This is a genomic window from Gemmata palustris (genome assembly GCF_017939745.1).
GTDB classification, from domain to species: Bacteria; Planctomycetota; Planctomycetia; order Gemmatales; family Gemmataceae; genus Gemmata; species Gemmata palustris.
In genome coordinates this window covers 519,041-634,383 of record NZ_JAGKQQ010000002.1, presented here as the reverse complement: position 1 = coordinate 634,383, position 115,343 = coordinate 519,041, and the positions used below count along the sequence as shown (strand labels likewise).

Here is a 115,343-nt window from a genome sequence, read left to right as displayed (position 1 = left end):
TCGTTACGCCGCCTTTGAAAGCTCTCGCACTTCAGTCAATTCGTCTCGTCGCCACAAACCGCTGTCCGCAATGACTTCGCCAGAAGCCGCCGCGTTCGGCGGTGAGCCACTCTGTTTCAAATTCGTGTCGATGGCGGCAAATGATGTAGTGCGATTTTGTGCACAGTTTATCGTGTTAGTATTTACTGCGTAAGCAGTTGCGACTTTTTTGGCGCCAGTGGCGTGTTTCGAGACCGGAAGTGATTTGAATCTTGGAAAGCCAGCGTTTGTTAGCCATTGGTGCGGATTTACGCCGGTGAGCTCATGTGGAATTGAGACGGAAGTTCCGGTGAATATTGAATTTATGATCGATTGCTTCCGGCAATTAGGCTGCCAAGTGCTGGAAATGTGAGCGAATGTTAGTGCCGGATCAGTTTGACGAAGATTTGGAACTCTGGTTCCGTTGTTTTCAGCCCCAAGATCGCGTCAGAAATGGTCCGCGTCACGGTTCGTGATTGGTCAAGTCTATAATAGATTTGTGATTTGTGTAACTGTTGTAATTACACGTTCGATGTTTTCGCTTGGCGCGCTGTCCGGTTGTGGTTGTAATCCTATGAGTACGCCGGGCCGGTAGATGCGCCGATCGCTCCGTACCGGCTCCGTATCACGCGCTCGCGGATCGGCTCGATTGACCCCGAAGACCTGACCGCCCGCGCCCCGTTTCGGCGCTCGCAAGCCGCCTGCTCTCCGCACTCGACGGTGGTCCCGTGAATTTGACCGTGTTTCAAAAGGGTCTGGTCCTCATCGCCCTGCCCCTATTGCTCCAACTCGTTTTTGTTCTTGTGGCCGTTCGGTTGCAGCGCGATCACGAAGACGCGGAGCGGTGGGCCGCACACACCAAGGACGTGATGGCCCGGGCCCACGAGATCCACAGCACGGTGGCCGACGCCCACGCCTCGGTCCGCGGGTACGTCATTTCCGGCGACGCGACCTTCGCCCAGAGCTATTGGGACGCGGTTCGGGAGCTGCCCGGGCATTTCAATGACCTCGAAGGGCGCCTCGCGGACAACCCGGAGCAGGCCGAGCACTTCCGCGCGATTCGGACCCGTGCGGGGGAGTTGCTCGCGTGGCAGAGCGACATCGAGAGCCTGATTCGAGGGGGAGCGACGGACGAAGCGGTGGGGCGGGTCCGGTCCGGGCGCGGGCGCGTCCTGATGGCCGACTTTCGCCGGGAGGTCAAAACGTTCCTGGACGAAGAGGAGCGCCTCGACCGGGAGCGCCTCACGACCCTGGAGCGGTCCCGCGTGCGGCTCAACCGGCTGTTCGTTTTCGGGGGCCTCGCGGTCGTCATCAGCACCTTCGCACTCGGGTTCGCGTTCCACCGGGGCATCGCGCGCCGGTTCGCCGAGCTGGAGGCCAACGCCCATCGGTTGGCGACGGGGGATGAGCTCCCGCCGCCCCTCAAGGGGAACGACGAAATTGCGGTCCTCGACCGCGCGTTCCGGGACATGGCCGAGGCCCTTACCCGGGCGTCGGACCGGGTGAAGGACCTGTACGACAACGCCCCGTGCGGGTACCACTCGGTCGACCAGGACGGGGTGCTCGTCGCGGTCAACCGGACCGAACTGCAGTGGCTCGGGTACGAAGCCGACGAAGTGATCGGGCGGCGGCGGTTCGCGGACTTGGTGAGCGCGAACAGCCGCGGGGCCTACCAGCAGGGGTTCGATCAGGTGCGAGAGGAGGGGGCCGTCGTCGGTGTCGAACTCGATCTGGTGCGCAAGGACGGCACCACGTTTCCCGTCCTGGTCAACTCCTCATCGGTCCGCGATCCCGAAGGGCGGTACCTGCGCAGTCGCACGATGCTGACCGACCTGACCGAGCGCAAGCGGGCCGAGGCCGCACTGCGGCTGTTCGCGGACGTCGCGCAGAACATCCCCATCGGCCTGCTCATCTACCAACTCGACGGCCCGGGGGCCGGGGCGCTCTTGCGCGTCCGCTCGGGCAACCGCGGCGCGGCCCGGTTGCTGGGCATTGCGCTCGACGCGGCGCTCGGGCGCGCGGTCACGGACGTGTTCCCGGCGATCCCCGAGGACCAACTGCGCCGGTACACCGCGGTCGCGGAGTCGGGCGCGGCGGACGACCTGGGGGAGTTCCGGTACGGGGACGCGCGGGTCGAGGAGCGGTGGTGGTCCGTCCTCGCGTTCCCGCTCCCGGACCGGTCCGTGGGGATCGCGTTTCAGGACGTTTCCGCCCGCAAGCGCGCGGAGGCCGAGGTGCGCCGCCTGAACGAGGAACTGGAGGACCGGGTCCGCGCGCGAACGGCCGAACTGGACCGGGCGAACGCCGCCCTGCGCGAGGAGGAGGCCCTGTTCCGCGGCGCGTTCGACACCACGAACATGGCGATGGTGCTGACGGACCTCGACAACCGGTTCCTCCGCGCGAACGCGGCGTTCGCCCAGTTGTTCGGGTACGCGGCGCCGGACGAACTGCAGGGGCTGGGCCTGGCCGACGTCACGCACCCGGACCACCTGGGCGAGAGCCTGGACCGGCGGAAGGTGCTGCTGGCGGGCGCGGGCGATTACTTCCAGATGGAGAAGCAGTACCGGCACAAGGACGGGCACGTGCTCTGGGGGCTGACGAACGTCGCCGTGATCCGCGGCCCGGGCGGGCGGCCACAGATGTACGTCGGCCAGGTGCAGGACATTACCGAGCGGAAGGCCGCGGCGGAGGCCGTTCGGGAGCGGAGCGCGGCGCTGGCCGAGGCGAACCGGGATCTGGCCCAGAAGAACACCGAGAACGAAATGTTCGTGTACAGTGTGTCGCACGACTTGCGGAGCCCGCTCGTTAACCTCCAGGGGTTCAGCAAGGAGCTGGAGAAGGGGTGCCAACAACTCACGGCCCTGGTCAACGAAGAAAGCGTTCCACCGGACGTTCGGACCCGGGGGCGCGCGCTCCTCGAGGGAAAGATGGCCAAATCGGTCGGATTCATCCAGACCGCCGTTCTCCGACTGAGCGGGATCATTGACGCCCTGTTGCGGCTGTCCCGTGCCGGGCGCATTGAATATCGTTGGGAGGTCGTCGATTTGGACCGCGTCGTTGCGCAGGTCGTGGGGGCCGCCCAGGGCACCATCACCGAGCGCGGGGCCGTTGTCCGGGTGGGCGATTTGCCCGCCGCCCGGGGCGATCGGACCGCGCTCGAACAACTGTTCGGGAACCTGATCGGGAACGCCCTGACCTATTTGGACCCGGTCCGGCCCGGGGTGATCGAGGTCGGGTGCCTGCCGCCCGGTGCGCCTGGCGCGCCCGACGTGCCGAGCGGATTTCGGACCTACTTCGTTCGGGACAACGGGTTGGGGATCGCCGAGGGGCACCGCCAGAAGATCTTCCAGGCGTTCCAGCGCGCCCACCCGGGGATCGGGTCCGGGGAGGGGCTCGGGCTGGCGATCGTGTCCCGCGTCGCCGAGCGCCACCGGGGGCGGGTCTGGGTCGAGTCGCGGCCCGGCGCGGGCAGTACATTTTTCGTGGCCCTGCCGGCGCCCGGTGACGGGTCACTTTTCGCCCCGAGGAGCGCCTAATGGCCGATCGCGGACTGGTCATTCTTCTGGCCGAGGACGACGAGGGGCACGCCTATTTGGTGCAGCAGAACCTCCTGGACGCCGGGCTCGCCAACCGGATCGTCCACGTGAAGGACGGGCAGGAGGCCCTCGACTACGTCCGGTGCGAGGGGGCGTACCACGAGCGCACCCCGAACGGGCCGCTGCTGCTGCTCCTGGACATCAACATGCCCCGCGTGGACGGGGTCGAGGTGCTCCGCCAGATCAAGGCGGACCCGAAAACGACCGAGTTCCCGGTCATCATGCTGACCACCACCGACGACCCGCGCGAGGTCAAGCGGTGCTACGAACTGGGCTGCTCCAGTTACGTCACCAAGCCGGTGGAGTACGACCGGTTCGTCGAGGCGGTTCGGCGCCTCGGGCTGTTTCTGGCGATCGTAAAAGTGCCCCGAGAAGATGACCGGGTGTAGCTGGAGCCGATGAGATGCCTGCATCCCTCATAACCGCCGTTCCGTCCGTCACTTACGCCGCCACCGTCCTGGTCGTCGAGGACGACCCGGGGATCGCCGAACTCGAGCGGAGCCGGCTCGAAGAGGCGGGGTACAGTGTGGTCCTCGCCGCGACCGCGGACGAGGCGCTGGTGGAAGTCGGGAAGGGGGCGATCGACCTCGTCCTGCTCGACTACCGGCTCCCCGGCGGGACGGACGGGCTCGATTTTTACGCCCGCGTGAAGGCCGCCGGGTACGACCTGCCGGTGATCCTGGTGACCGGGTTCAGTAACGAGGCGACCGTGATCCAGGCCCTGCGGGTCGGGGTCCGGGACTTCGTCACCAAGTCGCTGGAGTATTTGGACTACCTCCCGGAAGCGGTCGCCCGGATCCTGCGGCAGGTCGGGACCGAGCGCCGGCTGGCCGAGTCCGAGGCCCGGTTGACGGGGATCATCGAGTCCGCGAAGGACGCGGTGATCGTGGTCGAGGAGAATCGGCGCATCAGCCTGTTCAACCCGGCCGCGGAGCGCATGTTCGGGTGCCCGGCCCCGCGCGCGATGGGGCGGCCCCTCACCGACTTCATCCCGAACGAACTAGTCGCCCCGGACGAGGGGGAGAACGGGGCCGAGGGCGGGACCGGTTCGCTGTCGAGCCGGATCCGGTCGGGGACCCGCGGGCGGAGGGCGAGCGGCGCGGAGTTCCCGCTGGAGGCGACCGTTTCGCGGGGCGAGGCGAGCGGGCGCCGGTTCCACACCGTGGTGGTGCGGGACGTCACCGAGCGGAACCGGTCCGAGGAGGCCCTGCGCCGGAGCGAGGCGCTGTTGCGCCAGGCCGAGAGCATGGCCCACGTCGCGGGCTGGACCTACGACGCGCGCGACGGCGCGTACGTCAGCTCGGAAGAGGGGAGCCGGATCTGCGAGTGCGCCCCCGGTCCGCACGCCGGCGAGGAACTGGCCCGCCGGGTCCACCCGGACGACCGCCCGCGCGTCGACGGCGCGCTGCACCGGGCCCTGGCCGGGGTGCCGTTCGAGATCGAGCACCGGCTCGTCGTCGGCGAGCGCACCAAGTGGGTCAACGTCCGCGGCGAACCGGCCCTGGACGCGGACGGGCGCATCGCGGGGATCATCGGCGTGACCCAGGACGTGACCGAGCGCAAGCGGCTCGAAGAACACTTCCGGCAGGCCCAGAAGATGGAAGCGTTCGGGCAGCTCGCCGGCGGCGTGGCCCACGACTTCAACAACCTCCTCACGGTCATCAACGGGTACTCGGACCTGCTCCTCGGTACCGTCTCGGCCGCGGACCGCCCCTCGCTCGACGCGATCCGCGACGCGGGCGAGCGCGCCGCCGGACTGACCGCGCAACTCCTGGCGTTCAGCCGCCGCGCGGTGCTGGAGCCGAAGGTGCTGGACCCGAACACCGTGGTCGACGAAACCGGGCGCCTGCTCCGGCGCCTGATCGGGGAGGACATTTCCCTGGTCACCTCGCTCGACCCCGCGGTCAGCCGGGTGCGCGCGGACCCGGGGCAGGTCGGGCAGGTGCTGATTAACCTGGCGGTGAACGCCCGGGACGCGATGCCGCGCGGCGGGCAACTGACCATCGAGACGCGGGACGTCGAGTTGGACGAGGAGTACGCCCGGGTTCACACGGGCGTGCTCCCGGGGCGGTACGTGCTGACCGCGGTCGCCGACACGGGGACCGGAATGAGCGGCGCGGTGAAAGAGCGGATCTTCGAGCCGTTCTTCACGACCAAAGAGGTCGGGAAGGGAACGGGGCTGGGGCTGGCGACGACCTACGGGATCATCAAGCAGAGCGGCGGGCACATCGAGGTGTACAGCGAAATCGGGGTCGGCACCACGTTCAAGGTGTACCTCCCGGTCGTCGACGGGGGGAGCGCGAGCACGAGTTCCGATTCGGTCGTGGTGCGCGGCGGAACGGAATCCGTCCTCCTGGTCGAGGACCAGGTGAACGTGCGGACGTTCGCCCTACTCGCGCTCCAGACCTACGGGTACGCGGTCACGCCCGCGACCGACGGGCGGGACGCGCTTTATCTGGTCGGGGCCGGAGCGCCGGTGGACCTCCTGGTCACCGACGTGGTGATGCCGGGGATGAGCGGTCGGGAGCTGGCCGAAGTGCTCCGGCACCGGTACCCGGGGCTCAAGGTTCTGTTCACGAGCGGCTACACGGACGACGCCGTGGTGCGGCACGGCGTTCTGGAAGCGGACGCCGCGTTCCTCCAGAAGCCGTACACCCCAATGGCCCTCGCGCGCAAGGTGCGCGAAGTGTTGGATCGGAATTCGTAGGGTCCGCGGAGCACGCGATCGTTTCGACGGCAAAATTCTGGAACCAATTGGGGACCGCTCGTGACTCGTTTCGTGCTCCTGGCCGGGTTCGCGATGGTCGTTTTTGGGGGACTCGCGGGTTCGTCGCAGCCGCCCAAGGGCGACGACAAGAAAGATCCGCAGGCCAAGTTCGAGCCGCGCTCCAAACCCGGTGAGGGCCAGAAGTTTCTGGAGAAGTTCGTGGGCGATTGGGACGTGGTGAAGACGTTCCACCCGCGCACGGGCGACCCGGTTCGGGGTACGGGGACGTGCCGGCAAACGATGATCCACGCCGGCCGGTTCCTCCAGTCCGAGTTCACCTTCGGAACCGGTGCCGAGAAGACGACCGGGACCGGACTGATCGGGTTCGAGCCGGAAACCGGTGCGTTCACGAGTTCGTGGGTCGATTCGCGGCAGACGCGGATGTCGTTCCGGCAGAGCGGGGAGAAGTTCGACGGCAAGAAGATCGTGCTGGTCGGCAAGGCACTCGGTGAGGCCGCGAGGGACGCGCGGCGCTCGCAGACGGTGACCACGCTGGAGGAGGACGGCAAGACGATCGTCCACCGCCAGCACGCGATCGACGCAGAAGGCAAGGAGCGGCTGGTGATGGAACTCGTGCTGACCAGGCGCCCCGATTCGCCCAAACCTAACAAGTGACTCGGCCCGGGCGCTAATTCAACCCGATGACTTCCCCGCCGTTCCGCGTTCCGGCCGCGCGCCAGGCGAGTAGCGAAACAGACGAAGCTACCGACCGCACCGACCCGTCCATCAGCACCACGTTGACCAGGTTCGTGTGGTAGCTGCGGGCGGTCATCGCCGCGTAAGACGGCGCGGTCGCGGACGACCCGTCCCGGCTCGACACGTAATCCACGGTGTAGTTCGTCCCGGCGCTCGAGAACGTCACCACCGTGTTGGGCGTTTGGACGAACGTCACCCCGTTGTGGAACGTCTGCCCCTCGGTCCAACCGGTGTGGGTCGCATCAGTTTTGAGTGCTCCGCCCAGCGCGAGTTGTCCGGCCGGGTCGCTCGGGGGCGCGACCGTCGGTGCCCCGCCGAGCAGGTACGCCCCGTATGCTTTCACCTCGCCGAACCCGACCGTGTTGCTCGTGCCGTCCGTGAAGTCGCTGATCCGCGTCCCGCCGTTGGGGTTACTGGTGAGCGTGACGGCCCCATCGCCGCCCTGTCCGGTGGTCGGGTTCCACACCAACCACGACCCGACGTTGGCCGCGTAGTTCAACGGGTAGCGCGTGATGGCCGTGGGGGTGGAGCCCGGTTTGGCTCTGTCGTTGACCTCACTCGGGCACAGGTAGATCGGAATCCGCTGCGACGTGACCGCGGTCTGTGCGTTGGCCGCGGCGCTCAGATCGACCAACTGATACAAGTTGGCCTGCTCGACGTAGGGCAAGATCCGGGCGAGGGCGGAGTACGAGTCCGGGGCCGTTGCGCCGACCGGGTAGACGCCGTTGGGCGGGAAGTGTCCGGTCGAGCTCTCGTAGTTGTGGAGTGCCAGACCGATTTGCTTCAGATTGTTCTGGCACTTGAGCCGCGCGGCGGCTTCTCGCACCTTTTGCACGGCGGGGAGCAGAAGGCCGATGAGGATCGCGATGATGGCGATCACCACCAGTAACTCGATCAGCGTGAACGCGGGTCGCTGGCGACGGATGAAACGGGTCACGACGGTGCCTCGGGGTGTCGGTGTCGTGGAGCGAGAGCCGGGCCGAGTGCGGCCCGGGCCGCAAGTGTGTGTTGCGTGCCGTAAATGGAGAGTTGGTGAAAATATACACGCTGGTAAAATGGGGGCACAGGGGGAATGGGCTGGTTTGGTGGCGAGTGCCCCGTGTTTTGCCGGTTGTCGGGTGGGGGCCGGGAACGTGGTCGAGTTGGGCTCGCGGAGTGATCGCCGCGGGCACGCGACATCACTCGGCCGGCTTCGGATTGTCGCGAACGAGTTTCACTAAACGCAGATACTCTCCCCGCACGAATTCGTTGAGCTGGAAAGCCAGTTCGTCGCCGAGGTTTAACTCGGTAATCAGTTCTTGCACGTCCACAATGTCTTTGCCGCGAAGCGGGTTCGTGAGCCCGGACGCGAGTTTGAGTTCCACCAGCGCGGGGAGCGACAGGAACCAGATGCCCGCGCCCTCGACGCGCACCTCGGCGGGGTTCGGGAACGTGACCGGCTTCGGTTTCCCGTCGCCGGGGTAATCTCCCGTCGTCAGAAACTCCACTTTCACCCCCGTGACCGTGTCGCGGAGGTGCTTGCTTTTTTCAAACGGCGGTAAGTACCCCCGTCCTTCGAGGTGTTCGTGGATGGCCTTGAGGTCGTCTTTCGTCACGAGGATGTCAACGTCTTCGGTGAACCGTCGGTAGCCGTGGAAGAACAGCGCCAGCCCGCCGACGACGGCGTAGGGGATCTCCAGTTCGTCCAGGCGCTGGGTGATGCGCCGGAGCGTTTGTTGGACCGCGCTCCCGTCCTCGAAGTGCATACTGCCCTCCCGAAGCGCCCAGGCGAAGTCGCGCTTCAACCGCTGTTCGTAGGGGACGACGGCTTCCATTGCTCGGCTCACGTTTCGTAGGTCATGCGGCCGTGGCGGGTGGCGCGGCTGATTCTGTCACTAGCATACAGCCCGGCCAACACGAACTCCACGCAACTGGCGCGCACCGCGTCGCTCGCGCCCGCGTTCACCTCGAACGCCTTTTCCCAGGCTTTCGGCACGCGCTTCAGGCGCTTCGCGTACTCCGCGCTCGGCAGCATGTCGCCGACCTCGATCTTCACGCCCTTCGAGAACACGTCGGCGATCTCCTCCAGACCGTGCGCCTCAACGTATTCCTCGAACACCGTGCGGATCGCGTCCGCGATGATCGCTTCCAGTACCTGCTTCTCGCCCATCTGGTGCGAACCCATCAGGTCGAGTTCGAGCTTGCCGAGCGACGACGTGGGGAGGTGGCCCAGGTCGCTGATGCGCGGAACGGCGGGCGCTTCGCCCAGGCGCACGCCCCGGTGTTGCGCGCTCGCGACCATCGTCCGGTAGTTCGCGATGCTGAACCGCGCGCTCACGCCGCTCGACTGGTCCACGTACTTGCTCTTCCGCGCGCTCACGCTGATCTGCTCGATGATTTCCTTCATGAAGTACGGCACGAACACCGGGGCCGCCCCGCCCGCGTCCGGTTTCGCTTCCTGCTCCATGATCTCGATGCCCAGCGCGCGCTCGCGCGGGTAGTGCGTCTGAATCAGCGACCCGATGCGGTCCTTGAGTTGCGGGATCACCTTACCCGACCGGTTGAACGTGGCCGGGTTCGCGCTGAAGAGGATCAGCACGTCGAGGTCGAACTGGATCGGGTACCCGCGGATTTGCACGTCGCGCTCTTCGAGGATGTTGAACAACCCGACCTGAATGAGTTCGTCCAACTCCGGGATCTCGTTCATCGCGAAGATCGCGCGGTGCATGCGCGGGATGAGCCCGAAGTGCAGCGCGTCTTCTGCGGACATGCTGGTGCCGGCCGCGAGCTTCGCGGGGTCGATCTCGCCGATTACGTCCGCGAACTTGGTGCCCGGGGCGAGGCGCTCCGCGTAGCGGTCCTTCCGGTGCCACCACGCGATGCGGACCTGGTCTTCGGGCGTGTTCGCGACGTACTCCTTTGCGGCCCGGGTGATGGGATTGAACGGGTCTTCGTGGATCGGGCAGCCCGGGAGATCGAGGTACGGAACGTACTCGTCGAGGAACCGCACGAGCGCGCGCATGAGGCGGCTCTTCGCTTGCCCCTTCTCGCCCAAGAACAGCATGTCGTGCCCCGCGAGCACCGCGATGCTGATTTCGGGGACCACCGTGTCATCGTAGCCGACGATCCCGGGGAACAGCGGTTCGCCGCTCGGGAGGGCCGCGAGGTAGTTGTCGCGGAGTTCGTGTTTGACGGACTTGGATTGCCAGCCGCTGGCGCGGAGTTCTTTGAGCGAAGTGGGTCGGGTACCGGTCATAGATGTCCTTGCTCGGTGAAGTGGCACGCGGCATTTTACGCACCGACCCGGGGCGGAACAAAGTGCGGGCGCCGTGGTATGATGGCAATCTGAGAGGGAGAGCCACAAATGCCGCTACTCGACCACTTCCGCCCGCCCGTGTCCCGCGTCCCGTGGCGCTCGATTCACAGCGGGTGGATCGGCCACCTCGCGGAGCGCATGAACGCACTCCTGCCGCCGGGGTACATCGCGCTCGACCAGAAGAGCTTCGGCGGTGGCCTGGAGATCGACATCGGGATCGAGGAGGAAGGGGACCCGGCGCCCGTGCCCGCGACGAACGGGGGCGGGACCGCGGTCGCCGCGGCGCGGGCGGTCTACGCGCCGCCGGTCGCAACCGGAGTCGCTCAGTACGAGTTCCCGCACACGGTCGAGATTCGGGTCGAGAACGAAGGCTCCGGACAACTGGTCGGCGCCGTCGAACTGATCAGCCCCGGCAATAAGGATCGCGGCGAGAAGCGCGAGCTGTTTCTCGCCAAGTGCCTCGACTACCTCGCCGGCGGTGCGTGCGTGGTGATCGTGGACATCGTCACCGCGCGGCACGCGAACCTGCACAACGAGATCGTCGCGCGGCTCGGTGCCGACGCGCTGGCCATGCCCGAAGAGGCATACCTGTACGCCGCGACTTACCGCCCGATCATCCGAAAAAAGAAGATGAATGTCGACGTGTGGGTGAACCCGTTGCGGGTCGGGGAACCGTTACCCACGATGCCGCTGCGCGTGGTCGCGGGCCTCTTCGTGCCGGTCGAACTCGAAGAGACCTACGCCGCCGCCTGCCGCGGCCGGAAGCTGGTCGTATGATCGAACCACTTCTCCTTAAACCCGACAATGTATCCGCGATCGCTCCAACTGTGTTCCAGCACGTGTGGCGCTCGACCCTCGATCAGCCCGGCTTCGCGCTTTTGCGTTTGACGCGGGAGGTGAACTCGCGCGAATTGCGGCGCGCGATGGTGGAACTCGTTGCGGCGTTCCCGGTCGCGTTCGTGCCCGAACGGTTCGGCCGGTTCGATCAACAGGTGAGCTCGAAGTTCCACCGCGACGGCGCGCCCCCGGCTTCGCTGCTCGTATTGGGCTACGAATCGACCCGCGTGCGGAGCCGATTTTGGCTCGCCGATGCGTCCGCGGCGGCCGTTCGCGCCAATTTGTCGTTGTCGGCCTATCTCGCCGCGCACAACCCGATGTTCCCCGCGGGCGAAGCCGAACTCGTGTCGGTTATTACCGAACTCGATCTGCCCCACGGCGAATCATTCATTGTGGTCGCGAATAACAGCCTGTTGCCCTTCGACCCCGGCGCGGGGAACCCGCTCGGCGTGCTGCACAAGGCGGTGATCGAATCGCCGGACCCGAACGGGCGCCGGGTCATCAACTCCATCGGGTTCACGCCGCGCTCGGAGAACGTGACCGGACTGCCGCCCGCGGAACGGGAACGCTTCCTCACGCGAGACGATTTGGATTGAGTTCACCACCCGTTTCACAAGGAGATTTCCGATGCGCGTCGCTGCCCTCGCTTCGGTTGTGTTGCTCGCGTTCGGTGGTCCGGTGGCTGCCGATGAGAAGGTGGAGAACCCCGAATTCACGAACTGGAGCCAGTTCAAAAAGGGTACATCGATCACGTTGCAATCGATCGCCACGGTGAACGGGAAACCGGCGGAACAGACGCTCACCGAGACGCTCGTGGAGGTCGCAGACGACAAGGTGGCGATCGTGACGGAAGTCATCGTCGTTGTTCGGGGGAACACTATCAAGCCGAACGCGCTGCGCCGGGAGGTGCCCAAGACGATCGCGTTGGCGAAGGGGGCGAAGAAAGAAGACGTGCTCGCCGGGCGTCCCGCGGGAACAACGGATGAGGGCACTGAGACGATCGACGTGTGCGGAACAAAAATGAAAACGCGCTGGTTCAAGTTCAAAACCGAATCGGCGAACCTGACGACCGAAGGTAAAGTGTGGATCGCGGACGGCGTGCCCGGGCGGGTCGTGAAGTCGGAACGGAACGCGGGCGGAAGTGCTCCAACGACTTGGTCGATGCAACTGATCGAAATCAAGAAGCCGTAGGTGTCCCGGAACGAAACGCGGCCGGGGCCTTTTTGCCCCGGCCGCGTTCTTGGTTATCGTTCGCGGGCTCAGAGCTTCAGCACGCCGGTGCTGTCGCCGAAGGACTTGGCCGGCGCGCCCATCCGCTCGAAGAGCGCGAGGTACAGGTTCGTGATCGGCGTGTCGGTGCGCTTCGGGAACACGACGTGCCGGCCCGACTCGATCGTGCCGCCGCCCTTACCGACGAGCAGGACCGGCAGGTCGTCGTGGTTGTGCCGGTTCCCGTCGCCGTTGCCGCTACCGTACACGATCATCACGTTGTCGAGCAGGCAGCTCCCGTTCGGTTCCTTCACGGCCCTCATCTTGCCGATCATGTACGCGAACTGCTCCATGTGGAACGTGTTGATCTTCTTGATCTTCGCGAGCTTGGCCGCGTCGTTGCCGTGGTGCGAGAGGTCGTGGTGGCCCTCGGGCACGTCGATCATCTTGTACGGCTTGTTGCTCCCCTCGTTGGCGAAGGGCAGGGTGGCGACCCGCGTCAGGTCCGTCTGGAACGCGAGCACCATCAGGTCCGCCATCAGCCGCATGTGGTCTTGCAGTTCCTTCGGGATGCCGGTCGGCGCGGCCATGTTCGGCTTCGGCACCGGCGCCTTGCTCGCTTCGCGCGCCTTCTGGATCTGCTGTTCGACCTCGCGCACGCTCGACAGGTACTCGTCGAGCTTCTTCTGGTCGCCGGCGCCGAGGGTCGCGTTCAGCCCCTTCGCGTCTTCCATCACGAAGTCGAGGACGCTCTTGTTGTAAAGCTCGCGCTTGGCGCGGGCCTCGGCGAGTTCCTTCGGGTCGGTGCCACTAAAGAGCCGATCGAACACGGCCTTCGGGTCGCACTCTTTGGCGTTGGGCGTCGATTCCCCGCGCCACGACAGGTTGGAGGAGTACGCGCACGAGTACCCGCTGTCGCAGTTCCCGGCCTGCTGCCCGCGCTCGATGCCGAGCTCCAGCGAGGGGAACCGTGTCTTGTCGCCGATCACGGTGGCGACGTGCTGGTCGGCGGACATGCCCGCCCGGATGTCGGCGCCGTGCGTCTTGCGCGCCTGCCGGCCCGTGAGGAACGCGGACATGGCGCGGGCGTGGTCGCCGGGGCCGTCGCCGTTGGCGCGGGCCTTGTCCACGGCCAAGCCGGACATCACGTTGACGTATTCCTTGTACGCATTGAGCGGTTCGAGGATGCCCGTCAGTTCCTGGAACTTCCCTTCCGCGGCGGGCGTCCACGCGGCCATGTTCACGCCGTTGGGCACGTAGATGAACGCGAGGCGCTTGGGCGCGCCGGCCGTGACTTTAGCTGCGGGCGCCGCGACCGCGAGCGATTCGAGGAAGGGCAGGGCAATGGCAGTGCCGAGTCCCTTCAGCGCGGTCCGGCGGGAAATGGACTTCTTCATTGGCAGCGTGCTCCGGATTGTTGGCCCCTCGCCCTTGTGGACGGGGGCACACGGGCAGGTAGCATGCAAACGGCAGGATCACTCGGGCGGGTGCTATTTGTGAAAATCTTGTTCGTGGCACGGGCCTCTGGCCTGTGTTTGTGACGCACAGGCCAGAGGCCCGTGCCACGAAACCAAAACCGCTAGGCCAACAGAGTGCGGGGCATGTCACTCGGTTCGTTTACCCTTGCGCTTTTGGAACGGGTCGGACTTCACGACCGCGAGTACCAGCGCCGAGAACTTATCGCCCTCGGTCTTCGAGGCCTTCACAATGTCGTCGATCGCGCACTTATCGTAATACTCTAACCCGCGCCCCAGGCCGAAGGTAAGCAATTTTTCCGCGAAACAGTTGCGGAACTGGTCGGCCTTCCCCAACAGCACCTTCCGCAGGTCCGCGGGGCCGTTGAATTTCAGCCCGCCGGGAAGTTCACCCGTCGAATCAATGTCCTTCTTGTTGTCCTGCGTGCGCCAGCCGCCGATGCCGTCGAAGTTCTCCAGCCCGAAGCCGAGCGGGTCGAGTTTGTTGTGGCATACGGCACACTTCGGGTCGGCCCGGTGCTGTTCCATTTGTTGCCGGAGCGTGCCCTTAAGTTGGCCGGTGGGCGGTAGTTCGGGCACATCAGGTGCGGGCGGTGGCGGCGGGGTATTAAGGATGTTCTCGAGAATCCACTTCCCGCGCTTCACCGGGCTGGTCCGGGTCGGGTTCGAGGTCACGGTGAGCGTGCTGGCCATCGTGATAATGCCGCCGCGCCGGGTATCGGGCAACTTCACTTTGCGGAACTCGCTCCCTTTCACATCGGTAATGCCGTAGTGCTTCGCCAGCTTGTCGTTGACGAAGGTGTAATCGGCGTCGAGGAAGTCGAGGATCGGGCGGTCGTTCTGGACGACGAACTCGAAGAACGTTTCCGCTTCCTTAATCATCGCGTTGCGGAGCGCGTCGTCCCAGCCCGGGTAGTACCCCTTGTCGGGGGTGAGCGTCTTGAGGTTGCGGAGCTGCAACCACTGCCCCGCGAAGTTCTCGGAGAGCGCCCGCGCCTTCGGGTCTTTGAGCATGCGCTTCACTTGCGCTTCGAGCGTGCCGGGCTTACGCAGTTCGCCCTGCGCCGCGAGTTCAAACAACGCTTCGTCCGGCATGCTCGACCACAGGAAGTACGAGAGCCGCGTCGCGAACTCGAAGTCGTTGATGGTGCGGACGTCGGTGGGGTTCTTCGGATCGTCCTCGATGCGGTAGAGGAAGTGCGGCGACACCAGCACCGCCTTCATCGGGAGCCGGAGCGCCTTATCGAACGCTTCGCCCTGCTTAGTCGCGATCTCGAAGAGTTGCACGAGCCGCGCGACTTCGTTCGGCGTGGCGGGTCGGCGGTACGCGCGGCGCGCGAAGTTCGTGAGCACCTTCTCGGCCGCGGCGCGGGCGTCCGCGCTGGAGGTGGGGCGCGCGACGAGCAACAACTTCACCGAGGCCGGTTCCGGCGGCGGGACCGCGTTGAACGGGCCTTCGATCTCGATGCGCTCCAGACCCATCTCGCGGAACTTCTTGTTCTCCTTGTCCTCGAACGCATTGGTGAACGCGACCGCGACGCGCTTCTCGCCGGCCGGGAACTTACCCCGCACCTCGTACACCTGCGACTTCCCTTGTTCCGCGTCCACGGTGAGCGCTTTCACGTCCTTGCCGTCCACGCGAACGGTCGCTTGGGGGAAGGCGTCACCGACCTTCGTGCCCCACGCTTTGAAGCGGATGACGTACTCGCCCTCGGCCGGGAAGTTGAACTTCTCCAGGAAGCCGGACCCTTCCGACTTGAACGTGATCTTGTTCGCGGGGTCGGCGGTTTTCGCGCTCCGCGGGATGACGAGGATGTTCTGTGCGCCGAAGCCCTGTTTGCCGCTCTTGGCGGCTTCGGGAATGTTGACCGCAGTGGTGACGATCTTTTCCGCGGCCGCGAGGTACTTCTCCAGCAGGATCGGCTGGAAGGAGAGCACGTCGCCGATGTTATCGAAGCCGTAACCCACGTCGTCCGAGGGGAACTCTTCGGCAGGTTTAAAGTCCACGCCGCAGAGGTCGCGGATGGTGTTGTTGTACTCGGCGCGGTTGAGCCGCCGAATGGTCACGCGGCCCGGGTCTTTGGGCGTGGACGGCGAGCAATCCACTTTGGTGAGCGAGTTCTCGATCCAGTTGAGGATGAACTCCTTTTCGTCCTTCGTCGGTTGCGGCTTCTTCGACGCGGCCGGGGGCATTTCGCCGGACGCGATCACGTGCTGCATCGCGGACCAGTTCTTGCGGTCCTTGCGTGCCTGGGCTTCGCTCGTGTAGCTCTCGAGGGCCAAACCGCCCTTGGCCTTCTCACCCTTGTGGCAATCCAGGCAGTATTTCTGGATGAACGGCAGCACCTTTGTCTTGAAGGTGGGGTCTTCCGCCGGCGCGGGAACCGGTTCGGCGCGCACCGAGCTTTCGGCGCCGTCCGCCACCGGCACGCGAGCCGCCGCGGACGTCGGTTTATCGTTGAACGCGAGCGCCCAAACAGCGGTACTCGCCGTGGCAGTCATACCGACGAGCGCGAAAAGGACGGATCGCAACGCCATCAAAGTCTCCGCAAAGTGCGTGCGGGAGGAGGGAGCGAGCAGTTGGAGGGTCACACCAGCGGGGCGGGTTCTCTGATTCAAAATGTAGCGAAGCACGTTGGAAAACTCAAACGGAATATGCGCTGTGCGGCGCACTAGAACGGGATCGGCTCGTCACCACTCGCGGGCGGCGCGGGGTAGTTCGCTGACCACCCGTCGTGGTCGTGGTTCGGTGGTTGTGGCGCGTGTCCGGTTTCGTCGTCCGGGCCGGTCGTGAGTCCGCGGTTCTCCAGAATGAGTTGGAGCGGAACGAGTTCCGTCAACAGGAAGCGGAACGTGCCGAGCGCGCCGAGGAGCGACGGCCCGTAAGTGTACACGACCCACCGCCAGTACGGGGTCAGCCCGGACTGCCCGCGCCCAGTCACTTCACCGCCGCGGGCGATGAAGTCTTGAACGAGGCGCTCCATCGCATCGAGTTGCGGCGGACCGGACGGCTTTCGCACATCGACCGCCGAGCGGTAATAGTTCGCCCACAGCGCCGCCATCGCGACGCCCACCTCTTCCGGGGCCGGAAGTGATTTGTCCTTTCGTTTGACGGCCTTCTGATAATCCTCGAATTGGGCGCGGGTGAGAGACCCGTTCGGCCGGTCCGGGTCCAAGCCCATCAGGTGCGCTTCTTCGGTCCCACCGAACGGGATCTTGCGAACGTCGGCTTCGCGCAGGCGCAAGTACGCGGCTACAATTTCCCGGTTCGGTAGCTTTGGCTCGGACCAGCCCGTTTGACCGCGCAAGTGGGCCGCGACTCGCAACACCGGGTGCGCGAGAGCCAGTCCGCCCGCGGTAATGGGCCAGTACAGGAGCGCGTGCGGGAGCCCCTGTTCTTTCAGCCGTGCGTCGGCGAAACAGTCGCGCAGTCGGCGCCCGACTTCTTCCACCAAACCGTGGCCGGCACCGAAGAGTTCGTCGTGCGTTTTCTGGAGCCGCAGCGCCACCCGGCGCAAGTGGTCGCCGCGCAATGTGATGGGCAAAGCGAGTTGCCGAATGATGTAGCCGAGGTACCCGTTGTATTGGGCGACGAGCGCCAGCACCGACGGGCACGCGGTCAGTTCGTCGCGCGTGATCGCTTCGATTTTTGCAAAGGCCGCTTCGTCGATCTCCCACGCGCCGTTCGCCTGGAGCCGGAGGAGCCCCCATCGCGGCTTACCCGTGGGGAGGCCGTCGAGTGTGGCGGTGCCATCCCCCACGCACACCGCGCCGGACTTCTCCTCGTTCACTTCGAGCGCAGTGGCGCGGCAAAATTCCTGTAACGCGGCCCACGACGCACGGGCCTTCTCGTGCGAATCGGTGACGAACCAAATGTCGTCCACGAGCCGGATGGTTTGCACGCCGGTGGTGCGAAAAATGTGCAGATCGAGCGCCCACGCCACCACGTCGCCGAACACGTCCGCGAGTGCGTGTTCGAGCGCGAGCCCGCGCCGCAGAGGGGCAACGGTGTTCTGCCACTGCACGCGGGTTGCGAGGAACGTGGCGAAGAACGTGACCCACTTCTCGGGCACGCCGATGAGCTTCAGTACGTCGAGAATAATTGCGTGTGACAGTGCCGGGTAGTAATTGCGCAGGTCGGCTTGCACAACGAAGCAGGGGCGGTCCGGGTACGCGGCGCGTGCAAACCGGACCTCGCGCTCGATGCTCGTGATGAGGTCCGTCAGCCCAATCCCCGTGTACCCGGATTCGATTCCGCCGCTTTCGTCGGTGGGGAGCGCGGCGAGGAACCGGTCCGCTTGCGCGCGGAGGCGATCCCCGGCGATGTGCGCGGTGGGCGAATCGGGCGGTTCGGGCCGGAACAGCGGGTCGTGGCCGTCGCGCAACGAGCTCCACTTCAGAACCTCGTGCAGGCTCTTCCCCCACCGCAGCCCGACGACTTGCAGGAACACTGCGGTCACGAGGTCTTCGTCGAGGTACGGCCGGTGCTTTACACGGACCCATACCGTTCGCATCGGTACACCGACCCCGGGCCAGTCCCATTCGTCGAGGCTGTTCAGTAGGATCGTCGCGACGCCACTCAGTTCGGTGATCTGTGTCGTGCTCGCGCGGGCTTCGGCCGCTTGCCTGCGGAGGGCGGGCGCGAGGTGGGGGTGGCGCTCGATCTGGTTCAGCACTTCCTGGATTTCGTGCGGCCCGACCGGGCGGAGCGCGCCGCGCTCGGCGAAATCTTTTACTCTCACTGCGACCGAATCGAGCACGCCCTTGTTGTTTGAGGCGAACCGGTCGAGCCACTCGCGGTCCGGGACCGGCGGTTCCGCGAACATGAGCGCGACCGGGTTTGCATCCGTTCCGGCGCGGGCGGGCGGGGGTTCCGCACCGACCCACTCGCTGAGTACGCGGCCGAACGCATATGTGAACTCCGCGCGCAGTCGGCCCTGCGCGAGTTCGTGTTCGAGGAACCGCGTGCGCTCTGTGACGAGTTCGGGTGGCACCACACCCAACCCGTCGGCCAAGTAAAGCGCATCAATCTCTCGCACCGCCGGGTGCAGCGGTTTCTGGGCGAACGTGACCTCGCGCAGGCCGGCGTGCAGCGCGCGGAGGCGCTCCAGTGGGGTGCCCGCGCGGGTGACCTGTGATTCAATATCGTCGTACTGCTTCCGCAACCGGTCGCGCTGCCGTTCGGTTTCGCGGAGCTTGATTTGCGCGAGGAGTCGGGTGTGGTTCGTGGGCATTGTGCTATCGGGTGGTGAGTGGGCTGAAGCGAGTAGCACCGTCATACCCGAAGCGCCCGCGTGGGAGCAATCAAGGTGGCGGCCCGAAATCTGCGCTTTTGCTCTGCGTCCCGCTCGATGCGCGAGTTGTTGGGGCCGCCGGCTTATCGGCTCGTTGATGGTGGTCGCGGTTTCATTCTGGGAAGTGAAGTTGCCGACTCGAGTGAATGGAGCGCCTTTTTGGATTCGATCGGCGTTCGGCGGCCGGGCTCACCCGAAATGAGTCGAGGCGCTAAAGCACTTAGCGCCTCGTCTCTTTATGTCCCCGGTTGAGTGCAGTGAGGGGCGATCTCACGTCGGCATCTCGGTGGGAAGGTCAATTGACCCCAGCTCGGTATCCGAGCAGTGTTCCGGCGAAAGTTGTGTGTTCAGATTGAATCAAAAAACGCACAGGCTGTCGCGTCTGGTCGAGTGGGTAATGAAAAGAAGCAAGAGGCGAGAGCCGGAATAGCGCCCGACTTGCTCGGTAGCACCCCAGGGGACCGTAGGCGTGCAGCCCTCAAATGCCCGGCGGCGACTCGGAATTAGAGGGGAGGTTGGTAGCACCTGTCATCGGAGGTACTCCTCACCGTCGGTTGGAATTGAAGGAAGTGGGCACCGGCGGAGCCGACAACCGACCGGTTTGCCACTTAGCATCCTACCGTGGTCTTTCTCCCACGCAACGAAAATCTGGCGCGGAAACGTCTTTTTCCGCGAGGGGAATCCTAAGAGCTTTTCGTGCGAGAGGTTACCGCCCCGATTATTTCGGCGATTTTGCTCAGTGGGAACTCTTCAGCAGGGCGTCGGCCACCTCGGAGGCGTGCTTGAACCGCTGGGCCGGGTTCTTGTCCAGGAGCTTCGTGACGACGTCTTCGAGCCACTGCGGAATGTCCGGGCGGAGCTTGTAGATCGGTTTCGGCTCCGCCGAGCAGACCGCGTAGAGGACCGCGGCCAGCGTTTTCTCGGGAAAGGGGGGGGAACCCGTACACAGCGAGTACAGCACGCCGCCCAAGCTGAACAGGTCCGAGGAGAAGGTCGCGGGTTGCCCCTGGATCTGTTCCGGGGCCATGAAGTAGGGCGTGCCGATCAGCCCCCCGGTTTGTGACAAGTTCCCGTTGCCGTCGGCCCCGTTCCGCGCGAGGCCGAAGTCCGCGATTTTGGCGGCCTCGGACTCGTACTCCAGAATGATGTTCGCGGGCTTGATGTCGCGGTGAATGATCCCCCGCTTGTGGGCCGCTGCGAGGCCGAGGGCGATCTGGCGCGCGAGCTGGACGATGGCGGTTACGGGCAGCGGGTTCTTCTTCTCGATGTACCGATCGAGCGCGACGCCCTGCACGTACTCCATCGCGAGGTACGAGAGCCCCGCGGTCTCGCGCACCGCGTAGATCGTGACCACGTTCTCGTGGCGGATCGCCGCCCCCGCGCGCGCCTCGCGCGCGAAGCGCTCCCGGACCCGCGGGTCCGAGGACGTTTCCGGGGCCAGCATCTTGATCGCGACGAACCGGGCCAGGCTCGGTTCGTACCCCTTGAACACGATGCCCATCGCGCCGCGCCCGAGGATCTCGCGCAGCTCGTAGTCCCCCAGTCGGCACCCCGATACCGGGAACTGCTCGAGGAACGCGGGCCGGAACTCGGGGAGCGCGGACGCGATTTTGGAATTGGGGGACGTGTGCCCGGTGCCCGCGTCGAGCGTGGCCTCCGCGGACGTCCATCCGTCGTACTGTGTTTGCGATTGTGGCGCGGGTTGGGGCGCTGCGCCCGAGGGCGCGGGCGCTTTGCGCGCCTGGGACGGGGGCACTTGTCCCGACGGCGCGGGCGCTTTGCGCATCTGGGACGGGGGAACGTGGGCGCCGGGCGCGGGCACCTGGCGCAACCCGGATTGGGGGACGGTACCGCTGAGCCGGGTGCGGTTGGTCTCCACCGCGAGGTTCACCAGCTCCTGCCCGCCCGCGGTGAGCGCCTCCGCGAAGTTCGGGCAGTCCCGCACGTCGCGGTCCAGCAACTCGCCGAAGTCCACGATCTTGGGGACGATGCTCCGCATGAACCGGATCAGTTCGGGCTTCGGGAGCCCGTACTGGGTGCGGGCGATTTCGAGGACGTACTCGAGGACCGTCGGGTGCCGCACGACCGTGTCGAGGCTCGCGAGCAGGCCGGAGAAGTAGAGCAGCTCGGCGCGCTTGCTGATTGCCTTCGCTGCGCCGGCGAGGCGCTCCGGGTTGTGGTGGAAGCGGATCGGCTCGATGAGTTCCGCGGGGAGCTTCCAGATCGAGAGCAGTTCGGCGCTGACGTCCGCGTGGTTGATGCCGAACGTTTCTTCCTCGGCCTCGCACGCCTGGGCGAGGAGGTTGTCGCCCCAGCGCTCCGTCATGTCGCGCCAAGCGTCCGGGTAGGTCTGTTGGAGCAGCACCGCGCCGATGTCCCGGAGCAGGCCCGCGACCATGTCGTCGGCGGGCGAGTTGCGGGGCGTGCGCGCGGAGAGGTCGCGGGCGATGATCGCGCCCGCCACGGAGGTGATCTGGTACGCGCGGGTCTCCGGGTCCGCGGGACCGGTTTTGATCGCGGGCAGGGAGAGCCCGAGTGCCAGGGACCGGACCGGGCCGAGGCCCAGCACGGTAATGGCCCGCTCCAGCGAAGCGATCGGCTTACTGAGCCCGTAGAGGCAGGAGTTGACCGCCTTCAGGAGCTTCGCGCAAAGGGCCGGGTCTTGCGAAAGGAGCTTGACGATCTCGTTGGGGTTGCAGTCCGGGCGGCTCGCGGCGCTGACCACCTGGAGCGCGACGGCCGGCGGCGTCGGGAGCCGGCGCGGGTCGAGCACGGTCGCGAGGACCGCGTCGCGCCGGCGCGATTGTGAGCTGCTCGTGGCAGAATTCCGAGCGGGCAAAGTGACTGACACCGAGGGCCATCCTTCGCACCCGTTTGGCGGTGCAAGAACACGGGGGATGCTCAACGGTGGGGTACGATGGAGGGGCTGTCAACCGGTCGGACCGGCGGCACGGAAGCCGTGCGCGGGACCGGCACGGGAATTCCGTTGGCGGTGCCAGCTTTCCGCCCCGGTCAATAAGGTCGCGAGTCGTTGCAGAACAGAATTGACACGGTAATAACAGAATAATGAAGTGACAATTGTGAGTGAGGTGGGGCGCGAAATCGGGCCGCGCGAACGTGATTCGCGCGGCCCGAAATCGTTATTGGTCAACGCTTAGCGGCCGCAGCTACAGCCGCTCGACGAGGCGGATCGGCACCCCGACGCGGCGGTGAAGGTGACGGCGGCCAGAATGATGGCGATGAGGAACTTTTGCATGGGACGGTCCTTCCGTGGAGGGCGAGAGTAGTACCGGTCGTCGTGACCGGCTCGGTCCCAACTGCGACCGCGGGCCGCGTTCGGGAACAGTGTGGAATATCGGCCCGCGGTACGCGACGATGGAGGCCGAACCGCGCCGCTTTTTGCGTTCGGACGGTGCGCGGTGCGGTGGGTGCGGTGGTTCCGTTTGTGCGGGGGTGCGATGCACTATTTACTCTTTTACGACGTGGTACCGGACTACGCGGAGCGGCGCATTCCGCTGCGTGCCCTGCACTTGGCACATGCGTGGGCCGCGGTGGAGCGCGGGGAACTGGTGCTGGGCGGCGCGCTCGCCGACCCGCCCGACGGGGCCGTGCTGCTCTTCAAATGCGATTCGCCCGCGCCCGTGGAGGCGTTCGCGACCAGCGACCCCTACGTGACGAACGGCTTAGTCACGCGCTGGCGCGTGCGCGTGTGGACGACGGTTGTGGGCGAAACCGCACACAACCCGATTCGGAAGTTGTGAGGTGTCGTTTCGGTGGGGTGGGTCAAGCTGATTCCGAGTTCGGCCGGGCGTGGGATGATGGTTTTTGTAGGGTGGGTCAAGGCTTTGCGCAGGCCCACCACACCCGCTTGCGACTCAAACAAAAATATTTGGGCTTTCCAAGCAAACGGACGGTGGCAGCCGGTGCGAGCCCTTGCTACACCGGCGTGCCCTTTACCCAATGGCGGCCGGCGGTTAGTGGCGTGCGATGGAACTTGTGGATTTGTGCAATCTCTGCGGCTGGAAGATGGTGGGCCTGCGCAGAGCCTTGACCCACCCTACAAATGGCCCAGATAGAGGAACGTGGGCCACAGCGGGTGTGATGGGCCTGCGCCGAGCTTGGACCCACCACACAAAAACGACACGAACCCGCATTAGCCCCAGGTCACCAGGCCCGGTTCAAAGAGGTGCGGCAAGTTCGCGTTCTTCGGCAGCACGCGGACCCCGAACCCGAACTGGCCGCTCGCGCGGCACGGAACCTCGCCCGCGAACAGCACGCTCGACCCGCTCGTGGCGCCGTTCGACTCCAGCGGGAGCGACTTCGGCTCGGCGATGTCTCCCAGCGCGTCGAGCACGCCGTAGCACAACTGGACCTCGACCTCGTCGGGGCGCAACCCGCCGAGGCTGACTCGCACCTTCACGGGGAACGTGGCGCCCACGCGGAGCGCCTCGCCCGTCGGCGCGTCGATGTTCTCCACGCGCACCTGGCCCCATTCGCTCCCCACGCGCCGGCGCCACGCGGCGAGTTCCTTCGCGCCCTGGAGGTGGTTCGCGCTCAACTTCGCCGCGCGCCGGTGACTCGGCACGTAGCACCGCTCGGTGTACTGCTCCACCATCCGGTTCGTGTTGAACACCGGCACCAAACTCATGATCGAGCGCTTCATGCGCCGGATCCACTCGCGCGGGAGCCCGCCCGCGTCGCGCTTGTAGAACGTCGGTGCGATGTCCTGCTCGATGAGGTCGAGCAGCGCGCGGCTCTCGACCTCGTCCTGGTACGCGAGGTCCGTGTACTCCTCGCCGGCGCCGATCGCCCACCCGTTGTCGCCGTCGTACCCCTCGACCCACCAGCCGTCGAGGATGCTCAGGTTCAACCCGCCGTTGCCGCAAATCTTCATGCCGCTCGTGCCCGAGGCCTCGAGCGGGCGGCGCGGGTTGTTCAGCCACACGTCCACGCCCTGCACGAGGTACCGCGCGACGCTCATGTCGTAGTCTTCGATGAACACGACGCGCTTGCGGAACTCCGGCTTGCGCGACTGCTGCACGACGCGCTGGATGAGCTCCTTCCCGCCGCGGTCCTGCGGGTGCGCCTTACCCGCGAAGATGAACTGCACCGGGCGGTCCTTGCTGTTCACCAGGGCCGCGATGCGCTCCGCGTTGCGGAATATGAGGTCGCCGCGCTTGTACGTGGCGAAACGGCGGGCGAACCCGATCGTGAGCGCGTCCGGGTCCAGAACCTCGTCGGCGCCCTCCACTTCCGACGGCGGCGATCCGCGGCGCTTGAGCTGGGCCCGCAGGCGCGCCCGGGCCAGCGCGACGAGCCGCTCGCGCCCGCGCTCGTGCGTGCGCCACAACTCGCCGTCGGGGATCTGCTCGACCCGCTTCCAGATGGCGAAGTCGGTCGGGCGCTCTTCCCACTGGATGCCGAGGTACCGGTCGTAGAGCTGCGCGAACTCGGGCGCGAGCCAGCTCTGGGTGTGGACGCCGTTGGTGATGCTCGTGATCGGCACCTCGCCGGCCGGCAGCTCCGGCCACAGTTCCTTCCACATCCGGCGCGACACGCTGCCGTGCAGCTTGCTCACGCCGTTGGACACGTTGGCCACTTTGAGCGCCAGGACCGTCATCCCGAACGGCTCCTGCTCGTTCCCGGGGTGCTGGCGGCCGAGGGCCACGAGCGCGTTCCGGTCGAGCCCCAGTTTGGCCGCGTAGTCGCCGAGGTACTGCTCGGCCATGTGGACCGGGAACGAGTCGTTGCCCGCGGGCACCGGCGTGTGGGTGGTGAAGCACGTTCCGGCTTTGACGGCTTCGTAGGCGGTCGCGAAGTCCAGCCCCTCTTCTTCGATCAGGAGCCGGATGCGCTCCAGTCCGGTGAACGCGGCGTGCCCCTCGTTCATGTGGCACACGGTGGGCATCTTGTTCATCGCCCGCAGCGCGCGGATGCCGCCGATCCCGAGGATGATCTCCTGCTGGATGCGCGTGTGCTGGTCGCCGCCGTAGAGCTGCGACGTGATCGCCCGGTCCTCGGGCTTGTTCTGCGGAATGTTCGCGTCGAGCAGGTAGAGCGGTACGCGACCGACCTGGATGTGCCAGACGCGCAGCGCGACCTCGCGGCCCGGCAACGGCACCGTGACGACGAGCGGGGCGCCCTGGGCGTCGAGTTCCGGGGTCAGGGGCAGCGTGAAGAAGTCGTTTTCCGGGTACCGCTCCTGCTGCCAGCCGTCCACGTTGAGGTACTGGCGGAAGTACCCCTCGCGGTACATGAGCGTGATGCCCATGAGCGGGAGCCCGAGGTCGCTGGCGCTCTTGAGGTGGTCGCCGGCCAGCACGCCCAGACCGCCGGAGTAAACGGGCACGCTCTCGTGGATGCCGAACTCGGCCGAGAAGTACGCGATTTGGGCGCTGTCCCCGCTGTGGTGCTCCTGGTACCACGTCGGGGCCTTCAGGTAGTGGTCGAGCGCCGCGGCCACGCGGTCCATGTGCGCCAGGAACCCGTCGTCGTGCTCGAGTTCCTCGAAGCGGCTCTGGTCGGTCGACCCGAGCAGGCGGATGGGGCTGTGGTCGAGCGCTTCAAACAGGTCCGGGTTCACGCGGCGGAACAGAGCGACCGCGTCCGCGTTCCAGCACCACCAGAGGTTGTACGCGAGCGTTTGGAGCGGGCGGAGCCGGTCGGGTAGGCGGGGCAGAACCGTGAACGAGCGGATAGATCGGCCGGCCATGCAGACGTCCTCGTGCCGTAGTAAGTGTGGCGCGAAGGGTGGCGCAAGTTAAGAGAGGGGGAACCACCCGCGGGAAGTAATTTAGATAAATTGCAGCGAGTTTCAATTCGGTGCGGGGAACGGGGTTGGGTCGGTATCGTCCGCTCCCGTGTCGCTGCCACCCGGGGGGCAGCCGGCATCAATGTACCCCTGCAGGATCATCTGCGCCGCGACCCGATCGACCTTCGCTTTCCGCTTCTTCTGAGTCAATTTCGCTTCGCGCAGGACGTCCTCCGCGGCCGACGACGTGAACCGCTCGTCCCACATCACGAAGGGCAGTTTCGCGAGGTCCGCGAGCCACTTGGCGAATCCCCGTGCCTCGCGCGACATCGGGCTCTCCTCGCCGCTGGCGTGGAGCGGCAACCCGACCACGATGCCCACGAACTTCGAGCGCGCGACGAGGTCCGCGAAGAACGCTTGCTTCCCCGCGTCGTTCGCCTGCGTGCCCACCGGTGACGCGATCACGCGGTCCGGGTCGCAGACGGCGATGCCAATGCGCTTGGTGCCGTAGTCGATGCCGAGGAGGGGGCCGCGTGTGGGGATTGGCGAACGGCCGGCGTGAGCCGGCTGGTGAAGGGCCGGTGCGCTGGTGTTCGCTGTCGTTGTATCGGTGAGCGTCGCTTGGGGCGGGTAGCTCTCACCAGCCGGCTCACGCCGGCCGTTCGCCTCTTCACTCACGTGTATTCCCCGCGCCCGGTCTTCTTCAGTGCGTCCACGATTTCCTTCACCTTGTCCTCGTGCTTGCGGTCGGCGACGAGGATCGCGTTGCCGTTCTGGATAATCAGCAAGTTACTCACGCCGTAAGTGGCGATGAGCTGGCCCGGGTCGCCGACGATCACGCACTTGCTCGTCTCGATGCCGCAGTGGAGCGCCTGCACCGTGTTGTGCTCGGCGTCCTGCGGGTTCCGGCGCTCGAGCGCGAGCCAGCTCCCCACGTCGTCCCAGGTGTACGGCGCGCCCAGCACGAGCACGTTGCCGTCCGCCGCAGCGCCCTGCATCACGGCGTAATCGATGCTCTTCTTCTCGGCCTCGTGGTACGACGTGTGGAGCGCTTCGGGCCAGGATGACGTGCCCCACGAGGCCGCGATTCGGGTCGCGACCTCGTGAATCGCGGGCTTCCGCGTGCGCAGTTCGTTCAGGATGGTGGCCGGCTTCCACACGAAGATGCCGCTGTTCCAGTCGTAGGCACCGCTGGCGACGAACTCCTCGGCTTGCGGGAACTGCGGCTTCTCCTTGAACTCGGCGACGCGGAACGCCGAAACGCCCTGCCGCGAGCCGGCCGGTTCGCCGCGCCGGATGTAGCCGTAGCCCGTGGAGGGGAACGTGGGGCGGATGCCGAACGTGACGAGCTTGTCCGGCATGTCCGCGATGAACTGCTCGGCCGCGTGGAGCGCGCGCTGGAACTCGCGCTCCGGCTCGATGACGTGGTCCGCGGGCATCACGGCGATGGTCGCGTTCGGGTCGGCCTTGTGAATGATGGCCGCGCCGAGCCCCACGCACGGGGCCGTGTCGCGGCCCTCCGGTTCGCCGATGATGTGGTCGTGGGCCAACTCGGGTAACTGGACCGCGGTTTCTGCGGCGTACTGCTCGCCCGTGACGACCCACGTCCGTTCCGGCGGGATCTGCGCCGCGACGCGATCGACCGTACTTTGCAGGAGCGTGCGGTCCCCGCTGAACGTGAGGAACTGTTTGGGCCGTTTCGTGCGGCTCCGGGGCCAGAACCGCGTTCCGCCGCCGCCGGCCATAATCATTGCGTGGAGCATTTTGGGAGGTCCGTTCCGTGGGGCGCGAATGAGTACCGCGCCCCGATCTCATTACTTAAATACTGTCGGTTCGACAATCTTGACGGGTTTATCGCCCCGGAGCTTTTCGGCGAGGTGCTCCGCATCGAGCCCGAATAGAGGAGACACTTCGACCGCGTGGCCGCTCGTGTCGATCCCGGCGCGACGCAGCCATTCGGTGTGCAGCGCGATTTGCGCGGCCCGGGACGTTTCGGGCGAGTCCGCGCCGCTCGCGTTCTTGATCGGCGCGAACTCTTCGCTGCGCAGTGTTTCGACCGCGAGCCACCGCTCCGCGTGCGGCAGCGCATCGAAAATGAAGCGCTCGAACTTCACCGCATTCGGTTCTTTTGCGGACGGCGCGGGGACGCTCTGTCCGGCACGCGGGTCGAAGTGGGCGACCGCTTTGAGTGCGGCGCGGTACGGCAGCGACCCGGCCGCCGTGCGCGTCACGCGCTCCAGAAACGCCACGCTGAACAGGTGAATCGCGGGGCTCCCGGCGCGGAACCGGAGTTCGCCGGTCGGCTCCCGTTCTTCCGTGAGGTGCTTGGGCAGGAGCGTGTATTCGATGATCGAGCCGCGCCCGTTGGCGGACACCAGCACGCCGACCTTCTCGTCCGGCGCGGTTTTCGCCACGACCTTCGACGACGCTTCGGACTCCGCTGCAATGTGGCGCCCGATGAAGCCGGGATCGAACACCTTCACCAGCGGGTTATCCACCTGGAAGTACGAGACGTGCTTCACGCCTTGCTCGGTGAGGGCGCGGAGCGAGCCGCTATCGGCTAGTGCGGTGAGCGTACCGCCGTGCCCGTTCGGGCTGAGGAACAGCTTGCCGGGGGCTTCAAATAGTAGTTTTCCCGTGTGCGGGCACACTGCGGGCATCGTGCCCTGCTGGAAGAACGTGACTTGCCCGGGTGCGAGTCCGAAGTTGCCGTTCTCGGCGAAAAACGCGCGCGTGGGGGCATCGGTCGCGGGGCTGGTCATGATGAGGAGCGGCGCTGCGCGCCCGTACCGGCGACTCGTGGCTAGCACCTTCTCCGCGTGGATCTGAAAGAGCGACGTGCCCGAAATCGCGCCGGCCGGGAACATGCCCTTCGGTTGGAGCGCCCCGAGTCGGCTCCCCTGTCCGCCGGCCACGAGCAGCGCCGCGATTTCACCGCGCCCGAGGGCGTCCGCGCCGCGCGCTTTTTCTTCCGCAGTGAACCCCGCGGGCGTGATCGGCACCGGCTCGAACTGCTCTGGCGGGGCTTCGGGCGGAGCGAGTGCCCGTTCGCGCAGTGTTGCAAGTTCCGCCAGGTCAAGTGCTTCGAGCTGTCGAACCAGGGCCGCCCGCGCACTTGTGTCGAGTGAGCCCCAACCGAGCAGTGCGTGTTCTTGTCCGTGGGCTCGCAGGCGGTCGGTAAGTTCGGCGGGGGGAACAGTCATATCGCGTTTTTCCGGTGCTTAAACGGGCGTACTCGTCCGGTTTCGGTTCCGTGTAGCGATTTGCGCCGCACGGGAGTGGATCGTTCAAACCGCCACAACGAGACCGAAACAAGACTAGAACGTGAACTTCAGCCCGTCGTAAGCCGGTTCGACGCCCTTCGGGAGGGTGCGCATCAGTTCGTCGTATTCCATTGTGTGGGCCATGTGCGTGAAGTACGCCCGGCGCGGCTTGATGCGCTCGATGGCTTCGAGCGCCTGGTCCACGTTGAAGTGTGACGGGTGCGGCTTGCCCGGTTTGAGGGCGTCGATCACGAGCACGTCCAGGTTCTCCAGGAGCGGCCAGCTCCGGTCCGGGATGCTACTCACATCGGTGCAGTACGCGATGTCCCCCACGCGGAACCCGAACACGTTGAACCGCCCGTGCAAGAGCGGGATCGGGGTGAACCGCTCGCCGAGTACCTCGAACGGGCGCTCGTCGATTCGCTCGAGCGTGAGGCGCGGAACCATCCCCACGGGCAGGTCTTCGCTGCCCGGCGCGAAGGCGTAGGCAAATACCTGCCGGATAATGACTTCTGTCTCGTCTGTGCAGTAGATCGGCAGCGGCGTGTTCAGTTTGACCGGGAAGATGCGCAGGTCGTCGAGGCCGAACAGGTGGTCGACGTGGTAGTGGGTGTACACGACCGCGTTGACGAGTTTGATGTTCTCGCGGAGTAGTTGCAGCCGCAGTTCGGGCGCGGTGTCGATCAGGACGTTACCCGCGGCGGTGCTGATGAGCACCGAGCAGCGGTAGCGGTGATTTTTGGGGTTTGTGGAGGTGCAGACGTGACAGTCACAGCCGAGCATCGGCACCCCCATTGAGGTTCCGGTGCCGAGGAACGTGAACGTGCGCGTGCCGGTCTGCGTGTCGGTTAGCATCACGCCGCTATTTCACCGGCGGAGGGGCGAAGTGACAAGGGGAACCCGGTTCAGACGCTGCGTCTTCGACTTTCGGATCGCTCGCGACACACCGTCATACCGATTCCACAAGATAGTGCCACCCGCTCGTTGACACTCGCGGTTCGCCAAAAGACTTAGGCGAACCGCGAGTGTCAACGAGCGGGTGGGCTTTTCAATTACCAATCTCAGCCATCATAAACGCTACCGGCCCCAATCTCCCGCATCAGCGCCCCCGGCCGGGCGACCGCTGGGTCGGGCGGCTTCCAGGTGGACCTGCTTGTACCCACCGGTCGCCATGAAGTAGAAGATCAGCAACAGGAACCCGACCGCGAGTACAGCGGGCACGACGGCCGTGTAGAGCAGCGCCTGTTTCGCACCATACAGCCGTGCCTCACCGAGCTTGTCTTTGTCGGCCGCGTAGTTCGGCCGGCCGTCTTTCTCCCACCAGTCCTTGAGCTTGTTCAGATTCTCCTTCAGTTCGGCACCGACCGGTTTGCCTTCGGATTCGAGGCGCGCGACCGTTTCCAGGTCCGATTCGAGTGTGGTCTTCTTCCCCTCTTTGCGCTTGCCGTCGGTGTCAATCACGCCGCCCCAATCGTCGAACACCTTCAGCTTCGAGTTGTCCAGGCCCGCGACCGGCGGAAGCTTGTCCGGCGCGATGTTCGAGAACACCGGGAACCCGGACGCATTCGGTGCCTTGTAGCGGTCGTAGGTCGCGGGTGCGATTTCCTTCGCCTTCTCCACCGCGAAGTAGTCCTGCTTGTACCCGATCCCCGGGCCGCCGAGCATACCGGCCGAGATCATCCCGATGCCGCCGCTGATGCCCAGGGCCAGCGCGCCGCCCTTCGGGAACCGTTCGGAAATCGTGCCTAAAAGCGTCGGCCAGTAGAACGTCTTACCCAACCCGTAGATCGTGACCGCGAACATCCACGGCCAGATGTCGTTGGTGAACGGTTGGCCGAGCATGAACAGGCCGGCCGTGCCCATGAGTGCGCTCACGAAGAGCAGCCCGATCGGGTTGATCTTCTCCACGATCGGCCCGGCGAAGAACCGCAGGGTGAACATGAGCGCGTTCGTCCAGATGAAGGCGACCAGCGCCTTCGTCTCGTCCGCGAGGACGCGCTCGGTGATGTTCCCGATCCAGCTATCGGTTCCGAGTTCCACGTACCCGACCAGCGCGTGCAAAAAGAACAGGAACAGCAGGATCGGCGACACCAGCGTGACCACCATTGTCCCCATCGACACGCCGGACGACTTCGCTTCCGAGTGCGGGAACGGCCGGTTGAACATCATCAACCCGTACAGGAGCACCGGCACCAGGAACACGCCGAGTTTGACCTCCCACCGGACGTCCGGCGCGGCCTGCTTGAAGCCCAGCACGATGAGCGCGCCGAGGATCAACCCGAGCGGCCAGCCGGCGTGCAGAATGTTCAGCCAGTGCGTCTTGTTCTTGGGGAACAGGGTCGCGGTGAGCGGGTTGATAACGGCCTCACAGGTGCCGTTCCCGAGCGCGAACAGCCACATCCCGATGTAGAGGCACCAGTACGCGCCTTCCTTCCCGTACATGCCGTAAATCGGCGTCGCGGCGAAGGTTACGATCGCGCTCGAGGCGTGTAGCGTGAACGCGACCATCATCAGCTTCCCGTAACCGAACTGGTCGGCGCAGAAGCTGAAGAAGATGATCGCGATACCGAACCCGACCAGGCCGCCGCCGGTGATCGAGCCGAGTTCGCTCTGGGTGAACCCGAACTGGTTCCCCCAATCTTTGAGGATGAACCCGCGAACGGAGAACCCGATGCCGGCCGCGATCAGGGTGAAGAAACTGGCCCAGAAGAGAACCTTCTCGTTCCGGCCGGGGGAATTACCGGGAGAGGACGCGCTACTCACTAGCGTCTCCGTGTTGGGAGGGTCGTTGCGTGCGAGTTAAAAACGAAGCCGTGCCGGGCGAGTGTATCAACCGTCCGATACGGGTTCCAGCGAAATAGGGCCGGTTCGTGCGGGCGCGGGTCACACTTTGACGGTTTCACCGGCCCCGTGGTTGGCGCCGCTCTTGTTCGCCGCCTCAATGAACGCGACGATCTCGATCGTTTCCGCGATGTCCAGCGGGGACTTACCCGTTTTGAACAGCTCCACGACCTTCTTGAGCAGTTCGCGGTAGATGAACTTCGTGGGGACGGTTACCGCCTGGACGCCCTTCTCGGCGAACGCGGTGAAGCCGAAACCCGTGGCCGGAGCGCGCGTCCCGCGGACGCTCGCCACGCGCCCGTCGGCCCACTGGCCGGTGACGACGTCCGCGCCCTTTTCGCTCGTGCAGGTGACGCGCTTGCACCCCGGCCCCATGAGCGTGTAGAGCATTTCGACCGCGTGGATGCCGTAGTGAAACAGCCCCGCGTTCCGGTCCGGGATGGGGGAGTGCGCCGCCGGGCCGTACACCACGCAGCCGGCGATTTTGCCGTGCTTCGCGTCGGCCGCGTACTCGACCACTTCCGGCGCGTACCGCAGTGACGAGGACGAAAAGAGCGGGAGCTTCTTCTTCGCGGCCAGCTCCGCGATCTTCTTCGCGTCGTCGAGCGAGCAGGCGTAGGGCTTGTCGATGAAGCACGGGATACCGGCTTCGAGGAACGGCTTGGCGCGCTCGTAGTGAACGGTCCCGTCCACCGCTTCGATCAGCATCCCGTCCACTTTGCCGATCATGTCGGCGGGCTTATCAACGAGCGCGACGCCGAAGTCCTTCATCTGTTTGGCGTAGCCCTCGATGCGCTCGGGCGAGAGTTTCGACTCGCCGGCGCAGCCGACCACGATCTTCGCGCCCTCAACGAACTGCTCCTTGTCCTTGCCGGTCTGGTTCAGGCGCGTGGTGAACTCGACGCAGTGCGACGTATCGAAGTCGAGGATGCCGAGCTTAATCATGGGGAGGGTGCTCGCTGTGGGGCGCGGGGTGAGATCTTGCGAACGGCGGTGCGCCCGCTGGTGCGTCTAAAAATACCGGCGAGTTTCCGCGGCGCCGTTCGCAAATACCCAAAAATTCAGCGCGGCATCTCTAGATGGCGTAGTGGAACTGTTTGTATTCTTGTGTTCACTAGCGTATAATTCCGAGACGGGGAAGTGGCAGGTCGAGACCGGCGCATCGAGAGGTTGAGTCGCGTGCGCGCGGATGTGGTCGAATGTCAGCCCCGGAGCGCAGAATTGTTAGCCGTTGTTAGCTCTCGGCGCGAGTGCCTCACGAGGAAATAAGGTCGAAATGCTGGAAATGCCAGCAGTTGGCGCGATACTCGGGGTGCGGAACCGTCCCGGGGCCAAAAATGTTAGCAATTGTTAGCCCGGTGTCCGGCTGAGGTCCGAATCGCGCGCCAGTTGTACCGCTCCTCACACGCTGATACGATGCGTTCAGCCGTGGAGCCGAGCGATGGCGAACGTTAAATACTTCAAGCGACACCGGATGGAACTGGCACTGGGGCACCCGCTCCCGCGCGTCGATCTGCCGAGCGGCTTTTCGTGGCTCGGCTGGGACGATTCGCTTCTGGACCGGCACGCGGAGGTCAAGTTCGCGTGCTTTCGGAACGAAACGGACTCGCTCGTGTTCCCGAGCCTCGGTTCGCGCACGGGGTGCCGCGACCTGATGGCCGCGATCCGGTACCGCCCGGACTTCTGCCCGCAAGCGACGTGGTTGCTCTCCGGTCCCGACGGGCTCGCCGGCACCGTGCAGGGGCTCTTCGACGAGAACCGCTTCGGCGGGATTCAGAACCTAGGCGTGGTGCCGGAGTACCGCGGGTTGAGGTTGGGCCGGGCGCTACTCTTGCAGGCACTGAGCGGCTTTTTATCGGTCGGAGTGCGCCGCGCGTTCCTCGAAGTGACCGCGACCAACGGCCCGGCCGTCCACACGTACCGCGCGATCGGGTTCCGGTCGTGCAAAACGCTGTACCGAGCCGTCGAACTGCCGCACCCGGACACCGTAAGCGTTGGGTTGTGACACGCCCGTTCGTAGAATGCCGACGGGCTCCCGCGCCCGACGTATTCCCGCGGCCCGGGCCGGTGCTTTCAACAGGAACGAATCTGTGGGACAACAGGTACACCAGCACACTTTGCCCAACGGACTGGTGCTGCTGGCGGAGCGCATGGACCACGTGCGCTCGGTGGCGGTCAACTTCCTGATCCCCGCGGGGGCCGCGTTCGACCCGGAGGGGCAGTTCGGGATCGCGACCGTGCTGGCCGAGATGCTCACACGCGGGGCCGGCGAGCGCGACAGCCGCCAACTGTCCCTCGCCCTCGATAACTTGGGTATCGACCGAGGCGAAAGTGCCGGCGTCGTGAATCTGCGACTGGGCGGCTCAGCCCTCGCTCGCAACGTCCTCCCGCTCCTCGACATCTACGCCGACATCATCCTCAAACCGCGGTTGCCGGAGGAAGAACTCGAGCCGGTTCAGGCGCTGGCGGTTCAAGACATCGAGAGCCTCGAAGATTCGCCGCAAGGCAAGGTGATGGTCGAGTTGCACCGGCGCTATTACCCGTCGCCGCTCAACAAGGACCGCCGCGGTAAGGCGGAAGACATCGAGGCGCTCACCATCGACGCGGTGCGGGCGCACTACCGGAAGTTCGTGCGGCCGAACAAGGCGATCATCGCGGTGGCGGGCAACGTCGATTGGGAATCACTGAAGGCCCGCGTCGAGAAGCTGTTCGGCCGGTGGGAACCCGGTGACGTGCCGGATGTTGTTCCGCAGGCGCACCAGCCGAAATCCGAACACATCTACAAGGACTCGGCCCAAACGCAGATCGCGTTCGCGTACCCCAGTGTTCCGATCGGGCACGCCGATTACTTCGCGGCCCGCGCTGCAGAGGGCGTGCTTTCCGGTGGGATGAGCGCGCGGCTCTTCACCGAGGTGCGCGAGAAACGCGGGCTGTGTTACTCCGTCGGCGTCCGGCACGAATCGTTCCGCGATCGCGGCGCGATGATCGGCTACGCGGGCACCGGACCGGACCGGGCACAAGAGACCCTCGACGTGACGCTCGCCGAACTGCGCAAACTCAAGGCCGGCGTGACCGACGACGAGATCGACCGCGTGAAGGCCGGGCTGAAGTCGTCGCTGATTATGGCCGAAGAGTCCACGGGTGCCCGGGCGAGCAGCATCGCGGGCGACTGGTACTTCCTCGGTCGGGTACGTTCGTTCGACGAGATCCAGGCCGCCATTGATGCCCTGACGCCGGCCGCGGTGATGGCCCACCTGGAGCGCCACCCGGTCCGCGACGTGGCGCTCGTGACCCTCGGTAAGAACCCGTTAACTATTTCCGCGTGAGACCGTGATGACCGACCGCACCCGATCCGTAGTAGCGGAACCCGACGAAATCGCCGCGCCCTTGGTGTTCCTGTATCTGGGCGGCGTGCTGACGTGTCTGGCCGCGGTGCTCTCCTGGGTGTACTTCTTCCGCGGGTACGCCTGAGACGCAGAAGTACGTGAACCCTGCCCGCAAGGGCAGTGGGTAGCAGTTACCGCAGCCCTCGGCGCGTGTTGCTGAGCGCGCCGATCGGGGGCCGGTTACCGTTGCGAGTACACCCACCGCCCTTGCGGGCGGGGTTCGCCGGCCGTCCGAATTCCGTATTTAGCCCCATTCGAGTTTACCCTACAGGGTCGCTATGCCCTTTCACTCGCACCGCCTCCCGAACGGGTTGCAGATCATCGGCGAGACCAGCCCCGCGGCGCGGTCCGTCGCGGTCGGGTTCTTCGTCCGCACCGGGGCGCGGGACGAGACCCCGGCCGAGGCCGGCGTGTCGCACTTCCTCGAACACATGATGTTCAAGGGCACCGCGCGCCGGACCGCGGAACAAGTGAACCTCGACTTCGACCGGATCGGGGCCAGCAACAACGCCTCGACCAGCGAAGAGAACACGGTCTACTACGCCGCGGTGCTGCCCGAGTACCTGCCGAAAGTGGTGGACGTGCTCGCGGACATGCTGCGCCCGAGCCTCCGGCAGGACGACTTCGACACCGAGAAGAAGGTGATTCTCGAAGAGATCAAGCTGTACGACGACCAGCCGGACTCGGTGATGTCCGACCACGCCCGGCGCATCTACTACACGTCGCACCCGCTCGGCAACTCGGTCCTCGGCACGCTCGAGAGCGTCGGGGCGCTGACGCGCGACCAGATGCACTCGTACTTCTCGCGCCGGTACGCGGCGAACAACATCGTCGCTTCGGCCGCGGGGAACTTCGATTGGGACGCATTTGTAAAACTGGTCACCGATGCGTGTTCGGAGTGGAACACGGACACCGTGGGCCGCGACAACCGCACTGAGTGGACCGGGGCGCCGGGGCTGCACGTTCTGACGCGCGAGAAGGTCCAACAGGAGTACGCGCTGTTCGTCGGTAGCGGTCCGCCCGCCGATTCGATGATGCGGTACGCGGCCGACACGGTGGCGCTGGCCGTGGGCGATTACAGCGGCAGTCGGTTGTACTGGGAACTCGTCGATCCGGGGCACGCGGAGTCGGCCGACTTCGGGTACGCCGAGAACGACGGGAGCGGCGCGGTGTTCGTGTCGCTCACGTGCGAACCGGACAACACCGCCGAGAACCTCGCGCGCATTGAGAAGATCCTGAAGGAAGTGCAGCGCGACGGCATCACCGACGAGGAGTTGCAACAGGCGAAGAACAAGATCCTGTCGCGCGTGGTGCGCCGGAGCGAGCGCCCGATGGGGCGGATGATGGCGATCGCGTCCATGTGGACGTACACGGGCGGGTACCGCGACGTGGACACCGAACTCGCGAACTTCGACGCGATCACGCAGAAGGACATCCGCGCGTACCTGGATGCCTACCCCATCGACCGGAACACGGTGGTCACGTTCGGCCCGCTGAAGGAGCTGAACGGCATCGCGGGCAAGGTGGTGTGACGCTTTCCTGGGGCCGCGGGCGCGCCCGCCGCTTCACGTCTCCAATCACGTCCTGTCTATTCGAGGCTCGAATAGACAGGACATGACTGCTTTGTACTCCGTTTGTCTGGGCCGCGCATAGCACGGGAAGTAGCGGGCGCGACGCCCGCGGTCCCAGGGTTCGGTTCAGGCCAGCACTTCCTTCACCACCTTGCCGTGAACGTCGGTGAGGCGGAAATCGCGCCCGGCGTAGCGGTAAGTGAACTTCTCGTGGTCGAACCCGAGCAGGTGGAGCATGGTCGCGTGCAGGTCGTGGACGTGAATCGGCTTCTCCACGGCCTTGAAACCGAACTCGTCGGTCGCGCCGATCGCCTGCCCGCCCTTCACGCCGCCGCCGGCCAGCCACACCGAGAAGCCCCAGTGGTTGTGGTCGCGGCCGTTGACCTTGCCCTGGTTCGAGCCCGGCGTGGGGAGTTCCACCACCGGCGTGCGCCCGAACTCGCCGCCCCACAGGATGAGCGTCTCCTCGAACAGCCCGAGGCGCTTGAGGTCGGAAATCAGCGCGGCAATCGCCTTATCGACTTGCCCCGCGAGCCGGCGGTGCTCTTTTTCCAGGTCGTCGTGGCTGTCCCAGGGTTGCACCGGTCCGTGGCTCACCTGCACGAACCGCACCCCGCGCTCGATGAGCCGCCGGGCGAGTAACAGGCTCCGGGCCTGCTCCCCGGGGCCGTAAGCTTCGAGGATGTGCTTGGGTTCTTTGGTGATGTCGAACGCTTCGCCTGCTTCGGTCTGCATACGCGCGGCCAACTCGAACGACTGAATGCGGGCTTCGAGTTGCGGGTCGTTGGGGCGCGCGGTCTGGTGCATCCCGTTGAGCCGCGCGAGCAGGTCGAGCTGCTTCCGCTGGTCGGTCTTCGAGGTCACCTTGTTCTTCACGTACTCGACGAGCTTCTCCACGTCGGTGTGTTTGGAATCGACGTAGGTGCCCTGGAACACACCGGGAAGGAACCCGGACTGCCAGTTCTGGTTCTCCTGGAGCGGGTACCCGTTGGGGCACATCGCGACGAAGCCCGGCAGGTTCTGGTTCTCGGTGCCCAGACCGTAGGTGATCCACGAACCCATGCTGGGCCGGATCTGGCGGGGCTCGCCGCAGTTCATCAGGAGGAACGACGGCTCGTGGTTCGGCACGTCCGCGTGCATCGAGCGGATGACGCAGATGTCGTCCGCGTGCTTCGCGGTGTTCGCGAAGATCTCGCTCACTTCGAGCCCGCTCTTACCGTACTTCTGGAACTTGAACGGTGAGGGGAACGCTGCCCCGGTCCGACGCTCGGTGCGCAGGTTCGTGGTGGGTAGGGTCTTACCCGCGTACTTGTCTAGCGCGGGCTTCGGGTCGAAGGTGTCGACCTGCGACGGCCCGCCGTTGGCGAAGATGTGAATGACGCGCTTCGCCTTGCCCGCGAAGTGGGGCTTCTTGGGCGCGAGCGGGTTGAGGCCGTCGGCCGCGAGCAACCCGGCATCGCCCATGAGTTGCGTGAGGCCGAGCAACCCCATGCCGACGCCGCAGCGGGTCAGCAGTTCGCGACGGGACATTGCGGACGGGAGCATTATGCGCACCTCATCGTTCCGATCATTCACAAGACAGAGCGCACAGGGCTCCCGCCCTGTGCTACGGAAGACGGCCCCTCCGGGGCGGAAAGGCATTCAGCGGTTCTTGTCTTCGCCCCGGAGGGGCCGTCTTCCGTAGCACAGGGCGGGAGCCCTGTGCATCCGAAACACCCTGCGCCTATCAATCCACTACGAACGTTCCGTGGCGGTTGATGGTTCCCGGTCTTCGCCCCGGAGGGGCCGTCGTTCGTAGCACAGGGCGGAAGCCCTGTGCATCCGAGACATCCTGCGCCTCATCAATCCACGAACGCGAACTCGTTACTGAGCAACAACACTTGGGCCAGTTGCGGCCAGCGCCCGAACGCGCTCTTGGCGTCGTCGCCGGTTACGAACTCGACCGCGAGCGCAATTTCCTCGGTCGTCGGATTGCGGCTCAGCGCGACACGGTACAGCGCGGTCACTTTCTCTTGCGGCGTCTTCGCATCGGCGATCTCTTTTCGCTCCGCGAGTGCCTTGGCCTGTTCTTGCGCGAACGGGCTGTTGAGCAGGAACAGTGCCTGTTGCGGAACGGTGGTCTGGAACCGCTGCGGGCTGTGCGTGTCCGGGCTGGCGAAGTCGAACGCGCGGAACGTGCCCGGCATGTTCGTGCGGTCGATTAACCCGTACACGGTGCGCCGGGTCGAGAACGGTGCCTTGAACAGGTCGATCGGCTTGCCGCCCTGCGTGAGATCGAGCCGCCCGGAGGCGGCGATCAGCGAGTCTCGCAGGCCCTCGAAGTCGAGCCGGCGCCGGTTCTGGTGCGCGAGCAGGCGGTTCTCGGGATCGAGCTTGTACAGATCGCCCGACACCGTGCTCGACTGCTGGTACGCGGACGAGAGCATGATCCGCTTGTGCAGGTTCTTGACGCTCCAGTTGTCTTTGACGAATCCGCTCGCGAGCCAGTCGAGCAGTTCCGGGTGCGTGGGCGGATCGGACCGCACGCCGAAGTCGGACGGCGTGCGCACGAGGCCCTGGCCGAAGTGCCCGAGCCACACGCGGTTCACCATCACGCGCGCGGTGAGCGGGTTCTCGGGGCTGGTGATGATCTTCGCGAGTTCGAGTCGGCCGCTCCCCTGCGCGAACGGCTTGCGGCTCATCCCGGTGACGATTTCCGGCGCCTGGCGCGGCACCTGGGGGCCACGGTTGTTGGGGTTCCCTCGAAGGAACACCACCGGCTGTGTGGGCTGCGCGTTTTCCTTCAGGACGTGCGCGCGAGGAGGGGCGTGTGGGTTCGCTGCCTTAAACGCATCGATCTTCTTGCGAATCGCGGCGAGCGCGTCGCGGTCGACGCGGTTCTGGAGCTTGTCCGCGTCTGTGATCGGGATGTCGAGCGGCCCGCCCGCGTTCCACACTTTGAAGATCTCGGTTTGTTCCTTCGTGAGTTCGCCGGTTGGGGACGCGGAGGCGATCACCTTTGCGAAGGCTTCCAGCGCGGCCTTCAGCGTCTTCGGTTTCGCATCGGCGATCGCTTTCAGCACAAGGGCGTTCGTATCCTTCGGGAGCGCTTCAAGTCCCTTCGCTTCGAAGTCTTTCTCGGGAACTGCTGCGAGCTGGACCAGCGGCGCGTAAATCGGCGACTTCGCCTTCCACTCGGCTTCCAGGAACGTGCGCCAGCGGTCGTATGTGTGCCGGGTCAGGTCGCGCTGGCGCAACGCTCCCTGCGTTTCCATGTTCGCTTTGCCGCGCATGTCCAACACCGCGCGGAGATATTCGGCGACCACGGCTGGTTCGCGGAGTTTCTTGAGATTCGCCGCGTGCCGCTTGGCGATGTCGGCTTTGAAATCGGCTTCGCGCTTCTCGAGTTCCGCCTCAAATGCGAGCACCTCGGGCGTGCGCTTCACTTCGCCGATGAGTGGAAGTTCGGCCGGTTCGTTGGTGCTCGCGAACACACCGAAGAGCGAGTAGTAGTCCTTTGTCGGGATGGGGTCGTACTTGTGGTCGTGGCACCGCGCACACGTCACGGTGAGCCCCATGAACCCGCGCGTCACCACGTCGATGCGGTCATCAATGATGTCTTCCTGGTTGTTAAGGAAGCGCCGACCGAGCGTCAGGAAGCCCATCGCGGCGAGCGCGCGATTGTCGTCGCCGAGCGGCAGCAGGTCGGCGGCGATCTGCTCCGTCACGAACCGGTCGTAGGGTTTGTCTTCGTTGAAACTGCGAATCACGTAGTCGCGGTACGTGTAGGAGAACGCGAAGGCGCGCTCTTGCGTGAGGATGTAACCCTTCGAGTCGGCGTAGCGGGCGATGTCGAGCCAGTACCGGCCCCAACGCTCGCCGTAGGCAGGCGACGCGAGCAGTTTGTCGATCAGTTTTCCCCAGGCGTTCGGTGATTCGTCCTTCACGAACGCTTCCACTTCCTCGGCGGTCGGCGGAAGCCCGGTCAGGTCGAAGTACGCGCGCCGAATCAGTGTGCGCTTATCGGCGCGCGGCGCGAGCGATAGTCCCTTCTCGTTCAGCTTCGTGGCCACGAACGCATCGATCGGGTTCACGATCGGGGATTTGGGGTTCGCGATGTTCGGGACCGCGGGTTCCTTGACGGGCTGGTACGCCCAGTGCTTTTTCGGGTCGGCAGTCGGGTCTTTGACGACGTCGGCGGGCACCGGAGCGCCGGCCTTTACCCACTCCACGAGCACCGCGACCGCATCCGCCGGGAGCGGCATTTTGGGCGGCATCGCCAGTTCGTTCTCGCGCCGCACGGACTTGATGAGCCGGCTCTTGGTCGGGTCGCCGGGCACGAGCACCGGGCCGTCATCGGCCCCCGCCTTGATGCCGGCCGAGGTGTCCAGGCGCAGCCCGGCGCTCTGCTTCTTCACCCCGTGGCACGAATAGCAGTGCTCGGCCAGCACCGGCCGCACTTTCGTCTCGAAGTATTCGAGCTGCGCGGTGGTCGGTTTCGGAGCGGGATCAGCAGCACGGGCGGGAACGGCACACGAGACGGCACACAGCGCGAGAAGCAACCGCATCGGTCGGCCTCGGTCTATTGGCGGGAGCGGCGGGGGAGGGCAGGAGGACAATACCAGTTTACGCTACGCAACCCAACAGGGCGAATGTGAAATGCGGTTCACGATCGGGAAGCTACCCGCATTGCACGTGCGCACTTGCCGTGCCTACTATTTTCATCTTTTCCACTCACACGAGAGTCCAATGAACGTCTCCTGCCTCACTCCGATCCTGAACGTGTCCGACATGGCCGTGAGCTTCGCGTGGTTCGAGAAGTTGGGCTGGAAGAAGTTGTGGGATTGGGGCACTCCGCCAACATTCGGGGCAGTCGGCTCCGGGAAGGTCGAGATCTTCCTCTGCCTCGGCGCGCAGGGGGCGCGGGGCGGGTCGCAGCCAAAGTTCACCAGGGACGACGAGACCGGTGGGGTATGGATGAGCTGGTTCCTCGACTCCCCTGCTGACGTGGATGCCGCCTATGCCCTCGTACTGCAGCACGGGATGACCGTCACCCACCCACCGACGAACGAGCCGTGGGGCATCCGCGAGTTCCACCTCCAGCACCCCGACGGCCACACCTTCCGCGTGGGGGCGGGTACGGGTGCGGAGTAGGGTGCGTACAGCTACAGGTGCATAGGGCGGGAGCCCGTGCGATCCTGCCGGGCCTGTCAGGAAGAGACTGCGCAACCTACCCCATTTCTCATTGTTCGGGGCGTAAAACTCGGCTACTGTGGCGGATACACTTGCTCCCGCTCGCTCCCGCCGCGAGGTTCCCGCCAATGATCCGGTTAGATGCCGACCGCCCCGCGACGTTCTGCGACGGCCTCTCGCGCCGGGATTTCCTGCACGCCGGCGCGATCGCACCGCTCGGCCTGACTCTCAGTGAACTGCAACGCGCGAAGGCCGCGAACGGCAAAGACACCGACGTGAACTGCATCATGCTGTTCCTCGTCGGCGGACCGAGCCAACTCGATACGTGGGACATGAAGCCGAACGCGCCGGCAGAAGTGCGCGGACCGTTCAAGCCGATTCAGACGAACGCGGTTGGGGTCCAGATCAGCGAGATCTTCCCCAAGATGGCGAAGCACGCCGACAAGTTCTCCCTGATCCGGAGCGTGTACCACACGGCGACCGCGGTTCACGACACCGGTCACCAGATGATGCAAACGGGCCGGCTCTTTACCGGCGGCGTGGAGCACCCCCACATCGGTTGCGCGCTCGGCTACCTGAAGGGGGGCCGCGGGGAACTCCCCGCACACGTTCTGCTGCCCAAACCCATCGGACGCACGGGCGGGAACTTGCCGCACGGTCACACGGCCGGCTATCTTGGTAAGCCCCACGACCCGTTCATCTTGAACGCGGACCCGAACGCGCCCGGATTCAAGGTGCCGGACCTGCTGCCCCCCGAATACGTTTCTGCGATTCGAGCCGAGCGCCGACAGAAGTTGCGCGACGCGGTCGATGGCGCAACGGACGTGTTTGAAAAGAACGCCCAATCCAAGCAACTCGATGACAACTTCAAACTCGCGTACAAGCTGATGTCGAGCGAGAAGGCCCGCAACGCATTCGCACTAGAGAAGGAACCCGAGAAGACGAAGGACCGCTACGGGCGCACGCGCTTCGGGCAGTCGTGCCTGATGGCTCGACGCCTCATCGAAGCTGGGGTGCGGTTCGTGACGGTGAACATGTTCGAGACCGTGTTCGATGAGGTGACGTGGGACATCCACGGATCGAAGCCGTTCACGGACATCGTGCAGATGTCGAAGGAGGTCGCCCCGAACTTCGACGCCGCGTACACGGCGCTGATCGAAGACCTGAGCGAGCGCGGGCTGCTCTCGAACACGATGGTGGTGGCGCTGGGCGAGTTCGGGCGCACCCCGAAGGTGAACCCGGCCGGCGGGCGCGATCACCACCCCGGCGCGTGGTCGGTCGTCATCGGCGGCGGACCGCTGAAGAGCGGCGTGGTGGTCGGCGAGACGGACGAACTCGGTTACGCCCCGAAGTCGCGCCCGGTTACCCCGGGTGAGGTCGCGGCGACCCTCTACAAGGGGTTGGGGCTCGATCCGCACAAGGAACTCCCCGGCCCGCAGAACCGGCCGATGCCGATGGTCGACTACGGCCTGAAGCCGATCAACGAACTGTTTTGAGGGGAGCCGTGAATGCACTTGTTCGCCCTGGCTCCCGAAGCGAGCGATTTCCTCACGGTGTGGGGCTTCATCGTTGGCGTGGTAGGATTAGTTGTTGGCGTCGCGGGTTTCTGGATCGCGATCGTGCAAATTCGCGAGGCCCGAAAAGAAGCGAAGAAGGGCAAAGAGGCGGCAGAAGCGGCGCGAGATGCGGCGAATAAAACCCTGACAGAAAGTAAAGAAGCGTTTGAGCGATTCGTTGCGGCGCACGCTGGGCGTCTGTTGTCAGAACTGCAAACCGTCGTTACGGGCAGTGATTGGAAATTGGCGGAACTGCGTGCGCGAGATTTAGCCGAAATTCTAGCTACTCTGCCCTCCACTGGAAGTGCCGCAACAGATGGTAACATGATGGAACTGGTGAGCAGGTTGCGAGAGTTCGGCCACACATTCTCTGAAATGATTGGGAAGAAAGCTGCGAAGCTTCCTACCGAAACTTTTGAGAGATAAATGGAACCCATTGTTGCTCTTGCTCCACTCGCGGTTGGATCAATTACGAGCGCCATTCCGAGAGATGAGTCATGGTCAAATCGGTTCCGACAATTCCGTTGCAGAAGTTCCGGGAAATCGTGCGGGGGCTGATGGAGCGGACGAAGGCCGGTCAAGTGAATTGGGTTAGACGAGCTCCTCGAGGAGGAATAGCTGAGACCGCCTATGAGGTGATCTTGCCTCAGTCGAGGGTGGTACTTACCTACACGATCCCGCGCGCTGAGTCTGACTACCTTTCGTTTCAATTACAAAACGCGAACAGTATTCCCGTGGACACATGGTCAATCCCCGAGCCAGACTGGGGGACTCCAGAGAACCCGAACGACCCGGACGAGGTCGATCCAGACGGTGACTGGAAATTACTCGACGCGCTATTTCAAGAGGTTCAGCGCCATGTAACGGGTTGGGACAAGGTAGTGAATGATATCGAGCAGGCGTTGTCCGCTCAGGGACCGATTGGCAAAACGCCTCGTCCGTAGGGATCGATCACGAATAATCGTTATTGGGCACTCGATATGCGGTTCCTCCTTCCCGCTCTCGCTTCTCTGCTGTGCCTTTCGCCGGTTGCTTCGGCGGCGGACCTGCGCGTGTTCCCGTCCGAGGTCGTGCTCGGTGGGCCGAACCGGACGCAGCAACTCTTCGTCGTCGAAGAGGAGGACGCGCGCGCCGTGCGCGACGTAACCGCGCTGGTCCGGTACGCTTCGACTCAGGCCAAAATCGGGTCCGCCGTCGCTGTGGATGCGAAGGGGCTCGTCACCGCCGTGAGCGGCGGCGAGTCCGTCATCACCATCACTTATGGTGACAGGCGGGTGAACGTGAACTGCAAGGTGGGCGCCGAGGCCCCCAGCGCGCCGAACTTCCGCAATCACATCATCCCGATCCTCACGCGGACCGGGTGCAACGCGGGCGCCTGTCACGGTGCGCTCGCGGGCAAGGGTGGAATGAAGTTGTCGCTGCGCGGGTACGACCCGGAAACCGACTGGTTCGTGCTCACGCGGCAGGCGCTCGCCCGGCGCGTCGATCTCACCAAACCGGCCGACAGTTTGATGCTGAAGAAGGCCGTGCGCGCGATGCCCCACAGCGGGGGCGAGCGCTTTACGGAAGACTCGCCGTATTACAGAACGGTAGTCGCGTGGCTCCAGGCCGGCGCGCCCGGCCCGAAGTCCACTGACGCGGAACTCGAGCGCCTCGAAGTGTTCCCGCCCGCGGTCCTCGTGAAGCCCGGAACGCCAAAGGAGAACTTCCAGGTCCGCGTGCGCGCGATCTACTCCGACGGGGCCAGCGAAGACGTGACCCGTCTCGCGCGGTTCGGTTCGAGCGAGGAACTCGTGGCCCGCGTCACCGAAGACGGGCTCATCACACCGGTGGGGAGCGGCGAAGCCGCGATCACGATCGGGTTCGGTACCAAAGTCGCCACACTCACCCTCACGGCACCGTACCCCAACGAACTCAAGCCCGGCGCGATTGCCGGCCAGAACAACTTCGTCGATGACCACGTGAATCAGAAGTTGCAGCTTCTGCGTCTCCCGGCTTCGGCGCCGTGTACGGACGCGGATTTCGTTCGGCGCGCGTACCTCGATACGTGTGGCGTCCTGCCCACTGCCGACGAGGTCGCGGCGTTCCTCAAGGACACGGACGCGAAAAAGCGCGCGAAGCTTATCGACAAACTGCTCGATCACCCCGCGTTCGTCGATTACTGGACGCACAAGTGGTCCGACCTTTTGCTCGTTTCGACGCGCAAACTCCCACAACCCGCGATGTGGGCCTTCTATCGGTCGGTGCGCCAGAGTGTCGCGGACAACAAGCCGTGGGACAAGTTCGCACGCGACGTCCTCACGGCCAGCGGGAGCTCGCTCACCAACGGCGGCGGGAACTACTTCGTGCTCCACAAGGACGTGAGCGCGCTGGCGGAATCCACGGCGATCACGTTCCTCGGCACGTCCATCGGTTGCGCGAAGTGCCACAACCACCCGCTGGAGAAATGGACCCAGGACCAGTATTGGGCTTTCGCGAATCTGTTCTCGCGTGTGGGGCTCAAGAACGGCGATCGCGGGGGCGAGGTGCTCGTGCAGAGCCAGACCGAGGGCGATGCGCTGCACCTCCGCAAAGGCGTCGCGATGTCCCCCACGCCCCTTGACGGCAAGCCGCTCCCCGCGGAATCGCCCATCGATCGCCGGGCGTACTTCACCGACTGGCTCACGGCGCCGAGCAATCCCTACTTCGCGAAGGCGCTCGTGAACCGCGTCTGGAAAAACTACATGGGCCGCGGGCTGGTGGAGGCCGAAGACGATCTGCGCGAGACGAACCCGCCGAGCAACGCGGCGCTGTTCACCGCGCTCGCGGACGACTTCGTGAAGAACAAGTACGACGTCAAGCACCTCATGCGCACGATCCTGAACTCGGCCGCGTACCAGCGCTCGTCGAAGCCACTGAAGGAGAACGCGGCCGACGACCGCTTTTACTCGCGCTACCTGGTGCGGCGGTTGCCGGGCGAGGTGATCCTGGATGCGTATTCCGACCTTACCGGGGTGGCGACGCCGTTCGACAAGATCACGTCGGCCGCGGGCGACGCGACTTCGCCCATCGGTTCGTACCCGCGCGGCACGCGCGCGGTGCAGGTGCCGGACTCGCTCGCCACGTCGCAGTTCCTCGACGCCTTCGGGCGCGCGGAACGCATCCAGACGTGCGCGTGCGAGCGCACCTCCGACGCCAGCGTTACGCAGGCCCTTCACCTGAATAACGGTTACACACTCAACGACAAACTGCGCGACCCGAATTCCGTCGTCACAAAGTGGATCGCGGAGAAGCTGAAGGACGAGGACATTGTGGACCGCGTGTTCCTGTCCGGGTTGAGCCGGGTGCCGACGCCGGCCGAAAAGAAGAAGTTTTTGGACATTCTCGCGGACGGATCGAAGGACGGGCCACAATCTCGCCGCGAGACGATCGAAGACTTCGTATGGGCGGTCTTGACGGGCCGCGAGTTCCTGTTCAACCATTGAGCCGCCGACCGGTTGCGCCGGTCGCGAAAGCTACGGTGACGCCCGATGGACCCGCTTAACCCCGACGCGACGCCCGAAAACACGTACCCGGTTACACCGGAGACATTACCGCTCCAACCGAGGCCGTGGGAAAAACCGCAACCTCAGCCCAACCCACCGGCGGCCGGTGGAGGCGGAAACAACGCCTTTGTTGATGGCGTGGCCGTGACCGGTGATGTCGCGAGTACGGGCGCCAACCTTGTCGGTTTTGCGGCCGAAGTGACGAGCGGTGCGATCGACCTCGCGGGCGGTGCGGTGGGAGCCGTCGGCGAGGTTGCGGGGGCGGCGCTCGAAGGCGCGGGCGAAGTGGCCGGCGCCGCACTCGAAGGTGCCGGCGGGTGCGCGGACGGTTGCGCCGGGTGCTCGCTCGCGATGCTGTTCTTGCTATTTGCCACGGCCGGCACCGCGATGGCCCTGTTCCACTGATTCACTCCTCGGACAGACCTCTCATGGCTCGACTGCTTTCGCTGGTGCTCCTCTTCTCCCCCGCGATCGCGACGGCCGCACCGCCCGTCACCGCGGTCGCGTACTCTCCGAAGGGCGAGTTCGTCGCGTTCGGAACGCCCGGCGAAGTGCGCGTGTTCAACGTGCTCGGCACACAGATCGGCGCTCCCATAACCGTTACGGGGCGCGTGACGGCTCTCGCGTTTCACCCGCAGAGCCACTGGCTCGCGATCGCGCACGGGGACGCGGGCAAGAGCGGCACAGTCACGCTCCACGCGACGGGCGAATCGGGCGCGGCGCGCGCGATCACCATCAGCGCGCACCGCGACGCGATTTACACGATGGCGTTCTCGCCCGACGGGAAGCAACTCGCGACCGCGGGCTACGATCGCGTCGTTCACCTCTGGGACGTGGACGACAAGGAGGCCAAACCGGGACCGCGGTTGACCCTCAAGGACCACAGCGACGCGGTGTACGGTGTCGCGTTCCACCCGGACGGGAAGTTGCTCGCATCGGTCAGCGCGGACCGCGCCGTGAAGGTGTGGGAGGTCACCACCGGCAAGCGCCTGTACACACTCGGCGACGCGACCGACTGGTTGTACACGGTGGCCTGGAGCCCCGACAAGAAGCACCTCGCCGCGGCCGGCGTCGACAAGAGCGTTCGCGTGTGGGCCGCCGATGCCGCCGGAGGAAAATTGGTCCACGCGGCGTTCGCGCACGAGAGCCCCGTGTGGCGGATCGCGTATTCCGGCGACGGTGCGCAGCTCTACTCCGCGGGCGAAGACAAAATCATCAAGTCCTGGAACACCGCCAAGTTCGCCGAGGCGAAGGTGTTCGATGCTCAACCCGATACGATTTTGGACTTCGCATTGCGGCCGGACGGGAAGCAACTCGCACTCGCACGCTTCGACGGGGCGGGCGTCTTGATCGACGCAGCAAGCGGAAAGGCTGCTCTTCAACTGCTGCCATCGGTTCCCGCGAAGCCGGTGCCGCCCAAAGTGGCGCGGGTCGCGCCCTCCGGCGGTGTGCGCGGGGCAACTACGCGCGTAACGATTAGTGGTACCGGGCTTGATTGGGTGAAGGTCATCAATTCCACCGCGCCCGAAATTACCGCGAAAATCGACCCGGCGAAGCGCAGCGCGACCGCGCTCGAAGTGGAGATCACGATCAGCGCTGCGGCCCGTGTCGGAGCGGTTCAACTCACGCTCGACGGCGACGGCGGGAAGTCCGCGCCGGTCGCGTTCGCGGTCGATTACTTCGCCGCGGTCGTCGAAACCGGCATCACGGATTCCGCGCGCAATGCGATGACCGTGAAGCAGAATACGACCGTTGCGGGCGTGGTGGACCGCGAAGGGGACATGGATTACTACCGCTTCACGGCTGCGGTCGGCGATCAGATCGGCGTGCAGGTTCTCGCCCCCGAACTCGGCTCGAAACTGAGTCCGGTACTTGTGCTGACGGACGAAGCCGGGGGCGTTCTCGCGGAAGGCACAGCGGCTCTCGGGTTCGTTGCGCGTAACGCGGGCGCTTACGCGATCGGTGTCCGCGATCGTGAGTTTCGCGGCGGGGGCGATTTCACTTACCGGCTCCACATTGGTGCGGTTCCGGTCGTTACGGGCGTGTTCCCGCTCGCGGCCCAGCGCGGGCGCACGACTAGCGTCCACGTTTCTGGCGTGAACCTCGGCGCACCGAGTGGTGTGACGACGAAGGTCACCATTCCGGCGGACGCGGTCCCCGGCGCGAAGGTGCCGGTGCTGCTCACGGGCGCTGCGGCACAAGCCGTTAGCAAAGCCGAAGTGACCGTGGCCGAGTTCCACGCGGTCGTTCTCAACCCGGTCACGGGCGCGGACGTCCGCGTGCCGGGTTCCGCCGACGGCATTTTCACGAAGCCGAACGAAGCCCAAACCACGCGCTTCGACGCGAAGAAGGGGGAGCGCCTCATCGTGGAGGTGCTCGCCCAGCGTGCGGGTTCGCCCGTCGATCCGGTCATCGAGATCCTGGACGCGGCCGGCAAACCGGTTCCGCTCGGGGTGCTGCGTGCGACCGCGAAAACGAGCGTCACGTTCCGCGACCACGACGCGGCCAGTACCGGTATCCGGCTCGACGCCTGGAACGAACTGGCGATCGACGACTACCTCTACGTGAACGGCGAGGTGATGCGCATTCTCGCGCTCCCGAAGGGGCCGGACGACGATTGCCAGTTCTACCAGTCCGGCGGCCAGCGGGTCGCGTTCCACGGCACCACGCCGACGCACCACAGCCTCGGGCTGCCGATGTACAAGATCGAACTGCACCCGCCCGGCAAAACGTTCCCGCCGAACGGCCTCCCGCTGTTCCCGCTCGCGTACCGCAACGACGACGGCGGACCGGGTTACGGCAAGGACAGCAGATTGTTCTTCGATGCCCCGCAGGACGGTACCTATCAGGTTCGCGTGACAGACGCGCGCGGGTCGGCGGGGCCGAACCATGCCTACCGCGTGACCGTGCGCCTGCCGAAACCCGATTTCACTGTGAGCTTCAACCCGACCGCACCGAGCGTGTGGAAGGGAGGGGCGATCCCGGTCACCGTGAACGTCACGCGGTCCGACGGATTCGATGGCCCCGTGTACGTCAAACTTGCCGGGATTCCCGACGGCATGTGGGCGCCGGAAACGTTCGTCGAAGCCGGTGCGAACTCCACGACGTTCGCCCTCTACGCGAACGCGGATGCGACCGTTCCCGCGGACGCCAAGCTTAAACTGATTGCGCGGGCGACGATCGGCGGGAAGGAAGTGACGCGCGAGGTCGCGGGCGGGTTGCCGAAGGTTGCCGCGGTGGGCGACATCGTGACGACCGTGCGCGAACAGACGATCGCGATTCAGCCCGGTAAGGAGACGCGGTTCACGGTGGACATCGCGCGCCAGGGGAAGTTCGCCGGGCGCGTACCGATCGAGGTGCGGGGGCTGCCGCACGGCGTTCGCGTGCTGGACATCGGGCTGAACGGCATCCTCATCACCGAGCGCGACACGAGCCGCGAAGTGGTGCTCTACGCGGAACCGTGGGTGAAGCCGATGGAGCACCCCATTGTGGTGCTCGCCCGCCGCGAGGGGACGAACGCCGAACACGCCGCGAAGTCGCTGCTACTGAAGGTGAAGTGAACAGCGCCGTTCACGGCGAATTCGGCGATTCGATACGGGTCCAAGTCACGAAGGGGGAGACGAGCGCCGGTCCTTCCAGTCGGAACTGATCCGGTCCGCCCCAGGTTATAGTGTACTCCAACACGCGGTCCTTTTTGCGGGTGAAGAACCGGCGCAGTGGGGGGTCGGTTTCCGCGGGAGTCGCGTGAATCTCGTGGAACTGGTTACCCGCGGCGCGCCAGCGGCCAAACGGTTGATCGGAAAGAACGGCTCCGGTCCCGGGATCGCGGGTCCGCATCTGCATCGTTCCGTCGGGGTGTAAGTCTATCTCAACGACGATTTCAGGCGGTGTGACTTCCGACCGGACGTGCCACGTGCCGACAAATCGCGTGTCGACGGTCGATTGACCGAACCACCACCAGCCAACTGCGACGGCCGCAATCAGGTATGCGACCAGCCCGAGTCCCAACCACGAGCGCCGCGAAACCGCTTTGAGTAACTTGACCATTCTGCGCCCACCAAACGTGATTCGGACGCGGACAGAAGAGAGACGTCGAGCAACTCGCGGGCTTCCACAGTAATGCCGCGTCAATTCTCGATTGGACCAACTGACTGACTCGGTGTGACTTGACGGGCCACGTCCGATAGGAACGCATTGACCGCTGCCGCGCTGAACAGTGTCAGTGCGTGTCCGCCGGCCGGCACGACGACATCCGGTCGCGTGAGCGCGACGGGTAGCGTCCGGTCGTTGGCGCCGTGAATCTGGAACACGCGAACGCGCCTCGTTGCGGGCCGCGAGCGCCACTGTGTCACCGCGCACATCGCCCACCGGACGAACGCGGCTTCGGGCTGCGACAATCGGTGCAGCCGGCGCACCGTACCGCCGGGCAAAAATCGTTTCCCGAATTGCGATGCGAGTCGAGTGAACACCGCGAGCCAATCGGGGCCGAGAAGCGTCAGTGGCCACAACATGCGCCACCGGAGTGGGAGTTCGATCGGGGAGCGGATGCTCCCGATTAAAACGCACCCCAGCGTGCGGAGGTGTACGGACACTTCCAGTGCGACGATGCCACCGAACGACGCCCCACCGATGAGGCACGGCGTATCCGGTTCGATCAATTGCGCCATTCGTGCGGCATAATTGCGGAGTGATTCGCCGTGCCGCGGTTCGACCCACGGCTGAATACGCAGTCCGGGGAACTGAGCGAGTTGCGGCCCGAACAGCCGTTCGTCTGCGGCCATGCCCGAAAGCAGTACGATGGGCACGCGGGCTGCTTCGGGCGCGTTCTGGCTCACGAAATCTCCCGCACCACGCGACACGGGTTCCCGACCGCGATCACGCCCGCGGGGATGTGCCCCGTCACCACGCTACCGGCACCGATGACCGTGCGGTCGCCGATGGTCGCGCCCGGGCAGATGATCGCCCCACCTCCAATCCACACGTCCGAACCGATCGTGATCGGTTTGCCGAACTCGCGGGTCTTTCGCAGTTCCGCATCGAGCGGGTGCGTGGCCGCGTAGATTTGGACCGCGGGGCCGACCAGCGTGCGAGCGCCGATACGGATCTCGCACACATCCAAGAGCACGCAATTGAAGTTGAAGAAGACCTTCTCGCCGAGGTGGATGTTGCTGCCGTAATCGCAGTAGAACGGCGGCTGGAGCCAGACCGTGTCGCCGCCCGATCCGAGCAACTCGCGGAGCACGCGCCGGCGCACGGCCTCGTCTGCCTCGCGGGTCGCGTTCAGGTCCGCGAGTAAATCGCGGGCGCGCACGCGGAGGCGCGCGAGTTCCGCGTCGAGCGGGTCGTACAGTTCGCCCGCGAGCATTTTCTCACGTTCGGTGCCCATCGTTCACCTTTGCGATGCCCTTTTTTCCCCGAATCGCGGCCACAAGGTCCGCGTTCGTGCGGATGTCCGCGTCGAAATCCGTGCAGCAACACCCGACGGTGTACGGCTGGTGCGAATCGCTGTTCCCGAGCTGGGCGAAGTGAGGGTACTTCTCCAGCAGTATCGCGGCCCGCGCGCGCAGGTCCGGGTCCATGTTGTTCGACATGACTTCGATGCCGTCGAGCTCCGGTTTCTGCTCCGCGAGGATCTTCTCGAACGGCTGCCCCCACCGGTTGGGGTGCGCGGCCACGCACGCCCCGCCCTGGCGGTGAACCTCGCGGCACAGTTCCGGCCACGCGATCCCCTTTGGCACCGCGGACGTGTTGGTGAGGCCGTAGCACAGCATGTCACCGCCGCGCCCGGTCACTTCGAGCCCGGCGAGGATGACCAGTTGCGGCGCGAACTTGCGGAGCTCCTCCAATTCCTCCTCGGGCCACTGGAAGTCGTGTTCGGTGATGACGATTCCGTCCAGTCCGGCCTCGATCGCGGCGCTCACCAGTTCAAAAGGGTCACTATCGGCGTCGGGCGAGTGACGCGCGGTGTGCATGTGCAGGTCGAACTTCATCGCGGTTCCTTTCCGGTGTTACCCCTATTGTAGCAGCACGAATCGAGCGCCAGGAGTGAAGCCATGTCACGTGAACGCGCCCTCGCGATCTGGACCGCCGCGGTCGACGCCGTCCGCCCCGAGCCCCTCGTTCGCGCGGCGCTGGAAGTAGAACCCGCGATTCGCTCGGCGCCGCGCATTTTGGTCGTGGGTGCGGGGAAGGCCGGTCCCGGAATGGCAGCGGGTTTAGAAGACGCACTCACGGACCGGCTGGATCGTGTGGAAGGGCTGCTTAACGTCCCGGCCGGAATGACCGCGCCTCTCAAACGCATCCGGCTACACCCGGCGCGACCACAGGGGGTGAACGAACCGACCGCCGAGGGCGTCGCGGGCGCGGAGGAGATGTTGCGGCTCCTCCAGAGCGCGGGGCCGGACGACGTCGCGGTGTGCCTGCTCTCCGGCGGCGGGTCCGCGCTTCTTCCCGCGCCGGTGGAGGGTGTGTCGCTCGCGGACAAGCTCGCGGTCACGAAGCTGTTACACCGCTGCGGCGCCACCATTGATGAGATGAACTGCGTGCGCAAGCACCTGTCGCGCGTGAAGGGCGGGCGGCTCGCGGAGGCGTTTCGCGGGAAGTTGCTCCTGGCGCTCATCGTTTCGGACGTGGTGGGCGACCCGCTCGACGTGATCGCGTCCGGACCGACCGCGCCCGACCCGACCACGTTTGCGGACGCACTCCGAGTGCTGAGGAAGTACGACCTGAGCACTTCCGCGCCTTCCGCTGTGTTGCATCACCTCGAAGCCGGGGCGCGTGGCGAGTTCCCCGAAACGCTCAAGTCGGTCCCCGCCTGCGTGCAGAATCGCGTGATCGGGAGCAACCGCGTCGCCCTCGATGCGGCGAAACGGAAGGCGGAAGAGTTGGGCTACCGCGTGCTCGATCTCGGGTCGTTCGTTGAGGGGGAAACGCGACACGTGGCGACCGCGGTTGCCGGCATCGTGCGCAGCATCAAACGCGATACGGCGCCAATCCCCGCGCCCGCGTGTGTGCTGCTCGGAGGAGAAACGACGGTGACACTTGGCGCGCACGCGGGGAAGGGCGGGCGCAACCTCGAATTCGTGGCCGCGCTGGTGGCGAAACTCGGTGCCGAGATGGAAGGTGTGACCGTGCTGAGCGGCGGAACCGATGGTGAGGACGGCCCCACCGACGCGGCCGGTGCGGTCGCGGATTCGGCCACCCTCGCCGCGCTCGCGGAACAAAAAATCACGGCGGACGACTTTGTCCAGCGACACGATGCGTATCATTTGTTCGAGCGCGTCGGCGGTTTGATCCGCAGCGGGCTAACGGGAACCAACGTGATGGACGTGCGCGTCATTTTGGTGCGGTGAGCAAAGAATGCACAGGGCTTCCGCCGTGTGCTACGAACGCCAGCCCCTCCGGGGCGGAAGGCATTCAGCGGTTCTTGCCTTCGCCCCAAGCCGAGCTGCTTAGCGTTGCCTACTGGCTCTGCGTCGAAAGATGATTTTGGTCTTCGCCCCGGAGGGGCCGTCTTCCGTAGCACACGGCGGAAGCCCTGTGCGTCCTTCCGCACGTCGGGTACGAAGTGTGAAGATTTTGCTCGGTGAGGCATGATTAGTTGTAATTCCTACACCGCCAAACGCAGTTCTTTCCACCTTTTTTCCTATTGACCGTGCGCACGGTCCGAGCAGGGGCCGCCGCGCGGACGAGCGAAGCGCGTTTTCGCGATTGGCACGGGGCGTGCTTTAACTTCTTTTGTTCTCAACCGGCACCGCCGAAGAGATGAAACGGGGCTGGAACAGAAGAGGCAGGTGGACCGCGGCCGGAACCGCGATCCCCATAACTTCCGGTCGGTCGTGAGTCATTCGAGGAGGTTGCGGAAGATCCGCTCCACTCGCGTGTCCCGCGACCGGCCGGTTGTGTTTTTCACTTCACCAGTACGTCCTTCAACAACTCGCCGATCGCTTTCTCGATCTTCACGGACGCATCGACTTCCAGGAAACTCGAGCGGGCACGCCAGGTTTCGTAGCCGCCGAGTTCGTGGTGGGCGGGCGTGGGCAAGTAGCCGAAGTAGCCGTTCGCCAGGGACACGACGCAGGTCGTTTTGAGCGCGCTGTTCTTTTTGATAGCCAGACCGATCTCGGTGAACACCTCGCACGGGATCGCGACGATTGCGGAACTGCCGATCACCATGACTTGGAGCGGAACCTTCAGTTTGTCGGGGTACCGTGCCATCTGCACCGTCTCGTGGGCGTAGGTTTCCTCGGCGGTCTTCAACTCGCGCCCCTTCGCCTTGTCCAGAATCGCCACCGCGCGCTTTATCTCGTCGGGCGTCGGCTTGCGGACCCCGAGTTCGATTTCCTTCGTGGCGATTTGCAAGTGGGTGCGGCTGCTGTATTCGGCTTTGCCCAGCGCCTTCACCGCGGCGGTAGCAACGGCGTCCGCGACGACGCGCGATTGCTCGCCGGGCTGGAGCTTGGGCGCGGGCTCGCGGAAGTTGATGTTGTTCACGTCGCCGCTGGTGCCGTTCGAGAGCACCCCGACGAACCCCTTGCCGGCTTTGAGCTTTTGCCCGACGAGGTCCGCGAACACGCCGAAGTAGTCCGCGGAGAGCGCCGGCATGTCGCCGACGTAGTGCAGCGAGTAGTTCGCGAACAGTGCGAGCGGCTTGTCGTCGGCGGTCCGCAGCGACATGACCGTCACGCGCGGGTCGGTCGGCCCCGCGGGTTCGAGGAGGTCCATACTCGCGCGGGGCGGGTTCATCTTCACTCGGCCGGTTTCGCTGCCGAACGGGTCGAGGTTCTTCACGCCCGGTTTCATTTTCCACCGGCGGTTGAACACCTGATTCGGTTCCTCGCCCACGCCCCACGCGACTTTCGCCGGCACAAGGTTCTTGTGCGCGTGCTCGATGCCCTCGGCGATCTTACGCGCGAGGAACTTAGAGTAGTCCCGCTCGGCCTCGCTGCCGAACACGCTCGCGACGGTCGGCGCGGTGTGCGTGTGGGTGGCCGAGACGAGCACGTTTGTCGCGGGGATGCCGGTCTTCTTCTCGGCGAGTTGCTTGGCTTCGTCCATGAGTTCGCGCGGGATCACGCAGCTATCCACGACCACGATGGCGAGCTTCGTGCTGCCGTCATCAAGTACGAGGCAGCGCGCGTGGAGCGGGTCGTGTGCGGAGTTCGCCTTGCGGTCACTGAACCCGCCGTTCACGGAAACGGGGAACTTCTCCGGCGTGACGTCCATTGCGTAGGCGCCGGCGCGAAACTCCGGCGGCGCGGCCGGCGCGATGGAAGGAGACAAGAGTGCGAGCAGTAGGGCAGCGATTCGACGCATGAGAAAGAACCTCGGGGTAGACTGCTTCCGGGAGAGACTTGTGGTGCTGAAATCATGGCGCGAGCGAACGGCGCGGCGTAAGCCCGCCGGTGGTTTTAGCACTACGGCGGGCTTACGCCGCGCCGTTCGCAAGGTTTCAACACAACAAAAGGAGGCTCACTTCGGTTTCGGTTCCGCGAGCGTGCCCAGGTACGCCAGCAGGTCGGCGATTTCGGCGTCCGTAAGTTTGTCGAGCAACCCGGCGGGCATCAGTGACACGTCGACCAGCTTCTTGGACGCGATGTCGGTCCCCGCAATGCGCACGGTGGTGTCCGCGCCGGTTTGCAGAATCACGCCGTCGGTCGCTTCGTACACGATGATGCCGGTGTAGCTCGTATCGTTCGTGGTCGTCACGCGCACGGGGCGGTACCGCGGCGGCACGTCCTTGTTCGGCTGAAGGATGGCCGTGAGCAGGTCGTCGCGGCTGAAGCGCTTCGTGATGCCGAGCAGCGACGGCCCGATCGCGCGCCCGCCGTCGTGACACGCCGCACAGGTCGCCTTCGCGAACGCAGCGCGCCCGCGCTCGGCGTCGCCCGCGGTCCACACGATGCCCGCGGCCCGCTTCTGCCAGGCGGTCGCGTCAAACCCGTCGTTGGCGTCGAGTGCCTTCGCCGCGTCCGGGTGCTGCTTCACGAGCCACGCGGCCCAGGCTTTTTCGGTCGATTCGACCTTGTCGCGGGTGTGCTTCTGAAGGAACGTGAAGAGCGCCGCGCGCGTACCGGCGTCGGCCTTCGCATCGGGGAATCGGCGCAGCGCACGAATCGCGGCGACGCACACGTCTTTGGTGTCGGTTGTGGGGAGTTTAGCAAGGGCATCGGCCGAGATGCGCACGAGGCCCGGGTCGAGTGCTTTCAGTCCGACGACGAACTTGGGGCGGTCGGTGTCGCGCGGATCGTGTGCCAGCACGCGCAACACCGCATCCTCTAAGCCGGGGCGCTCCCACAAGTCGAGCAGCAACCGGTCCACGTTCGCGCGCGGCACACGGGCGAGGAACTCCACGACGCCGGGCGTCCAGTCGTAGCGTCTGTCTTTGGCGGCACTCAGCACGAACCGTCTCGTGGCATCGTCCGCGTCCAGTTTCAGTGGGCGAACGAGCGCGGCGTGTTCGGGGCGGCCGAACTCCCCGTGATCGACGACCGCTTCGTTCAACTTGTGCCAGTTGTTCCCGAACCGGGTCAGGATCTCATCGAAGCGCAGCGGCCAGTGGCGGTCCAGGGGCACCCCGCGCGATTTCACCTTCTGTTGAAGGCCGAGTAGTGCGGTGGCGAGTTCATCGGTTCTCGGCGAAACGAATTTGGAACTCGTGCGTGCGGCCGCGATGAGGTAATGGAAGTCGTCGACCGGGTCACTGTCCTTTCGGATCCGGTCGAGCGTCGCCCAGCGCGCGGGGGGATCGAACTCACCGCCCAGAATCGCGAACAGGCGCCCCGTTTCGAGCTCGACGTGCTGTTGAGTAGACTTGCGCACCCGCTCTGTGAGACCGGCACGGAGTTGACGAGCCAACTCTTTTGGGATCTCATCGCGAAGTGTATACCCCTCCCACACGGTGCCCACGCTGTCTTTCGCCGTCAAATCGCCGTGGGCGAGGTGAACGATACGCATCGCGGCGATCAACTCGTTCTCTGTCGCTTTTGTGTTGTCGAATACCCCGAGAGCAACTTTGATTGCCCACACGGGTTCATCAGGTGCAGTGACGAGCGCGACCGCGATTTGCGCCGCGGTCGGCGGCGCGTTGTTCGGCACGTCACCGACGGGGATCGCCAGTGCGACCGCGGCGCGAGCGGCTGCGGCGCGCATCAGCGGATCGGCCGAAGCCAGGTTCGATTTAACGGCGTCGATGAGGGCGTCGCTCCACGACATTTTCTCGCGGTAGCGCGCCATCATTTCGAGAGCGTGTCGGCGCTTCCTCAAGTCTTCGGCGGTATTCGCTGGTTTCCGGGGATTCGGCTCCGCGGCCGTGAGCCACTGTTCCGCGCTTGCCTTGGCGTAATCCAGCGACCGTTTCGCAACCGGCAGCGGCTTCGGATGCGCTTCCCCTTTATCGAAAGTGATCCGGTAGACGCCGCCACGAGTGCCGCGCCCGCCGATGCTCACGAACAGCTCGCCCGTTTTGGGATGAACCGCCAGTGCGGTCGGCGCGAACCCGCTCGTACCGACCGCTTCGGCAAAGACTTCCGGCGCGCCTGTGTAGGTCGAATTGTTCGCGGCGAGTGGAACGTGGTGGATGCGCCCGAACGTCCAGTCCGCGAGGAAGAATCCGCCCTGATATTTCTTGGGAAACTGCGAATGCAAGTAACACGCGACTCCCGTGGGTGATCCGCGGCCCAGTGTGCAGACCGGCGGCACCACGTCCGGAAAGTACGGCGGCTTGCGCCACGTTTGCGCGCGTTGCGGCGCGCGCCAGCCGTAGTTCCCACCGGGCACAATGTGATAGAACTGACACGGTTCGTACCAGGGAAGTCCCACGCAGCGCTCGTTGTCCGAGTCGTAGGTGAACGGCTCGCCGTCGCGATTGAAGTCGAACGAGTACGGGTTGCGGAACCCGTCCGCGACCACTTCCACGCTCTTGAAGTCGGGCGAAATGCGGACCAGCACGCCTGCGATCGGATCGCGCACGGGCGAACGCGCGTCGGTGATGGTGGTCTTCCGCACCCCGGCCATGTTGCCGCAGAGGAGGTACAGCCAGCCGTCCGGTCCGCGGCGCACCGCGTGGGCGTCGTGTTCACCGGCCGTTTTCAGCGCGAGAATCGTTTCGGGCAGTCCCTTCAGTTTGTCTCGGCCGTTGTACCCGCGATAACGCTTTAACCCGCCATCCCCGACCACGAAGAGCGAATCGCCCTCCGCGAGCAGACCCATCGGTCCATCTTTCAGTCCGTCGATGAGATCGACTGCACGATCCGCACAACCATCGTTATCGTCATCGACCAGCACCCGAACGTACCCGCGCCCCGCGATCAGCACGCGGCCCGCGTCATCAATGGTCATCGTGTAGGTGTCGGGCGCGACGGGGTTGTCTGCGTACAGCTTCGCGGTGAACCCCGGTGGGAGCTTCAGATCGGTCACCGGCGCGGGCGGAGCCGCAGCCGACGCGGACAACAGGAGAAGGACCGCGGTCATGTTCCGAGGCTCCGGGTTGTTTCCGGGGGAGGGCACTCAGGTCCCCCGATCATTTCGTCACCAGCTTACGGCTTTTTTCGGAATGTTGCACGAAGCGAGCTGCGGCGCGCCACTAACTATGGTGCCCACCGTTGAGGAGCCACATATGCCGCGCCTGACGCTTCGCACCCTGTTGGCCTACATTGACGACACGCTCGGTCCGGTCGAGACGCGCAGCCTCGGTCGCAAGGTCGCGGACAGCGAAGAGGCCCGCGAACTCGTCGAGCGCATCAAAAAGGTCACGCGCCGACGCGGGCTCAAAACGCCCGTACCCGCCGACGCCGATGACGAAACTGCCGACCCCAACACGGTCGCGGAGTATTTGGACAACCGGCTCGATTCGGACACGCTCAAGCAACTCGAAGAGACGTGCTTGGCCTCCGACGTTCACCTCGCGGAAGTGGCCGCCTGTCACCAGATTCTGACGCTCGTGCTCACGGAACCGGTGCGGGTTCCCCCGCGCGCCCACCGGCGCATGTACGCGCTCCAGAAGGCGCCCGCGTCGACCCCGCACCGGCGCCCGAACAAGAAGCTGCCCGTCGGCGGGGTGCGCTCGCCCGAACCCGGGGGCGCCGAGATCGACGACGCGGACGCGGCGCTGCTCCTCGGCATGAAGCGCTACTCCGCGGCCACCAGTTGGGCCGCGCGCTTCGCACTCTTTGGCGTCGGGGCGGCGATGTTGGCCTTCCTCGCGGTCGCCGTGTACATGGCGCTCCCGCACCAGTCCCCGAAGCCCCCCGAGACGACGCCGGGTTATTCGTTCGCGCAACTGACGCCTGAGCCGGACGTGGCGCCCGGCAAGCCGAAAGATCCCGAGCCGCCCGCCAAGAAACCGGGCGACCCCGTCCCGATCGACCCGAAGCCGAAAGACCCCGACGTGAACGCGGCGGTTGCGGTCGCAGTCGCCGTCGCGAGCGAGGCCGCGGCGACGAAGCCCGGTGATCCCGGCCCCGGACTCGGCGACCCCGTGGCCGCGCCCGATGCGGCGGTGCGCGAGATCGGGCGCGTCGAAACCAACCGCGTGCTCGTTGTGGCACAAGACCCGGGGAAGCCCGGGGCGTGGTTGCGCCTCCGGGCCAAAGGTGACGGCGACGAGGTCGTGGCCTCGAACGCGCCGGTAATGGCCCTGCCGGGTTACAAGGCGAACCTGCTGATCGGCGAGCGCGACAAACAGGTGCAGGTCCACTTGTGGGGCAACGTGCCGGAGCAGCTCCCGTACCGGGTGTTCGAGTCGCGCGTGACGTTCCACCCGCCCGGGGCCGGGTTCGATGCGGACCTCACGCTCGTCGGCGGGCGCATTTACCTCAAGAGCAAAAAGCCCGACGGGGACAAGAAATCGGCCGCCCGTAAGGTGCGGGTCCGCGTCGCGAGCGAGGTGTGGGACGTCACCCTGACGGACGAGAAGACGGACGTGCTCGTCGAACTCGTCTCGTGGTTCGAGCCCGGCACGGCCTACGCCCGCACGGGCGGCGCAGCGCCGAAGCTCGAGGCCCGGGTCGCGGTCCTGAGTGGTACGGCCGCGTTCACCTCCCCACGCCGGTTCCGCACGGTCGATAAGTTCGCTGTGAACACGCAAATGACCTGGGATTCCGGGTCCGCCGTGCTCACCGAGGCGAAGCCGATCACGAACATGCAGGAGGCGACCGCGAACCCGACCTTTGACGGCAACGAGCAGCGGATCATTTCGCGCCTCCTGACGGACACGGCCGACCGGGTCACGGAGCGGAACGTGACGCGCCAGGTCATCGAATCGCGGCTCGACCCGCCCCCGACGGCCGTCGACCGCGACCTCATCGCGCGCCTCACGGTCTATTCCCAGGCGGCGCTCGCCGATTGTTCGCCCGCCGGGGGCGACATGCTCAAGACCCTCGTGGACGTGCTGAAGTCGGAACTGCCGTGGTTCGCGCGGCAATCGGTCGTCACCGCGCTCACGGTTTGGGTCGCACGCGATCGGGGGAACACGGCGATTCTGCGCGCGGTGCTCGTGAGCAAGGAACTCGGCGAGGACAAGGACGACGAGGACGCGGCCGATCGCCTCTTGCGCTTGCTCCGCGGTTTCGTTTCGCCGACGAAACCCGACCCCGAGCGCCTCGACGAGTTGGGGAAGTTGCTCGCGGACAAGAGCATCCCGGTGCGTGAAGCGGCCCTGTGGAACATCGCCGCGGTGGACCTGGAAGTGTGGCTTCCGCCGCCGGCCCTCGCGAACGTCGGCGCCGTCGGTGCGGCGGTGAACAGCGACGACTACAAGAAGTTCCTCGCGACCTGGCGCGGAAAGATCGAAATGTTGAAAAAACGCACCGCCCCCGTGCCGTTACCCCAACCTGTACCGAAAGAAGGGAAGAAATGAGAGTGAGCGGGCGAAGGGGTGAAAAGACAGATTCCAAGCGTTTGTCTTTTCACCCCTTCACCCGCTCACTCTTGGTTATACCAGCGACACCATTTTTCCGGGCTTCAGGTCGATCACCTGGAGCTCGATCTTTTTGTAACCCTTCCATTCGTTGATCTTCGGCGTGAAGGCCAGGCAGCAGTCGCCGTTGCTGCTCATCAACTCTTCCAACCGGTCGGCCATGCCCCACGCGACGCAGCGGATCGTCGTTTCGCCCTGGCGCACGCGGAAGTCCATGTGGCGCTGCACTTCGCCCGTACCGATGAGGCGCGCGCCTTCCACCTTCAGTCCCGACGCGAGGAACTTCGGCTTCGGGTTCGCAGCGCCGTAGGGTTCCAACTTGTCGAGGTCCTTCAGTAGCCCGAACGTGATGGCGGAGAGGGGAACTTCCGCGTCGAGCGTGAGTTGCTGGGCCGGCGCGCCACCGGGGTAGTGGCTCGTGACGTAAGCGTTGAATCTATCGCGTAGAGCCGGGATGCGTTCCGGGCGCACCTTGAAGCCGGCCGCCGCCGCGTGGCCCCCGTGCCCTTCGAGTACGTCGTCGCACGCCACGAGTGCGGTGTGGAGCGCGAACCCGGGGACGCTCCGGGCGGAGCCCGTGGCGACGGCCTCGTTCGGCTGTATCGCGATCACCAGTGCCGGTTTGCCGAAGTAATCCACCAACCGGCTCGCGACGATCCCGACCACGCCGGGGTGCCAGTCCGTGGAGCCGACCACGATGGCCGGGTCGTTCGCGAATTGTTCCTCGACCATCTCTTTCGCGGCTTGGGTATATTTGCGCTCGTGCGCCTGTCGGTCACTATTCATGGCTTCGAGTTGTTGCGCGAGCTGAACCGCCTTGACCCCCGAGGTCGTCGTCAACAACTCGACCGCGAAACTCGCGCAACCCAGGCGCCCCGCGGCGTTCAGTCGGGGGGCGAGTTTGAATCCGACGTCTTCGGACGTCAGTACCTGGTCCGGCTTCACTCCGCTGGCGTCGAGGAGCGCTTTGAGCCCCGTGGAGGGGTTCGTGCGGATGCGCTCCAGCCCGTGGCGCACGAAAATTCGGTTCTCATCGCGCAGTGGGACGACGTCGGCGACCAGACCGAGGGCGGCGAGGCCGACCGCGTCGAGCAGGAGTTCGCGCATTTCGGCGGGCACCCGTTCCGAACCGCAGGCGCGCTGCGCGACCGCCCACGCCAGTTTGAACGCGACCCCGGCCCCGGACAGGTCGCCGAACGGGTACGGCTCGGGCGCAGGTAACCGCGGGTGAACGAGGACCGACGCCAGCGGGAGAATGGGGCCGTCCAGCCCTATCTTCATCTCGTGGTGGTCGGTGATAATCAGTTCCAGGCCGATGTCGCGCGCGACCTGGGCTTCCGCGAGGCTCGCGATCCCGCAATCCACGCTCACCACCATCGAGACGCCGGAGCGCTGCAGGTCGCGCAGCCGCTCGCTGTTCAGCCCGTACCCTTCGGACAGTCGCAACGGGACGTGAAACTGCACGTCCGCTCCGAGTTTGCCGAGGATGCGGAGCAGCACGGACGTGCCGGTCACGCCGTCCACGTCGTAGTCGCCGTACACGCAGATGCGCCGCTTGTCCGTAATGGCCCGTGCGATGCGGTCCGCGGCGTCCCGGACCCCGGGTAGCGCCATCGGCGGGAGCAGGCCCCCGAGCGGTGTTTCGAGGAACCGGCGGGCCGCCGCCGCGTCCCGCACGCCGCGGTTGATGAGGAGCTGCGCCACGACCGACGACACCCGCGCCGTCCCCGCGAGCCGGTTGGTCGCGGTCGGGTCGGACGGGAGCAGGTGCCACTGCTTTTCTGCACGGGCCACGGGTCGGTCCTCGGGTCGTTCGGCGATGACCCTGTATTTAGAACGGATGTCCACTGAATCAGCAACCCCAACCTGCCGGAGTCGGGACGCGGGCCGCCGGCGCGGTCGGCGCGCGCGGCAGATGCGCTCTTCTCGCGCGGGGCGGCGCGCGCGGCGCGACCGCGCCCCCGCCACCCGACATTGTCACAGATTTCCTTCACGCGCTTCACGAATCCGTCACGGCCGGGTCGATGCGAGAAACCGTGAGTTTGATTTCTTCACGGCAACTCAACTCTTTCGGAGGATACCCATCGTGACAGCCGCGTTCCTACTCATGACCTCGGCAGCACTGGCCGGGGCCGATCCGGTTGCCCAACCTCCGGCCGCGGCGCCCGCGCCGGTCGTGGTCTCCGGGGCCGGGTGCAGCAACTGCGGGGCCCCGGCCCCGTGCGATTGCGGGAGTACCAAGGTCGGTCTGTTCGACAAGCTGAAGGCCCGCTTCGGCAAGAAGTCCCACGACTGCTGCGCTCCGGCCCCGGCCCCCGCGCCGTGTGACCCCTGCGCCGCGGCCAAGCCCAACCTGCTCGACAAGCTGAAGGGGCGCTGGACCAGCAAGAAGTCTCACGGCTGCTGCGCCCCGGCCTGCGACCCGTGCGGCGGGGCCGCCACTGTGGTTCCGGCCACCCCGCCCGTCACCGGGGGCACCACGACCCCGCCGAAGGAAATGCCGAAGCCCCCGACCACCCCGCCGAAGGGCGGCGCCAGCATCCCGCAACCGCTCCCGCAAGTGAGCGGGGCGAGCGGGCTGGCCGGGAGCACCAGCCCGTACTGATCGCTGACCAGTTTTTGACCCGCGCCCCCGCCGGCCGTTCACCTTGAACGGCCGGCGGGGGCGTTTTTTCCGCCCGATTGCCAACTCTTCTCTTCCACCGACGCGGCCCGGCATTAGTATTGCCAAGAGACGGAAAACGCCAACGGGGTTAGCACGGATGAACGGGGCATCTCCGGGGCTCGGGGCCGAACTCGCAAACAAGATCGCTCGGCTCGTCGAAGAGCGCGGTTGGAACCAAGAAGTTTTTGCCCGGATCGCCCGCCTGAACCGGCACACGGTTCGTCAGATCCTCCAGGGCGGGCCGAAGCGCCAGCTTCGGAACCTCACGGTCAGTCAGTGCGCAGACGCACTCGGTCTGACAGTAAGTGAATTGCGCACGCTCCCGCTCGAACGTTTGTTGCCGCGCATGCACGGCAAACCGGCGGCCGACGAGGAGACGCTCAACCTCCTTTACGAACGCGCCCAGTTGCCCGAACTCGTCGCCTGGCTGGAACGCAACCGCGACCGCGCGATCGAGCTGCGCCCGGACGAGGTGCAGGAACTCCTGGACATGCAGGCCCCGGGCGGGCCGCTCGTGAAGCTCGGTGTGGACACCTGTGTCGATCTGATCGAGCGCCGGCGGCACCTCGTCTGCCGCGTGAAGGAGATCGCGGGGACCGAGTATTTCGAGTTCCTCGAACAGTTCGTCAAGCTCATCCACGAGAAGGTGAAGCCCCCCGGGCGCCGGGGCTGAGGTCGTTAAAAAGTTTTGGACCAACGCTCCAAAAAACCACTTGCTCGCACTTATGAGGCCGTTAGCGCTGGCGGCAGCGCCTTCGCCGACGACGCCGCTGTGCGGAGCCTGCTTCGAGTTGTCACGTTGGGCACGGTCGGCCATCTGGCGGCTCCTGCACGCGCCTTTGACCGACTAACTCGATTGGCAGAAAAAGAGAAGTGGACGGACGATACGCCGGTGCCACCAACTGTGTTTGGGCCGATGTGGGAAGGCGCGCCGCCGGATTGGTGGACCGACAACATTCTCAGTGACTTGCTGAACGAATCGACCATCGAAACCGAAGCACACGACGAAAGCACGTCTCCACTCAAATAGCCTCACCAGAGCCGTCACCGCGGTTTCAGAGGGAGCCTTTCGACTCCCTTGCAGCGCCATTGTCGTACACATCTCCGCAACAAATTCGCGTTTTCGGATCGGAACTGTTTGCAAAAATTCGTCCACTAGTGTACAATTGATTAATTGGGGCGTGCCGGCGGAATATTGGCGCGCCCAACACCCGAGTGAAGAGAGTGATTGCGGGTAACGAGATGCTCCAAACGCGAGGTCAAACCGCAGAAATGTTAGTGAATGTTAGCAATTGGCGCGGGTTTTGAGATGGGTGTCCGTGCCGGAAACTCTGAAATGGCAACAGGTTAGATGGTTTTATCGGGTCCGCGAGGTCGCTCGGACCCAGAAATGTTAGCAATTGTTAGCCGGCAGGTGCGACACACTCAAAAACGAGGGGCGCACCTGTGTTCGGAGGGCTAAAGTTATCGTTTCAACAAATCGCCCTTGCGATGAAGGAACGAGCTGGAACTCGCGGGGCCGATCACCCCGCGTTGGTGCCGGCCGTTTTGAGGTCTTCCATCGCACGGGCCACCGCGAGCGGCAGTACCTTGCGCAGTCGGCGGCCGCGGCGCACGTCGGCCCAGTTCTTCAACAGGTACTCGGCCTGACGGCTCCCGGTCCGCGCGAAGTACTGGTGCAGCAGCGGGTGCATCCACTCGTAATCGACGTGGGCACAGTCGATCACGGTCACGCTCTTGCCGTGCAGCTTCGCGGGCACGTCCGTCTTCGGGTCGAAGATGAACAGCTCGCCGCCGGTCATGCCCGAGCCGATCTCGTTCTCGACCGGTCCCAGGATGAGCACCTTCCCGCGCGTCATGTACTCGCACGCATACTTGCCCGCGGCCTCGGCCACGATTGTCGCGCCCGAGTTGCGGATGCCGAGTCGGTGCCCGGCGCGGCCGCCGATGAAGATGGTTCCGCCGGTCGCCCCGTACCCCACGTTGTTGCCGGTCACGCTCTGGATTTCGCCACCGTAGTTGCTGATGGTGTAGTCGAGCGTGACGACCACCGTGCCGCCGGAGATGCCCTTTGCGACGCCGTCTTGAGCGAACCCACGCAATTCCAGATCGAGCCCGGTGACGCACCAGGCACCGAAGCTCTGCCCCACCTCTCCTTCGAGCCGCGCCTTAATCTTGCGGTGGTTCGGCATCCCCTCGCGGCCGTACAGTTTCGCGATCTGGCCCGCGACCGTCGCCCCCACCGCGCGGTCCGAGTTGCGCACCCGGAATACGAGGTCTGCGTTCTGAGCGGTGTCGATCGCGTCGAATGCGGCCGCGAAGAGCCGGTCGTTGAGCGACCCGGTAATGTCGCACAGCCCGCGGCCCGGGGGCGTCTGCGGGTGCGTTTCGGCGAGCCGCGACAGGGCCATGTCGGGCTGAATGAACTTCGAGAGGTCCAACAGTGCGGGCCGCGGGTGCTTTTCCTTCAGGTCCGTGCGCGGGACCAGCAGGTCCGAGCGCCCGGTGATCTCGGAGATGTGCTTGAACCCCATACGGGACAGCAACACCCGCACCTCATGCGCGACCGCGTGCAGATATGCCTTCGTGTGTTCCGGGTGCCCCTTGAAGATTTCCGGGCTACCGGTGATCCCCGTCGGGCAGTTCGGGATGTGGCACGACTTGCACACGATGCACCCGACCGACACCATCAACCCCTGACCGAAGCTGAACTCGTCCGCGCCGAACAGGGCGTACTTGATGACGTCGTGCCCGTTCTTGATCCCACCTCCGACCCGGAGCTTCACGCTCGTGCGGAGTCCGTTCACGACGAGCGCCTGATGCGCTTCCGCGAGCCCCATCTCGCTCGGCAACCCGGCGTGCTCCTTGCTCGACACCATCGCGGCGCCGGTGCCGCCGTCGATACCATCGATCTCGATGATGTCGGCCCCGGCCTTCGCCACGCCGACCGCGATGGTCCCGATGTTCTCCACCGCGACCAGCTTCACCGAAACCGGCGTGCCGGGCTTCACCGCCTTCAGGTCGTAGATGAGCTGCGCAAGGTCTTCGATGCTGTAAATGTCGTGGTGCGGCGGCGGGCTGATGAGGTCCGTACCGGGCTTGGCGAACCGGATCTCCGCGATCTCGGTCGTCACCTTCTTGCCCATCAACTGGCCGCCCTCGCCGGGCTTCGCGCCCTGCGCCATCTTGATCGAGATCTCGTCCGCGTTCACCAGATACTCGGCGTCTACCCCGAACCGGCCGGACGCGATTTGCCGGATGCGACTGCGGAACCGGCTCTTCGCAATGTCGCCATCCAGGGTGTAAATCTCCGGGTGCGCGACGCGCTGGGCACGCACTTTCTCCCAGAACGCGCCGTAAGCCCGTTCCGGAAGGTCATTGCGCCAGCGAGCTTCGCCACCCTCGCCCGAGTTGCTCGTCGCCCCGAGTTCGTTCACGGCGGCCGCGATCGTCATGTGCGACGCGCCGGTGAGCGCGCCGTGACTCATTGCTGCGCCACGGAAGTGGTCCGCGATCATCGAGCCGGCGGGTTGAACGTCTGCGAGGGGCGTAATCTGCGCTCCCGGCTTGATCGAGAAGAGGTCGCGCAGCACCGTGGGCACGCGGGTATTCACCATGTCGGTGAACTTGATGAACTTGTCGGCCACGCGCTGGGACGCGCCGGGATCATCGTCGCTCGGTGGGGCGGTGTAGGCCATCTCCCCGCCGCCCTGTTCGGGTTCCGGGTGTGCCTCTTTTACTGCGTCGCGGAGAGCCATCCGCACCTTCGCGTTGAAGGCGTGGTAGTCGCGGTTGCGGCCCAGCACGGTCATCTTCTCGGCCTGCTGCACGCGCCACTGGGCGTCGTCCACCAGTTCCGCGAACCCGATGCCGCTCAAACGACTGGGGAACTCGCCGAGGAACGCCATGAGGTCCGGCCCGAACCCGACGGCCTCGAATAGTTGTGCGCCGCGGTAGCCCTCGATGGTGGTGATCCCCATTTTGGAAATCACCTTCTTGATCGTGTCTTCGAGCGCCGCGAACAGGTTCTCCAGCGCCTCGCGCGCATCGATCTTCAGTTCCTGCTTCGAGTCAGGGTCTTTGAACGTCAGCCCGTCCTTCACGAGGCGGAGCATCAGGTACGGGTGAACCGCGTCTGCACCGAACGCGACCAGACAGCAGATGTCGTGGCCTTCTTGGATGTCGCCGGCCTGCACGATCAGGCTGCACTTATCGCGCAACCCCTGGCGGCACAGATACTGGTGGACCGCACCGAGCGCGAGCAGCGACGGGATCGGGAAGATCCCGCGCTTGCACGCTTCCTTATCGGAGAGGCAGAGCACGTGGTACCCGTCGTGAACCGCCTTCTCCGCCGCGCTCTGGAGCGCGACGAGGCTCGAACGCAGCGCGTCCGTACCGCCCTGGAGCGGGAACGTCGCGTCGAGCAGTTTGAAGCCGAGCACCTCGTTCTGCCGGATCTCCTCGACGATCGCGTCCGAGATGACGGGGGAGGGGAGTTCCATTTGGCGCGTCGGGAGTGCTTCCGCTTCAGCGCCTCCGGTCCCTGCGGCGCTCGTGAGCGGCCCGCGCCCCAAATAGGTCGTCAGCGACATCGCCCCGCCCTCGCGGTACGGGTCGATGGGTGGGTTGGTGACTTCGGCGAACGTCTGTTGCAGGTACTTGAACAGCGTTGGGTGGTGCGCGCTGAACACGGTCAGCACGCGGTCGTGGCCCATGCTCGACAGCGGCTCCTTCTTGAGCTTCGCCATTTCGCGCACGAACACCGCGCGGTCGAAGTCCCAGCCCGCGGCTTGGAGCAGGTGGTCGAGGGACCACGAGCGGTCCGTGAGCATCGCGCCCACGGTATCGTCCGTTTGTCGGGTGTAGTCGAACCCTTCGGGGATGATGATCTGCCGGCGGTTCAGGTCGCGCACGTCGCCGAGTTCGCTCTGCGCTTCGGTCACGACGCGGGCCATGATCTGGTAGCTGTCGAGGCGCTCGCCGGTTTCGGTGTCGAGGGCGATCATCTGCCCCGGCTGGAGTTGCCCGCTTGCGACGATCGTGGTCGTGTCCAAACCGAACACCCCGGACTCGCTACCGATGTACAGCCACCCGCGACTGTCCGAGCACCAGCGCACCGGGCGCAGCCCCATGCGGTCCACCAGCCCGACGAGCATGCGACCGTCGGTCCCGATGATACCCGCAGGGCCGTCCCACGCGGCGAGGCTCCCGAACGTGCGCCGGTAGTAAGTAAAGAGGTCGAACGCCTCTTGTCCCCACACGTCGGCTTCGGTGTCCCACACGGGCGGGACGGAGAGCCGCAGCGCGCGCAGCAGGCTCCAATTCTGCTCGCGCATCAGGTACTCGACCCACTCGTCGAGGCTGGCCGAGTCGCTCATTTTGGGCGTGAGCAGGTCGCCCCCGGGGAGCGGCGGCTGCAGCCCGCGCGCGAACGCCGACACCGCGTTACGGGTAGTGCGGACCGTGTTGATTTCGCCGTTGTGACAGGTGAGCCGGAACGGTTGCGCGAGTACCCAATTCGGGAAGGTGTTCGTGCTGTACCGGCGGTGGAACGTGGCGATACCCGTCTCGAACGCGGGGTTCGTGAAGTCCTGGTAGAAGCCCGCGAGCTGCCCGCTCGTCATGAGCCCCTTGTAGCCGACGAGAGATGCCGAAAGGGACACGACGTAGGCCGCGAGCTTGGCGGTCGCGAGGCGCTCGCGGAGTTCGAGGCGCGACAGCACGAGCCACCGATCGGCCGCGACCGCGTCGCCCTCGACTTTGAACAGTGCTTGTTCGATGGCTGCCGGGCGCGTGGCCCGCGCTTTCGCCGGGAGCACGTCGTTGTGTACGGGGACCGGGCGGAACCCGAGGAACTTCACCGGCCCGCCGGAGAGTGCGTCGCGGACCAGCGCCCGGACGGCGTCTGCGCGCGCCGGCTCGGTCTCGAAAATGAACAGCACACCGACCGCGATGACGTCTTCGGAACGCAGGTCGCGCGCGCCGTCGAACCGGAGTCGCTTGGCCTCTTCCTTAAAGAAGGCTTGAGGGGTAGCGAACAGGAGCCCCGCGCCGTCGCCCGCGTCGCCGCACACGCCCCCGCGGTGCTCCATTGCTTTGAGCGCGCCGATCGCTTTTCGGAGAAGTTCTGCGGACGGTTTTCCGTCCCGGGCGGCGATGCCGCCGATGCCGCAGGCGTCGTGGCCCACTTCGTCGGTGTAGAGGAGGTTGCCACTGCGGACCCGTTCTAAACCGGTCGCGTTCATCGGCGCCTTCACCTGCTACGGGGAGAGAAGGAAATGTCTCGATTTCAAAAATTCTAACGTTCGCCACAACGGGGTGGCGGGCACCGGTTCATCTTCGTTCACGGCGGGTGCGGTGGCAAGTAGCTCGTAACGCTGAGAAACGAAAGATTTTTGCGCGGCCGCTTGCAGCGGGTCGAACCGGCGTGTAGAACACGTTTGATTTTAACAGCCCGGCGGACGGGTCGTCCGAAATTACTCGCGAGTCGAGACCGCGCCCGCTGTTTATTCAGGCCGCCCGAAAGGGGCTTAACCGAGGGGAACCGATCATGGATTTCTTGAGCAGTTGGTGGACGATGGGCGGGATGTTCGTCGCCCTGTTGGTGCTGATCGGGCTGATGCTGTTCCTGCGCGGCAACCGCAAGGACGACGAGTAATCTGCTGATCGGCGCCACTCGACCTGAACTCAAACGCCCATCTCCGCTGATCCGATTTGGCTCGCGACAGAATCAAAATCAAACGAAGAAGGGCCGCCACGAATGGCGGCCCTTCTGTGATTATAAGAACGGTTTCGTTGCTTACGGTTTGTTCGACCGAACCTTTTGCCCGCTGTAATCCCCCACCACTATCTCAGCGTCCAGGGCCTTGCGGTCGCGCCACACGGTGAGCTTGATCTTTTGCCCCGGGGGCAGTGCCGACACCACGTTGATGAGGTGGTTCTCGTCCCGCAAATCCACGTCCTCGATGCGAAGGACCACGTCGCCGACCCGGAGCCCGGCCGCGGCCGCGGGCGTGTTCGGGTGAACGATTTCCACCAGCGCGCCGCTCACGCGGTTCAGCCCGAGGCGCAGGGCCTCGGCCGGCTCAATCGCGCTCGCGAGCTGCACGCCGAGGTACCCGCGCGTCACCGTACCCTTCTCGATGAGCTGCCCCGCGATCCGCTTTACCAAGTTCGCCGGGATGCTGAACGACACGCCGCTGTTGTTCCCGCTTTTGGACGCGATCGCGGTGTTGATGCCGACCACGCGCCCGTCGAGATCGACCAGCGGGCCGCCACTGGAACCCGGGTTGATCGCGGCGTCGGTCTGCAGGAACTCCTTGATGCGGATCGTCGAACCGAGCGAGATCTGCCCGCGATCGGTCGCGGAGATGATCCCGTGCGTGACCGTCTGGTTCAGCCCGAACGGGCTACCGAACGCGAGCACCCACTGCCCGCGTTTCACCCGGGCGCTGTCCGCGAGTTCGGCGGCGGGGAGGGTGGTGTCATCAATGTTTAGCAGCGAGAGGTCCGATTCCGGGTCGCCCCAGATCCGCGCCGGCTGCACGATTCGGCCGTCCGAGAGCGTGACGTATACCTTCCCGGGTGATGCCGCGCCCACGACGTGGTAATTCGTCACGACGACCACACCGTTCGCACCGGGGAACTTCACGATCACGCCGGAGCCGGATTCCTCGACCGGGTCCGACTTGCTCGCACCGGAGGGCGCCGGCTTCACCGCGTCCACGGCCACGACGGACGGACCGAGCTGCTTGATGACCACCTGGAACCGGTCGTGGGGGAGGCCGGCCCCGTTCGTCGTGTCCATCGGGGCCAGTCCCCGGCCGGTCCCTGCGGAAGCGCTCCCCCCGCGCACCAGGGACTCGGCCGCCAGCCCACCGAGGAACGAGCACGCCATAAATCCGGCCACAAGTAGCAGTTGCCTGCGCATGACGTCCGCCTTGAGTGAAAACTGGCCCGGCACGGATACTTCAAGGCACTCGTGCCCGTTCAACCGCTTCCACTTTACTCCCCCGTACTCTCGGTGCGCGAACTGTGCCTGGGAGAAACCGCGCAGTCGTTGGGACACCCCCCGGCGTGCAACGAAAAAAGCCCGCAGGCTCTGCAAGCCGCGGGCTCGGTGCGATCGGATTAATCGGCGCTATTTGCCCAGATCGCTCTCAATGTCCGCGAGACGGACCTCGCGGTCCTCCATCGGGTTGCCGTCCGCGATCCGGCCCCAATCGGTGCCGCCGTGGTCGGCGGCCCAGCCGCCGTCGAGTTCCATTTCTCGCTGGCAATTCACACACAGCGTGCTGAACGGTAGCGCGTTGAGCCGGGCAATGGGGATCTTGATCGAACACACTTCGCACTTGCCGTAAGCGCCGGACTTGAGGCGCCGGAGCGCGCGTTCGATCTGGGCCAACTCTTTCGCTTCGAGTTCGGCGAGGGTCGAGGATATCTCTTCTCCGCTCGCGTCGAACGCCGCGTCCGCGGCATCACCCGAGGCGGAGGAGTGTTTAATGTGGGCAAGTTCTTCGAGTTCGAGACCGAGCCGCTTCCGGAGCTCGGTACGACGGGAGATCAAACTCTTATGTAGTCTCAGGAGAGCGTCTTGACGGGCCATTGTTGTGTACCTCCCAGGTCTTCAGCGTCCGTTCGGCCATAACCGTTGGAGTCTGTTGAGTTAAATTCGATTCACTGGGAAGTAGAAACGGCCAGGCCAAATTAGTCCTGATGCAGTTCTATTTTCCCAACGACAGGTAATATAGGCGGCGCCTCGGTGCATCTTTCACTAAACCGCCCCGGAAAGCGCGTTTGGAGCAAAATTTCCTGCACAGAGCGTGCCGACCTCGTGGGGATCGCCCCTCTCTCCACTAATAAGATCGTCGTCAACCGCAAACAGTTTCAGGATTTCAGACGGAGTAGGCGATATTTCGTTGGCGCTGTGAGTGTTGTGCGAATGATAGCACCCAAATTCAGGCCCGGTCGAAAAGTGGCAAAATCGTGACGGATCACTAACTGTCTAAACTGTGCAGCCGAGCCAAAAGAACGACAAGTGTCCAAGAATTGGGCAGGTGTCAGTCGGGTTGTCACGGGGTCGGAGCAAGCAACCCGGCGTCGGCAGTGGGTGCGAGATACCAGAGGCGCGGAGTTAAGTTGGCGCTAACATCTGGAACCCCGAATTCAGCGGAGCGGCCTTTGACTTGAACGCCCGTTAATTTCTCGACAAGTGATTGGGGGCGTTCGTAAACGACCGCCTTGAAGCTCGATAGCCCGGCGCGGGCGGCCGCGTTACGGACCGCGTTGGGCAGGTCTTCAATGCCGTCGATCAGTTTGAATTGGTGAGCCTGTTGCGCGGTGAACGTTCCCCCATCGGCCCGAACGCGGGTGTACTTCACTTCGACGGTTTTGCCGTTCACGAGCTTCGGGTTACCCTTCTCGTCGCGCTCCGGCACCATGCGCTCGATCACGGTTTCGCGCTGGAGCGCGTCCGGGTTGAGTCCCGGTCGGCCGGCCGCGATGGTCTTGAGGAACTCGTCGTAAGCACCGTCGACTGTGTCCTGCCACGTTTGTCGTTCTTCCGGCCCGAGATTGTGGAAGAACGATCCGCTCGCCTTGATACCGCCGGCCTTCACGAGCTCGAGTTTCACGCCGTTCTTGTGCGCCCACTCCGCCACGTTCGGGAGCGCGGCGAACACACCGATGGAACCGGTAATGGTCGTCTTCTCCGCGACGATCGGGTTCCCGGCCGTGGCGATGTAGTAGCCGCCGGAGGCCGCGAGTCCGCCCATCGAAACCGAAACCGGTTTGGGACCGGTGCCGGGGAATCGGCGCCCGCTGTTGTCCCGCACGTTCACGACGCACTGGTAGAGTTCTTCGCTCGCGGTGACCGTTCCGCCGGGGCTATCGACACGCAGAACCACGACTTTGACGTGCCGGTCCGCGGCGGCGGCACGGAGCTGCTGAATCGGGTACGCGATGCCGCTCTCGGTAATGACGCCGCTCACGCGAACGACCGCGATTTTGTCCCTCGCGCTGGCGTCGCCGAGGTAGAACTGCTCGTTGAGGTTATCGGGCGCTTCGGTCAGCGGATCGCTGATCGCACCCGTGTAGCCGAGTACGAAGACGATGTTGACGAGGACCGAGACCAACAAAAACACGACCGCTGCCGGTAGCAGGCACCCGCTCCGCAAAGTGGACTTCGCGGGCGGAGTACTCGGCGGCGGTGGCGTAGGTTCCATGTATCAGAGGTCCACGTTCCAGGTCGTTTCCGGTCCCGTTTGGAACGTGGAACGGCTCACGATTGCAAGTTCTGGAGCATTTCGCGGAGCGGGACGAGGCGCTGGCCGCGCGTGTCTTCGATCTTGAGCGCCTTGAGGAACCGGCGCCGGAGCTCGCCCTGGATGTCCTCGATCGCGCTGGGGGCGGTGCTCGGGAGCGGGATGCTCCCGCCCGCGCGCCGGTCGTGCCCCCCCGCGCGGCCGAGCTTCCCCACCACCTGGCGCAAGATCTCGCCCGCTCGTGCGTTCTCGATCGACGCGCGCACGGACAGGATCAGGGAGTCCTGGTAGACCCCGCCGCACACCGCGTAGTCCACTTGATCGAAGCGGATCATGAAGTCCACGACCTCGGCCGCTTGTTCCGGCAGCGGCAGCGGGTTCACCCAACTCAGCAGCAGGCGGTCGTAGATGAACGAACTCTGCATCGCCTGGAGCGTACACTCGAAGTAGCTGTGCGGGAGCCGGGCGTTGCGGATCTGGGCGATCACGTCCTTGTCCGCAACCGGGTACAGCACGATGAGCGCCGCGTCGTCCGCGGGGCTGGCCTCGCGCGGGTACCCCGTGACTTCCGTTTCGATGCCGTAGAGCAGGGCGGTCGCGACCTTCTCCGGGATCGCGGCCCCCTGTTCCAGCAGGTACTTGGTGACGAGCGTGCAGGTCGCGCCGTGCGTGGCGCGGATGTCCGTGAAGACGACGCCCTCGAGGTCGCCGGGGGTGTCGTGGTGGTCGATGACCGCGTACAGCGGGACCGCTTCGGGGAACGTGTGCCGCCCGGTGCGGGGCTGGCTGTCCACCATCACGACCGCGTCGTTGGTGCCCCATTCCACCTCTTCGATGGGAACGAGATCGAGGTGGAGGACGTCGACGAGGGCCCGATTTTCGGCCCGGCTAATGAGACCGTCGCGGGTAATGACGGTAGGTTTGCCGAGGCGGGTTTCGACGAGGTGGGCCAGCCCCAGCATGCTGCCCAGGCTGTCCGGGTCCGGTTGAACGTGCGAAACGAAAACGACCCGATCGAACGAGTGGAGGCCGAGCAAGAACCGGTCCGACCTGCGTAAACCGGAGGAAGTCGTTTTCGCGCTGGTACTTTCGGGGTCGGCGCTTCGACGCGCCATGGGTAGCGTCCTCGTTAACATTCGACCCGTCACGTCCGTGTGATGAGGGGTCGGTGGGAGGGGCGACGGGCCTTCCAAAAGCCTCGTACCGTTGTACCTCGCGGGCTCCGCGTTGCCAAGCGCGGATAAGAATTCCCGCGGAGAAATTTGCCGAAATCATTGCCACGCAAGTGGTTGCGGTGATCGTAATGGGCGACCGAATATGAGGCTCCGTTGAGGCGAACCCGTCGGTTGACCGAAACACTCCGCGCTCGCGTTCATATCCGAATACCTCGTTCATTCCCCCTGTTGCTCATGTCTCCTCAGCGGCACTAACAAATGCTAACATTTTGGGGCTCTGGGGTGGTTTGCGGGCTCTCGCGTTCGGGGCTAAACACGATAATTGCTTATTTGTCAACGGCTTAGGCGATTCCCACTCGCTTCAAAGCCGTCGCGTTGGGGGCAGTAACGGCTAACAATCGCTAACAACCCTCGAAACCCGGCCGTTTTTGGCCGCCGCCCGGGTAACATTTCGCTCTGAAAAACCAGCGATTCTGTCGGTCGAGTGGCCCGGGCGCGTTCAGCGGCAGCGCGACCCCTCCCGAACCCCCAACGCGGTAACGCGGTGCGTGAGCATCATTCCAGGCATTGAGAGCCGACATTTCGTTTACCACGGTCGCGAGACACAACGGAACTATACGCTAGTGGACGAATGGATACAAGTGGTTTTGGGGCCGGCGCTGTGAATTTGTGGACGCGCCGGTTTAGAAGTGGGTGTTGGACCTCGGGTTCGGTCCGACCAATCGCCGAAGGACCGTGTCACGGGTCCTTCGGCGGTGTCACGTCACTTTTTGACGCGCACTTTCTCGACGCCTTTGGTCGCGCCGCTGATGCTGATCGACCCGTTGTTGGGGAGCTCGGCGGAGATGTCGATGGTCATGTCGATCTTGCTGTCCTCGAACTCGACGGTGCCATCGATGCAAGTGTCGATGGTGGCTTTGAGCACCAGTTTGCTATCGTCCTTGGCTTTGACGAACTGCCCGCCGAGATCGATCTCGGTAATGAGCGCCGTGAGCGTGATCTCGATGACACCGAACTGGGCGCCGTCCTTCTTGTAGACCTTCAGGAGCTTGCCGCCCACCGTCGATTTCTTCACGTCGAGTTTCATCTTCTCGTCGCCGAGCGCTTTGAACATCTGCTCGCTCTTGTCGGCCGGCACCTTCCAGCTCTCGCCGACCTTAACGGGATCTTTGGACAGGAAATCTTCGTTCTGGGGCTCGCCGTCCTTCTTGTTGAAGCTCTTGAAGAGTTCCGGGGCGTCTTCTTCCTTCAGGGCTTCGCCGTCGATGCTCAACTGGTACGTATCGCCCTTCTTTTCAATGAGGACGGTCTTCCCCGCGTAGACCGCTTTGGTCGCCCCGTCCTTCCCGGTCTTCTCCGCGACGGTGTACTCCCGCGTCAGTTTCGTCGCCAGTTTGTCGCCGGCCTTCTTCTCCAGAATCTCCTCGGTGTAGACTTCCTTCTTGCCGCTCGGGATGCTCTCCTTGTTGTTCGTTCCCGCAATGTCCACGACGACCTTGGTGTCACCCTCTTCCGTTTTCGCGTTCTCGGTCTTATCGCCTTTTTTGCTCTTATAGAGCTTGATGGTGTAGGTCTCGTCGGCAGCGCGAGCGGGACCGGCCGCCAGCAGACCAATGGCGATGAAGCAAGCCAGGGACGTGCGGAGCATGAGCGGAATCCTTTCAAAAACTGGTGCAACGGATCGGGCACTCGACCCGGTCATGGTACGGCGACGCGGGGAAGTCGGGCAAATCGGAACGGGGGGGGCGCGCCGTTCGCTGTCGAAGTTCATTTCGCATTCACAATTTTATTGCGTGAATCTCAATTCCTGTCACACCAATGCGATTCCGTATAGGTTTGCGTCGGATCCCTGCAGGATTCGTGGTGACCTTTGCGTAAATCCGCTACCTCCCGGTGTCTGATGGCGCTGGTAATTCGGAGATCGCGCGTGGTATTCGACTTCGACTTTGCGGGCCGGGCGGTCGCAGCACAAAGGGTACTGGCCGCGGTCAACATTGTTGCGGAATACACCCCGGACAAATTGGTAGCGGTGGAGGATGGCGAACAGGTGGGGTGTCGCGTGGTTCACCGGATCGAGGTTTCCGACAGCGATTCCGAACGGGCGCACCAAATTCTGACGGAGTACGCCTTACTCGACCGGTCCAACAGTTGAGGTGCCTTTTCGAGGCTACGAGAGGTTGATGTTGGGTCGTTGAGCGCGCCCCAGGCCCGTGCCGGCCCGGGGCCAATCTCAAGCGCCGGCTCGCGCCCGGTCGGTATTCCCCGCACCGTTAAACTGCCATATTCTGTAGCGACTCGAGGCGCACCCACCAACGTGCGCGCCGCTCGAACGTTTGGCAGGCAGCCGCGTTCCCGTTCGTCGCTGGTTCGGAGCCCCGACATGATCGCGAAGTTCCTTTCGCTCCCGGTCGCACTCGTGCTCGCGGGGACCGCCGCGCCGCAGCCGCTCGAGGGCGAAAAGCCCGTCACGAAGATGTACGACGTCTCGCGCCTGCTCAACGAGATGGCCAAAACGCAAAAGGCCCCGGACGCGGACACGGTCATTAAATTGCTCTTCGAGGCGATTCCCCAGCTCCGCCCGGGGGAAATTGATGCGGACGGGCCGCGAGTCATCGAGCGCGAGAACGGGCAGCTCGAAGTCAGCGCGCCGGCGGACCTGCACGCCGAGATCAAGGACCTGCTCGCGGCGCTGGAGCGGCTCCACGATTTGATGATCGATGTGAAAACCGAGGTCATCGAGCTCGATACCGCGGCGTTCGAGAAGTACCAAAAGGCGCTCCCGAAGGTGGGCCGCGGGAAGGCCGGTTCGCCGGTGGCGTTCGTGACCGGTGAGGGGTTCGAGGAGCACCGACCGGACGCGGCCGAGCAGAAGGCACTGGAGGACGCGACCAAGATCCTCAAGGCGGGGCGCGTGGTGCAGACGTCGAGCGGCCGGTTCGCGAACGGGCGCGAGTCGACGCTCGCGGCCCGGTTGACGGCATCGAATTTCAGCAACCCCGGCGGCAACGCTGATACGGCGCAGTTCATCAAGGAAGGCTTCAAACTCACCGGGCTCCCGATCGCGTCCGCGGACCGGCGCTCCATGCGATTGAAACTGACGGAGCAGTCCGTGGCGTTCGTGCGAGTGAAGCGAGCCGCGGTGGGAGAGGTGGGGGGGCAACCGATCGTCGCGCAAGCGACGGAAACCGAAGACCTGGGCGCGACCGGGTCGACGGTTGTGGCGGACGGCGGCGCGGCGATTTTCCGCCTCGCCTACGCGCCAAAGGACAAGGTGTGGGTCGTGGTGGTGAAGCCCAAGATCATCGTTCCGGCCGAAGGAGCCGAACCGAAGAACGGGGGGTGATCGATCGCCCCTTGCCACTCCCTTGCCACCCGATCACACCGGAGGCGCGGGAAGCAACTCGACCAGGGACAACCGGAGCCGGAAATCCCAAATGCACGGCCCTTCGTACAACCCGTTCCGGTTCACACGATACGCCTGGCCCGGGTACTGGCCCGGCAGGTCGCGCGGGAAGTCGTGCCCGCCGATCAGGATCACGACTTCGCCGCACGTGGAATCGACCGCGCGCACGTACACAATGCTCCCGTTCCTGGTCCGAAACAGTCGGCCGAGTTCGGGTGGGTGACCGAACGGTGACGGCTGGTCGAGTTCCGGGGCGCGCCGGAGCTTTTCGGCCCGCAGGTCCGGCCCCAGGCGCGCGAGAAATTGCGAGAGCGGCACCGGTCCGCTGGGAGGGGCTTGGTACTCGTCGTGGTCGAGGCGGTAGACCGGTGGGTCGGTCGGGTCCGGGGCGCTCGCCAGAGTAACGAGGGCGTAGTTCCCTCCGTCCGCGATCCCAATCACGATCGCGTCCGGGTGGTCGCGGAAGAACGCATACGGTTCCTTCCCGAAGTCCATTACCGCCGGCTGATAGCTCCACACGCGAAAGCAACTGCCCTCGTCGGCGAACACCCGCCCCGCGGTCCACTGCGTGTCGAACAGGAAGCGCCGGAGCGGTTCCGGCACGGGAACGCCGTTCCAATCCGTTCGGGCGATCTCGGTTGGAGGGGGTGGGAGCGCCCCACCGAGACGGTAGACCTGCTCGAAAATCGTAGCGCTGAGGGTTTCACCGGGGTACGTCGGTGGCACGTCCGGTAGTGCTGTGGGTGCAGCGGGGGGAAGCGCGAATTCGAGCTCTTCTTTCAGGCTCATCGCGTTCGAGCGGAGAAAGTTCTCCTCGTCGGTCGGCAACCCCGGCCACTCGAAGACCCCGTCCCAGGAAGCCAGCTCGTACACCGTTCCGGCCGGCAAACCGGATTTTTCGACCCCGTCGGGCTCGGACAGAACGAGAACGGCGTCCTGGTTCTCGAGCGCGAATACCACGCTCCCGTTAAAGGTCCGGTAGAACCGCCCCTCGCGCCGAGGGACGGCGACCGAGCTGGCCGCCACGTCCAGTTCGAGTTTGGCGAGCAACGCGGCGGGCGATTCGGCTAGCGTGGCCCGCTCCGGGAACGTGTCCAGCGCGAACGCAGTGCCGTCCGGGAGGAGCAGGAGCAGTATTTCGTCGTCATCGTCTCGGCCGAAGCAGATCGCGTCGGGGTAGGGGCGAAGCCCGTCTTCGGCGGTGGGGCCGGGCGTCGCGCGCCCGAGCGTGAGTTTATACGGACTGAACTCCGGTCCGAGACGGTAGCGCCACCCGTCCGGCCACACCGCGTCGAGTAGCGGGTGACCCGTCGCCGCGGGCCGTCCCCCGAGACACTCGATCTGATCGATGAGGTTCGCAGGCAATTGGGTCATGGTGCCCTCATATTCCGCACTACGCCCGAAGGCGCCGTTCGCGCTCGATCGGCTCACTCTTTGCCGAGCACGAGGTCCACGACCCAGCACCCGCGCACGTGCGGCCCCTTGCTGCGACAGTGCTCCAAGATGTCGGCGCTGTCGCATCCGGCGTCCTGGAGTGCGTCGGCGAGGATCGGCATCGTGCTGAACTCACGCGCTTCGTACATTTGAGTGGCCAGCGCAACGGCCGTATCCGTGCGCCACGAAGGAGAGAGCGATACGGGACGAAATGTGTTACCGAAAATGTCGCGGAGGGTGTCCGCTTGATCGCGCTTTTCCACTTCCACCGCTGCCACCCACATCAGTGAACTCGTGTCGTGGCCACCGATACTTGCGAAAACATGGGCGTTGGCGGCAGTGTCAGCAATCACCTCAACTTGAGATGGTGTCGCTTCGGATGAAAGTTCTGCCAATAGCCATGTGGCTGAGGACGCGAGTCCGCGAACCTCATCGGCAGCTTCTTTGGCGGCGTCTTCGGCATCCCACACGGCCGTCCAATCTGTGACCCCGTCGACCTTGCGTTCGATTATCTCTACGAGATCGCGCGATCTGCGATCGGATAACGAAGATCAGATGCGTCTGCAACATGCACACGAAAACAATGTCGCCTTTCGGAACGTCGGTTCGTCTTGCTGAAAGTCGTGCTTTTCACCCAGTGCCACCAGCATCGGTGTGGGGTTTTTACACACTCGCCATTCCGCTTCGGTCATTGGCTTTTCCCGCTCCGGTGCCGGCGACCGGAGCGCTTGGTGAAGTGGCAACCTGCCGGCTCACGCCGGTCGCGCGCGAACGAGGCACGCCAGCAGTTCGGCCATGCGGGACACTGCGAGCTGCGCGTTCGTGAGCACTTCGGTGTGGTCGAGCGCGGTGGCGCCGAGACCCGCGGCCTTGTTCGTGATGCACGAGATCGCGGCCACTTCCAGCCCCAATTGCGCGGCTTCTTCCGCCTCCAGCGCGGTGGACATGCCGACCGCGTCCGCGCCGATCGCGGCCAGCGCGCGGATCTCCGCGGGCGTTTCGTAACTCGGGCCGGTCAGGGTCGCGTACACGCCCGCGAGCAGATCGCGCCCGGCCGCGCTTTCGTGAGCGTGTAGCGCATCGAGCAGGTGTAGGGAATAGGGAGAGAGGGCTTTCTTGCCGCTCGCGAGGGCGCGCCACGCGGTCGGGCCGAGTAACTTGATGTGCCCGCGGATCGCCATCAGCCCGCCGGGGTGAAGCGCCGGGTGGATTCCGCCCGCGGCGTTCGTGAGGACGATGCGCGTCGCGCCGAGTTCCGCGATCGTGCGCACCGCGCCCGTGACGGTGGGCCACGGGTGCCCCTCGTAGACGTGCAACCGGCCCGAGAAGAGCAGTGCGGGCTCGCCGGCCCATTCGCCCAGCGCGAGTTTCCCGCCGTGCCCCTGAACTGACGGCGGAACGAGGCCGGGAATGTCGCCGAAGCCGATCGATGCGTGGGGCACGAACGCGGTCGCCGCGCCCCCCAAGCCGGAACCGAGAACGACGGCCGTGCGCGGGGACCGGGCGCGGACCGCGCGCGCGAACTCGGCGAATGCCGCGAGCACTGGCATTACGCCCCTGCCAGTTCGTCGAGGTCGGTGAACGGGGGGAGCGGGTCTTCGGCCAGTTCGGTGAACATCTGCTTGGTGCGGACCGCCCAGCCGATGAACTGGGCCGTGCCCTCGACGCCGAGGCGCTCCGAGTTCACCACCGCGTCGTAGCCGGTCGGGTCCGCCGGGTCGAGCGCGAGTGTGCGATCGAGGAACAGCGCGCGGCGCTCGTCGCGGGCGCGGACCTCTTCGGCCGCTTCCGGTCGGGTCATGCGGAGCTCCTGCGCCACATACGCGATCCGCGCCTCGTCCGGCGCGATGATGCGGACGTGAATGGTCGTTTCCGGCGGGAGCATGAACCCCGCGGCGCGGCCCAGAATCACCACGTTCCCGCGCGCCGCGACCGCGAGCACGAGCCGGACGAGCCGCAGGGCGTCCGGGGACCCGGTGAGGTTGCGGGCGCGCTGGAGGTGCGCGAGTTGGGCGTCCGCCCAGAGCATCGCGTCCGCGGGCACGTCCGCGAGGAGCTGCGCGCGGGCGGTGTCGTTCTGCACGAGGTAATCGAGCGTGTCGTGGTCGAACACCTGCCACGAGAGGATGTCCGCGACCTTGCGCGCGACGGCCGTGCCGCGCGCGCCGGTCTGCCGGCTGATGGCGACGGTCAGCCCGCGCGGGTGCGTGAGCGCAGCGCGCGCGTCGTCGCCGCGGTACCCGTGCATGGGCGCGTGAACAAATTCGGGCGGGGAGGGCATGGGAACCTTCGTTCGTAACTCACCCCCGGCGGACCGGACGGGCACGGTTCAAATGTCGTCGCGGTACTCGGACCGGGAGAACAGCCACATTCCGACGAGCGTGATGGCGACCGGCGCCGCGGTCAGCACCGCCCACGCGGTCTCGGACGAAACGGCCTGCGCGGTGATCGCGGGGAGCATGTCACCGGGGTGGCCCGCGGCCACCGCCTCATTATACATCAACGAGCGGACGTAAAAGGTCAGGCTGAGTAACTTCAAACTGCCCGGCAGCGCGGCCACCACCGTCTCGAAGAAGAACACGTACACGAGCCCCACCACGACCGGTCGACGGAAGAGCGCGCCGACCAGGTGGAACAGCGCCGAGAACGCGACCGTGCCCATCGCGACCGCGGGCCAGTACCGCAGGAGCGCTTCGTGCCCGATGGAACCGGCCGCGAGGCACACCGCCACGAACCCGCCCGCGCCGAACGCGACGCACCACGGGAGCGTGCCGAGGAACTTCGCCAAGTAAATGCCGCTCCGCGGGATGGGGCGCGTCATGAGCCACACGAGCGAGCGGCTCTCGCGGTCCGTGCCGAACGCCCCGCTCGCGTAGGAGAGCGTGAACAGCGGCAGGATGAACCCCATGAACACGAGCATGACGACCCAGCGCGAGTAGGTCATGAAGGCCCAGCTCTTGAGGAACGCTTCGGACCGCATCGCGGCTTGCGGGATCGACAGGAGCAGCGAGGCGAGTGCGTCTTCGGTCGGGTTCAGCGGGTTCGGAACCTCGTGCATTCGGAACAGCAACATTTCGTCCGCGTCGAGGGCACGGTAGCGCTGGCCGGGGGTGAGGCGCTCGGCCTCTTCCGCGTTCGTGTTCGCACTCCGGCGGGCGCGCTGGTTCGCGAGATCCCACCCGCCCCGAACTGTCACGACCGAAACCCACAGCACCACGATGCCGAGCAGCGCGACCGACACCCAGCCCATTTGCCGCACGCGCCAGTGGCGCTGGAAGCTCTGCACGACGAGCACGCCCCACGCGCGGAACGCGCTCGGGAGCGGATCGTGGGGCGCTGGGACCGGCGCGTGTGCGGTAAGCGGTTCGTTACTCATGCCCGTGTTGGTCCGCGTTGGGAATCTGCGCCCGGTGCTCCACCGATCGAGGCTTTTAATGGAGCGCTGCTAACAATTGCTAACGTTTTCGTCCCCGGGAACCAGTGCGCCCGTCGCGAAACGTACCAATGGTTGAAATTTCCAGCTAATTGGCGCTGGTGTGAGCCCTCGTTACTCCGCGCCGACGGTTAACATTGGGTAACATTTTCCGCGAAATTCACCCGTTAATTGCGCGCGAAACGCACTTCAAACGACTCGTCGCGATCCGGGCGCGCCACTTTTAGATTTTAAACGTATGTCCAGTATTTGTAAAGGGCGGAATACCGCCTTGCGAGGCACGACTAAGCTGCCGGCAAATATGAACGGAATGCCCTGGGTGATTGAGACCCGCGCGGCAAATCTTTCCAGCATAAGGCGGGCGGTGTGCGCGAATCGTATCGGCTGTTAGCCGCGTAGTTGGCCCCCAAGTCGTGCAACGCGGGGCGACTACTATCTGCCCAACTGCGCCCGGGTGAGACCCGCCAGGGCTTGGTTGCCCGATTCCGAGAGAATTAGGGCCATACTCAATCGCCCTTGTTTCTTGAAACTGATCGAGTTATCAATCGCACTTTGTTTAATATGCGTTCGGCTAAAGAAGACTGTAGTTGGGGCTCGTAGTGCTCCGATATACGTATTGAATAGCCAGCGAATCACTGGTCCGGGGCGACCCCTATGTTGTTCTTGACTTACTGGTTCGTCTTTTTTATCGTCGCGCTGTATCCGATATACTGGTTTTGCCCCGTCCCGGCGTTTCGCCGCCTGGTCCTGCTTGCTAGTAGCCTCGTGTTTCACGCGCACTTCGCGGGGCCGGCGGGGGTGATCCCAATCGCCATCTTGGGGACGTTCGTTTATCTGGCGGGGGCGACGCGCTGGCGCGGGCCGTGCTACGCGGGCATCGCGGCGAGTTGCCTGTCGCTGATCTATTACAAATACTGCACTTTTATTTGTACCCAGGTGCTGGTGTCGGTGTGGCCGGGCGCGGCCGGCTACGTGGAGGCCCACGCCCAGGGGCTCCGCGCGATCACGGCGCCGCTCGCGATCAGCTTCTTCGTGTTCGAGTTCGTCCACTACTTGATCGACGTGTGCCGGGGCGACCGGGCGATTCGGAACCCGTTCGACTTCGCACTGTTTACCGTCTTTTGGCCGTCGATCGTTGCCGGTCCGGTCAAGCGGTACCAGCACTTCTTTGCCGCGCTCCAGTGCGGTACCGAGGGCGTCAACAGCCAGGACGTGGCGGTCGGACTGGTCCGCGTCGCGATCGGGCTCGTGAAGAAGTTCGCCGCCGACAATTTGACGAGCTGGATCGCCTACTCCGCCCCGCTCTACACGGGAATGACGGTCCTCGACCGCTGGCAGTTCCTCGGGCTCCTCGCGCTGCGCATCTTGTGGGACTTCAGCGGCTACTCCGACATGGCGATCGGTTTCGCCCGGATGTTCGGGATCCGCCTCCCCGCGAACTTCTGTTGGCCCTACCTGGCCGGGAGCGTCACGAGCTTCTGGCGGCGGTGGCACATCTCCCTGAGCCTGTGGATCCGGGATTACATCTACTTCGCGCTCGGGGGGAGCCGGCGCGGGGTGGTGCGCAAGGTGTTCAACGGGCTGCTCGCGTTCGCGATCTGCGGCCTGTGGCACGGTGCGGGGTGGAACTTTCTCCTGTGGGGCCTGTACCACGGGGTCGGCATCGCCGTCGCCTCCACGTACCGGGACGCACTGGGGCCGCTCGGGCGCGGGATCGGCTTCGCGTTCGACCGCGTCCCGTTCGTGGGCTGGGTTCTCACGTTGGGATTCGTCTCCATTGGCTGGCTGCTGTTCTTCTACCCGGCGCCGGAGGCGATGAAGATGGCCCGGCTCCTCTTCGTAAAGGTGTGACACCATGCCCCGGTTCGATGGTCTGCTCGATCGGGTGATCAGTCCGGTGCCGCTGCTGGCCGGCGTGGTGGTCGGGTTCGCGGCCTGCGCCTGGGGCGGGCACACGGTCGGGCGGACCAACATCTTCCGGAACTTCGAGCGGTTCACGGCGGAAACGGACTACCGAACCAACTATCAGGTCGGCCCGAACCAGGTGCGCGCGCTGATGCGGGAAACCGCGCGCCCCGACCAAATCGTGGTCGTGGTGGGCGGCAACTCGGTGCTCCTCGGCAGCGGGCAGGGACCGGACGGCGTGTGGACCCGGGCGCTTCAAGCCGCACTCGGGGACCGGTACAAGGTCATCAACTTGGCCCTGCCCGGCCTGTGCCCCCAGGAGTTCGGTACCGTGGCCGCGGAGATGCTGTACCGGGACGGCCACCACCGGATGCTCGTTGTCACGAACACCTGGCTCACGCCGGCCAGCCCACTCGGTGAACCGGACGGGCGCCCGACAACCCAGTGGTTCTTCTGGGACGCCTACTACCATAATCGGTTGCTCGAGTCCCCGGAACGCGAAACGCGCCTCACACTACCACTGGACCAGCGGGCGGACGCGAGCGCGCCCGGCGCGAAGGATCAGAACCGGCGCGATGAAATGGAACGACAGTCCCAGCTCGACCGTTGGCTGAATTACCGCGACCTGTGGAACGGGTTCGAGTACGAGTACGCCGTGTCCGTGTGGTGCAAACCGCTCGCGAAAACGTGGTACCGGGCTCGGAAGACCTATCCGGACTCGGACCCGATGCGCCCCCCCGCGCCGATGTCCCTGTTGGAGGCGTTGCAGCCACAAGTTGTGCCGCACCTTCAATCTACGGCCAAAGCGCTGCGCCCGATACTGCGCCGGCCCTCGGGTGAAGCGATCCCCCCCTCCGAACTCGGTGGGACGTTCCCAGCGGAATCGGATCTGCGCAACGACTTCCCGGCCCCGATGCGCGAGCGGCTGATCGTAGTCGCGACCCGCTCGCACCCGCACTTCATTAACCTACTGACCCCCGACGAGCGCCTCACGTATGACGCGATGGGGCCGGCCATGAGCGCGATCTACGAGCGGGCCGGGGTGTCGGTCGTTGAGGTGGGCCGGGGGTACGGGGGCGACGAGTACTACGATCACGTTCACCTGTCGGTCGCCGGGGGCCGCCGGATGGCCGAAGAACTCGCTCCGATATTGCGCCGCAAGGCCGCTCAACTCGGTTACCTTGAGGAGGCCCAACCGTGACCCGGTACGCTCGTTACCTGTTTTCGTTCGTGCTGGGGCTCGGTGTCGCTGTGGTTCTGCACTACGCACTGTTCCGCATGACTCTGCCAATGGAGCCTTTTATCTATATGTCGTTCTGATTTGAAGCACTTGTCCCCGGTAACGGTCGACCGCTTATGTCACTCCGCAAGTGCCGGGGTGACATGAGCGGTGGTCTTGAAATCAGGACATTTGCGGTAACAGCTCACCCGCTCGTTGACGCGCGCCGTTCGCTCGGAGGTTTCTTGGCCAACGGCGCGCGTCAACGAGCGGGTGGAACCACTAGAGATCAACGGCCCTGCTCTCAGAAAAAATTGCCTTCTCAAGCCTGTCGGTCCTGTTAATCCTGTCAAAAACGCTTCTTCCTTGCGCCATCACGAACACGGGCGCACGAACCTCACTCACGTCTTCCCCGAGCCGCCGAGCAGGTACCCGAGGATCGCGTGGGCGGATTCGTCGAGCGGTTCGAGGCGCTGAACGTCGAGTTGGTGCTCGACCGCGAGCCGGCCGAACAACTCGAAGAACCGCTTCGGGTTGCGGGCCTTCACCACCACCGCCTCGACCCCGTCGGCGAGTTTGGGCGCCACGTCCACCGCGAGCACTTCCGGCATCGCGAGTAATAGTCGGGCGACCTCGCGCGCCCGGGCGACGTCGATGCGCACGGACAGCGGGTGATCGTCGAGCAGGTCGCGGATCTGCTGGAGCGTGCCCACGGCCGCGACGCGCCCGCGTGCCATGATGACGACGTGGTTCGTCAGCTTCTCGAGGGCCTCGAGTTCGTGGCTCGAAATGAGTAGACACTTGCCCTGCGCCGCGAGCGCCTGAAAGAGTTCGAGCAGTTCCTGTCGGCCGATGGGGTCGATTCCCGAGAGCGGTTCATCGAGGATCAGCAATTCGGGGTCGTGTAACAGTGCCTGGGCCAGTTTGATGCGCTGGCGCATGCCCTTCGAGTACCCGCGGAGCTTGCGGTCGGCGCGGTCGGTCATGCCCACGCGCTCGAGAACCGCTTCCGTGCGCCGGTTCGATTCGGCCCGCGTGTAGCCGCACAGCCGGGCCATCACCCACACGAACCGCCGGCCGGACAGGTCTTCGTAGAACGCATCGATGTCCGGGCAGTAACCGACCAACCGCCGGGCGCGCCAGTCCCACGCATCGGTTCCGCGCACGCGGACGCGGCCGAGCGTCGGCTTCAGTTGCCCGTTTGCCATTCGGAGCAGCGTGGACTTGCCCGCGCCGTTCGCGCCCACGAGCCCCGTGATTCCGCCCGTGAGTTCGAGCGTAACCTGGTTCAGCGCGAGAACCGTGCCGTACCACTTGGAGACCTGCTCGAACAGGAGTAAAGGCGCTTCTGAATGAGGGGTGGGGGGCGAAGCGTGAGGAACGGCGGCGGAAACAGTCGCGCGCGACTCGGGAGGAGCGGTGAGTTCCGACTCGGTGCGCATCATGGCTGATTCTCGTGCCCCCAACCCGAACTCTCGCCCCGCGTTTCTACTGAACGATCTCCACCGCCTGGATTCGCCGACGCAGATACAATACGCACGCGCCGATGACCGTGCTGGTCGCGACCCACGCTTGCCAGTATTCCGGCTGCGGCTGCGGACGGATGGTCGCGGGGTCCGCGCTCAGGCACGACAGGCCGCACAGATAGAGATCGTTCCACAAATCGATGAGCCGCCAGCGCTCGTCTTTCAGCGTCTCCACGAGCCAACTGGACAGCATCGGGAGCAGCACGAACAGCCCCATCCAGATCATCGCCATCGGCACCGTGCGCCGAACCAGTACCGCGGTCGCCACGGTGAGCGGACTCAGCGTGACCGTGAGTGCCAACCCGTAACCGATGATACCGAGCAACAGCGTGAAGTTGTCGAGGTAGTACGATTTCCAGTCGTAGAGCAGCCCGGCTTCGAGCCAGAGGACGAGCGCCGGGACCGTGGTCAGCAAGTTGATGAGCGCGCCGATCGCGAGGCACTTCCCGAGGACGTAGTGCCAGCGCCCGATGGGTTTGGAGAGGTAGAACGGCAAACTCCCGTGCGAAAAATCGTTGCCCACCAGCACCGACCCTGCGAGCGCCAGCACGATCACGAGCACGTAGCCCTGGTACCAGATGAAGTTACCGAACGTGTGGTCGGTGCCGTTGAGTGCGAGTCGGTCGAGGAACCGCGTGATGTTGCGCGCGTTGACCGGAATCCCGGCGAAGCGCACGGTTTCGGTGGCGAGCTGGTTCGCGATCCACACCACGAGGTACTGCGCGTAGAAGAAGAAAAAGAACACGAGCAGCGCCAGCGCGAACAGCCCCCACATGAGCCGCCGGCGCAGGAGCAACTTCAGCGAAGCGCGGGCCAGCGCGGTCGAGGCGAACAGCGGCCCGCGCGCGGTTCCGCGCCACGGCCGGTAGCGGAGCAGGGTATCAGTTTGCGCCATCTTTGGGGGTGTCCGTAGTGGTGAGCAGAGAGGAACCCGTATCTCGCACACGCGGACGAAGATGGTACCTTTTTACATCGCAGATGCCGCCGTTTTGCAATAGTCCCATGTGACCAGTCTCTTCCCGCCGGAACGTTCCTTCGAGCATGACGTATTGATGGTGTAACTGCTTCGCGCGATCCAGCGTGAGGTCACCGTACCGAACACTCACCCAGCAAGCGTTTTGGTACAGGCCGTGCGCCCAGTCCTCGCGATGGAGGAAGAGACAGGTTCCTTCAGCTTCGAGGCTGAGAAACCCTTGCACAATCACCAGCTTTCCGTCGTATTTCTCGGGAGTGGCGATCAAGTGGATCAGGGACACAAGGATCGGTTGCTCCATAGTCAGTTGCTCACGGCGCGCAGGAACAGTTCTTCGAGCGTCTCGTCGTCGCGCGCGAGGGCACGGATGACGACGCCGCGTGCGTCCGCGTGCCGGAAGAACGTGAGGTTCGACCACCCGGCCGGGACCGCCACGCGCCACTCGCCCTGGCCGTTGTCGCCGATGAACTTCACGCCCGCGCCCTCAATGTCCGCGCGGAACGCGGTCAGTTCGCCCTGCACGCGGACCCGGAACCGGTCCTGCCGGCGCGCGCACAGTTCCGCGACCGTTCCCTCCCCGCGCACGCGCCCGCCCGCCATGATGACGACCCGCTCGCACACGGCTTCAACGTCCGCGAGCAGGTGCGTGGAGAGTAGCACCGATTTGCCGTGATCGACCCCCAGCGCCTTCACGAGCCGGAGCATCGCGTCGCGCCCCGCGGGGTCGAGACCGGACGTCGGTTCGTCGAGCAGCAGCACGGGCGGGTCGTGAACGAGCGCTTGAGCCAGCTTCGCCCGCTGCTTCATGCCGGCGGAGTACTCCTCGACGCACCGGTACCGCGCTTCTTCCAGTTCCAGGTACGAAAGCACCTCGTGTGCGCGCCGCGTGGCCTCGCGCCGCGGCATCCCGTACAGTTCGCCCGCCAGACTGACGTACTCGACCCCGGTTAATCCGGGAACGAGGGCATCGGCTTCCGGCATGAACCCGATGAGGCGCCGTAAGCGCCAGTTCCCCTCCGCGTCGCGGTCGCCGCCCAGTGCCTCGTCGAGCACCCGGCCGGTCCCGCTCGACGGTGGGATGAGCCCCATCAGGATCTTGAGCAGCGTGGACTTCCCGGCCCCGTTCGGCCCGAGCAGCCCGATGCGCCCCGGCGGGAGCGTCAGCGTGACGTCGCTCAGCGCGGTGAACGCACCGAACCGGCGTGTCACGGCGTTGAGTTCGATGAGGGGCATGTTTTGGGGTCTCAAGTCGTAAAGTCGCAAGTCATAAAGTCGGGTCGAATTCGAGACTTTATGACTTGCGACTTTACGACTTGAGACTCTTTCAGGTGGTATAGTCCGCGTTCAGACGCACGTACTCGGTGGTGAGGTCGCTGGTGTAGAACGTGCAGCGGCCCGAACCGAGTGTGAATTTCAGCTTGAAGTGAACTTCGCGGTTGTGCTTCAGGTACGCGGACGCGGACGCGGCGTCGAACGGCAACGGGGTGCCGGACCGGTAGAGCAGCATGTCGCCCATCCACAGCGACAGGTCTTTCTCTTCAAACGCTACCCCGGAATATCCCGCGGCCGAAACCACCCGGCCCCAATTCGGGTCGGCGCCGAACACCGCGGTCTTCACCAGCGCGCTCTCGGCAATCGTTTTCGCGATCTGCTTCGCCTCGACGTCCGTTCGGCACCCCTCCACTTCGATCGTGACGAGGTGCTCTGCTCCCTCCGCGTCGATGATGATTTTGCGCGCGAGTTCGATGCAGACGTGCCGCACCTCGTGGGCGAAGGTTTCCAGCTCCGCGCCGGCGAGCGGCGGACCGCTCCCGTTGGCGAGCAGGAACACGGTGTCGTTGGTGCTGGTGTGGCCTTCCACGGAGATGCTGTTGAAGCTCTGTTCGGCCGCGACTTTGAGGATGCGGTGCAGGTCCGCGGGGGCGACGGCGGCGTCCGTGAGCACGAACCCGAGCATGGTCGCCATGTTCGGGCCGATCATCGCCGCGCCCTTGGCGAAGCCGGTGACCGTGAACCCGGCGTGCCGCCGTGACGCGATCTTGATGCCGGTGTCGGTGGTGAGGATCGCGTGGGCGGCGTTCGAGAAGGCGTCGCGCCCGGTTGCGGCTTCGCGCGTCGCTTTGGGCACGCCGGCTTCGAGCACGGGCATCGGCAGCGGGCGCCCGATCACGCCCGTGGAGGCGACGAGTACCTGTTCCGGTGGGCACCCGAGTTCGGCCGCTACGAGATCGGTCATGCGCCGGGCGTCGGCGAGTCCCTGGTCGCCGGTGCAGGCGTTCGCGTTCCCCGAACAAATCACGATCGCGCGGGCGTCCGGGCGCGGGAGCCGGTCGCGGCTCACCTGCACAGGTGCCGCGCACACGCGGTTTTGGGTGAAGACGCCGGCGGCCGCGGCGGGGGTATCGCTCACGATCACGGCGAGGTCGCGCCGGTCCGGTTCCGTGCGCAGTCCGCTCACAATACCCGCGAACCGGTAGCCGCGGGCGAGGTGCCATTCGTTCATGTCCCAATCCTATCAGTGGGGGCAAGTCGGAGAAAGGCGGCCCGAAAAAAGCGAACGGGAGGCGCCGCGCCTCCCGTTCGTGTCTTCTGCTCCAGACCGGGTGCGAACCGTTAGTTCTTCGGCTTCTCGACGAAGTCCTTGCGGACCCCCTCCCAGGCTTTGCCGAGGCTCACGAGTTCCGAGTCGGCCACCTTGATTTTCTCGAACTGCTCGACCACTTTCTTGGTGAGCGTGTCGAAATCGGTGTCGCTAAAGGCCACGCCGCCGAGCGCCGACTTCAGGTCCGCGCCGCTGTACTTGAGCGCCCCGCCCGAGTTCGCGCTCACGAACGCCACCAGCGCCTGTTCGACTTTGGTGGCGTCGATCTTCTTGTCGCGGAACGGCGCCGCGCTCTCGGCGGCGTTGAGCCACGCGGCGCGGACCAGGCCCCGCGCGCCCTTCTCGCCGCCGAGTCGGTCCCACAAGCTCGTCTTAGCGTTCGGGTCTTTTTTGGCCGGGGCGATCTCGTTCTGGATCTCGTCCAGCGCGACCCGCAGTTCGATCGCGGCGTCGGTCGGCTTCATGCCCCGGGCGCGTTCCAGCCGGGCCTTTGCCGCGGCCTGGGCCTTCGGCCGGTGGTCGAGCAGCGGAACGACGGCCAGCAGCGTGCCCTGGTACAGCCGGGCGCACCCCTCGTGGTTGCTCCGCGGGGGGTTGAACAGGTCCGTGCCGAGCACCGCCGTTTCGTACACGACCGCGACGATGCGCTTGTCCAGTTCCCCGCGCTCGAGCGCCGGAGGCGCCATCGGCTTTTCGTCCGCCCGTGTGAGGCCGGCGGTACCCGTCAGAACAAGCACCGCCACTAAAATACGCGCCCGCATGGCTAACCTCTTAGGAACAAAGGACGTGAAGTGGGAACCCCGGTTTCGAGGTTACCCGCACAGTGTAACCGACGGTCCGGGAGCGGTGAACGAGTGACCGATTTTTATTTGCCCGGCCGTTTTAATCTGCGGCGGGCCGCTACGACCCGGAGCGCCCAACGTGTCCGATCGCGCCGCACCGAGTTTTTGCCCGTGTTTTGTGGGCGGATTCAATTCGGTCGAATCCCGGTCCCGGTTCGCGGTATCGTATAAGTACGGACCCAAGACGAGGGGCGCGAGCAATGCGCGACTACGAACTCGACGACCGTGACGACGACGACCGCGACGACCGGCGCCCGCGGCCCAGACCCCGCGACCGCTACCAACGCGCCGAACCGCCCGCGCGCGGGGCCGGGTGGTACGCGCTGTTCCTGTTCCTCGGGCTCGGGTTGGGTGCGGCCGGGTTGTGGGGCGGTACGTATGTGGTGAACAAGATCCGCGGGGAGCGGCCCGGACTCGATCCGAACGCGCAGCTCCGCGCCACGGTACCGGCCGCGCCGCTCGATCTCGAGGAGAGCGAAGCGGTTTCGCTCTTCGAGACCGTCAAAGACTCCGTGGTGAACGTGGACGTGGTGATGGTGAAGCGGGGCCGGTGGGACGAGCAGCCCACCGAGCTCCAAACCAGCGGCGGATCGGGCTTCGTCTGGGACACGTCCGGGCGCATCGTGACGAACTATCACGTGGTCGCGGAGGTGCGAAAGAAGCCCAATACCGAACTGCGCGTGGTCCTCGCGGACCGCACCGCGTACAGTGCCGCGCTGATCGGCACGGCCGAGGACAGCGACCTCGCGGTCATTCAGATCACGGCGCCGAAGGACAAACTGAAACCCATCACGGTCGGCACGTCGGGCGATTTGAAGGTGGGCCAGAAGGCCTACGCGATCGGCAACCCGTTCGGGCTGAGTTTGACCATGACGAAGGGGCTCATCAGCTCGCTTAACCGCATCATCGAGTCGCCGAGCGGGATCAAGATCCCGAAGGTGATTCAGACCGACGCGGCCATCAACCCCGGTAACAGCGGCGGCCCGCTGCTCGACAAGACGGGGCGCTTGATCGGCGTGAACACCTCGATCGCGACCCCCAACGGGGGCAACGTGGGTATCGGGTTCGCGATCCCGGTCGACACGGTGAACCGCGTGGTGACCGAGCTGATCCAGTCGGGGCGCTCGCTCCGCCCGGACCTGGGCGTGAAACTGTTCGACGAGCGCCGGCTGCGCCAGGCGCGCTACGACCACGGCGTCATGATCGAGCGGCTGGTGCCGAAGGGACCGGCCGAGGCCGCCGGGCTGCGCGGCTGCACGTTCAACGCGCGCGGGGCCGTCACTCAGCCCGGCGACCTGATCGTGGCCATTAACGGCCAGGTGATCGACAACGTCGAGGACTACGAGCGCGTCATGCGCGACCTGCAACCGGGCGCGACCGCGGCTCTAAAAATTCAGCGCTACCCGAACGAACTCGAGATACCCGTCACCGTCGGCGGGGTGTGACCGCGGACCGGCGCTTTGGCACCCGGAGGTGGCGCCTCGACCCACCGGCCGGCTCACGCCGGCCGGTCGCCCGGCCCTGCAAACAGCTCGCGGGTTTCTTGCGACGGGCAGACCGGGACCACTTCAAACTCGACCAGATCCCGCCACTGCAAAATCCACTGCATCAGCAGTCGGGCGTCGGCACACTCCATCAACTGAAAGCAGCGGTCGAAGTTGACTTCGATCCAACTACTCACGAACCGCAGCCCGTCGGGGAGCGCGCGCCCCGATTCGCGAACCCGCTGGTAAATGGGCACGGGATCGCGGTTCTTGAACCGCTCGATGACCATGAACAACATCGTGTTTCCTCTCGGAACCAAACGCAGCGGCACGATTCCTGCGGTCGCTTAACGGTTTAAACCATAAGCTTCGCGCTCGAACCGGTTGTCGAAATAGAAGTGATCGCCGCGCCGCCACGCCAGAAAACTGGACAGCAGGTAGGCGGGGACGATGAACGCCCCCCAGCGCTCGCACTGGCGGACGTGAACGTGTTCGTGGTCACGAGAGTGGTCGAGGCACGCGCGGTCCTGACCCAGGACGATGTGGCCCAAACACATCGCTGACGCCTTGACCGCGAGGCACCGCAAGAGGAAGAACCGGGCGAACCCGCCATGCACTTCCAGCGCGCCGCGTTCCACGCGCGCCCGCCCGCCGGTGACGAGCGCGAGGAGGGCGATCGGCACCCCGAGCAGGGTCACCGGGAGCGCCCACAGGTAGCGGAACGGGAGCGTCACAAGCCGCAACATGAGGTACTTTCGGGTTCGCGGGTTCGTTCCGGGGCGGTGTTACGAACGGGCGCCGCCATTTATGAGTAATTCGACACGCGAGCGGGTGGATATCGCCGATTCGCGGGTCCGAGTCGGGTGAGATCGAGAACACACTTGAAGTGCCCCTGTCACGTGCCGCCGAGGGAATTCACGCTACGGCGCGAATTGTAGCCCCGCGGAGTTGAATGAAGGGAACGAAAACGAGCGAACGGTTGCGGCGAAGCGGCAATTCCCGCCCCACACGAGAACGCGGGAATACCCTAGGAAATCCGTGAGAATCCGTCCTACAGTTCCCACGAACCGCCTTCACGGTCCCTCCCGCTCTGCTGCCGAGCGATTGCCCAATGGCCGCGCCGATGACCACTCCCGATTTTCTCGATCTGATCCGCGCGAGCGGGTTGCTCGACGACGGTGCGCTCGCCCGCGTCGCCGGTGATCTCCCACCGGAACCGGTCGCGTGCGCGGAAAAACTCGTGACCGCGGAGGTGCTCACGCCGTTCCAGGCGAAGCAGCTCCTCGCCGGGCGCGTGCGCGGGCTGGTACTGGGGCAGTACCGGGTTCTCGGCCCGTTGGGGAAGGGCGGGATGGGCATCGTCTACCTCGCGGAGCACGTGGACCTGGGCCGCAAGGTCGCGATCAAGGTGCTGAACGAGGAGCAGGCGCGCGAGAAGCTCGGGCTGGAGCGGTTCTTCCGCGAGGCCCGCGCGGTCGCGGCCCTCGACCACCCGAACATCGTCCGCTTGCACGACATCACGCAATCGGCCGGAACGTACTTCCTGGTAATGGAGTTCGTCGACGGGACCGACCTCCAGGCGCTCATCGACGGGGCCGGCCCGCTGCTCTACTCCCGGGCCGCGAACTACATCGCCCAGGCCGCCGCCGGGCTCCGGCACGCCCACAGTAAGGGCTTCGTTCACCGCGACATCAAGCCCGCGAACCTGATCCTGGCGAGCGACGGCACCGTGAAGGTGCTCGACATGGGCCTCGCGCGGTCCGTTTGCAACCCGAAGGACTCGCTCACCGGCACCCTGGACGAAGACGTCATCGTCGGGACCGCCGACTACCTCTCCCCGGAACAGGCCCTCAACGCGGACCTCGACGCGCGGAGCGACATTTACAGCCTGGGGGCGACGTTCTTCGCGCTCCTCACGGGGCGCGCGCCGTTCCAGGGGTCGACCGCGCAGAAAGTGGCCCAGCACCAACTGGCGGCGACGCCGGACGTGAGCAAGCTCCGGCCCGACGTCGCGCCCGGGATGGCCGCGGTGGTCACGCGCATGATGGCGAAGCTCCCGCGCGACCGGTACCAGTCGGCCCGCGAGGTCATCATCGCGCTCTCCCCGTGGCTCCCGGTCGATATGCCGAGCGAGATCACGGTCGTGCTCCGCGCCGCCGAAACGACCTCGATCGTCCGCCCCGCGCGCGCGCCGCGGACGAAGCTCCAGCGCCTCTCCCGCGGCGCGCGGCGCGCCGCTTGGTGCGCGCCGGTTCTCGGCGCCGGGCTCCTGTACGCGGTTCTCGGCGGGGCGAGATCGGCCCAGCCCCAAGTTGTCGGCGGGGAAGCCGAACCCCAGTTCCCGTCGGCGACCGAACCCCAGTTACTGACCGGGCACAGTTCGGCCGTCAACGACATTGTCTTTTCCCCGGACGGTACCCGGTGCGCGTCCATCGATTGGGACGGCAAGCTTTTCATCTGGGACGCCAAAACGGGCACGCGGCTCCATAACTCCCCGACCCGACCGGGCGCACGCGGACTGGTGTGCGCTACGACCCCGGACGGCCGGTACCTCCTGGTTGCCGGGGAGCGGATGCCGGTCCTGGCCTTCGACTGGGCGACCGGTCGGGAGGTGCGCGCGTACCAGCCCCACGAGAAGGCGACGTGGGGGATCGCGGTGTCGCCCGGGGGCGAGTACCTGTTGACGAGCGGCGGGGACGGCACCGTGATCCTCCGGGATCTGACCACCGGCGACGAGATCCGGCGGTTCGAGGTGGCGGCGAAGCAGGCCTGGACCGTCGCGTTTTCCCCGGACGGGACCAAGTTCGCGGCCGGGTTCGGCGACGGCCCGGCCCCCGAGGAATCGAACTTCATCAAGGTGTGGGCGACGGCCGACGGGAGCGAACTGAACCGGCTGACCGGCCACACGCAGGACGTCCGCGCGATCGAGTTCCGGCCCGACGGCCAGGTGCTCGCTTCGGGCGGGTTCGACGGTACCATCCGCCTGTGGAACTTGACGACCGGCACGGAGATCCGCCGCATCGACGCACACGAGAGCATCGTCGAGCGGGTGCGCTTCCTCCCCGACGGCCGGCGCGTGCTCACGTGCGGCGGCCCGATGCCGCACGTCAAGCCGAACGAGGAGGGCGGGACCGCCAAAATCTGGGACACCGTGACCGGGCGCGAGCTCGCGTGCTGGCGCGGGGGGCCGTGGAGCGATTTGATTAGTATCGTGCCGTCACGGGACGGGCGGTTCGCGGTGGCCGGCGGGCGCGATCAAAATGTGCGGCTCTGGCCCCTCCCGGCCGCCCCGGTGGACCCGTTGATCTACGGCTTCCAACTGCCGGCGAGTGCGGTGTTCAAATCCACGTTCCGGGACGGGCAGCACACCGACCCGGGCGCCCGGGCGCTGGCCGGGAAGGGGATTTATCTGCACTGCTGGAAGAACGAATCGGTGGCCGAGTTCCGGTGCGACGTGACCGAGGCGCGGCCGTGGATCGGGGTCACGAACCTCAACGCCGATCTGTCCAGCCAGGTACTGTTTCAGTTCGACGAGGGGTTGAACCTGCCGGTGGTGCCCGGGAAGCGGTACCGCGTGCGCGTGGAGTACCGGACGGCGAACGACGCCCAAGGAACGGCACAGGTTCGGAACCCGCGAGGAAACGAGTACCCCGCGCTCGCGGAAGTTCGGCTAGAGGGCACCAACGGCACGTGGACGACCGTTGAAATGGCGTTCCAGCGTCCGGTCGGTGGGAAGATCGATGTGTGCGTCCTGAACAGCGCGGTGGGCGAGGGGAACCAGCTCGCGGTGCGAACGGTCGAGGTTCTGGAAATCGAACCGGTGAAGTGAACCGGCCCCGTGCATAAGTGTCAGGCGAACGGCCGGTGTGAGCCGGCCGGTGGAACCCGCGGTGGTCGCCTGTTTTTCCACCGGCCGGCTCACACCGGCCGTTCGCCAAGAGGCGTTCGTTACTTCTTCTCTTTTTCCTTCACGGTCCACAGGTGGAGGACGTAATCGTCGCCGTCCGCGCCCTTCACGGTCACGGTCCGGTCCGGCTTCCAGTCGCCGAGTTTGAACCGGTGCGACACGACCCGGGCACCGGGCTTGAGCAGTTTCTGGAGCACCGGGCTCATCCGCGCCCCCAGATCGTCGCCGATGTAAACGAGGACCACGGTCGCTTCCGCGGCGCCGGCCATGTCCTTTTCGTTGAGGATGTCGCCCTCGGTGATGACGATCTTCTCCGCGACGCCCTCGGCCTTCGCCTTGTCCTTCGCGGCGGCCACCATCTTCGGGTCGATGTCGATGCCGATGCCCTTCTTGGCCCCGAGTTCTTTCACCGGGCGGATGAGCATGACCGCGTCGCCGCACCCCGGATCGAAGACCACGTCGTTCTTCCCGATCTTGGCGAGCTTGGCCATCTCGTCCACGATGTCGACGGGCGTCGGCACCCAGCGGACGACGATCTTGTCGAGCTTCTTGTCCTCGGTCGTGAGATCGAGTTTCGCCGCGTCACCGGCCTTGAGCGTGATCTCGCGCGGCCGGGTGATCTTCGTGTAGTTGTTCGGTTCGATCCGCGCTTCGACCTTGAATGTGTACTCCTTACCGGCTTCGAGGTTCGGCGCGGTGAACTCCCGGGTCGCCCCGGTCCCCTTCAGCTCGACCCCGTCCACCGTCACGATGGTTTCCTTGTAGCCGCTCTCCGGTACCGTGATGGTAACGGTGGCCGACTTCTTTTCTTGAGCGCACGCCACCCCGACGAGCGCGGCGGCGACCAACCCCACGCACCCGACGTACACCGTTCTCATGACGCGGTCCCTCTGGATGTGAACGCGACAGCCCCTTCGCCTTCATACGGACCGGCCCCGGCGCTGCCAGGTGCATTGTCGAACGACCCTACGCGCGGGCGATCGCGTCCCAGTCCACCCGATCCTTGTCGAGCGCGGGCAGGTTGTACGGCATCGCTTCGAGGTACTTGGGCGCGGCCCCGGTGTTGAACACCACCACGCGCGCGTCGGGTTTTATCTCGCCCGCGGCCACCATGCGCTCGAGGATCTCGAAGCACACCGCGGTTTCCGGGCAGGTGCTGATGCCCTCCGCGGAACTCGCGCGCTGCATCCAGGCGCCGATTTTGGCCTCGCTCCCGGCGACGGCTTTCCCCCCACTGGCGCGGATCGCGTCGAGCATCATGAAGTCGCCGACCGCGACCGGCACGCGCAGCCCGCTCGCGACCGTGTGCGCGTTCGGGAACAGGTCCGCGAACCGCTCGCCTTTGTCGAACGCGCGAACGATCGGCGCGCACCCCTCGGCCTGGCACGAGATGAGGCGGGGGAAGGTGGCCCCCCGCAGCCACCCGAGTTCCTTCAGTTCCGCGAACGCCTTCCACATGCCGATCAGCCCGGTGCCGCCGCCGGTGGGGTAGAAGATCACGTCCGGCAGGGCCCACTGCATCTGCTCGGCCAGCTCCAGCCCCATCGTTTTCTTGCCCTCGAGCCGGTACGGTTCCTTCAGCGTGGAGAGGTCGAACCACCCCATGCGCTCCGCGCCGTCCTTCACGATCTTGCCGCAATCGTTAATGAGCCCGTTCACGCGGAACGCCTTCGCGCCGTACAGTTGCGCCTCGAACTGGTTCACGACGGGCGTGTCGTGCGGCATGAAGACGAAGCACTCGAGCCCGGCGCGCGCGGCATACGCGGCCGCGGCCCCGCCCGCGTTCCCGGCGGTCGGTAGCGCGACCCGCTTCACACCGAGCCACTTCGCCATACTCACTGCGGCGGCCATTCCGCGGCTCTTGAAGCTGCCCGTCGGCAGTTGCGATTCGTCCTTCACGAACAGTTGCGACAGCCCGAGTTGCTTGCCGAGCCGTGCGCAGTGGAGCACGGGCGTCATGCCCTCTCCGAGCGTGACCGGCTCGACGTCGAACGGCAGCGGGAGCAGCTCGCGGTAGCGCCACAGCGACGGGGCGCGGGCGGCGATCTGTGCGGGCGTAACCGCGGATTTGATCTTGTCGAGGTGGTACCGCACCCAAATTGGGCGCGCGTTGTGCATGTTGGCGAGCTGGCCGAACGGTAGCACGGTACCGTCGATCGCGGCTTCGAGGTGCGAAACGTAGTGGTTCATGGGGGTATGGTAGAGACTCGCGGACCGGGCACGCAGGCCCGGGGGCGCGCGTTTCGCGAACTGGAGTTACCGGTTGAAACGCGCCCGTCGGCGCGGGATCGTGAGCGGACCCCTTAATACGAGGAACCGCGAATGCCCACACCGAACCGTCGTGAAGCCCTCGCCCTGGCCGCGCTCGCGGGAGCGCCCGGGGGCCTCGTACCGCCCGTTTCGGGTGCCGAGCGCCGAAAGACCGTCGTTGCCGCAGAGAACGAGAAGCCGGGAACGTCCGACTGGCAACTCACCTACGTGAAGTTTGACGCGAAGGCGAAGTACCGGCAGTCGCTCATTGAGGGGTACTGCACGCGGACGAGCGTCGCGGCGGGCGAGAAGATCGCGTTCTGCGTCAGCACCGACCCCGCGTCCGCGTTCACCATCGACATCTATCGTTTGGGCTATTACGGCGGTACGGGCGGGCGGTTGATGAAGTCGATCCCCGGACTCGCCGGGCGCCCGCAACCGGTTCCCGTCGTGGGTGCGAAGCGCCTGCGTGAGTGCCAGTGGGAACCGTGCGCCACACTCGAGGTGCCGAAGGACTGGTTCAGTGGCGTCTACCTCGCGAAGCTCTCCGCCACAAAGCACCGCTACCAGAGCTACTGCACCTTCATCGTGCGCGACGACCGCCCGGCGGACATCTGCTTCCAGTGCAGCACGAACACGTGGCAGGCCTACAACAAGTGGCCGGAAACGCACTCGCTCTACGACAACGATCGCCCGGACAAGAAGCCGCTCGTGTCCGGCGTGCGGGTCAGTTTCGACCGCCCGTATGCGAAGTACCCGCAAGTCACCGACAACCCGCTGTCACTCGGTTCGGGCGAGTTCCTGCTCTTCGAGTTCCCGTTCGCGTACTGGCTGGAGCAGCACGGGTACGACGTGACTTACTGCGCGAACGAGGACGTTCACAATTCGCTCGAAACCGTTACGCGGCGCAAGGCGTTTCTTTCCGTGGGGCACGATGAATACTGGAGCCGAAGACAATATGACAATTGTTTGGAGGCGGTTCGGCGGGGCGTGAACTTCGGGTTCTTCTCGGGCAACTCGTGCTGCTTCGTCGTGCCGATGCTCGAGAGCGGTACGAAGGTGCCGAACCGCGTGATCGAGCGCGTGGGGCGGTACGGCGGCATCCGCCCCGGCGAGGAGCCGTGGATGGCCGACTTGCCGGAGGAGGCGCCGAACGAGTCCGCGCTCATCGGCGCGCAAACGGTGACGCCGTTCAACGGCTCGGGCGACTGGACCTGCACGAAGCCCGAACACTGGATCTTCGCGGGCACGGGAATGAAGAAGGGCGACAAGATCCCGGGGCTGGTCGGGTGGGAGTTCCACGGCGATCCGGCCAAAATCGCCGGGCTGGAAGTGGTCGCGGCCGGCACGACGCTGACCGGCGGGGAAGCCGAGAGCCACTACGAAGCGACGATTTATTCCGGTCCGAAGGGCAATACTGTGTTTAACGCTTCGACAATATTCTGGTCACAAGGTTTGAGCGCCCCGCCGGGTCACTGGCTGCCGTATGTTCACAACGGGCGCCCGCACGGGCCGGACGCGCGCGTCCAGGGGATCACCGCGAACCTGCTCGCGAAGTGGACCGGGTGACGCGAATCGCCCCTGGTGCCCCACGGGGCACCAGGGGGACCACAACAACTCGTTCGACTCCCGACCGGCGCCGCGTGCGCCGGTCGGGTGTCGCCGTTTGCGCTCCGGGGGAGCTCGCAATGGGCCGCACGTCCCCGCCCGTCTCGACCCACCGCGCCTCGCCCGCGCGCGTCGCCGGGGCGTACTTTTTATTCGCGCTCGCGTGGATCTGGCTGTCCGACCGCGCCCTCCTGTTGGTGGGGGTGGGGGCGCTCGAGACGTTCTGGGCCTCGGCCCTGAAGGGGAGCGCGTTCGTCGCCCTGTCGTCCGCTCTCCTGTACGTGATGGTGCGGCGCGAGGTGCGCGCCCTGGTGCGCGCGATCGGGCTCCTCCGGGCCGTTACCGAGGGGACCACGGACGCGGTGTTCGTGAAGGATCTGGCGGGCCGGTACCTGCTGATGAACGCGGTCGCGGCCCGGTTCGCCGGGAAGCCGATCGAGGAGGCGCTCGGGAAGGACGACGCCGCTCTTTTCGAGCCGGAAACGGCCCGGCGCCTGATGGACCAGGACCGCACGGTCGTTGCTTCCGGGGAGCTCCGCACCTGGGAAACGGACATCGACACCCCGCAGGGCACGCGGACGTACTTCGCGACGAAGGTGCCCTACCGGGACGCCGCGGGGAGAACCATCGGGGTGATCGGGACCGCGCGCGACGTCACCGATCGGAAGTGCGCGGAAGCGGAACTGCGGGCCAGCGAGCAGCGGTACCGGGCACTGGTCGAACTGGCGCCGGAGGCGATCATCATCGTCTGCGACGGGCGGGTGGTGTTCGCGAACTCGGCCACGGCCCAAATGATGAAGGCGCCCTCGGCGGCCGCGCTGATCGGGATCGATCTCAACGCCCAGCTCCACCCGGACGAGGTGACGGAGAGCGTCGCGCGGCAGCGCGTGATCCTCCGGGACGGGGTGACGATGGGACCGCGCGAGGTCCGGGTGCGGCGCCTCGACGGGACCGTCATCGACGTGGAGACGTGCGCCGGGCCGTGCGTCGTGAACGGCGTGACGGGCATGCAGATCCTCACCCGAGACATCACCGAGCGGAAGCGCGCGGCGGCGCTCCTGGCGCGCCAGAACAGCGTCCTGGAACAGATCGCGAGCGGGGCCCCGCTCGCCGCGGTGCTCGAAGAAATCGTTCGGATCGTCGAGGGCCAGCTCCCCGGGACCGCGGGCTCGATCCTCGTGCTGGACCGCGCCGGGGTTCGCCTCCGGCTCGGGGCCGCCCCGAACCTCCCCGCGCCCTACAACGCGGCCATCGACGGGGTCGCGATCGGGCCGGGCGTCGGGTCGTGCGGCACCGCCGCGTACACGCGCAAGCCCGTGTTCGTGAACGACATCGCCACCGACCCGTTGTGGGCCGGTTACGAGCACCTCGCGCTCGGGCACGGGCTGCGGGCGTGCTGGTCCGCTCCCGTCTTCGCGGCCCCGCGCGGACCGGGGCCGCGAACCGTGCTGGGCACGTTCGCCGTGTACGCGCGGGTCCCGAGTTCCCCGGACCCGCGGTTCGGGGAACTCATCGAACGGGCCGCGCACCTCGCCAGCATCGCGATCGAGAGCGACCGCGCGGTGCGCGACCTGCGCGAGAGCGAGGACCGGTTCGCACGCTTCATGGCGCACCTGCCGGGGCTGGCGTGGATCAAGGACACCGAGGGCCGGTACGTGTACGCTAACGGCGCGACCGCCCGGGTCTTCGGCGTCCCCCTGGCCGACCTCTGCGGGCGCACCGACCGCGACGTGGCGCCCGCGCGCGCGGCCGAGCAGTTCCAGGAGAACGACCGGCGCGTGCTGGCGGACGGGGCGGGGCTCCAGGTTCTCGAAACGCTGGCGGCGCCGGACGGGACCGAGGTCACGTTCCTCTCGGGCAAGTTCCCGATCCCGGGGCCGGACGGGCGCCCGGCCCTCGTGGGCGGGATCGCCATCGACGTCACCGAGCACCAGCGCGCCGAGCGCGCCCTGCGCGAGCGCGAGGAGCAGCTCCGGCTGTTCGTCGACCACGTGTGGGCGCCGATCGCGATGGTGGACCGCGAGATGCGCTACATCCACGTGAGCCGGCGCTGGCTCACCGACTACCGCGTGGCCCTCCCGGACGTGACCGGGCTGTGCCACTACGACGTGTTCCCGGAGATCCCGGACCGGTGGAAAGAGGCCCACAAGCGGTGCCTGGCCGGGGCCGTGGAGCGGTGCGACGAGGACCGGTTCGAGCGCGCCGACGGGACCGTGCAGTGGGTCCGCTGGGAGGCCCGCCCGTGGTTCCGCGCGGACGGCGCGGTCGGCGGGCTCGTCATGTCCACCGAGGACATCACCGCACGGAAGCGGCTGGAGGCCCAGTTCCAGCAGGCGGCGAAGATGGAGGCGGTGGGGCGCCTCGCGGGCGGGATCGCGCACGACTTCAACAACCTGCTCACGGTCATCAACGGGTTCAGCGACCTCGTCCTGCGCGACGCGGACGAGACCGACCCGCACCGGCTCCCGCTGACCGAGATCCGGGCCGCGGGGGAGCGGGCCGCGCGCCTCACCCAACAACTGCTCGCGTACAGCCGCAAGGCGATGATCGAGCCGAAGGTGCTCGACCTCAACGCGCTCGTGGGCGAGTCCGTCAAGCTGCTCCGGCTCGTCGGCGAGGACGTCATCGTCGCGGCGGTCCTGGACCCGGCCCTCGCCCGGATCCGGGCCGACCGCGGGCAGATCGAACAGGTGCTCCTGAACCTCGTCGTGAACGCCCGCGACGCGATGCCCAACGGGGGCCGGGTGACCATCGAGACGCGGACCGTCGCGCTCGGGGCGGACGACTGGCCCGACGACCCGGACCTGAAACCGGGGCAGTACGTGCGGCTCACCGTGGCCGACACCGGCGCCGGGATGACGGAGCCGGTGCGGGCCAAAATCTTCGAGCCGTTCTTCACCACAAAGGGGGTCGGGAAGGGGACCGGGCTGGGCCTCGCGGTCGTTCACGGCGCGATGAAGCAGAGCGGCGGGTACATCAGTGTCGCGAGCGAGGTCGGGGTCGGCACCACGTTCACCCTGTTGTTCCCGGCGGTATCGGCGCCGCCGGAGCCGGCACCGGAGGCCCCCCATTTGTCCGCCGGGGGCACGGAAACGATCCTCCTGGTCGAAGACGAGGACGCCGTCCGCGCGATCACGCGGTTGTCTCTGGTGGGGCAGGGGTACCGGGTGATCGCGGTGAGCAGCGGGGCGGAGGCCATTCGCGCGGCGGAGGAGCACGCGGGCGCCATCGACCTGCTCGTGACCGACGTGGTGATGCCCGAAATGGGCGGGCGGCACCTCGCCCGGGTGCTGCACCGGCACGACCCCGCGCTGCGCGTCGTGTACATGAGCGGCTACACGGACGAGGTCGTGCTCCACTGCGATCGCACCGAGGCCTTCCTCCAAAAACCGTTTTCGCCCCAAGTGTTGGTCAGTAAAGTGCGCGACATGCTCGACCGGCGGGGGTAGAGCGCGAGGCGCCGGGAACCGCACGCGCCCCGTGAGTGACTTCGGTAGTGTGGTCCGCTCGCTCCGCGAGCGGGTGGCTTTTGCAGTGAAGTGAATCATTCGAGCCGCCCGCGCCTCGTCGCCCCACCTACTCGCGGAGCGAGCGGCCCCCCTCCCGAAATCGGCGCCGCGGGCCGAAACCGGCGCCCGGGAAACCGCGTGGGGGCTCCGGGCGTATAGAACAGGGGCAAGGTCGCTCATCGTTTCGGGGTCGATATGCGCTCCCTCACCGCCGCCGGACTGTTCGCGCTTCTCGCCGCCCTCGCCGGGTGCGGCGGTTCGTCGGACCTGCCCGCGCCAATGTACGGCCCGCCGGACCTGAAGGCGGTCGCGGGCCGGTTCCACAACAAGGAGCCGAACCGGACCGTGTCCGGCGAGAGCATGCCGCTCCAGTTCGTCGATACGAACGGCAAGGACGTCGATCTCGCGTCGTTCCGCGGTAAATCGAACGTGGTTCTGGTCGTGGTGAAGGGGATGCCCCGGTACCCCGGCGGGCTGTTCTGCCCCGGGTGCCTCGCGCAAGTCAACGCGCTGACCGCCAACTACGACGAGTTCAAGAAGCGAGACGCGGAGATCCTGATGGTGTTCCCCGGCCCGAAAGACAAGTTGCCGCAGTTCCTCCACGACGGCAAGGTTGATGGGGAGAGTGGGAGCCCGAACGTGCCGTTCGCGCTGCTCCTCGATACGGACCTGAAGGCGGTCAACGCGCTCGGAATTAAGGGCGATCTCGCGAAGCCCTCGACGTACATTCTGGACAAGAAGGGGAACGCGGTCTTCGCCTTTGTCGGCGAGGACACGACGGACCGGCCCTCGGTCCAATCACTTCTCGCCCGACTGGATAAGTTAAACGGCAAGAAGTGACATCGCCCGCACGCGCGGACCCGGCCGACGGACCTGGTGGGTAATCTTCTCGCATGGCGAACGAGTGGTACATTGATGCGGGCGGCCGAACGGACGGCCCCCTTTCCGAGAGCGAGTTGCGCACCCGCGCCGCCGCCGGGGCGCTGCGCCCCACCGACCGCGTCAGCCGCGATCGGCGGACGTGGGTGACCGCGGAAACCGTACCGGACCTGACGTTCCCGCACCTCGCGACCATCATTTCGAGCTCCGAGCCGCCCCTGTCCGTTTCCCCGCCGGCGCCGCGCCCGCTCACCGAGACGGTCGTGTCCGCGTCGAACCACCTCCTCGATTCCTCGGCGGAGGAGTCGGCGTTCGTGCCGCTGGATTCCGTCCCGGGGTACGAGTTGCAGGGCACGCTCGGCACCGGCGCGTGCGGGATCGTGTACCGCGCCGTGCAGAAGAAACTGAACCGCGTCGTCGCGCTGAAAACGGTCCTGATGGCGCGCGGAACCACGAACGACGTGATCGCCCGGTTCGAGCAGGAAGCGGTGTCCCTGGCCCGGTTGCAGCACCCGAACATCGTCGCCGTGTACGACTGCGGGCACACGGAGGGGCGCGCGTTCTTCGCGATGGAGTTGCTCGACGGCGAAGACCTGAGTCAGCGCCTCGCGCGCGACGGCCCGCTCGACGAGCGCACCGCGTGGCTGGTCGCGCGCCAGACGGCCGCGGCGCTCGACCACGCGGCCCGGCACGGGGTGATTCACCGCGACGTGAAGCCCGCGAACCTGTTCCTGGTGCCGCCGCCGACGGGGTTCCCGCTCCCGGCCGGGGTGCCGATGGTAAAGGTGACCGATTTCGGGCTCGCGCTCACGCAGCGCGGCCCGGACGAGGCCGAATCCGCGCGGACCACGGCGGGCCTCATCCTCGGCACGCCGGTGTACATGGCGCCGGAACAGTTCCGCGGCGGACCGGTGGACGCGCTGGCCGATATGTACTCGCTCGGCGTGACGCTATTTCACGTCCTCGCGGGCCGCATCCCGTTCGACGGCCTTACCGTGTTCGACGTGATGGCTCAGAAGTCCGGGCCGCCGCCGCGCCTCCCGGAGCCGATTTCCGAGTCAACGGTAGAACTCGTGGCCGCACTGATGGCGCCCGACGCAAAGGACCGCCCGGCCAGTTACAAGGACTTGATCGCGCGCATCGATGCACTGCCGTGCCTCGATGGTTCGTTCAGTGGGGCCGGGTTCCCGGCCGCGCGCGCGGTCCCGGCTCCCGCCCCCGACGTGCCGGCACCGAGCCCGCGCCCGAAGCGCAAGCGCTGGGTCTTCGCGGGGGCCGCTGGGGTGTTCCTTCTCAGCGCTGCCGCGGGGGTGGCGGTTCTTACCGGGGCGTTCAATCGGCCCCCGGAAACCGCACCCGCGAAAGCGCCCGCGACCTACGTTGCCGGAGCGCAGCACGCACTCTTCGACGGCAAGACCGTGCTCCCCTGGAGCGGAAAGAACCTGGACATCGAGCTGGACGGGGAGAAGAAGTCCGTTCTGACCGGGCGCGGGACGGTGACGCGCGCGTTACCAGAGCTACCGAACTTCAGCGTCGCGCTGGACCTGTGCCCGCACGAGGTCGCGGCCGTGGACCTGGTGCTCGCCACGGCCGACGGTCCGCCCGCGTCCGCGGCGCAGTGGCTCGTGCGCTTGGACCGCGTTACGGGGGCCGCGTTCGGTAAGCGGGCGGGGCCGACGGGGGCGTTCGAGCCGGTGGGTTCCGCCGTGCCGCTGCCGACCGCGAAAGACCGCGCGGACGACGGGCTATCGCCGTATGTGCAACTGAAGTACGCGCGCGCCGGCGACACGCTGACGGTCTGGTTCAACCGCCAACTCCTCGGCAGCACTTCGGACGCCGGGCTGCGCGCCACCGAACTCCGCGTCGAGGTCAAGAGCGGCCTCATTCGCATCGAGTCCGCGAGCATCGAGGAGTTGGTGGAGCAGAAGTAGGCGCGGGGAAGCACACAGCACGCACCGGGCTCCCGCCCTGTGCTACGAAAGTCGGCCCCTCCGGGGCGAAGAGCACTACTTCCGCCCGGTGCAACATTCCGCTTCCTTACTTTTGCCCTCCGGCTTCGGCGTGCCACGCTCGTAACGTTCCCCACGTCAATAACAGGCACGCGGCCCACTGCACGGTGCTCGTCCACAAGTAGACGCGGTGCGTCGGGTAGAACGGCGGCAGGACCATGACGAACCGCCGCTCTTCGTCCATGTACGATTCCAACCGCAGGTGCAGGTAGAACAGCCCCACCTGACACGCGAGCGCGACTCCCCAGGCGACCCACCGGTACACGGTCCGGCGCCGGGCGGGATCGCGCGCGAAGATCAAGTCGAGTGCCAGTCCCGCGAGCGCGACCGCGCCGATGACGTTCAGCACGTCCGTTACGCGGGCGGTGATTGCGCCCTGTGCCGCGCCCGAACCGAGGACGCGCGTCCCGATGGGGACCACGCACGCGGTGTAGAACAGGAACCCGCCCTGCCAGAGCAGGAGGAGCTGAACGACCAGGAACCGGCGGAGTGCGGTCATGCGGGTGAGGTGGGCGGGGGCGGGGATTTCTTTCGCCATCTTACAGCAAGGGGGAGCACGAACAGGTACATTCCCGTCGCCCACAGCCCGATCACGATCACCGCGGCCGGGAGGAACACGTACAGGCGCACGGACTCCGCGAACCAGCTCCCCTCATGCAAGTCCACAAGCAGTTCCTGGCGCCGGTACGCGGACTGGAGCACCTCGCCCGTCTGGAAATCGACCTGCACTTCCCAGCGCGATTTGCACTGCACCTTCACGATGCCGTCTTTGGGGCGCACGTCCACGCGGTCGATGTCCGCCCACGACGACACGCCCGCTTCGGGCACCGACTTCGCCGCGGCGAGGATCGCGTCCATCGACACCGTCGGTTGTTTCCCTTTGCCCTTATTCGTGGGCGGTTGCACCCACGAAATCTCTTTTCGGAGCTGGAGCAACACCCCGGTGGTGAGCACCAGGAAGAGCGGGACCGCGACGACGATCGCGCCCCAACGGTGCGCCTTGCGGAAGAACACGCGCGGGTTGAACGGCATCGGCACTACCGAGGGGATCGCGGTCGGGGATGTGGTGATTGTGCGAACGGCGCCGGTGCCAGTCAACGAACAACTATTTGTGGATTGGTGCCGCGGACTGGTGTGGCCAGTCCGGTTCGTTTTGAAGAGTGCCGCGATGACATCACGATCGTGAAGAACCTGCTCCAGCAAAAGGCCACCGGGGAGCAGGTGGTTTTCCCGCTAATCGAACCGGCGCGGGTGATCGCGTCGCGCCGGGAGTGTACGGCTTACTACACCCAGACGGCTCGACTCGCGATCGCTGGGAAGGAGCTGTGCGTGGCTGTCGTGTATGTGGACAAACACGCGCTCGGCACGGGGACGTGGGCGGTTGGTGAAGTAGGGAAGGGCGCTGAGCGGCCTTGAGCAGAGGGCCGCTCAACCGAGCGATTCTGCTACACCGCGGCCATCACCAGCGCGCCGTTCTGTCCGCCGAAGCCGAAGCTCGTGGACAGGCCGTACTTCACTTTCGCTTCGCGGGCGGTGTTCGGGATGTAGTCCAGGTCGCACGCCGGGTCCGGGTTCGTCAGGTTGATCGTCGGCGGGTACACCTGCGTCTTTAAGCTCATCGCCAGCGCAGCCGCTTCAATCGCGCCACTCGCGCCGATGGAGTGTCCGATCATGGACTTGATCGAGGAGAGCTGAACTCTCCTGGCGTGCTCGCCGAACACGCGCTTCACGGCCGCCGTTTCCATCAGGTCGTTCAGCTTCGTGCTGGTGCCGTGGGCGTTGATGTACCCGACGTCGCGGAAGTCCACTTCCGCTTCCGTCAGGGCCGACTGGATCGCCCGCGCGCCGCCGCGCCCTTCCGGGTCCGGCTTCGTCACGGAGTACGCATCGAACGTGCTGCCCCAACCCTTCACTTCCGCGTAGATCGGTGCGTTCCGGGCCTTCGCCCGCTCGTACTCTTCGAGCACCAGGACCGCGGCGCCTTCGCTAATCACGAACCCGTCACGGAGCCGGTCGAAAGGGCGCGAGCGCTCCTCCGGCGCGCGCCCGTTCGATTTGCTGAGCGTGCCCAGTGCGGTGTACGCGAGGAGCATGAGCGGGTCGATCCGACTGTCCGCCCCGCCGCACAGCATCACGTCCGCGTCGCCCCGGGCCACGAGCCGGTACCCCTCGCCCACGGCCTGCGTACCGGCCACGCACGCGGTCACCACCGTGTTGTTCGGCCCCTGGCAGTTGAACGCCATCGAGATGTGCGCCGCCACCATGTTCGGCAGGTATTTCAGCAGCCACAGCGGGAACAGCGGCGAATCCGTCCGGTTCGGGTCCGGGAGCTTCGTCTCGTCGAACTCGCCGTCTTCCTGGCAGGCGCGCGCGAGGAGCGGCGCGAGTTCGCCCAAATCCATCGGCACGAGGCCCGTGCCCATCACCACGCCGAACCGCTCCGGGTCCATGCCGGCGACGTCGAGTCCGCTGTCCGAAACGGCCAGCCCCGCGGCGCCGATGCCGAACTTCGCGGCCCGGCCCATGACCTTGACCGATTTGCGGAACTTGTCCGGGATGAACGGTTCCGGGTCGAAATCGAGCACCTCGCCCGCCACCCGGATTGGGTGGTTCGAGGCGTCGAACGAGCGGATCGGCCCGATGCCGCTGTGCCCGTCCACGCACGCCTGCCAAAAGGCGTCTTTACCGACCCCGTTGGGCGCAACGACGCCCAGTCCGGAAATTACCACCCTGCGCATGACGCTACCCCGATCGGCCGTTCCGTCTTCGATCCGTGAAGGGGAACGACTCGTCACGCCACCCCCGGGCCGACTCGTCACTGGCACCGCCGAACCCGCCGGTCCCTTAAAACCCCCATCTACACCATCTTCCATAAAGTTAATCCGCCTTGTTGCTTCCTTCAATCCCCTTGATGGCGGGGAATCGGGTTATCTCACTCAAACTGTGCAGATTAACTCGCTAAACTCGGCACAACCGGCCCTCAATTGTGTGCCCCGGCCCGATTGGGTGTGTGCATCGCGAGCGTTTGGTAGTGAGAATGCGAAGCGTGTGCCGGCTTGCGGGGCCGCGCGACGGAGTACCCGGAACGTTCTTTGGTCCCGGCCTGCTGCGGCGTTATAATCTGAACAAGTGGGCGGGGGTGGAGAACCATCCGAGCGCACTCTGAAGGAACGACTACCAATGCTCTTCTCTCTGCGCCGCTGGACGGGCATTGTTGCCCCGGCCATCGTTTTGGTGTCGCTGTTCGGGTCCGTCGCGGGCGCGCAAGACGCGAACAGTGCGCTGTTCGTGACCGTTCAGAACCCGATCACCAGCGACGTCGCCACGCGGATCGAGAACCAGATCAACGCGCGCGTCAACGAGAAGAACGAGGAGCGCCGCGTGTGGATCGTGGTGCTCGACTTCAACCCCGACGGCAAGCCCGCGGCGACCACCAACTTCGGCCCGTGCTCCGACCTCGCCAAGTTCCTGAGCAGCCCCAAAATGGCGGGCGTGAAGACCATCGGTTTCGTTCACGCGCCGGTGACCGGACACACGGTGCTCCCGGTGCTCGCGTGTAAAGAGGTGGTGATGAGCAAGGCCGGCGCCCTCGGCCCCGTCGTGGTCGAGGGCGTGCCCCCGTTGGAGGCGTCCGAGCAGGTCGCGTACAAGACCCGGTTCAACCGCGACGACCGCTGGCCCATCGTCCAGAAAATGTTCGACCCCAACGTGGCGCTGGTGAAGGGCGTAACGAAAGAGGGCGCCCCCCGGTACGCGGACGCGAACACCCCGGATTCGCTGAAGCAGGTCGTGGGGGCGGCGCCGGTGAACGGCGTCCAGGACAACCAGGTCGCGAGCTACCCGGCCCCGGTCGCGCGCGCCGTCGAACTGGCCAGCGGGACCGCCGAGAACCGGCGCGAGATCGCGGAACTGTTCGGGCTCCCGCCGCTCCGCGACGACCCGCTCGCCGGGCGCACGCCCGATGCGTACCAGTGGGCCCTCAAGGGGGACGTGGACGGCGCGATGAAGGAGTCCGTGAACCGCGTCATTCGCGACGTGCGCAAGAGGAAGGGGAACGTTCTCATTCTGGTCCTGAGTTGCGGCGGGACCGATCTGGAAGCGGCGCGCGGGCTGGCCGACGACCTCGTGAAGGCGCAGAGCGGCGACGACGCCCTGCTCATCATCGGGTTCGTCCCGGAATCCGCGCCCGACGCGGCCGCGGTCGTGGCGCTCGGGTGCTCCGAGATCGTGATGACCAAGCCGAAGGGGGCCGAGGGCGAGGCGAAAGAGGCCGATTTTGGGAACTTCGAGCGCTACACCAAGAGCGCGAAGCCGTCCGCCGTCGCCGCCGAGCGCCAGAGCCTGCGCGACTTCGCCGAACAGCGCGGCTACCCCGGGGTGCTGTTCGAGGGGATGCTCAACCGCGACCTGGAGGTCGTCCGCGCCGAGGGCGAGGGCAACAACCGCAACAAGCGGAAGCTCATGACGCGCTCCGAATTTGAAACCGAACAGAAGGCCAGCCCCGGGCAGTGGAAGCAGGGGCGGGTCGTGAAGCAACCGGGCAAGCGGCTCGAACTGAGCGCGACCCTCGCGGCCGAACTCGGCGTGGCTCGGCTCACGGTCCCGACGACCAGCGTGGACGAGGTGTGCAGCGCTTACGGTTTGGGTAAAGCGAAGAGCCCGGACCCGGGCTGGCTCGACAAGTTCGCCGAGTTCTTGCGCATCCCCGCGGTGACCGTTATCCTCGTGATGATCGGGTTCATCGGGTTGATCCTCGAACTGAAGGTGCCGGGGCTGACCGTACCGGGGATCGTCGCGGCCGTGTGCTTCATCATGGTGTTCTGGTCGCAGTCGCGGTTCAGCGGCGAAATGTTCGTGCTCGCGCTGCTGCTGTTCCTCCTCGGGTTGGTGCTGATCGGGTTGGAAATCTTCGTGCTGCCCGGGTTCGGGGTGTGCGGGATCAGCGGCGTGTTGTTCATGCTGGCCGGGTTGGGACTGGTCACGCTGGAGCGCTTTCCGCAGACCTGGGAGGAGGCGGTCCCGCTCGGGGTGCGGATCTCCACGTACCTGTTCGCGATGATGGGCGCGATGGTCGCGGCGTTCGTGATCGCGCGGTTCCTGCCGCAAGTGCCCTACGCGAACCGGATGATGCTGAACCCGCCCAGCGACCAGGCGAACGCCGTCGAATCACAGTTGCCCGGGGCGAGCGCGGCCGCGGAGCTCCTCGGCGCGATCGGCGCGAGCACGACCCCGTTACGGCCGGCGGGCGTAGTACGGTTCGGGGAGAAGTTCGTGGACGTGGTTTCGGACGGCGGGTTCATCCCGTCCGGCACCCGGGTCCAGGTGATCGCGGTCGAGGGGACGCGGATCGTCGTCAAGGAAGTGTGAGTGCGAACGCGCCCTGTGGTCGGGGGTGCGTTGCGCGGGAACGAATCACACGAACGTGGTTCCCCGCGCCTTACGAACCCGGGCTGAGCCGGGTGGCACGGGCGGTGTTCGGGAACGCGCGCCGCAATTGGGTCTCTCTGCAGCCCGAATATTCATACTCTTGCCCGTGGTACCGGACAGAATGTGTCGGCCCGATCACACCCACACGCACGCTCCGCATGGAAGACTACCTGATCATTGCACTCGTTCTGATGGCCCTCGGTGTGGCGCTGCTCGGCGCCGAGATCCTGGTGCCGACCGGCGGCATTCTGGTGGTGGGCGCTCTGGTTTTCTTCGCGCTGGGTGTCGTCGTCATCATGTACTATGGCACGACCGTTGAGGCCGTGGTCGCGGTCGGCGGGCTGGCGGTCGGGCTGCCCGCGGCCGGGTTCGTCGCGGTCGCGGCGTGGCGCCGGATGTCACTCGACACGGTGCTCGACGACGTCCCGACCGAGTCGCCGATCGGGGCCGCGCCCGAAGTGGTCACGCTCAAGGGGCGCGTCGGGAAGACGGTTTCCCCCTTGCGGCCCTCCGGTACGGTCGAGATCGACGGTACCCGCATCGACGCGATGACGGAAGGCATGATGCTCGACTCGGGCGTGTGGGTGCGGTGCGTGGAGGTGCGGCGCGGACAGGTGATCGTCCGCGCGATGGAAACGCCCCCGGACGTCTCGGAGGTGGAGT

General features: G+C 65.6%; 84 protein-coding genes (1 of these 84 cut by a window edge). 37 read left to right on the top strand and 47 right to left on the bottom strand.

Annotated elements, in window-relative coordinates; genetic code table 11:
• Positions 1–746: 746 nt before the first annotated feature.
• The 4 genes from J8F10_RS40150 to J8F10_RS36955 are packed head-to-tail and all read left to right on the top strand — an operon-like array spanning position 747 to position 6,996.
• The gene (locus J8F10_RS40150; RefSeq protein WP_210663290.1) at positions 747–3,554 is read left to right on the top strand and encodes a PAS domain S-box protein; all 2,808 of its coding nucleotides are present in this window, start codon (positions 747–749) and stop codon (positions 3,552–3,554) included.
• Positions 3,554–4,003 carry a response regulator gene (locus J8F10_RS36965; protein WP_210663288.1) on the top strand — a complete coding sequence of 150 codons (450 nt, stop codon included), beginning with the start codon at positions 3,554–3,556 and terminating at the stop codon, positions 4,001–4,003. Before J8F10_RS40150 ends, J8F10_RS36965 begins: the two co-directional genes overlap by 1 nt.
• Positions 4,004–4,017: 14 nt before the next feature.
• The gene (locus J8F10_RS36960; protein ID WP_210663286.1) at positions 4,018–6,321 is read left to right on the top strand and encodes a response regulator; all 2,304 of its coding nucleotides are present in this window, start codon (positions 4,018–4,020) and stop codon (positions 6,319–6,321) included.
• 60 nt (positions 6,322–6,381) lie between these two features.
• Positions 6,382–6,996 (top strand): DUF1579 family protein, encoded by a 615-nt coding sequence (locus J8F10_RS36955; RefSeq protein WP_210663283.1) that lies wholly within the window; start codon positions 6,382–6,384, stop codon positions 6,994–6,996.
• Between the two features lie 13 nt (positions 6,997–7,009).
• On the opposite strand, the gene J8F10_RS36950 is transcribed toward J8F10_RS36955, so the two are convergent.
• From J8F10_RS36950 to J8F10_RS36940, 3 genes are all read right to left on the bottom strand, one after another.
• Complete coding sequence (locus J8F10_RS36950; RefSeq protein WP_210663281.1) at positions 7,010–8,014, bottom strand: DUF1559 domain-containing protein; 1,005 nt, start codon at positions 8,012–8,014, stop codon at positions 7,010–7,012.
• A 241-nt stretch (positions 8,015–8,255) separates the two neighbouring features.
• Entirely contained in the window at positions 8,256–8,891 is a 636-nt protein-coding gene (locus J8F10_RS36945; protein WP_210663279.1) for a nucleotidyltransferase family protein, read from the bottom strand.
• Positions 8,892–8,899: 8 nt separating this feature from the next.
• On the bottom strand, positions 8,900–10,312 hold the full coding sequence (locus J8F10_RS36940; protein WP_210663278.1) for a magnesium chelatase: 1,413 nt from the start codon (positions 10,310–10,312) through the stop codon (positions 8,900–8,902).
• A 108-nt stretch (positions 10,313–10,420) separates the two neighbouring features.
• Between J8F10_RS36940 and J8F10_RS36935 the strand changes: the two genes are divergently transcribed.
• The 3 genes from J8F10_RS36935 to J8F10_RS36925 are packed head-to-tail and all read left to right on the top strand — an operon-like array spanning position 10,421 to position 12,400.
• A complete protein-coding gene (locus J8F10_RS36935) occupies positions 10,421–11,149 on the top strand; it encodes a DUF4058 family protein (protein WP_210663275.1) in 729 nt (242 codons plus the stop codon).
• The gene (locus J8F10_RS36930; RefSeq protein ID WP_210663274.1) at positions 11,146–11,805 is read left to right on the top strand and encodes a hypothetical protein; all 660 of its coding nucleotides are present in this window, start codon (positions 11,146–11,148) and stop codon (positions 11,803–11,805) included. The genes J8F10_RS36935 and J8F10_RS36930 overlap by 4 nt, the downstream gene beginning before the upstream one ends.
• Before the next feature lie 31 nt (positions 11,806–11,836).
• Entirely contained in the window at positions 11,837–12,400 is a 564-nt protein-coding gene (locus J8F10_RS36925) for a hypothetical protein (protein WP_210663271.1), read from the top strand.
• Positions 12,401–12,468: 68 nt separating this feature from the next.
• Here the strand turns inward: J8F10_RS36925 and J8F10_RS36920 are convergent, their stop codons facing one another.
• From J8F10_RS36920 to J8F10_RS36905, 4 genes are all read right to left on the bottom strand, one after another.
• Positions 12,469–13,815, bottom strand: coding sequence for a DUF1552 domain-containing protein (locus J8F10_RS36920; RefSeq protein ID WP_210663269.1), 1,347 nt, complete (start codon positions 13,813–13,815; stop codon positions 12,469–12,471).
• A gap of 207 nt (positions 13,816–14,022) precedes the next feature.
• Complete coding sequence (locus J8F10_RS36915; protein WP_210663267.1) at positions 14,023–16,431, bottom strand: DUF1592 domain-containing protein; 2,409 nt, start codon at positions 16,429–16,431, stop codon at positions 14,023–14,025.
• Positions 16,432–16,565: 134 nt separating this feature from the next.
• Positions 16,566–19,127, bottom strand: coding sequence for a reverse transcriptase domain-containing protein (locus J8F10_RS36910; RefSeq protein WP_210663265.1), 2,562 nt, complete (start codon positions 19,125–19,127; stop codon positions 16,566–16,568).
• A 796-nt stretch (positions 19,128–19,923) separates the two neighbouring features.
• Entirely contained in the window at positions 19,924–22,038 is a 2,115-nt protein-coding gene (locus tag J8F10_RS36905) for a protein kinase domain-containing protein (protein WP_315854263.1), read from the bottom strand.
• Between the two features lie 607 nt (positions 22,039–22,645).
• On the opposite strand from J8F10_RS36905, the gene J8F10_RS36900 reads away from it, so the two are divergent.
• Positions 22,646–22,948, top strand: a complete 303-nt coding sequence (locus J8F10_RS36900; protein WP_210663263.1) for a YciI-like protein — start codon at positions 22,646–22,648, stop codon at positions 22,946–22,948.
• Positions 22,949–23,340: 392 nt separating this feature from the next.
• On the opposite strand, the gene glgP is transcribed toward J8F10_RS36900, so the two are convergent.
• From glgP to J8F10_RS36865, 7 genes are all read right to left on the bottom strand, one after another.
• The gene (glgP, locus tag J8F10_RS36895; protein WP_210663261.1) at positions 23,341–25,899 is read right to left on the bottom strand and encodes an alpha-glucan family phosphorylase; all 2,559 of its coding nucleotides are present in this window, start codon (positions 25,897–25,899) and stop codon (positions 23,341–23,343) included.
• A gap of 102 nt (positions 25,900–26,001) precedes the next feature.
• Positions 26,002–26,616 (bottom strand): Holliday junction resolvase RuvX, encoded by a 615-nt coding sequence (gene ruvX / locus J8F10_RS36890; protein ID WP_210663259.1) that lies wholly within the window; start codon positions 26,614–26,616, stop codon positions 26,002–26,004.
• Positions 26,613–27,701, bottom strand: coding sequence for a mannose-1-phosphate guanylyltransferase (locus J8F10_RS36885; protein ID WP_210663257.1), 1,089 nt, complete (start codon positions 27,699–27,701; stop codon positions 26,613–26,615). The genes ruvX and J8F10_RS36885 overlap by 4 nt, the downstream gene beginning before the upstream one ends.
• Positions 27,702–27,752: 51 nt before the next feature.
• Positions 27,753–29,141 carry a UTP--glucose-1-phosphate uridylyltransferase gene (locus J8F10_RS36880; RefSeq protein ID WP_210663254.1) on the bottom strand — a complete coding sequence of 463 codons (1,389 nt, stop codon included), beginning with the start codon at positions 29,139–29,141 and terminating at the stop codon, positions 27,753–27,755.
• A gap of 114 nt (positions 29,142–29,255) precedes the next feature.
• On the bottom strand, positions 29,256–30,056 hold the full coding sequence (locus J8F10_RS36875) for an MBL fold metallo-hydrolase (protein ID WP_210663751.1): 801 nt from the start codon (positions 30,054–30,056) through the stop codon (positions 29,256–29,258).
• 222 nt (positions 30,057–30,278) lie between these two features.
• Positions 30,279–31,964 (bottom strand): MFS transporter, encoded by a 1,686-nt coding sequence (locus J8F10_RS36870; RefSeq protein WP_210663252.1) that lies wholly within the window; start codon positions 31,962–31,964, stop codon positions 30,279–30,281.
• A gap of 120 nt (positions 31,965–32,084) precedes the next feature.
• Entirely contained in the window at positions 32,085–32,987 is a 903-nt protein-coding gene (locus tag J8F10_RS36865; RefSeq protein ID WP_210663250.1) for a Gfo/Idh/MocA family protein, read from the bottom strand.
• Between the two features lie 496 nt (positions 32,988–33,483).
• Between J8F10_RS36865 and J8F10_RS36860 the strand changes: the two genes are divergently transcribed.
• The 4 genes from J8F10_RS36860 (at position 33,484) to J8F10_RS36845 (ending at position 36,960) form a co-directional block, all read left to right on the top strand.
• Positions 33,484–34,047 carry a GNAT family N-acetyltransferase gene (locus tag J8F10_RS36860; protein WP_210663247.1) on the top strand — a complete coding sequence of 188 codons (564 nt, stop codon included), beginning with the start codon at positions 33,484–33,486 and terminating at the stop codon, positions 34,045–34,047.
• Positions 34,048–34,132: 85 nt separating this feature from the next.
• Positions 34,133–35,368: a M16 family metallopeptidase gene (locus J8F10_RS36855; RefSeq protein ID WP_210663245.1), complete on the top strand. Its 1,236-nt coding sequence runs from the start codon at positions 34,133–34,135 to the stop codon at positions 35,366–35,368.
• Positions 35,369–35,375: 7 nt separating this feature from the next.
• Positions 35,376–35,513: a hypothetical protein gene (locus tag J8F10_RS36850; RefSeq protein ID WP_210663244.1), complete on the top strand. Its 138-nt coding sequence runs from the start codon at positions 35,376–35,378 to the stop codon at positions 35,511–35,513.
• Between the two features lie 193 nt (positions 35,514–35,706).
• Complete coding sequence (locus tag J8F10_RS36845) at positions 35,707–36,960, top strand: M16 family metallopeptidase (protein WP_210663242.1); 1,254 nt, start codon at positions 35,707–35,709, stop codon at positions 36,958–36,960.
• Positions 36,961–37,125: 165 nt separating this feature from the next.
• Here J8F10_RS36845 and J8F10_RS36840 read toward each other — a convergent pair whose 3' ends face one another.
• Complete coding sequence (locus J8F10_RS36840; protein ID WP_210663240.1) at positions 37,126–38,544, bottom strand: DUF1501 domain-containing protein; 1,419 nt, start codon at positions 38,542–38,544, stop codon at positions 37,126–37,128.
• 296 nt (positions 38,545–38,840) lie between these two features.
• Positions 38,841–41,546, bottom strand: coding sequence for a PSD1 and planctomycete cytochrome C domain-containing protein (locus J8F10_RS36835; protein WP_210663238.1), 2,706 nt, complete (start codon positions 41,544–41,546; stop codon positions 38,841–38,843).
• Between the two features lie 181 nt (positions 41,547–41,727).
• Here J8F10_RS36835 and J8F10_RS36830 point away from each other — a divergent pair, with 181 nt between their 5' ends.
• The 7 genes from J8F10_RS36830 (at position 41,728) to J8F10_RS36800 (ending at position 50,811) form a co-directional block, all read left to right on the top strand.
• Positions 41,728–42,132, top strand: a complete 405-nt coding sequence (locus J8F10_RS36830) for a bleomycin resistance family protein (protein ID WP_210663236.1) — start codon at positions 41,728–41,730, stop codon at positions 42,130–42,132.
• 167 nt (positions 42,133–42,299) lie between these two features.
• Complete coding sequence (locus J8F10_RS36825; RefSeq protein ID WP_210663234.1) at positions 42,300–43,667, top strand: DUF1501 domain-containing protein; 1,368 nt, start codon at positions 42,300–42,302, stop codon at positions 43,665–43,667.
• Positions 43,668–43,679: 12 nt separating this feature from the next.
• Entirely contained in the window at positions 43,680–44,153 is a 474-nt protein-coding gene (locus tag J8F10_RS36820) for a hypothetical protein (RefSeq protein WP_210663232.1), read from the top strand.
• Between the two features lie 71 nt (positions 44,154–44,224).
• A complete protein-coding gene (locus J8F10_RS36815) occupies positions 44,225–44,671 on the top strand; it encodes a hypothetical protein (protein WP_210663230.1) in 447 nt (148 codons plus the stop codon).
• Positions 44,672–44,707: 36 nt separating this feature from the next.
• On the top strand, positions 44,708–47,191 hold the full coding sequence (locus J8F10_RS36810) for a DUF1549 and DUF1553 domain-containing protein (RefSeq protein WP_210663228.1): 2,484 nt from the start codon (positions 44,708–44,710) through the stop codon (positions 47,189–47,191).
• 45 nt (positions 47,192–47,236) lie between these two features.
• A complete protein-coding gene (locus J8F10_RS36805; RefSeq protein ID WP_210663226.1) occupies positions 47,237–47,656 on the top strand; it encodes a hypothetical protein in 420 nt (139 codons plus the stop codon).
• Between the two features lie 23 nt (positions 47,657–47,679).
• The gene (locus J8F10_RS36800) at positions 47,680–50,811 is read left to right on the top strand and encodes a WD40 repeat domain-containing protein (RefSeq protein WP_210663224.1); all 3,132 of its coding nucleotides are present in this window, start codon (positions 47,680–47,682) and stop codon (positions 50,809–50,811) included.
• 10 nt (positions 50,812–50,821) lie between these two features.
• Here J8F10_RS36800 and J8F10_RS36795 read toward each other — a convergent pair whose 3' ends face one another.
• The 4 genes from J8F10_RS36795 to J8F10_RS36780 all read right to left on the bottom strand — a co-directional run bounded on the left by J8F10_RS36795 (position 50,822) and on the right by J8F10_RS36780 (position 53,241).
• Positions 50,822–51,298 carry a hypothetical protein gene (locus J8F10_RS36795; protein ID WP_210663222.1) on the bottom strand — a complete coding sequence of 159 codons (477 nt, stop codon included), beginning with the start codon at positions 51,296–51,298 and terminating at the stop codon, positions 50,822–50,824.
• Positions 51,299–51,378: 80 nt separating this feature from the next.
• Positions 51,379–52,086, bottom strand: coding sequence for an alpha/beta fold hydrolase (locus tag J8F10_RS36790; RefSeq protein WP_210663219.1), 708 nt, complete (start codon positions 52,084–52,086; stop codon positions 51,379–51,381).
• Positions 52,083–52,637 carry a sugar O-acetyltransferase gene (locus tag J8F10_RS36785; protein ID WP_210663217.1) on the bottom strand — a complete coding sequence of 185 codons (555 nt, stop codon included), beginning with the start codon at positions 52,635–52,637 and terminating at the stop codon, positions 52,083–52,085. The genes J8F10_RS36790 and J8F10_RS36785 overlap by 4 nt, the downstream gene beginning before the upstream one ends.
• Positions 52,621–53,241, bottom strand: coding sequence for a PHP-associated domain-containing protein (locus J8F10_RS36780; RefSeq protein WP_210663215.1), 621 nt, complete (start codon positions 53,239–53,241; stop codon positions 52,621–52,623). The genes J8F10_RS36785 and J8F10_RS36780 overlap by 17 nt, the downstream gene beginning before the upstream one ends.
• 63 nt (positions 53,242–53,304) lie before the next feature.
• On the opposite strand from J8F10_RS36780, the gene J8F10_RS36775 reads away from it, so the two are divergent.
• Positions 53,305–54,603: a glycerate kinase type-2 family protein gene (locus J8F10_RS36775; protein WP_210663213.1), complete on the top strand. Its 1,299-nt coding sequence runs from the start codon at positions 53,305–53,307 to the stop codon at positions 54,601–54,603.
• Between the two features lie 556 nt (positions 54,604–55,159).
• Here the strand turns inward: J8F10_RS36775 and J8F10_RS36770 are convergent.
• Positions 55,160–56,566 carry a neutral/alkaline non-lysosomal ceramidase N-terminal domain-containing protein gene (locus J8F10_RS36770; RefSeq protein WP_210663210.1) on the bottom strand — a complete coding sequence of 469 codons (1,407 nt, stop codon included), beginning with the start codon at positions 56,564–56,566 and terminating at the stop codon, positions 55,160–55,162.
• Positions 56,567–56,722: 156 nt separating this feature from the next.
• The gene (locus tag J8F10_RS36765) at positions 56,723–59,722 is read right to left on the bottom strand and encodes a DUF7133 domain-containing protein (protein ID WP_210663208.1); all 3,000 of its coding nucleotides are present in this window, start codon (positions 59,720–59,722) and stop codon (positions 56,723–56,725) included.
• A gap of 145 nt (positions 59,723–59,867) precedes the next feature.
• Between J8F10_RS36765 and J8F10_RS36760 the strand changes: the two genes are divergently transcribed.
• Complete coding sequence (locus J8F10_RS36760; protein WP_210663206.1) at positions 59,868–62,108, top strand: hypothetical protein; 2,241 nt, start codon at positions 59,868–59,870, stop codon at positions 62,106–62,108.
• Between the two features lie 75 nt (positions 62,109–62,183).
• Here J8F10_RS36760 and recJ read toward each other — a convergent pair whose 3' ends face one another.
• On the bottom strand, positions 62,184–63,962 hold the full coding sequence (recJ, locus tag J8F10_RS36755) for a single-stranded-DNA-specific exonuclease RecJ (RefSeq protein ID WP_210663204.1): 1,779 nt from the start codon (positions 63,960–63,962) through the stop codon (positions 62,184–62,186).
• A 292-nt stretch (positions 63,963–64,254) separates the two neighbouring features.
• On the opposite strand from recJ, the gene J8F10_RS36750 reads away from it, so the two are divergent.
• The 3 genes from J8F10_RS36750 to J8F10_RS36740 all read left to right on the top strand — a co-directional run bounded on the left by J8F10_RS36750 (position 64,255) and on the right by J8F10_RS36740 (position 65,863).
• Entirely contained in the window at positions 64,255–64,773 is a 519-nt protein-coding gene (locus J8F10_RS36750; protein ID WP_210663202.1) for a hypothetical protein, read from the top strand.
• Positions 64,774–64,930: 157 nt separating this feature from the next.
• Complete coding sequence (locus J8F10_RS36745; RefSeq protein WP_210663199.1) at positions 64,931–65,506, top strand: helix-turn-helix transcriptional regulator; 576 nt, start codon at positions 64,931–64,933, stop codon at positions 65,504–65,506.
• A 126-nt stretch (positions 65,507–65,632) separates the two neighbouring features.
• Complete coding sequence (locus J8F10_RS36740) at positions 65,633–65,863, top strand: hypothetical protein (protein WP_210663197.1); 231 nt, start codon at positions 65,633–65,635, stop codon at positions 65,861–65,863.
• A gap of 493 nt (positions 65,864–66,356) precedes the next feature.
• On the opposite strand, the gene J8F10_RS36735 is transcribed toward J8F10_RS36740, so the two are convergent.
• The 6 genes from J8F10_RS36735 to J8F10_RS36710 all read right to left on the bottom strand — a co-directional run bounded on the left by J8F10_RS36735 (position 66,357) and on the right by J8F10_RS36710 (position 77,918).
• On the bottom strand, positions 66,357–71,078 hold the full coding sequence (locus J8F10_RS36735; protein ID WP_210663195.1) for a glutamate synthase-related protein: 4,722 nt from the start codon (positions 71,076–71,078) through the stop codon (positions 66,357–66,359).
• A 554-nt stretch (positions 71,079–71,632) separates the two neighbouring features.
• Positions 71,633–72,763, bottom strand: coding sequence for a S1C family serine protease (locus J8F10_RS36730; protein WP_210663192.1), 1,131 nt, complete (start codon positions 72,761–72,763; stop codon positions 71,633–71,635).
• 210 nt (positions 72,764–72,973) lie between these two features.
• Positions 72,974–73,438 carry a TraR/DksA family transcriptional regulator gene (locus tag J8F10_RS36725; protein ID WP_210663190.1) on the bottom strand — a complete coding sequence of 155 codons (465 nt, stop codon included), beginning with the start codon at positions 73,436–73,438 and terminating at the stop codon, positions 72,974–72,976.
• 466 nt (positions 73,439–73,904) lie between these two features.
• Positions 73,905–75,056: a S49 family peptidase gene (locus J8F10_RS36720; protein WP_210663188.1), complete on the bottom strand. Its 1,152-nt coding sequence runs from the start codon at positions 75,054–75,056 to the stop codon at positions 73,905–73,907.
• A 56-nt stretch (positions 75,057–75,112) separates the two neighbouring features.
• Entirely contained in the window at positions 75,113–76,210 is a 1,098-nt protein-coding gene (locus J8F10_RS36715) for a DHH family phosphoesterase (RefSeq protein ID WP_210663187.1), read from the bottom strand.
• Positions 76,211–77,033: 823 nt separating this feature from the next.
• On the bottom strand, positions 77,034–77,918 hold the full coding sequence (locus tag J8F10_RS36710; protein WP_210663185.1) for a hypothetical protein: 885 nt from the start codon (positions 77,916–77,918) through the stop codon (positions 77,034–77,036).
• Positions 77,919–78,197: 279 nt separating this feature from the next.
• Here J8F10_RS36710 and J8F10_RS36705 point away from each other — a divergent pair, with 279 nt between their 5' ends.
• On the top strand, positions 78,198–78,422 hold the full coding sequence (locus tag J8F10_RS36705) for a hypothetical protein (RefSeq protein ID WP_210663183.1): 225 nt from the start codon (positions 78,198–78,200) through the stop codon (positions 78,420–78,422).
• A gap of 228 nt (positions 78,423–78,650) precedes the next feature.
• The gene (locus tag J8F10_RS36700; protein WP_210663181.1) at positions 78,651–79,613 is read left to right on the top strand and encodes a hypothetical protein; all 963 of its coding nucleotides are present in this window, start codon (positions 78,651–78,653) and stop codon (positions 79,611–79,613) included.
• A 33-nt stretch (positions 79,614–79,646) separates the two neighbouring features.
• Here the strand turns inward: J8F10_RS36700 and J8F10_RS36695 are convergent, their stop codons facing one another.
• The 5 genes from J8F10_RS36695 to J8F10_RS36675 form a co-directional block, all read right to left on the bottom strand.
• Entirely contained in the window at positions 79,647–81,047 is a 1,401-nt protein-coding gene (locus J8F10_RS36695; protein WP_210663179.1) for an SMI1/KNR4 family protein, read from the bottom strand.
• Between the two features lie 53 nt (positions 81,048–81,100).
• Positions 81,101–81,391, bottom strand: a complete 291-nt coding sequence (locus J8F10_RS36690; protein ID WP_210663177.1) for a hypothetical protein — start codon at positions 81,389–81,391, stop codon at positions 81,101–81,103.
• A gap of 468 nt (positions 81,392–81,859) precedes the next feature.
• Complete coding sequence (locus J8F10_RS36685; RefSeq protein ID WP_210663175.1) at positions 81,860–82,657, bottom strand: purine-nucleoside phosphorylase; 798 nt, start codon at positions 82,655–82,657, stop codon at positions 81,860–81,862.
• The gene (locus tag J8F10_RS36680; RefSeq protein ID WP_210663173.1) at positions 82,657–83,388 is read right to left on the bottom strand and encodes a cytidylate kinase-like family protein; all 732 of its coding nucleotides are present in this window, start codon (positions 83,386–83,388) and stop codon (positions 82,657–82,659) included. Before J8F10_RS36680 ends, J8F10_RS36685 begins: the two co-directional genes overlap by 1 nt.
• Positions 83,389–83,436: 48 nt before the next feature.
• Entirely contained in the window at positions 83,437–84,483 is a 1,047-nt protein-coding gene (locus J8F10_RS36675; protein ID WP_210663171.1) for an ABC transporter permease, read from the bottom strand.
• An 855-nt stretch (positions 84,484–85,338) separates the two neighbouring features.
• Between J8F10_RS36675 and J8F10_RS36670 the strand changes: the two genes are divergently transcribed.
• Both J8F10_RS36670 and J8F10_RS36665 read left to right on the top strand, forming a co-directional pair.
• Positions 85,339–86,391 carry an MBOAT family O-acyltransferase gene (locus J8F10_RS36670; RefSeq protein WP_210663169.1) on the top strand — a complete coding sequence of 351 codons (1,053 nt, stop codon included), beginning with the start codon at positions 85,339–85,341 and terminating at the stop codon, positions 86,389–86,391.
• A 4-nt stretch (positions 86,392–86,395) separates the two neighbouring features.
• Entirely contained in the window at positions 86,396–87,646 is a 1,251-nt protein-coding gene (locus J8F10_RS36665; protein WP_210663167.1) for a hypothetical protein, read from the top strand.
• Positions 87,647–88,065: 419 nt separating this feature from the next.
• On the opposite strand, the gene J8F10_RS36660 is transcribed toward J8F10_RS36665, so the two are convergent.
• The 6 genes from J8F10_RS36660 to J8F10_RS36635 all read right to left on the bottom strand — a co-directional run bounded on the left by J8F10_RS36660 (position 88,066) and on the right by J8F10_RS36635 (position 93,526).
• A complete protein-coding gene (locus J8F10_RS36660; protein ID WP_210663165.1) occupies positions 88,066–89,109 on the bottom strand; it encodes an ABC transporter ATP-binding protein in 1,044 nt (347 codons plus the stop codon).
• Between the two features lie 43 nt (positions 89,110–89,152).
• On the bottom strand, positions 89,153–90,085 hold the full coding sequence (locus J8F10_RS36655; RefSeq protein ID WP_210663163.1) for an ABC transporter permease: 933 nt from the start codon (positions 90,083–90,085) through the stop codon (positions 89,153–89,155).
• On the bottom strand, positions 90,072–90,464 hold the full coding sequence (locus J8F10_RS36650) for a hypothetical protein (RefSeq protein WP_210663161.1): 393 nt from the start codon (positions 90,462–90,464) through the stop codon (positions 90,072–90,074). Before J8F10_RS36650 ends, J8F10_RS36655 begins: the two co-directional genes overlap by 14 nt.
• Before the next feature lie 2 nt (positions 90,465–90,466).
• On the bottom strand, positions 90,467–91,396 hold the full coding sequence (locus J8F10_RS36645; protein WP_210663159.1) for an ABC transporter ATP-binding protein: 930 nt from the start codon (positions 91,394–91,396) through the stop codon (positions 90,467–90,469).
• A gap of 91 nt (positions 91,397–91,487) precedes the next feature.
• Entirely contained in the window at positions 91,488–92,666 is a 1,179-nt protein-coding gene (gene argJ / locus J8F10_RS36640; protein WP_210663157.1) for a bifunctional glutamate N-acetyltransferase/amino-acid acetyltransferase ArgJ, read from the bottom strand.
• 110 nt (positions 92,667–92,776) lie between these two features.
• Positions 92,777–93,526, bottom strand: coding sequence for a hypothetical protein (locus J8F10_RS36635; protein WP_210663155.1), 750 nt, complete (start codon positions 93,524–93,526; stop codon positions 92,777–92,779).
• Positions 93,527–93,807: 281 nt separating this feature from the next.
• Here J8F10_RS36635 and J8F10_RS36630 point away from each other — a divergent pair, with 281 nt between their 5' ends.
• Complete coding sequence (locus tag J8F10_RS36630) at positions 93,808–95,052, top strand: S1C family serine protease (RefSeq protein ID WP_210663153.1); 1,245 nt, start codon at positions 93,808–93,810, stop codon at positions 95,050–95,052.
• Between the two features lie 53 nt (positions 95,053–95,105).
• Here the strand turns inward: J8F10_RS36630 and J8F10_RS36625 are convergent, their stop codons facing one another.
• Both J8F10_RS36625 and J8F10_RS36620 read right to left on the bottom strand, forming a co-directional pair.
• Positions 95,106–95,390 (bottom strand): DUF3303 domain-containing protein, encoded by a 285-nt coding sequence (locus J8F10_RS36625; protein WP_210663151.1) that lies wholly within the window; start codon positions 95,388–95,390, stop codon positions 95,106–95,108.
• Positions 95,391–95,438: 48 nt separating this feature from the next.
• A complete protein-coding gene (locus J8F10_RS36620) occupies positions 95,439–95,837 on the bottom strand; it encodes a hypothetical protein (protein WP_210663148.1) in 399 nt (132 codons plus the stop codon).
• A gap of 365 nt (positions 95,838–96,202) precedes the next feature.
• Here J8F10_RS36620 and J8F10_RS36615 point away from each other — a divergent pair, with 365 nt between their 5' ends.
• Positions 96,203–98,920: a WD40 repeat domain-containing serine/threonine protein kinase gene (locus tag J8F10_RS36615; protein ID WP_210663146.1), complete on the top strand. Its 2,718-nt coding sequence runs from the start codon at positions 96,203–96,205 to the stop codon at positions 98,918–98,920.
• Between the two features lie 119 nt (positions 98,921–99,039).
• Here the strand turns inward: J8F10_RS36615 and J8F10_RS36610 are convergent, their stop codons facing one another.
• Positions 99,040–99,876 carry a TIGR03000 domain-containing protein gene (locus tag J8F10_RS36610; protein ID WP_210663144.1) on the bottom strand — a complete coding sequence of 279 codons (837 nt, stop codon included), beginning with the start codon at positions 99,874–99,876 and terminating at the stop codon, positions 99,040–99,042.
• An 88-nt stretch (positions 99,877–99,964) separates the two neighbouring features.
• Positions 99,965–101,188: a threonine synthase gene (locus J8F10_RS36605; protein ID WP_210663142.1), complete on the bottom strand. Its 1,224-nt coding sequence runs from the start codon at positions 101,186–101,188 to the stop codon at positions 99,965–99,967.
• A gap of 132 nt (positions 101,189–101,320) precedes the next feature.
• On the opposite strand from J8F10_RS36605, the gene J8F10_RS36600 reads away from it, so the two are divergent.
• From J8F10_RS36600 to J8F10_RS36585, 4 genes are all read left to right on the top strand, one after another.
• Entirely contained in the window at positions 101,321–102,817 is a 1,497-nt protein-coding gene (locus J8F10_RS36600; RefSeq protein WP_210663140.1) for a N,N-dimethylformamidase beta subunit family domain-containing protein, read from the top strand.
• Positions 102,818–102,936: 119 nt separating this feature from the next.
• Entirely contained in the window at positions 102,937–106,305 is a 3,369-nt protein-coding gene (locus tag J8F10_RS36595; protein ID WP_210663137.1) for a PAS domain-containing protein, read from the top strand.
• A 255-nt stretch (positions 106,306–106,560) separates the two neighbouring features.
• A complete protein-coding gene (locus tag J8F10_RS36590) occupies positions 106,561–107,205 on the top strand; it encodes a peroxiredoxin family protein (protein WP_210663135.1) in 645 nt (214 codons plus the stop codon).
• A 53-nt stretch (positions 107,206–107,258) separates the two neighbouring features.
• Positions 107,259–109,175 carry a protein kinase domain-containing protein gene (locus tag J8F10_RS36585; protein WP_210663133.1) on the top strand — a complete coding sequence of 639 codons (1,917 nt, stop codon included), beginning with the start codon at positions 107,259–107,261 and terminating at the stop codon, positions 109,173–109,175.
• Between the two features lie 106 nt (positions 109,176–109,281).
• Here the strand turns inward: J8F10_RS36585 and J8F10_RS36580 are convergent, their stop codons facing one another.
• Positions 109,282–109,752: a DUF4149 domain-containing protein gene (locus tag J8F10_RS36580; RefSeq protein ID WP_210663131.1), complete on the bottom strand. Its 471-nt coding sequence runs from the start codon at positions 109,750–109,752 to the stop codon at positions 109,282–109,284.
• Complete coding sequence (locus J8F10_RS36575) at positions 109,749–110,285, bottom strand: PepSY-associated TM helix domain-containing protein (protein WP_210663129.1); 537 nt, start codon at positions 110,283–110,285, stop codon at positions 109,749–109,751. Before J8F10_RS36575 ends, J8F10_RS36580 begins: the two co-directional genes overlap by 4 nt.
• A 102-nt stretch (positions 110,286–110,387) precedes the next feature.
• Here J8F10_RS36575 and J8F10_RS36570 point away from each other — a divergent pair, with 102 nt between their 5' ends.
• Positions 110,388–110,669 carry a hypothetical protein gene (locus J8F10_RS36570; protein ID WP_210663127.1) on the top strand — a complete coding sequence of 94 codons (282 nt, stop codon included), beginning with the start codon at positions 110,388–110,390 and terminating at the stop codon, positions 110,667–110,669.
• Positions 110,670–110,698: 29 nt separating this feature from the next.
• Here J8F10_RS36570 and J8F10_RS36565 read toward each other — a convergent pair whose 3' ends face one another.
• The gene (locus J8F10_RS36565) at positions 110,699–111,991 is read right to left on the bottom strand and encodes a beta-ketoacyl-[acyl-carrier-protein] synthase family protein (protein ID WP_210663125.1); all 1,293 of its coding nucleotides are present in this window, start codon (positions 111,989–111,991) and stop codon (positions 110,699–110,701) included.
• A 442-nt stretch (positions 111,992–112,433) separates the two neighbouring features.
• On the opposite strand from J8F10_RS36565, the gene J8F10_RS36560 reads away from it, so the two are divergent.
• Both J8F10_RS36560 and J8F10_RS36555 read left to right on the top strand, forming a co-directional pair.
• Positions 112,434–114,620, top strand: a complete 2,187-nt coding sequence (locus J8F10_RS36560) for an NfeD family protein (RefSeq protein WP_210663124.1) — start codon at positions 112,434–112,436, stop codon at positions 114,618–114,620.
• A 218-nt stretch (positions 114,621–114,838) separates the two neighbouring features.
• On the top strand, positions 114,839–115,343 hold the 5' portion of the coding sequence (locus tag J8F10_RS36555; protein WP_210663122.1) for an NfeD family protein. 143 nt of this gene lie beyond the right edge of the window; the window shows 505 of its 648 coding nt (coding positions 1–505); it begins with the start codon at positions 114,839–114,841; the stop codon falls past the right edge of the window.

What these genes read in the sequence shown, in the direction of transcription:
- J8F10_RS36965 (WP_210663288.1), top strand. Translation starts at nt 3,554, where the DNA reads ATGGCCGATCGCGGACTGGTCATTCTTCTGGCCGAGGACGACGAGGGG.
- J8F10_RS36960 (WP_210663286.1), top strand. Translation starts at nt 4,018, where the DNA reads ATGCCTGCATCCCTCATAACCGCCGTTCCGTCCGTCACTTACGCCGCC.
- J8F10_RS36945 (WP_210663279.1), bottom strand. Translation starts at nt 8,891, where the DNA reads ATGGAAGCCGTCGTCCCCTACGAACAGCGGTTGAAGCGCGACTTCGCC.
- J8F10_RS36940 (WP_210663278.1), bottom strand. Translation starts at nt 10,312, where the DNA reads ATGACCGGTACCCGACCCACTTCGCTCAAAGAACTCCGCGCCAGCGGC.
- J8F10_RS36935 (WP_210663275.1), top strand. Translation starts at nt 10,421, where the DNA reads ATGCCGCTACTCGACCACTTCCGCCCGCCCGTGTCCCGCGTCCCGTGG.
- J8F10_RS36930 (WP_210663274.1), top strand. Translation starts at nt 11,146, where the DNA reads ATGATCGAACCACTTCTCCTTAAACCCGACAATGTATCCGCGATCGCT.
- J8F10_RS36925 (WP_210663271.1), top strand. Translation starts at nt 11,837, where the DNA reads ATGCGCGTCGCTGCCCTCGCTTCGGTTGTGTTGCTCGCGTTCGGTGGT.
- J8F10_RS36920 (WP_210663269.1), bottom strand. Translation starts at nt 13,815, where the DNA reads ATGAAGAAGTCCATTTCCCGCCGGACCGCGCTGAAGGGACTCGGCACT.
- J8F10_RS36915 (WP_210663267.1), bottom strand. Translation starts at nt 16,431, where the DNA reads ATGGCGTTGCGATCCGTCCTTTTCGCGCTCGTCGGTATGACTGCCACG.
- J8F10_RS36910 (WP_210663265.1), bottom strand. Translation starts at nt 19,127, where the DNA reads ATGCCCACGAACCACACCCGACTCCTCGCGCAAATCAAGCTCCGCGAA.
- J8F10_RS36900 (WP_210663263.1), top strand. Translation starts at nt 22,646, where the DNA reads ATGCACTATTTACTCTTTTACGACGTGGTACCGGACTACGCGGAGCGG.
- glgP (WP_210663261.1), bottom strand. Translation starts at nt 25,899, where the DNA reads ATGGCCGGCCGATCTATCCGCTCGTTCACGGTTCTGCCCCGCCTACCC.
- J8F10_RS36885 (WP_210663257.1), bottom strand. Translation starts at nt 27,701, where the DNA reads ATGCTCCACGCAATGATTATGGCCGGCGGCGGCGGAACGCGGTTCTGG.
- J8F10_RS36880 (WP_210663254.1), bottom strand. Translation starts at nt 29,141, where the DNA reads ATGACTGTTCCCCCCGCCGAACTTACCGACCGCCTGCGAGCCCACGGA.
- J8F10_RS36875 (WP_210663751.1), bottom strand. Translation starts at nt 30,056, where the DNA reads ATGCTAACCGACACGCAGACCGGCACGCGCACGTTCACGTTCCTCGGC.
- J8F10_RS36865 (WP_210663250.1), bottom strand. Translation starts at nt 32,987, where the DNA reads ATGATTAAGCTCGGCATCCTCGACTTCGATACGTCGCACTGCGTCGAG.
- J8F10_RS36860 (WP_210663247.1), top strand. Translation starts at nt 33,484, where the DNA reads ATGGCGAACGTTAAATACTTCAAGCGACACCGGATGGAACTGGCACTG.
- J8F10_RS36850 (WP_210663244.1), top strand. Translation starts at nt 35,376, where the DNA reads ATGACCGACCGCACCCGATCCGTAGTAGCGGAACCCGACGAAATCGCC.
- J8F10_RS36845 (WP_210663242.1), top strand. Translation starts at nt 35,707, where the DNA reads ATGCCCTTTCACTCGCACCGCCTCCCGAACGGGTTGCAGATCATCGGC.
- J8F10_RS36840 (WP_210663240.1), bottom strand. Translation starts at nt 38,544, where the DNA reads ATGCTCCCGTCCGCAATGTCCCGTCGCGAACTGCTGACCCGCTGCGGC.
- J8F10_RS36835 (WP_210663238.1), bottom strand. Translation starts at nt 41,546, where the DNA reads ATGCGGTTGCTTCTCGCGCTGTGTGCCGTCTCGTGTGCCGTTCCCGCC.
- J8F10_RS36830 (WP_210663236.1), top strand. Translation starts at nt 41,728, where the DNA reads ATGAACGTCTCCTGCCTCACTCCGATCCTGAACGTGTCCGACATGGCC.
- J8F10_RS36825 (WP_210663234.1), top strand. Translation starts at nt 42,300, where the DNA reads ATGATCCGGTTAGATGCCGACCGCCCCGCGACGTTCTGCGACGGCCTC.
- J8F10_RS36820 (WP_210663232.1), top strand. Translation starts at nt 43,680, where the DNA reads ATGCACTTGTTCGCCCTGGCTCCCGAAGCGAGCGATTTCCTCACGGTG.
- J8F10_RS36815 (WP_210663230.1), top strand. Translation starts at nt 44,225, where the DNA reads ATGGTCAAATCGGTTCCGACAATTCCGTTGCAGAAGTTCCGGGAAATC.
- J8F10_RS36810 (WP_210663228.1), top strand. Translation starts at nt 44,708, where the DNA reads ATGCGGTTCCTCCTTCCCGCTCTCGCTTCTCTGCTGTGCCTTTCGCCG.
- J8F10_RS36805 (WP_210663226.1), top strand. Translation starts at nt 47,237, where the DNA reads ATGGACCCGCTTAACCCCGACGCGACGCCCGAAAACACGTACCCGGTT.
- J8F10_RS36800 (WP_210663224.1), top strand. Translation starts at nt 47,680, where the DNA reads ATGGCTCGACTGCTTTCGCTGGTGCTCCTCTTCTCCCCCGCGATCGCG.
- J8F10_RS36795 (WP_210663222.1), bottom strand. Translation starts at nt 51,298, where the DNA reads ATGGTCAAGTTACTCAAAGCGGTTTCGCGGCGCTCGTGGTTGGGACTC.
- J8F10_RS36785 (WP_210663217.1), bottom strand. Translation starts at nt 52,637, where the DNA reads ATGGGCACCGAACGTGAGAAAATGCTCGCGGGCGAACTGTACGACCCG.
- J8F10_RS36780 (WP_210663215.1), bottom strand. Translation starts at nt 53,241, where the DNA reads ATGAAGTTCGACCTGCACATGCACACCGCGCGTCACTCGCCCGACGCC.
- J8F10_RS36775 (WP_210663213.1), top strand. Translation starts at nt 53,305, where the DNA reads ATGTCACGTGAACGCGCCCTCGCGATCTGGACCGCCGCGGTCGACGCC.
- J8F10_RS36770 (WP_210663210.1), bottom strand. Translation starts at nt 56,566, where the DNA reads ATGCGTCGAATCGCTGCCCTACTGCTCGCACTCTTGTCTCCTTCCATC.
- J8F10_RS36765 (WP_210663208.1), bottom strand. Translation starts at nt 59,722, where the DNA reads ATGACCGCGGTCCTTCTCCTGTTGTCCGCGTCGGCTGCGGCTCCGCCC.
- J8F10_RS36760 (WP_210663206.1), top strand. Translation starts at nt 59,868, where the DNA reads ATGCCGCGCCTGACGCTTCGCACCCTGTTGGCCTACATTGACGACACG.
- J8F10_RS36745 (WP_210663199.1), top strand. Translation starts at nt 64,931, where the DNA reads ATGAACGGGGCATCTCCGGGGCTCGGGGCCGAACTCGCAAACAAGATC.
- J8F10_RS36735 (WP_210663195.1), bottom strand. Translation starts at nt 71,078, where the DNA reads ATGAACGCGACCGGTTTAGAACGGGTCCGCAGTGGCAACCTCCTCTAC.
- J8F10_RS36730 (WP_210663192.1), bottom strand. Translation starts at nt 72,763, where the DNA reads ATGCGCAGGCAACTGCTACTTGTGGCCGGATTTATGGCGTGCTCGTTC.
- J8F10_RS36725 (WP_210663190.1), bottom strand. Translation starts at nt 73,438, where the DNA reads ATGGCCCGTCAAGACGCTCTCCTGAGACTACATAAGAGTTTGATCTCC.
- J8F10_RS36720 (WP_210663188.1), bottom strand. Translation starts at nt 75,056, where the DNA reads ATGGAACCTACGCCACCGCCGCCGAGTACTCCGCCCGCGAAGTCCACT.
- J8F10_RS36715 (WP_210663187.1), bottom strand. Translation starts at nt 76,210, where the DNA reads ATGGCGCGTCGAAGCGCCGACCCCGAAAGTACCAGCGCGAAAACGACT.
- J8F10_RS36710 (WP_210663185.1), bottom strand. Translation starts at nt 77,918, where the DNA reads ATGCTCCGCACGTCCCTGGCTTGCTTCATCGCCATTGGTCTGCTGGCG.
- J8F10_RS36700 (WP_210663181.1), top strand. Translation starts at nt 78,651, where the DNA reads ATGATCGCGAAGTTCCTTTCGCTCCCGGTCGCACTCGTGCTCGCGGGG.
- J8F10_RS36695 (WP_210663179.1), bottom strand. Translation starts at nt 81,047, where the DNA reads ATGACCCAATTGCCTGCGAACCTCATCGATCAGATCGAGTGTCTCGGG.
- J8F10_RS36690 (WP_210663177.1), bottom strand. Translation starts at nt 81,391, where the DNA reads ATGTGGGTGGCAGCGGTGGAAGTGGAAAAGCGCGATCAAGCGGACACC.
- J8F10_RS36685 (WP_210663175.1), bottom strand. Translation starts at nt 82,657, where the DNA reads ATGCCAGTGCTCGCGGCATTCGCCGAGTTCGCGCGCGCGGTCCGCGCC.
- J8F10_RS36680 (WP_210663173.1), bottom strand. Translation starts at nt 83,388, where the DNA reads ATGCCCTCCCCGCCCGAATTTGTTCACGCGCCCATGCACGGGTACCGC.
- J8F10_RS36675 (WP_210663171.1), bottom strand. Translation starts at nt 84,483, where the DNA reads ATGAGTAACGAACCGCTTACCGCACACGCGCCGGTCCCAGCGCCCCAC.
- J8F10_RS36665 (WP_210663167.1), top strand. Translation starts at nt 86,396, where the DNA reads ATGCCCCGGTTCGATGGTCTGCTCGATCGGGTGATCAGTCCGGTGCCG.
- J8F10_RS36660 (WP_210663165.1), bottom strand. Translation starts at nt 89,109, where the DNA reads ATGATGCGCACCGAGTCGGAACTCACCGCTCCTCCCGAGTCGCGCGCG.
- J8F10_RS36655 (WP_210663163.1), bottom strand. Translation starts at nt 90,085, where the DNA reads ATGGCGCAAACTGATACCCTGCTCCGCTACCGGCCGTGGCGCGGAACC.
- J8F10_RS36650 (WP_210663161.1), bottom strand. Translation starts at nt 90,464, where the DNA reads ATGGAGCAACCGATCCTTGTGTCCCTGATCCACTTGATCGCCACTCCC.
- J8F10_RS36645 (WP_210663159.1), bottom strand. Translation starts at nt 91,396, where the DNA reads ATGCCCCTCATCGAACTCAACGCCGTGACACGCCGGTTCGGTGCGTTC.
- argJ (WP_210663157.1), bottom strand. Translation starts at nt 92,666, where the DNA reads ATGAACGAATGGCACCTCGCCCGCGGCTACCGGTTCGCGGGTATTGTG.
- J8F10_RS36635 (WP_210663155.1), bottom strand. Translation starts at nt 93,526, where the DNA reads ATGCGGGCGCGTATTTTAGTGGCGGTGCTTGTTCTGACGGGTACCGCC.
- J8F10_RS36630 (WP_210663153.1), top strand. Translation starts at nt 93,808, where the DNA reads ATGCGCGACTACGAACTCGACGACCGTGACGACGACGACCGCGACGAC.
- J8F10_RS36625 (WP_210663151.1), bottom strand. Translation starts at nt 95,390, where the DNA reads ATGTTGTTCATGGTCATCGAGCGGTTCAAGAACCGCGATCCCGTGCCC.
- J8F10_RS36620 (WP_210663148.1), bottom strand. Translation starts at nt 95,837, where the DNA reads ATGTTGCGGCTTGTGACGCTCCCGTTCCGCTACCTGTGGGCGCTCCCG.
- J8F10_RS36615 (WP_210663146.1), top strand. Translation starts at nt 96,203, where the DNA reads ATGGCCGCGCCGATGACCACTCCCGATTTTCTCGATCTGATCCGCGCG.
- J8F10_RS36610 (WP_210663144.1), bottom strand. Translation starts at nt 99,876, where the DNA reads ATGAGAACGGTGTACGTCGGGTGCGTGGGGTTGGTCGCCGCCGCGCTC.
- J8F10_RS36605 (WP_210663142.1), bottom strand. Translation starts at nt 101,188, where the DNA reads ATGAACCACTACGTTTCGCACCTCGAAGCCGCGATCGACGGTACCGTG.
- J8F10_RS36600 (WP_210663140.1), top strand. Translation starts at nt 101,321, where the DNA reads ATGCCCACACCGAACCGTCGTGAAGCCCTCGCCCTGGCCGCGCTCGCG.
- J8F10_RS36595 (WP_210663137.1), top strand. Translation starts at nt 102,937, where the DNA reads ATGGGCCGCACGTCCCCGCCCGTCTCGACCCACCGCGCCTCGCCCGCG.
- J8F10_RS36590 (WP_210663135.1), top strand. Translation starts at nt 106,561, where the DNA reads ATGCGCTCCCTCACCGCCGCCGGACTGTTCGCGCTTCTCGCCGCCCTC.
- J8F10_RS36585 (WP_210663133.1), top strand. Translation starts at nt 107,259, where the DNA reads ATGGCGAACGAGTGGTACATTGATGCGGGCGGCCGAACGGACGGCCCC.
- J8F10_RS36580 (WP_210663131.1), bottom strand. Translation starts at nt 109,752, where the DNA reads ATGACCGCACTCCGCCGGTTCCTGGTCGTTCAGCTCCTCCTGCTCTGG.
- J8F10_RS36575 (WP_210663129.1), bottom strand. Translation starts at nt 110,285, where the DNA reads ATGCCGTTCAACCCGCGCGTGTTCTTCCGCAAGGCGCACCGTTGGGGC.
- J8F10_RS36565 (WP_210663125.1), bottom strand. Translation starts at nt 111,991, where the DNA reads ATGCGCAGGGTGGTAATTTCCGGACTGGGCGTCGTTGCGCCCAACGGG.
- J8F10_RS36560 (WP_210663124.1), top strand. Translation starts at nt 112,434, where the DNA reads ATGCTCTTCTCTCTGCGCCGCTGGACGGGCATTGTTGCCCCGGCCATC.